The sequence below is a fragment of the Tunturibacter empetritectus genome, assembly GCF_040358985.1.
GTDB lineage: Bacteria > Acidobacteriota > Terriglobia > Terriglobales > Acidobacteriaceae > Edaphobacter > Edaphobacter empetritectus.
In genome coordinates this window covers 4,309,594-4,423,418 of record NZ_CP132932.1, presented here as the reverse complement: position 1 = coordinate 4,423,418, position 113,825 = coordinate 4,309,594, and the positions used below count along the sequence as shown (strand labels likewise).

General features: G+C 59.2%; 96 protein-coding genes and 2 tRNA genes (2 of these 98 only partly in view). 30 read left to right on the top strand and 68 right to left on the bottom strand.

Going from position 1 to position 113,825, the window contains the following annotated elements; genetic code table 11:
• On the bottom strand, window positions 1–1,264 hold the 5' portion of the coding sequence (gene aroA / locus RBB75_RS18490) for a 3-phosphoshikimate 1-carboxyvinyltransferase (protein WP_353068932.1). Its footprint begins 74 nt before the window's first position; 1,264 of the gene's 1,338 nt are visible here — the first part of the coding sequence; the start codon lies at window positions 1,262–1,264; its stop codon lies off the left edge, out of view.
• Between the two features lie 257 nt (window positions 1,265–1,521).
• The gene (locus tag RBB75_RS18485) at window positions 1,522–3,207 is read right to left on the bottom strand and encodes a hypothetical protein (RefSeq protein ID WP_353068931.1); all 1,686 of its coding nucleotides are present in this window, start codon (window positions 3,205–3,207) and stop codon (window positions 1,522–1,524) included.
• Window positions 3,208–3,551: 344 nt separating this feature from the next.
• On the opposite strand from RBB75_RS18485, the gene RBB75_RS18480 reads away from it, so the two are divergent.
• Window positions 3,552–4,448 carry a DUF2076 domain-containing protein gene (locus RBB75_RS18480; protein ID WP_353068930.1) on the top strand — a complete coding sequence of 299 codons (897 nt, stop codon included), beginning with the start codon at window positions 3,552–3,554 and terminating at the stop codon, window positions 4,446–4,448.
• A gap of 221 nt (window positions 4,449–4,669) precedes the next feature.
• Here RBB75_RS18480 and RBB75_RS18475 read toward each other — a convergent pair whose 3' ends face one another.
• The 4 genes from RBB75_RS18475 to RBB75_RS18460 form a co-directional block, all read right to left on the bottom strand.
• Window positions 4,670–6,556 carry a SpoIIE family protein phosphatase gene (locus RBB75_RS18475; protein ID WP_353068929.1) on the bottom strand — a complete coding sequence of 629 codons (1,887 nt, stop codon included), beginning with the start codon at window positions 6,554–6,556 and terminating at the stop codon, window positions 4,670–4,672.
• A gap of 162 nt (window positions 6,557–6,718) precedes the next feature.
• Complete coding sequence (deoC, locus tag RBB75_RS18470; protein ID WP_353068928.1) at window positions 6,719–7,561, bottom strand: deoxyribose-phosphate aldolase; 843 nt, start codon at window positions 7,559–7,561, stop codon at window positions 6,719–6,721.
• A complete protein-coding gene (locus tag RBB75_RS18465) occupies window positions 7,558–9,147 on the bottom strand; it encodes a UdgX family uracil-DNA binding protein (protein ID WP_353068926.1) in 1,590 nt (529 codons plus the stop codon). The genes deoC and RBB75_RS18465 overlap by 4 nt, the downstream gene beginning before the upstream one ends.
• 3 nt (window positions 9,148–9,150) lie before the next feature.
• Complete coding sequence (locus tag RBB75_RS18460; RefSeq protein ID WP_353068925.1) at window positions 9,151–10,383, bottom strand: putative DNA modification/repair radical SAM protein; 1,233 nt, start codon at window positions 10,381–10,383, stop codon at window positions 9,151–9,153.
• Between the two features lie 108 nt (window positions 10,384–10,491).
• Here RBB75_RS18460 and RBB75_RS18455 point away from each other — a divergent pair, with 108 nt between their 5' ends.
• A complete protein-coding gene (locus RBB75_RS18455) occupies window positions 10,492–11,571 on the top strand; it encodes an LLM class flavin-dependent oxidoreductase (protein ID WP_353068924.1) in 1,080 nt (359 codons plus the stop codon).
• A 360-nt stretch (window positions 11,572–11,931) separates the two neighbouring features.
• Complete coding sequence (locus RBB75_RS18450; protein WP_353068923.1) at window positions 11,932–12,747, top strand: hypothetical protein; 816 nt, start codon at window positions 11,932–11,934, stop codon at window positions 12,745–12,747.
• A gap of 32 nt (window positions 12,748–12,779) precedes the next feature.
• Here the strand turns inward: RBB75_RS18450 and hpt are convergent, their stop codons facing one another.
• A complete protein-coding gene (hpt, locus tag RBB75_RS18445) occupies window positions 12,780–13,343 on the bottom strand; it encodes a hypoxanthine phosphoribosyltransferase (protein WP_179638094.1) in 564 nt (187 codons plus the stop codon).
• A 66-nt stretch (window positions 13,344–13,409) separates the two neighbouring features.
• On the opposite strand from hpt, the gene RBB75_RS18440 reads away from it, so the two are divergent.
• Entirely contained in the window at window positions 13,410–14,261 is an 852-nt protein-coding gene (locus RBB75_RS18440) for a prolipoprotein diacylglyceryl transferase (RefSeq protein ID WP_353068922.1), read from the top strand.
• Window positions 14,262–14,388: 127 nt separating this feature from the next.
• On the opposite strand, the gene aqpZ is transcribed toward RBB75_RS18440, so the two are convergent.
• Both aqpZ and RBB75_RS18430 read right to left on the bottom strand, forming a co-directional pair.
• Complete coding sequence (gene aqpZ / locus RBB75_RS18435; RefSeq protein ID WP_179638092.1) at window positions 14,389–15,123, bottom strand: aquaporin Z; 735 nt, start codon at window positions 15,121–15,123, stop codon at window positions 14,389–14,391.
• 227 nt (window positions 15,124–15,350) lie between these two features.
• A complete protein-coding gene (locus RBB75_RS18430) occupies window positions 15,351–15,656 on the bottom strand; it encodes a hypothetical protein (RefSeq protein ID WP_306459674.1) in 306 nt (101 codons plus the stop codon).
• Between RBB75_RS18430 and RBB75_RS18425 the strand changes: the two genes are divergently transcribed.
• Complete coding sequence (locus RBB75_RS18425) at window positions 15,636–16,229, top strand: hypothetical protein (protein ID WP_353068921.1); 594 nt, start codon at window positions 15,636–15,638, stop codon at window positions 16,227–16,229. The two genes, RBB75_RS18430 and RBB75_RS18425, sit on opposite strands and share 21 nt — an antisense overlap.
• Window positions 16,230–16,478: 249 nt before the next feature.
• Here the strand turns inward: RBB75_RS18425 and RBB75_RS18420 are convergent, their stop codons facing one another.
• The 5 genes from RBB75_RS18420 to RBB75_RS18400 form a co-directional block, all read right to left on the bottom strand.
• Window positions 16,479–17,015: a hypothetical protein gene (locus tag RBB75_RS18420; RefSeq protein ID WP_353068920.1), complete on the bottom strand. Its 537-nt coding sequence runs from the start codon at window positions 17,013–17,015 to the stop codon at window positions 16,479–16,481.
• Window positions 17,016–17,034: 19 nt separating this feature from the next.
• Window positions 17,035–17,502, bottom strand: coding sequence for a hypothetical protein (locus RBB75_RS18415; RefSeq protein ID WP_179638090.1), 468 nt, complete (start codon window positions 17,500–17,502; stop codon window positions 17,035–17,037).
• Between the two features lie 25 nt (window positions 17,503–17,527).
• Window positions 17,528–18,916, bottom strand: coding sequence for a tetratricopeptide repeat protein (locus RBB75_RS18410; protein WP_179638089.1), 1,389 nt, complete (start codon window positions 18,914–18,916; stop codon window positions 17,528–17,530).
• A 410-nt stretch (window positions 18,917–19,326) separates the two neighbouring features.
• Complete coding sequence (locus tag RBB75_RS18405) at window positions 19,327–20,526, bottom strand: acyltransferase family protein (RefSeq protein ID WP_353068919.1); 1,200 nt, start codon at window positions 20,524–20,526, stop codon at window positions 19,327–19,329.
• 345 nt (window positions 20,527–20,871) lie between these two features.
• Window positions 20,872–21,330, bottom strand: a complete 459-nt coding sequence (locus RBB75_RS18400; RefSeq protein ID WP_179638087.1) for a DUF4760 domain-containing protein — start codon at window positions 21,328–21,330, stop codon at window positions 20,872–20,874.
• A 233-nt stretch (window positions 21,331–21,563) separates the two neighbouring features.
• On the opposite strand from RBB75_RS18400, the gene RBB75_RS18395 reads away from it, so the two are divergent.
• Entirely contained in the window at window positions 21,564–22,094 is a 531-nt protein-coding gene (locus RBB75_RS18395) for a dihydrofolate reductase family protein (protein ID WP_179638086.1), read from the top strand.
• Between the two features lie 185 nt (window positions 22,095–22,279).
• Here RBB75_RS18395 and RBB75_RS18390 read toward each other — a convergent pair whose 3' ends face one another.
• From RBB75_RS18390 to ileS, 6 genes are all read right to left on the bottom strand, one after another.
• The gene (locus RBB75_RS18390) at window positions 22,280–24,235 is read right to left on the bottom strand and encodes a hypothetical protein (protein ID WP_353068918.1); all 1,956 of its coding nucleotides are present in this window, start codon (window positions 24,233–24,235) and stop codon (window positions 22,280–22,282) included.
• Window positions 24,236–24,448: 213 nt separating this feature from the next.
• Window positions 24,449–24,808, bottom strand: a complete 360-nt coding sequence (locus tag RBB75_RS18385; RefSeq protein WP_179638084.1) for an ASCH domain-containing protein — start codon at window positions 24,806–24,808, stop codon at window positions 24,449–24,451.
• 112 nt (window positions 24,809–24,920) lie between these two features.
• On the bottom strand, window positions 24,921–27,908 hold the full coding sequence (uvrA, locus tag RBB75_RS18380) for an excinuclease ABC subunit UvrA (protein WP_353068917.1): 2,988 nt from the start codon (window positions 27,906–27,908) through the stop codon (window positions 24,921–24,923).
• Between the two features lie 70 nt (window positions 27,909–27,978).
• Window positions 27,979–28,542 carry a hypothetical protein gene (locus RBB75_RS18375; RefSeq protein WP_353068915.1) on the bottom strand — a complete coding sequence of 188 codons (564 nt, stop codon included), beginning with the start codon at window positions 28,540–28,542 and terminating at the stop codon, window positions 27,979–27,981.
• Between the two features lie 17 nt (window positions 28,543–28,559).
• Complete coding sequence (gene lspA, locus RBB75_RS18370) at window positions 28,560–29,123, bottom strand: signal peptidase II (RefSeq protein WP_353068914.1); 564 nt, start codon at window positions 29,121–29,123, stop codon at window positions 28,560–28,562.
• Complete coding sequence (gene ileS / locus RBB75_RS18365) at window positions 29,123–32,095, bottom strand: isoleucine--tRNA ligase (protein WP_353068912.1); 2,973 nt, start codon at window positions 32,093–32,095, stop codon at window positions 29,123–29,125. Before ileS ends, lspA begins: the two co-directional genes overlap by 1 nt.
• 332 nt (window positions 32,096–32,427) lie before the next feature.
• On the opposite strand from ileS, the gene RBB75_RS18360 reads away from it, so the two are divergent.
• Window positions 32,428–33,510: an energy transducer TonB gene (locus tag RBB75_RS18360; RefSeq protein ID WP_179638081.1), complete on the top strand. Its 1,083-nt coding sequence runs from the start codon at window positions 32,428–32,430 to the stop codon at window positions 33,508–33,510.
• A 68-nt stretch (window positions 33,511–33,578) separates the two neighbouring features.
• Here the strand turns inward: RBB75_RS18360 and RBB75_RS18355 are convergent, their stop codons facing one another.
• From RBB75_RS18355 to RBB75_RS18345, 3 genes are all read right to left on the bottom strand, one after another.
• Window positions 33,579–35,285, bottom strand: coding sequence for a methyl-accepting chemotaxis protein (locus RBB75_RS18355; protein ID WP_353068911.1), 1,707 nt, complete (start codon window positions 35,283–35,285; stop codon window positions 33,579–33,581).
• A gap of 130 nt (window positions 35,286–35,415) precedes the next feature.
• Window positions 35,416–35,748, bottom strand: a complete 333-nt coding sequence (locus tag RBB75_RS18350; protein ID WP_179638079.1) for an energy transducer TonB — start codon at window positions 35,746–35,748, stop codon at window positions 35,416–35,418.
• A gap of 160 nt (window positions 35,749–35,908) precedes the next feature.
• Window positions 35,909–36,538, bottom strand: a complete 630-nt coding sequence (locus RBB75_RS18345) for a class IV adenylate cyclase (RefSeq protein WP_179638078.1) — start codon at window positions 36,536–36,538, stop codon at window positions 35,909–35,911.
• Between the two features lie 49 nt (window positions 36,539–36,587).
• Between RBB75_RS18345 and RBB75_RS18340 the strand changes: the two genes are divergently transcribed.
• Window positions 36,588–37,634, top strand: a complete 1,047-nt coding sequence (locus RBB75_RS18340; RefSeq protein WP_353068910.1) for an L-threonylcarbamoyladenylate synthase — start codon at window positions 36,588–36,590, stop codon at window positions 37,632–37,634.
• Between the two features lie 216 nt (window positions 37,635–37,850).
• Here RBB75_RS18340 and RBB75_RS18335 read toward each other — a convergent pair whose 3' ends face one another.
• Window positions 37,851–39,044, bottom strand: coding sequence for an ATP-binding protein (locus RBB75_RS18335; protein WP_179638076.1), 1,194 nt, complete (start codon window positions 39,042–39,044; stop codon window positions 37,851–37,853).
• Window positions 39,045–39,650: 606 nt separating this feature from the next.
• Between RBB75_RS18335 and RBB75_RS18330 the strand changes: the two genes are divergently transcribed.
• Complete coding sequence (locus RBB75_RS18330) at window positions 39,651–40,976, top strand: carbohydrate porin (protein WP_353068909.1); 1,326 nt, start codon at window positions 39,651–39,653, stop codon at window positions 40,974–40,976.
• A 122-nt stretch (window positions 40,977–41,098) separates the two neighbouring features.
• Here RBB75_RS18330 and RBB75_RS18325 read toward each other — a convergent pair whose 3' ends face one another.
• Window positions 41,099–41,857 (bottom strand): CAP domain-containing protein, encoded by a 759-nt coding sequence (locus RBB75_RS18325; protein WP_179638075.1) that lies wholly within the window; start codon window positions 41,855–41,857, stop codon window positions 41,099–41,101.
• Between the two features lie 86 nt (window positions 41,858–41,943).
• Here RBB75_RS18325 and RBB75_RS18320 point away from each other — a divergent pair, with 86 nt between their 5' ends.
• Complete coding sequence (locus tag RBB75_RS18320) at window positions 41,944–42,369, top strand: TOBE domain-containing protein (protein ID WP_179638074.1); 426 nt, start codon at window positions 41,944–41,946, stop codon at window positions 42,367–42,369.
• 114 nt (window positions 42,370–42,483) lie between these two features.
• On the opposite strand, the gene RBB75_RS18315 is transcribed toward RBB75_RS18320, so the two are convergent.
• Both RBB75_RS18315 and tmk read right to left on the bottom strand, forming a co-directional pair.
• Window positions 42,484–43,956, bottom strand: coding sequence for a cytochrome P450 (locus RBB75_RS18315; protein WP_353068908.1), 1,473 nt, complete (start codon window positions 43,954–43,956; stop codon window positions 42,484–42,486).
• Between the two features lie 109 nt (window positions 43,957–44,065).
• Window positions 44,066–44,740: a dTMP kinase gene (gene tmk / locus RBB75_RS18310; protein WP_353068907.1), complete on the bottom strand. Its 675-nt coding sequence runs from the start codon at window positions 44,738–44,740 to the stop codon at window positions 44,066–44,068.
• A 126-nt stretch (window positions 44,741–44,866) separates the two neighbouring features.
• On the opposite strand from tmk, the gene RBB75_RS18305 reads away from it, so the two are divergent.
• Window positions 44,867–45,022 (top strand): hypothetical protein, encoded by a 156-nt coding sequence (locus tag RBB75_RS18305; protein ID WP_353068906.1) that lies wholly within the window; start codon window positions 44,867–44,869, stop codon window positions 45,020–45,022.
• Between the two features lie 291 nt (window positions 45,023–45,313).
• On the opposite strand, the gene RBB75_RS18300 is transcribed toward RBB75_RS18305, so the two are convergent.
• Window positions 45,314–45,667: a hypothetical protein gene (locus RBB75_RS18300; protein WP_353068905.1), complete on the bottom strand. Its 354-nt coding sequence runs from the start codon at window positions 45,665–45,667 to the stop codon at window positions 45,314–45,316.
• A 103-nt stretch (window positions 45,668–45,770) separates the two neighbouring features.
• On the opposite strand from RBB75_RS18300, the gene RBB75_RS18295 reads away from it, so the two are divergent.
• A complete protein-coding gene (locus RBB75_RS18295) occupies window positions 45,771–46,481 on the top strand; it encodes a dienelactone hydrolase family protein (RefSeq protein ID WP_353068904.1) in 711 nt (236 codons plus the stop codon).
• A gap of 156 nt (window positions 46,482–46,637) precedes the next feature.
• On the opposite strand, the gene RBB75_RS18290 is transcribed toward RBB75_RS18295, so the two are convergent.
• From RBB75_RS18290 to RBB75_RS18275, 4 genes are all read right to left on the bottom strand, one after another.
• Entirely contained in the window at window positions 46,638–47,822 is a 1,185-nt protein-coding gene (locus RBB75_RS18290; RefSeq protein ID WP_353068903.1) for an NHL repeat-containing protein, read from the bottom strand.
• A gap of 222 nt (window positions 47,823–48,044) precedes the next feature.
• A complete protein-coding gene (locus tag RBB75_RS18285; protein WP_179638067.1) occupies window positions 48,045–48,881 on the bottom strand; it encodes a response regulator in 837 nt (278 codons plus the stop codon).
• Window positions 48,882–48,938: 57 nt separating this feature from the next.
• Window positions 48,939–49,955 (bottom strand): UDP-3-O-(3-hydroxymyristoyl)glucosamine N-acyltransferase, encoded by a 1,017-nt coding sequence (lpxD, locus tag RBB75_RS18280; protein ID WP_353068902.1) that lies wholly within the window; start codon window positions 49,953–49,955, stop codon window positions 48,939–48,941.
• A gap of 52 nt (window positions 49,956–50,007) precedes the next feature.
• Window positions 50,008–50,547: a DUF6982 domain-containing protein gene (locus tag RBB75_RS18275; protein ID WP_179638065.1), complete on the bottom strand. Its 540-nt coding sequence runs from the start codon at window positions 50,545–50,547 to the stop codon at window positions 50,008–50,010.
• Between the two features lie 215 nt (window positions 50,548–50,762).
• On the opposite strand from RBB75_RS18275, the gene RBB75_RS18270 reads away from it, so the two are divergent.
• On the top strand, window positions 50,763–52,688 hold the full coding sequence (locus RBB75_RS18270) for a CCA tRNA nucleotidyltransferase (protein WP_353068901.1): 1,926 nt from the start codon (window positions 50,763–50,765) through the stop codon (window positions 52,686–52,688).
• A 156-nt stretch (window positions 52,689–52,844) separates the two neighbouring features.
• Here the strand turns inward: RBB75_RS18270 and RBB75_RS18265 are convergent, their stop codons facing one another.
• Both RBB75_RS18265 and RBB75_RS18260 read right to left on the bottom strand, forming a co-directional pair.
• Complete coding sequence (locus tag RBB75_RS18265; RefSeq protein WP_353068900.1) at window positions 52,845–53,324, bottom strand: hypothetical protein; 480 nt, start codon at window positions 53,322–53,324, stop codon at window positions 52,845–52,847.
• A 25-nt stretch (window positions 53,325–53,349) separates the two neighbouring features.
• A complete protein-coding gene (locus RBB75_RS18260) occupies window positions 53,350–53,697 on the bottom strand; it encodes an EthD domain-containing protein (RefSeq protein WP_218884529.1) in 348 nt (115 codons plus the stop codon).
• 330 nt (window positions 53,698–54,027) lie between these two features.
• Between RBB75_RS18260 and RBB75_RS18255 the strand changes: the two genes are divergently transcribed.
• Complete coding sequence (locus RBB75_RS18255; protein ID WP_353068899.1) at window positions 54,028–54,618, top strand: NADPH-dependent FMN reductase; 591 nt, start codon at window positions 54,028–54,030, stop codon at window positions 54,616–54,618.
• A gap of 6 nt (window positions 54,619–54,624) precedes the next feature.
• Here RBB75_RS18255 and RBB75_RS18250 read toward each other — a convergent pair whose 3' ends face one another.
• From RBB75_RS18250 to RBB75_RS18210, 9 genes are all read right to left on the bottom strand, one after another.
• Complete coding sequence (locus RBB75_RS18250) at window positions 54,625–55,452, bottom strand: isocitrate lyase/PEP mutase family protein (protein ID WP_353068898.1); 828 nt, start codon at window positions 55,450–55,452, stop codon at window positions 54,625–54,627.
• A 40-nt stretch (window positions 55,453–55,492) separates the two neighbouring features.
• The gene (locus tag RBB75_RS18245) at window positions 55,493–55,651 is read right to left on the bottom strand and encodes a copper resistance protein CopC (RefSeq protein WP_353068897.1); all 159 of its coding nucleotides are present in this window, start codon (window positions 55,649–55,651) and stop codon (window positions 55,493–55,495) included.
• 62 nt (window positions 55,652–55,713) lie between these two features.
• Window positions 55,714–56,487: a cytochrome c oxidase subunit 3 gene (locus tag RBB75_RS18240; RefSeq protein WP_353068896.1), complete on the bottom strand. Its 774-nt coding sequence runs from the start codon at window positions 56,485–56,487 to the stop codon at window positions 55,714–55,716.
• A 35-nt stretch (window positions 56,488–56,522) separates the two neighbouring features.
• A complete protein-coding gene (locus tag RBB75_RS18235) occupies window positions 56,523–58,379 on the bottom strand; it encodes a cytochrome c oxidase subunit I (protein ID WP_353068895.1) in 1,857 nt (618 codons plus the stop codon).
• Entirely contained in the window at window positions 58,376–59,155 is a 780-nt protein-coding gene (locus RBB75_RS18230) for a cupredoxin domain-containing protein (RefSeq protein ID WP_353068894.1), read from the bottom strand. The genes RBB75_RS18235 and RBB75_RS18230 overlap by 4 nt, the downstream gene beginning before the upstream one ends.
• Window positions 59,156–59,196: 41 nt before the next feature.
• Window positions 59,197–59,400, bottom strand: coding sequence for a hypothetical protein (locus RBB75_RS18225; protein ID WP_179638057.1), 204 nt, complete (start codon window positions 59,398–59,400; stop codon window positions 59,197–59,199).
• Window positions 59,401–59,489: 89 nt separating this feature from the next.
• Window positions 59,490–60,167 (bottom strand): pyridoxal 5'-phosphate synthase glutaminase subunit PdxT, encoded by a 678-nt coding sequence (pdxT, locus tag RBB75_RS18220; RefSeq protein ID WP_179638056.1) that lies wholly within the window; start codon window positions 60,165–60,167, stop codon window positions 59,490–59,492.
• Window positions 60,168–60,585: 418 nt separating this feature from the next.
• Window positions 60,586–61,110 (bottom strand): nuclear transport factor 2 family protein, encoded by a 525-nt coding sequence (locus RBB75_RS18215; protein WP_353068893.1) that lies wholly within the window; start codon window positions 61,108–61,110, stop codon window positions 60,586–60,588.
• Between the two features lie 324 nt (window positions 61,111–61,434).
• A complete protein-coding gene (locus RBB75_RS18210) occupies window positions 61,435–62,142 on the bottom strand; it encodes a lipid-binding SYLF domain-containing protein (RefSeq protein WP_353068892.1) in 708 nt (235 codons plus the stop codon).
• A gap of 318 nt (window positions 62,143–62,460) precedes the next feature.
• Between RBB75_RS18210 and RBB75_RS18205 the strand changes: the two genes are divergently transcribed.
• A complete protein-coding gene (locus tag RBB75_RS18205; protein ID WP_179638054.1) occupies window positions 62,461–62,706 on the top strand; it encodes a hypothetical protein in 246 nt (81 codons plus the stop codon).
• 120 nt (window positions 62,707–62,826) lie between these two features.
• Here the strand turns inward: RBB75_RS18205 and pdxS are convergent, their stop codons facing one another.
• From pdxS to RBB75_RS18190, 3 genes are all read right to left on the bottom strand, one after another.
• Window positions 62,827–63,780 carry a pyridoxal 5'-phosphate synthase lyase subunit PdxS gene (gene pdxS, locus RBB75_RS18200; RefSeq protein ID WP_179638053.1) on the bottom strand — a complete coding sequence of 318 codons (954 nt, stop codon included), beginning with the start codon at window positions 63,778–63,780 and terminating at the stop codon, window positions 62,827–62,829.
• A gap of 304 nt (window positions 63,781–64,084) precedes the next feature.
• Window positions 64,085–64,690 (bottom strand): leucine-rich repeat domain-containing protein, encoded by a 606-nt coding sequence (locus tag RBB75_RS18195; protein ID WP_353068891.1) that lies wholly within the window; start codon window positions 64,688–64,690, stop codon window positions 64,085–64,087.
• A 102-nt stretch (window positions 64,691–64,792) separates the two neighbouring features.
• Window positions 64,793–65,482 (bottom strand): DUF5694 domain-containing protein, encoded by a 690-nt coding sequence (locus tag RBB75_RS18190; protein ID WP_353068890.1) that lies wholly within the window; start codon window positions 65,480–65,482, stop codon window positions 64,793–64,795.
• Between the two features lie 278 nt (window positions 65,483–65,760).
• Here RBB75_RS18190 and RBB75_RS18185 point away from each other — a divergent pair, with 278 nt between their 5' ends.
• Window positions 65,761–66,543, top strand: a complete 783-nt coding sequence (locus tag RBB75_RS18185) for a glycosyltransferase (RefSeq protein WP_353068889.1) — start codon at window positions 65,761–65,763, stop codon at window positions 66,541–66,543.
• Window positions 66,544–66,668: 125 nt separating this feature from the next.
• Here RBB75_RS18185 and RBB75_RS18180 read toward each other — a convergent pair whose 3' ends face one another.
• The 3 genes from RBB75_RS18180 to RBB75_RS18170 all read right to left on the bottom strand — a co-directional run bounded on the left by RBB75_RS18180 (window position 66,669) and on the right by RBB75_RS18170 (window position 70,351).
• Window positions 66,669–67,202 carry a PaaI family thioesterase gene (locus tag RBB75_RS18180; protein ID WP_218884528.1) on the bottom strand — a complete coding sequence of 178 codons (534 nt, stop codon included), beginning with the start codon at window positions 67,200–67,202 and terminating at the stop codon, window positions 66,669–66,671.
• 63 nt (window positions 67,203–67,265) lie between these two features.
• Window positions 67,266–69,770 carry a RecQ family ATP-dependent DNA helicase gene (locus RBB75_RS18175; RefSeq protein ID WP_353068887.1) on the bottom strand — a complete coding sequence of 835 codons (2,505 nt, stop codon included), beginning with the start codon at window positions 69,768–69,770 and terminating at the stop codon, window positions 67,266–67,268.
• Window positions 69,771–69,877: 107 nt separating this feature from the next.
• Window positions 69,878–70,351: an energy transducer TonB gene (locus tag RBB75_RS18170; RefSeq protein ID WP_353068886.1), complete on the bottom strand. Its 474-nt coding sequence runs from the start codon at window positions 70,349–70,351 to the stop codon at window positions 69,878–69,880.
• A gap of 177 nt (window positions 70,352–70,528) precedes the next feature.
• Here RBB75_RS18170 and RBB75_RS18165 point away from each other — a divergent pair, with 177 nt between their 5' ends.
• Entirely contained in the window at window positions 70,529–70,975 is a 447-nt protein-coding gene (locus tag RBB75_RS18165) for a rhodanese-like domain-containing protein (protein WP_179638048.1), read from the top strand.
• A gap of 108 nt (window positions 70,976–71,083) precedes the next feature.
• On the opposite strand, the gene RBB75_RS18160 is transcribed toward RBB75_RS18165, so the two are convergent.
• A complete protein-coding gene (locus RBB75_RS18160; protein WP_353068885.1) occupies window positions 71,084–71,296 on the bottom strand; it encodes a hypothetical protein in 213 nt (70 codons plus the stop codon).
• A 110-nt stretch (window positions 71,297–71,406) separates the two neighbouring features.
• Here RBB75_RS18160 and RBB75_RS18155 point away from each other — a divergent pair, with 110 nt between their 5' ends.
• The 6 genes from RBB75_RS18155 to RBB75_RS18130 all read left to right on the top strand — a co-directional run bounded on the left by RBB75_RS18155 (window position 71,407) and on the right by RBB75_RS18130 (window position 78,708).
• Window positions 71,407–72,963: a S10 family peptidase gene (locus RBB75_RS18155; RefSeq protein WP_353068884.1), complete on the top strand. Its 1,557-nt coding sequence runs from the start codon at window positions 71,407–71,409 to the stop codon at window positions 72,961–72,963.
• A 128-nt stretch (window positions 72,964–73,091) separates the two neighbouring features.
• A complete protein-coding gene (locus RBB75_RS18150; protein ID WP_020713518.1) occupies window positions 73,092–73,319 on the top strand; it encodes a hypothetical protein in 228 nt (75 codons plus the stop codon).
• Between the two features lie 126 nt (window positions 73,320–73,445).
• Complete coding sequence (gene ribB, locus RBB75_RS18145; RefSeq protein ID WP_353068883.1) at window positions 73,446–74,603, top strand: 3,4-dihydroxy-2-butanone-4-phosphate synthase; 1,158 nt, start codon at window positions 73,446–73,448, stop codon at window positions 74,601–74,603.
• 363 nt (window positions 74,604–74,966) lie between these two features.
• Complete coding sequence (locus RBB75_RS18140; protein ID WP_353068882.1) at window positions 74,967–75,782, top strand: GAF domain-containing protein; 816 nt, start codon at window positions 74,967–74,969, stop codon at window positions 75,780–75,782.
• A gap of 128 nt (window positions 75,783–75,910) precedes the next feature.
• Window positions 75,911–76,663 carry a hypothetical protein gene (locus tag RBB75_RS18135; protein ID WP_353068881.1) on the top strand — a complete coding sequence of 251 codons (753 nt, stop codon included), beginning with the start codon at window positions 75,911–75,913 and terminating at the stop codon, window positions 76,661–76,663.
• 284 nt (window positions 76,664–76,947) lie between these two features.
• Window positions 76,948–78,708, top strand: coding sequence for a GMC family oxidoreductase (locus tag RBB75_RS18130; RefSeq protein ID WP_353068880.1), 1,761 nt, complete (start codon window positions 76,948–76,950; stop codon window positions 78,706–78,708).
• A 121-nt stretch (window positions 78,709–78,829) separates the two neighbouring features.
• Here RBB75_RS18130 and RBB75_RS18125 read toward each other — a convergent pair whose 3' ends face one another.
• Window positions 78,830–79,660 carry a response regulator gene (locus RBB75_RS18125; protein ID WP_353068879.1) on the bottom strand — a complete coding sequence of 277 codons (831 nt, stop codon included), beginning with the start codon at window positions 79,658–79,660 and terminating at the stop codon, window positions 78,830–78,832.
• A gap of 394 nt (window positions 79,661–80,054) precedes the next feature.
• On the opposite strand from RBB75_RS18125, the gene RBB75_RS18120 reads away from it, so the two are divergent.
• Window positions 80,055–80,969 carry a hypothetical protein gene (locus tag RBB75_RS18120; RefSeq protein WP_353068878.1) on the top strand — a complete coding sequence of 305 codons (915 nt, stop codon included), beginning with the start codon at window positions 80,055–80,057 and terminating at the stop codon, window positions 80,967–80,969.
• Here RBB75_RS18120 and RBB75_RS18115 read toward each other — a convergent pair.
• The 3 genes from RBB75_RS18115 to RBB75_RS18105 all read right to left on the bottom strand — a co-directional run bounded on the left by RBB75_RS18115 (window position 80,924) and on the right by RBB75_RS18105 (window position 88,958).
• A complete protein-coding gene (locus RBB75_RS18115) occupies window positions 80,924–82,141 on the bottom strand; it encodes a M23 family metallopeptidase (RefSeq protein WP_353068877.1) in 1,218 nt (405 codons plus the stop codon). The two genes, RBB75_RS18120 and RBB75_RS18115, sit on opposite strands and share 46 nt — an antisense overlap.
• 86 nt (window positions 82,142–82,227) lie before the next feature.
• On the bottom strand, window positions 82,228–88,191 hold the full coding sequence (locus tag RBB75_RS18110; RefSeq protein WP_353068876.1) for a choice-of-anchor D domain-containing protein: 5,964 nt from the start codon (window positions 88,189–88,191) through the stop codon (window positions 82,228–82,230).
• A gap of 104 nt (window positions 88,192–88,295) precedes the next feature.
• A complete protein-coding gene (locus RBB75_RS18105) occupies window positions 88,296–88,958 on the bottom strand; it encodes an HAD family hydrolase (RefSeq protein ID WP_179638038.1) in 663 nt (220 codons plus the stop codon).
• Between the two features lie 382 nt (window positions 88,959–89,340).
• Here RBB75_RS18105 and RBB75_RS18100 point away from each other — a divergent pair, with 382 nt between their 5' ends.
• Complete coding sequence (locus RBB75_RS18100) at window positions 89,341–92,856, top strand: TonB-dependent receptor (RefSeq protein ID WP_353068875.1); 3,516 nt, start codon at window positions 89,341–89,343, stop codon at window positions 92,854–92,856.
• 126 nt (window positions 92,857–92,982) lie between these two features.
• Entirely contained in the window at window positions 92,983–94,173 is a 1,191-nt protein-coding gene (locus tag RBB75_RS18095) for a pyridoxal phosphate-dependent aminotransferase (protein WP_353068874.1), read from the top strand.
• A 57-nt stretch (window positions 94,174–94,230) separates the two neighbouring features.
• On the opposite strand, the gene RBB75_RS18090 is transcribed toward RBB75_RS18095, so the two are convergent.
• From RBB75_RS18090 to RBB75_RS18065, 6 genes are all read right to left on the bottom strand, one after another.
• On the bottom strand, window positions 94,231–94,860 hold the full coding sequence (locus tag RBB75_RS18090; RefSeq protein WP_353068873.1) for an MBL fold metallo-hydrolase: 630 nt from the start codon (window positions 94,858–94,860) through the stop codon (window positions 94,231–94,233).
• A gap of 127 nt (window positions 94,861–94,987) precedes the next feature.
• On the bottom strand, window positions 94,988–95,287 hold the full coding sequence (gene secG, locus RBB75_RS18085) for a preprotein translocase subunit SecG (RefSeq protein WP_179638034.1): 300 nt from the start codon (window positions 95,285–95,287) through the stop codon (window positions 94,988–94,990).
• A gap of 211 nt (window positions 95,288–95,498) precedes the next feature.
• Window positions 95,499–96,257 carry a response regulator transcription factor gene (locus RBB75_RS18080; protein WP_353068872.1) on the bottom strand — a complete coding sequence of 253 codons (759 nt, stop codon included), beginning with the start codon at window positions 96,255–96,257 and terminating at the stop codon, window positions 95,499–95,501.
• Between the two features lie 252 nt (window positions 96,258–96,509).
• Entirely contained in the window at window positions 96,510–97,475 is a 966-nt protein-coding gene (locus RBB75_RS18075) for a UDP-glucuronic acid decarboxylase family protein (RefSeq protein ID WP_353068870.1), read from the bottom strand.
• Between the two features lie 90 nt (window positions 97,476–97,565).
• Complete coding sequence (locus tag RBB75_RS18070) at window positions 97,566–98,984, bottom strand: UDP-glucose dehydrogenase family protein (protein ID WP_353068868.1); 1,419 nt, start codon at window positions 98,982–98,984, stop codon at window positions 97,566–97,568.
• Window positions 98,985–99,149: 165 nt separating this feature from the next.
• Window positions 99,150–99,275 (bottom strand): hypothetical protein, encoded by a 126-nt coding sequence (locus tag RBB75_RS18065; RefSeq protein WP_353068867.1) that lies wholly within the window; start codon window positions 99,273–99,275, stop codon window positions 99,150–99,152.
• A gap of 249 nt (window positions 99,276–99,524) precedes the next feature.
• On the opposite strand from RBB75_RS18065, the gene RBB75_RS18060 reads away from it, so the two are divergent.
• The gene (locus RBB75_RS18060; protein WP_353068866.1) at window positions 99,525–101,141 is read left to right on the top strand and encodes a sugar transferase; all 1,617 of its coding nucleotides are present in this window, start codon (window positions 99,525–99,527) and stop codon (window positions 101,139–101,141) included.
• A 27-nt stretch (window positions 101,142–101,168) separates the two neighbouring features.
• Here RBB75_RS18060 and RBB75_RS18055 read toward each other — a convergent pair whose 3' ends face one another.
• The 4 genes from RBB75_RS18055 to RBB75_RS18040 all read right to left on the bottom strand — a co-directional run bounded on the left by RBB75_RS18055 (window position 101,169) and on the right by RBB75_RS18040 (window position 104,826).
• Entirely contained in the window at window positions 101,169–101,345 is a 177-nt protein-coding gene (locus tag RBB75_RS18055; protein WP_257030926.1) for an SDR family oxidoreductase, read from the bottom strand.
• A 4-nt stretch (window positions 101,346–101,349) separates the two neighbouring features.
• Window positions 101,350–101,916: an SDR family NAD(P)-dependent oxidoreductase gene (locus tag RBB75_RS18050; RefSeq protein WP_257030925.1), complete on the bottom strand. Its 567-nt coding sequence runs from the start codon at window positions 101,914–101,916 to the stop codon at window positions 101,350–101,352.
• 165 nt (window positions 101,917–102,081) lie between these two features.
• A tRNA-Leu gene (locus RBB75_RS18045) sits at window positions 102,082–102,166 on the bottom strand.
• 227 nt (window positions 102,167–102,393) lie between these two features.
• Window positions 102,394–104,826, bottom strand: a complete 2,433-nt coding sequence (locus tag RBB75_RS18040) for an Orn/Lys/Arg decarboxylase N-terminal domain-containing protein (protein WP_179638029.1) — start codon at window positions 104,824–104,826, stop codon at window positions 102,394–102,396.
• A gap of 269 nt (window positions 104,827–105,095) precedes the next feature.
• Here RBB75_RS18040 and RBB75_RS18035 point away from each other — a divergent pair, with 269 nt between their 5' ends.
• Window positions 105,096–106,268: an FAD-dependent oxidoreductase gene (locus RBB75_RS18035; RefSeq protein ID WP_353068865.1), complete on the top strand. Its 1,173-nt coding sequence runs from the start codon at window positions 105,096–105,098 to the stop codon at window positions 106,266–106,268.
• Here the strand turns inward: RBB75_RS18035 and RBB75_RS18030 are convergent.
• The gene (locus RBB75_RS18030; protein WP_353068864.1) at window positions 106,265–106,987 is read right to left on the bottom strand and encodes an HAD family hydrolase; all 723 of its coding nucleotides are present in this window, start codon (window positions 106,985–106,987) and stop codon (window positions 106,265–106,267) included. The two genes, RBB75_RS18035 and RBB75_RS18030, sit on opposite strands and share 4 nt — an antisense overlap.
• A gap of 186 nt (window positions 106,988–107,173) precedes the next feature.
• Here RBB75_RS18030 and RBB75_RS18025 point away from each other — a divergent pair, with 186 nt between their 5' ends.
• Together RBB75_RS18025 and RBB75_RS18020 are read left to right on the top strand one after the other, a co-directional pair.
• Window positions 107,174–110,449 (top strand): protein kinase domain-containing protein, encoded by a 3,276-nt coding sequence (locus tag RBB75_RS18025; RefSeq protein ID WP_353068863.1) that lies wholly within the window; start codon window positions 107,174–107,176, stop codon window positions 110,447–110,449.
• A gap of 205 nt (window positions 110,450–110,654) precedes the next feature.
• The gene (locus tag RBB75_RS18020) at window positions 110,655–111,629 is read left to right on the top strand and encodes a hypothetical protein (protein WP_353068862.1); all 975 of its coding nucleotides are present in this window, start codon (window positions 110,655–110,657) and stop codon (window positions 111,627–111,629) included.
• A 146-nt stretch (window positions 111,630–111,775) separates the two neighbouring features.
• Here RBB75_RS18020 and RBB75_RS18015 read toward each other — a convergent pair.
• The 3 genes from RBB75_RS18015 to RBB75_RS18005 form a co-directional block, all read right to left on the bottom strand.
• Window positions 111,776–111,863 (bottom strand) — tRNA-Ser (locus RBB75_RS18015).
• Window positions 111,864–111,933: 70 nt separating this feature from the next.
• The gene (locus RBB75_RS18010; protein WP_353068861.1) at window positions 111,934–113,709 is read right to left on the bottom strand and encodes a carboxypeptidase-like regulatory domain-containing protein; all 1,776 of its coding nucleotides are present in this window, start codon (window positions 113,707–113,709) and stop codon (window positions 111,934–111,936) included.
• On the bottom strand, window positions 113,706–113,825 hold the final stretch of the coding sequence (locus tag RBB75_RS18005) for a carboxypeptidase-like regulatory domain-containing protein (protein WP_353068860.1). 1,512 nt of this gene lie beyond the right edge of the window; only the last 120 of its 1,632 coding nucleotides appear in the window; its start codon lies beyond the right edge, outside the window — the gene reads right to left on this strand; it ends in the stop codon at window positions 113,706–113,708. Before RBB75_RS18005 ends, RBB75_RS18010 begins: the two co-directional genes overlap by 4 nt.

Genomic DNA, 113,825 nt, shown 5'->3' with positions numbered 1-113,825 from the left:
TCTCAGTGTCTCCGGTGGCACGCAGGGCAGCGATGGAGAAGGCCATGGCGATGCGGTGATCGGTGCCGGAGTCGATCTGCGCTCCGTGAAGGCTCTGGTTGCCGGGGATCACCAGGCCGTCTTCGTGCTCGGTGAGTTCGGCTCCCATGGCGCGAAGGTTTTTTGCGACCAGGGCGATGCGATCGGACTCTTTGACGCGGAGCTCTTTGGCGTCGCGGATGGTGATGCCGTCGTGGGTGTACGGGGCGATGGCGGCGAGGACGGGGAGCTCGTCGATGATCTGGGCGGCGAGGGCTCCGCCGATGTGCATGCCGCGGAGGCCGTTGGGTGAGACGTTGACCTGAATGGTGCCGATGAGTTCGCCGTGATGCTCCTCGACGTTGAGGACTTTGATCTTGCCGCCGAGGGCGGTGATGACGTCGAGCAGCGAGGCTCGGGTCGGGTTCATGCCGACGCTGTCGAGGATAAGGTTGGAGTCGGGGAAGAGGAGCGCGGCGCAGAGGAAGAAGGCTGCGGAGGAGATATCGCCGGGGATGGTGGCGTCGATTGCTTTCAGGGTTTGGCTGCCGGGGATGCTTAGCTTGGTTACCTCTCCTCCCCGAGAGCTGGTGCGGTTGAGGGTCGCGCCGAAGGCTTGCAGTGCGTGTTCGGAGTGGTCGCGGGTGCGAATGGATTCGGTGAGGCTGGTGGTGCCGTTGGCCTGGAGGCCGGCGAAGAGGACTGCGGTTTTGACCTGGGCACTGGGGATGGGAGTGTCGAAGTCGATGGCGTGGAGCGGGCCGCCGTGGACGGTGATGGGGGCGTGACCTTCTTTATCGCCAGGGTTCGTGGTGAGGTCGATCATTGCGCCCATCTGTCCGAGTGGTTTGCGAATGCGCTCCATCGGACGGAGGGTGAGGGAGTGGTCGCCGATGAGAGTGAAGGTGTGAGGATGAGGAGCGATGAGGCCGGCGAGCATCCGCATGGTCGAGCCGGAGTTGCCGCAGTCAAGAGGGGCGGAGGGTTGGTGGAATTTCCCGGCGGTACCGGTGATCTCGATGGTCTTGTCTTGTTTGTGGACGATGGTTGCGCCGAGAGCCTCCATACAGGCGAGCGAGGAGTGGGGATCGGCTCCGGTAGAGAAGTTGGAGAGGCGGGTGGTGCCTTCGGCGAGGCCGGCCAGCATGGCGTAGCGGTGGGAGATGGATTTATCGCCCGGAAGTGTGAGCGAGCCTTGGAAGTTGCGCGCGGGGCGGATGGTTTGCGTGCTGGAAGAGGAAGACATTGGGTTCTAGCTTACAATCCTTTCGCGTGATTGCGAGAGCTGCAGATCAAAGCCAGAGTAGAGATGAGGGTGGTAGAAGCCTCAAGGGACTGGGAGCGCCGGTGGAATATCGCTTCCGCTTGCTTTACATACCTCCAAACAGAAGATGTACTAGAGGCGTTTTGTGCAGCTGGACTGATTAAAAACGCATCGCGGCGGAGATAGACTTCCGCCGTGATGGGATATAAGGGTGGACTGTTGTTTGGGGTGAAGTGCGACTACCAGCGATCGTGATCCGGTCGTGTGCCGGGGGTGAAAGATACGCCACGGAGGACCTCGGCGAAGTCGGCCTTACGGACGGTGAAGAACTTCTCCTTAGCTGCTTTGATGGCGTCGGTGTTGGAGAGATCGTCGGTGACGGCTACGAGGCGGTTTGGATCGGCGCCCTGATCTCCGCTGCCGCTGACGGTGGAGGTGATGGCGTAGAGGGTGACTTTCCCGTCGTCGCTGACCCTGCCGGTGAGATTACGGACGCCGTCGGTGGCTGGCGACCAGGGAAGGCTGGTGGCGGAGTTGTTGCCGGTGGGATATCGGTTGACCGTGTAGGGGACGCCGAGTTCGAGGCCGGTCTGCAGGGTGTAGGCGCGGTTCCAGGACTTGGTGGAGGCGTTGAAGATCCACTTCTGGATGCCTGCGGTGGTTTGGGCGGCGGCGTGGGTGTAGAGATCCAATCCACCGGTGTAGCCGTCGCCTTCGTCGGCTACGTAGAGGGTGTCAGCATTGGCGAACCAGATGCCGAAGGGAAAGGCAAGGGGGTTGGCGGTTTTGGCCAGGGCGGTGGGGAATCCAGCGAGGATGCACATGTTGCTGGGCAGGCCGGAGGTTTGGAGCTTGGTTGGATCGTAGGCTAGAGGCGCGATGGGGAGGGTTGCTCCGACGGCGGGAACGCCTACGCCGTTGGGGCAGGCGGTGCCTGTGGTGTCGACGAAGTAGACGGTATTGACGCCGTTGCCGCCGCTGCCTTTGGTGTAGTAGAGGACGTTGTTGAAGACGGTGAGGCCGCGGAAGTTGTCGTCCTTGCCGATCTTGTCGGCCTTATCGCCGAGCAGGGTGACGGAGAAGCTGGCGACGGGGGTGGGCGTGCCGGGGTTCTGGAAGCTCTCGGGTGCGTTGGCGGGATCGATGATCTGAGCGCCTGCGCCGAGGATGACGCCGTTGGGCTGGGGGTTCGAGCCGTTGCCTGCGTTGCCGGAGGTGTAGAAGAATTCGGCGCCGTTGGTGTTGTTGAAGATGGCGGCGCGGCCGTTGTTGCCGCTGTAGGCGTTGGTCTCGGTGAACGAGAACTTGCCGGAGCGGCTGACGGTGGCGACGGCACGATAGTAGGCGACGCCGACGGGGTTGGTGGGATCGATGACGCCGGGGGTGTTGGAGTTGGAGACGTCGATGGCGTTGACGGGAGCGACGTAGTCGATGAAGGTAAGCAGCTTGCCGTCGGTGGAGAGGTTGAGGGCCTCTTCAGACTTCGAGCTGAAGCTGGTGACAAGCTGATTGCTCTCGGAACGGACGTTGCGCTGGGTGCTGTTGGGGACCTCGAGGCTGTCGAGGAGGAAGCCGAAGGGGGTGATCTGGTCGAGATAGACCTTGGAGGTGATGCCGAAGCTGCCATCGGCGAGGACGTTGTTGAAGACGTAGGGGAAGGTGCCGTCGTTGGTCGCGGCGACGCAGGGGGTAGTGGTGTTGGCGCAGTTTGGCGGGAGGAGCGCGCCTACCTTTACGTTGTTGGGGTTGTTGTCGTAGACGCTGCGAGAGACGACAAGATTCCCAGGGAAGAAGCGTATATGGTCGTCGTGGTCGCGGTCCTGCGCGCTGGCGGGGATACCGGCGATGGTGGCCAGGGAAAGTGCTGCGGCTCCCTTGAGGAGCGGCTGCCAGGAACTTTTTGACTTTGGAAAGAGTGGCTGCATAGTGTCTCCGTGTTGTTGATTTATCGTGCTGCGTTACCGAGAGGACTCTATGCTGACTGTGTTAGGAACTGGTGAATCTGAAGTAAACCTGAAGAAGGGCTAAGACAAGTCAGTGTGGATGACGAAGCGCGAAGTTCGAGAAGTGAACGAAAGTAGGCTGGCCTGCGTAGGTTGTCCTGGGAGAGACGCGAAGCATCCTATAAGCGTTGAGACGGGATGTGATTTGCTGTCGTCTGGATGGTTGGTGCGACGTTATGGCGTGGTGTACGTCCATTGGGAGTGCGCCACAGAGTTTGTGCGGGCGCTGTGAGTAGTTGGTGCAGGATAACGGAAAGGGATGGAAGATGACTCCTCAGGAACAGGATATGATTGGCGGTCTGATCGACCGCATTCAGAAGACGCAGCTTGCAGAGAAAGATACGGACGCGGAACAGATGCTGCAGCAGGGATTGGGACGGAATCCGGATGCTCTGTACATTCTGGCGCAGACGGTGCTGGTGCAGAAGTATGCGCTGGATCAGGCACAGACACAACTGACACAGGCGAAGGCGCAGATCGAGCAGATGCAACAGCATCCGGAGCCGAAGCATGCGACGAGTTTTTTGGGGAGCTTACTTGGGCGCAATGAAGAGCCTGCGCCGCCTCCACCGCCGCCACAGCAAGGCTATCCGCAACAAGGGGGACCGGCTTACCCTCCATATGCACCCGTGGGTGGTGGCTATGGCGCTCCTCCACAGTATGGGGCTCCGGTACAGTATGGTGCTCCGCCGCAGTATGGCGCTCCGCAGGGGATGAGCGGAGGCGGGTTCATGCGCGGGGCACTGCAGACGGCTGCTGGGGTTGCGGCAGGAGCGCTGGCATTTCAGGGCGTGGAGTCGCTGATGCATGGGTTTGGGCATGAGGCTGGGTATGGCGGCGGCCAAGGATTGGGCGGCTTCGATGGTGGTCAGCGTCCGACCGAGGAGGTCGTCAATAACTACTACGGCGACGATCGTGGAGGGCACGATGTCTCGGCAGATGAGAGGTCGCTGGGGCAACAAGAGGATCGGGACTATGGATCGCGTGGCGGTTCGGATACGTCCTCAAAAGATCGTGACTCGCTTGATGGGTCCGATGACACTGGCTCTGGCGATGATGCGAGCTTTGACTCGGATAGTTCGAGTAATGATGCTTCGTTCGATGATGGCGGTGACCTTGGGGATGATGGGTCGGGTGGCGGAGACGATAGTAGTTTCGCCTGAAGTACAGTGTGATTGACGCGAGGAGGAGAGGTCTGCTTGTGCGGGCCTCTTTTCTTTTTTGTTGCTGCTTGTCCTGCCGGACGGGCCCACTGCGCTCGGCCACCCCGCAAACGAAGACCTGTTTGCGGGGGCCCGGTTCGGGCGGTCACTTCGTGATGGGTATACCTGTCCGGGGAGATTGAGCACGATGGGTCATCCCGTTGGTCGGGTGAAGATACTTCTCAGGTGCTTTGCTCAGTGGCACGCAGCACTACGATGGTCTCGTCGTCGAAGTGAGCGGTGCCGGCCTGGAAGTCGGTGACCGCCTTCAGGACGGCGTCTACCGTGAACTGGGCCGTAGGTTGGTGTTGGGACTCGAGGAGCTGAGTGAGTCGTTCGTCGCCAAACATATCGCCGGTGGCGTTGATGGCGTCGACGATGCCGTCGGAGAAGAAGACGATGAGGTCGCCGGGACGGGTGGAGAGGGTGAACTCTTCGTACTCCGCATTGGGGAAGAGGCCGAGCGGGAAGCCTTCGGCCTGAATGGTGCGGACGCTGGGAGGTTTGGCGGTGTCTGAGTTGGCAGCGACGAAGAGAGGTTGGACGGAGCCGGCGTTGGCGATTTGCAGGGTCTGGTTGCTGTCGTCCCAGACGGCCATGAGCATGGTGACGTACTGCGAGTCGAGCTTGCGCTCCTGGAGCTGGTCGTTGAGCGCGGCGAGCATAGTGGCAGGAGAGAGATGTTGGGGGGCGAGGGAGCGGAGGATTCCACTGACCAGTGCGGCGTAGAGCGCGGCGGGAGCCGCTTTGCCGCTAACGTCTCCCACGGCGATGGCGATGCGGCCGGAGCCGTAGTCGAGGTAGTCAAAGACGTCGCCTCCGATGGAGCGGGCGGCGACGAAGCGGGAGGCGATCTCGGCGCGCTCAAGCTTGGGTGGGTGCGAGGGCATGAGGCGAAGCTGGACCTGACGGGCCATGTCGAGGTCGCGCTCCATGCGCTGCTCCTCCTCGTGGATGCGCTGGTAGAGACGGGCATTGGCGATGCTGATGGCGACCTGCGAGGCGAGGGTGGAGAGGGTGCGCTGGTGGTCATCGTTGTAATAGTTGACGCGGGTGTGTTCGAGGTCGAGGACGCCGATGACCTCGCCCTTGTAGACGAGGGGAATAGCAAGTTCGGAGCGGACCTCGGGGTTGGCTTCGACGTAGCGAGAGTCCTTGCGGACGTCGGGGGCGAGGATGGGCTCGCGGAGCTGGGCGGAAGTGCCGATGAGGCCCTCGCCGAGGGCGATGGTGCGCTCGCGGGTGACACGTTCGCCGAAGCGGGAGGAGAAACGGTGCTCGAAGAGCTGGGTGCGGTCATTCCACAGGAGAATGGTGAACATGTGGAAGTCGATGACGCGCTTGAGGAGCTGGCCGATGCGCTCTAGGAGATCGTCGGGATCGAGAATGCTGGTGATCTCGCGGGAGATGTCGTTGAGCACGGCGAGGGTTTGAGCCTGACGGGAGACGCGGGTGTAGAGGCGCGCGTTCTCGATGGCAATGGCCATGCGAGAGGCGACCAGCTCGAGGAGTCGCTGGTGCTCCATCGTGAAGTAGCCGATGGTCTCGGACTGCAGATCGAGGACGCCGATGACCTTGTTCTTGACTACGAGCGGGACGGCGAGCTCGGAGCGGACGTTAGGGTTCGCGTCGATGTAGTTCTCCTGCGTGGTGACGTCTTCGACGAGGAGGGATTTGCGGTGGAGTGCGGCTTGACCGGAGACGCCGCGGCCGAGCTTTATTCGAATGCGTTCGATCTCGGTGGTGTGGCCGATCTGGAAGCGCATGCGGAGGTCGGAGGCGCGCTCGTTGAGGAGGAGGATGGCGAAGATCTTGTAGTCGATGACGGCGCGGACGAGGTCGGCGACGCGGTGCATGAGGGTGTTGAGGTCTAGGGTGGTGTTAAGGGCGTCGGCGAGGTTGTGGAGGAACTCGACCTGGAGGGGCTCGACGCGAATTTTGGGGTCGGCGGCGTGGGGGTGGAAGAGTTGCTGGGACTGGGGGCGGTAGTCCCCCTCGTAGGGGTGCTCTGGCGCGGGCACTTCTGGGCCTGTGGGTGGGGTCGTGCTCGGTTTGATGGGCGAAGGCATTCTGCGTTGCGTTGATATTACCGGGTGAGGTCGGGTTTGGGGAGTGCCAGAGACGACATGGCGAACCAGTCCCGCCATTCCCGCGATCTGAACTGCGGGAATGAGTCAGAAATGATCTTCGGTTCGAGCCAAAACTCGCGCAAATGATATTGCGCGAAAATCCTAGTACCCAGGGGCCGCAGAAGTGCCTTCGACTGCATGCCCCGCTAGCTCGTTGACGATTTTGACGCTGGCGCTGGCTCCAATGCGTGAGGCTCCGGCGCGCAGCATGGTGGTGGCGTCGGCAAGGGAGCGGATGCCGCCGGAGGCTTTGACGCCTGCGCGGGTGCCGGCTACGCCGCGGAGGAGGCTGATGTCGTCGGCGGTGGCGCCACCGGTGGAGAAGCCGGTACTGGTCTTGAGGAAGTCGGCTCCGGCGGCCAAGGCGAGCTCAGAGGCGCGGAGCTTCTCTTCGAAGGGGAGGAGGCAGGTTTCGAGGATGACTTTGACGATGGCTCCGGCGGCGTGGGCGATCTCAACGACGCCGTGGATGTCCTGACGGATGGCCTCGTAGTCGGCGGACTGGGCGGATTTGAGCAGGCCGACGTTGAGGACCATGTCGATGTCGTGCGCGCCGTGTTTGAGCATGTGCGCGGTCTCTTCGCGCTTAGAGATGGCGAGGGTGGCGCCGAGGGGAAAGCCGATGACGACGCCGACGGGGATCCCGGTGCCCTTCAGGGCAGCTGCGGCGAGCGAGACCCAGGTGGGGTTGATCATGGCGCAGGCGAAGCGATGCTCGGCGGCCTCGTTGCAAAGCTGGAGGACCTGGGTGCGGGTAGCGTCGGGCTTGAGCAGGGTGTGGTCGAGGACGGCTGCGAGGTTTTGCGGGGAGGAGAGAGTGTGGGCGGCGAAGGCTGCGGCGTCAAAGTGCTCTGGGCCGTGGGGGAGAGGATCGGTGATCGACAGCGTGTTCAAAAAAGTCTCCTTCGGCGAGGGGAGGTGTTCGCGCCGGGTTACTTCTATCATACCGGTGTCAAGGCTGGCTTTTGCGCGGTGTGCCAGGCCAGGGCCAGGTCGTCGCGGAGGATTTGAAAGAGCTGTTCGCCGGACTCTTTGTCGCGGGCGCGAAGGACGGCGCTGGGGTGGATGGTGGCGATGACTTGATTGGCATAGGGGGTGTTGAGGATCTTCCCGTGGTCGCGCATGAGGGCGAAGGTGCCGCCCAGCAGGGACTTGGAGGCAGAGGCGCCGAGACATAGAACGACGTTGGGTTGGATAGAGTCGATCTCGGCGAGGAGCCAGGGGCGGCAGGCGCTGATCTCCGACATGCGAGGATTCTGGTGAAGGCGGAACTTGCCGCGCTGGATGAATTTGAAGTGTTTGACAGCGTTGGTGACGTAGACTTTGCTGCGGTCGATGTCGAGTTCGGCCATGACGCGGTCAAGTATGTTGCCGGCAGGACCGACGAAGGGCTGACCCTGGAGATCTTCCTGATCGCCGGGTTGTTCGCCGACGAGGATGAGTTTGGCACGGGCTGCTCCGACCCCGGGAACCACTTGGGTGGCGTGCTGGTACAGTTCGCAGCCCTTACATGCGGGGAGTGCGGCGCGAAGGGTGGGCAGCGAGTGGTCTTCCGGGACGAAGGGTTGCGCAGAGGGCTGTTGCTGTTGACGTGTAACCATGTCGGAGACTCGGCTTTGAGATTTGATGAGGAGGTCGGGTAGAAGCGAGATCTCGGGAAGATTCTTCCAGTAGCGGACGGGCATCTCGCTGCGCATCATCTCCGGGTTGATGCGCGCGGGGTTGTAGATGCTGGCGTAGTACGAGCGCCAGAGATCTTCGAGCTCGTCTTCGGCGGGGGCAGACTCGCGAGGCAGGCCCGGGGCGAAGGCGAGTTGTTTGCCGGTAGGATCCCACGAGACGGAGGCGTCGGGCGTAAGGATAGTCCAGCGCATGATGCCGAAGCGTTCGACGAAGAAAGGCGCTGCGAGTGGAAGGATGCGGTGGTCGGGCTGGTACCAGGCGATGAAGTGTTCGCAGGTGTCGGGCTGTGAGGGCGTTGGGGTGGCGTGAGGATCAGGTTCGCAGTGGGGAAGTGCGGTGTGGTTGAGGCCAAAGGGCGTAGGCACGGCGAGTACAAGGTGGTGCGGATTGGGGTCAGTGGGGAGGGATTCGTCGACGACGATGGGGCGGCCGTTGAGATCGTCCGGTTCGAGCACCATGCGAAAGCGGACGAAGGCGTGCATCTTATGAAGGTCGCGGCGGACCTGCGATTCGAGACGTTCGAGTTCGGCGACGTCGGGGTCGACGGAGATTTTAAGGAGATTGCGATTGGCTTGCAGGCGATAGAGGATGCGATATAGGAGATTCCAGCGCAGGGGATCGCGATGGACGGCGGCGCACTCTGCGGATTCGAGAAAGGATTTGGAGGTATGCGGCGCCGTAATTGGAGGGCCGGTGGGACCGTCGGCCAATTCGAGGGTAAGGTCCAGCGTGGAGGGGACAGTCGAGTCTTGCAGCTCGAGTTCCTCGGGGAGATAGCCGAGGTGCAGGGCTTCGCGTGCTGCTTCACGCCATGCGTTGAAGTCGGGTTCAAGGAGAATTCGCTTCATGTTTTAAAGAGAGCCGGTGAGTGCGCTGAGAGGTGCGAATAGATCGAGCTGTGTGAAAGGTTGCGCCTCATCTGCGGCGGGTTGCTGATGAGGAATGTGGTCGATAGCGATGAGATAGGGTAAGGCGTTCTTCAGGCGAACGTGAAGTTTCTTCAGGTCGTCGATGAGGAGGCGATGGTACTTACGGATGCTGAGGATGCGCTCGACGTTGCGGTAGCCGATGCCGGGGACGCGGAGAAGTACTTCGCGCGGCGCAGCGTTGACATCGACAGGGAAGAACTCAGGATGGGATTTTGCCCAGGTGGTCTTTGGATCTTCGGTGAGGGAGAGCGAGGGTTCTTCTTCGGAGGTGAGTTCGGCTGCGGTGAAGCCGTAGAAGCGCATGAGCCAGTCGGATTGATAGAGGCGATGCTCCCGGATCAGAGGCGCCGGCTTCAGCGGGAGGCGAGCATCTGCATCGGGGTAGGGGCTAAAGCCGGTGTAGTAGATGCGGCGCAGTTTGTACTGGCCGTAGAGATGGGTGGCGGTCTTGAGGATCTCGCGGTCGGTGGCTGGCGTGGCTCCTACGACCATCTGTGTGGACTGGCCTGCGGCGGTGAACTTTGGAGTTGATGGGAGCTTGCGGCGATCCTCGTCGGCCTCGTCTTTGTGCAGGGCGATCTTGTTCATCGTGGATTCGATGACTGCGGTTTTCTTTTCGGGGGCGAGTTGGACGAGGTCCTGCTGGGTGGGAAGCTCAATGTTGGCGCTGAGACGGTCGGCGAAGAGTCCGGCTTGCTCGATGAGGCGCTCGCTGGCTCCGGGGATTGCTTTGAGGTGGATGTAACCGCCGAAGTGATGAACGGTGCGTAGGCTCTTGGCGACCTGGATGAGCTGCTCCATGGTGTAGTCAGGGGATTGAATGATGCCGGAGGAGAGAAAGAGACCTTCGATGTAGTTGCGTTTGTAAAAGTCGAGCGTGAGTTTGACAACCTCGTCGGGAGTGAAGCGCGCGCGTTGGATATTGGAGGAGATCCGATTGACGCAGAAGACGCAGTCGTAGGTGCAGAAGTTAGTGAGCAGAATCTTAAGCAGAGAGACGCAGCGACCGTCAGGGGTGTAGCTGTGGCAGATCCCCATGCCGTCGGAGTGGCCGACACCCTTGCCGTTGCCACTGCGCTTGGCTCCTGATGACGCGCACGAGGCGTCATACTTTGCAGCGTCGGCGAGGATTTCGAGTTTTTGTTGAACGTTCATAGTGGCAGGGTGCAACTCTGGACTATTTGATGCTTTATTATAGCGAATAAAAGGCGAATATTGTTCCTGGAGGTTGATTCGATTTGAGCGGTTCAACATCAAACAGAAGTGACTTTAGACAAGGTAGAAAAAAAGCTTCGACTTTCGGTGCTGGATCAGTCGCCGGTGCCTGCGGGGAGCATGCCGGGGCAGGCGTTGCAAAACTCGATTGAACTGGCGAAGCTGGTCGATGAGTTGGGGTATGGCCGGTTCTGGATGTCGGAACACCATGCGATGGATACGCTGGCGTGTACGGCGCCCGAGGTGATGCTGGCCCGGATCGGTGCAGAGACCAAACGGATCCGGATTGGATCGGGTGGGATTATGCTGCCGCACTACACGCCGCTGAAGGTTGCGGAGTGCTTTCGGACGCTGCATGCGCTGTATCCGGGGCGAGTGGATCTGGGGATTGGGCGCGCGCCGGGCGGTGGGCCGATTGAGGCATTGGCTTTGAAGCGTGATCGGAAGACGAAGATGCTGGATGATTTTCCTGACCAGGTGAGCGAGCTGCTGGCGTTTCTAGGGCACCGGTTTCCGGAGGGGCATCCGTTCGCGGGGATTCGGGTCTCACCGGAGATGCCGGGAGCGCCGGATGTGTGGATGCTGGGGTCGAGCCTGTGGAGCGCGGCAGCGGCGGTGGAGTTTGGCCTGCCTTACTCGTTTGCGCACTTCTTCAGCCCGGTGAATACGCGAGCGGCGATTGAGACTTATCGGCGTGGTTTTACTGAGAGCATCTACCGGAAGACGGCGGAGGCTACGGTGGCGGTGGGTGTGATCTGCGCAGAGACGCAGGAGGAGGCGGAGTTTCTGTTTTCGAGCGTGCGTCTGCTGCAGCGGCGAATTCGCCAGGGGGATCGGCGGCCGGTGGCTTCGCCCGAGGAAGCGGCGCGGGAGTTGTACCTGTTAGGCGATATGCCGCAAGAGGAGGGCGAGTGGCCGCGGTACTTTGTGGGAACGCCTGCGCTGGTGCGAGAGCGGCTGGAGGCGATGGCTGCGGAGTTGGGGATCGGGGAGCTGCTCGTGAATACGATTGTGTGGGAACAGAAGAAGCGGCTGCGGAGTTATGAGTTGTTGGCGCGAGAGTTTGAAGTGGAACCGGTTGGGGTGACTGGTGCGAGGCAGTCAGCTGAAACGCCACTCTACCGGTAAGCGAATTCTACGGAATTCATTTCGTGCTTGAAACCTCTCTGTAACAGCAGATCCCTCAAATCTGGCGAGCGATCCTGAGAAATCGTCACGATAGACTGCAATTACAAGCCGGGACGCGCGTCTATGGTTCCAGTCGACCTCACGATTTAGCAAAGCGCATCACAACAGGGACCACTTGTGCCGAGCTTGACCGCGAGTGCTGGAGTAAAAACGGGTCGTCCGGTTTGTTTACACTGCGAATTGAAGCTTGTTAAAACAGCTCTTTCGGCAGAGTTTTTAACTTGCCGAACGGAGGGTTGTGTTTAGACTGGGTTGGTTCCGGGATCAGGCATATTATCCGCAAAGTGAGGCTGTCTCATCGTGCCAATTACCTCCGTCCAACGCTCCCTGTGGATCGCTACCGTACTTCTGTCTTTTTTCTTTACCTGCTCACCTGAATTTGTTGGAGCACAGTCTTCGGCGAATCAGCAGGATGTCCAGCCGATCGGCATGAAGGCTTTGTTCGACGCTGCGGCAAACCCGCTTGGGTGGCGCCAACTCGCGGGTAAGACCGTGGGGCTTTACGGCGGCCAATTCTTCAACATCGCAGAGGTTGGCAATGCACGGGGTAAGTACCTTATCTCTCTGCGTTCCAGCCAGTACTCCACCGATGTCGTCAGCTGCCTCATCTCTGACGACACGATGTCGACGGCTGCTACGTTCAAGCCCAACGATCCGGTAGTGATGATCGGCAGACTGGCAGGCTCGCCGCACGATCGAACCCCTGCGTTCGACGGATCGTGTTATGTGGCCTCAGGAAAGAAACCGCAGGGTGCGAGCACCGCAGATGTGAGCGGTCCTTTAGCGCCGGAGGTGACTACGACTCTGGACAAGTTTTCGGACGAAGCAAGCGCTAACAGCGTTGCCTTTGGGCAGAAGTACACCGGCAAGGTCGTGCAACTGTCCGGCGGCTACGTCGGCAGGATCGATCCCAACTACTTTGTCGTCTACTACCTTGCCGGCCCGCGCAAGTTTCCTCTCGATGGGATCAACTGCATGGTCCAACCGTCCGAGAAGGCGAAGATTGGAAGCCTGAAAAAAGATCAGACGATTACCATCACTGGCATGGTGAAAGATCGCAATGAGAACCGGACGGCCAATCTGGCGCCGATTCTCGACAACTGCACCTTCCAGTAGACGAGACAGCGATGGGTTGCGGCGCACGCCGTTCAGTGGCCCGCCACCTCGGAGGGGAAGATGCGGATGTCTTCGACGCCGCGGTAGCGTTCGGCGTAGTCCATGCCGTAGCCGATGACGAACTTGTTGGGAATCTTGAAGGCTACGTAGTCGGCTTCGATGGGGACGAGGCGGCGCTCGGGCTTGTCGAGGCAGGATGCAATCTTGAGTGAGGCGGGTTTGTGCTGCAGCATGAGGCCGCGGAGATAGCTGAGGGTGAGGCCGGTGTCGAGAATGTCTTCGACGATGATGACGTGCTTGCCTTCGATGGGGTTGTCGATGTCCTTGATGAGCTTGACGGCGCCGGAGGAGACACGGGCGCGGCCGTAGCTGGAGACGGCGACGAAGTCGAAGGTGTTGTCGACCTGGATGGCGCGGGCGAGGTCGGCGAGGAAGATGGCTGCGCCTTTGAGGACGCCGATGAGGACGATGGACTGACCTTTGTAGTCGGCGGAGATCTGGGCTCCTATCTCGCGGGTGCGGTCGGCGATCTGTTGTTTGGAGAAGAGAATCTCCATCTCTGCTGCGGGGGGAAAGACGGGCGTGCTGGTGGACATAAGGGATAGGCTATCGCGAGTAGGGGGCTGAGGCAAAGGCCGCTATACTTTTATAGAGCGAGGATTATGTTTCCCTATATCGATATTGGCCCGATTCACCTGGGTACGTTTGGGTTGTTGTTGTGGCTGGCGGCGGTGGCGGCGACGGTGGTGCTGCATAAAAACTTTGTCCGGAATGGTGTGGATGCGGATGCACTGAACGTCGTGGCTTTCGTCGTGATCGCGGGGGTGCTGGGCGCGAAGGCGTGGCATGAGCTGCAGAATCCGGCTGATCTTTATGCGGCGTACCGGCAGATTATTGCGCCGGGATGGCATCGGCCGTTTGCGGTGGCGATGGATTTTCTGCATTGGTTTCAGGCTGGGTTTGCTTGGTTTGGCGGGATGCTCGCCGGGATTGCGATGCTGATGTGGCAGGGCAGGATGGAGAAGCCGGATGGGCTGGCCGGGGGGAAGGCCGCCGTGCGCATGCTGGATCTGGCGGCTCCTGCAGCGGCGATTGGATATGGCGTGGGGCGGATTGGGTGTTTGACGTCAGGTGATGGAGACTACGGCATCAATACGACGCTGCCTTGGGGCGTGCACATGGCGAAGGATGCGCTGGTGTTGCCGACTCCGCCGGATGCGCTGGTGCAGCCTACGCCAGTGTATGAGTTTCTGTTTGCGATGGCGCTGGGTTGGCTGCTTTGGCAGCTCGGGAAGAAGGCGAGGCCACTAGGATGGATGACGGGGCTTTATCTTTTTCTGAGTGGGATCGCGCGATTCCTGGTGGAGTTTGTGCGGGTGAATCCGCGGCTTTACTGGGGGATGAGCAATGCGCAGGTGGCTGCGCTGGGGTCGGTGGTGGTGGGGCTGATTGTGCTGCTGGTGACGCGGCGAGGGAGTGTTGCAGTGGCGCCGGTGGTTGAGGTTACTTCGTAAGAGATCTTGTCCTGCCGGACGGGCTCGCTGCGCGCGAGGCGGTCACTTCGTGACTTGTATACCGCTTTGCGTGGTCCTCCCGTTGGTCGGAAGAGAAGTTGATTCCGACCAACGGGAGCCGACGCGTCTAGGGTTTGTCGCGGGCCATCTCTTCGCGGATAGGTGGTTGCGGGGCGGCGAAGAAAGCTGTGGAGACAAGCCCGCCAAGGACGGCACCTAAGATTGGCGCTACCCAGAAAAGCCAGAGCTGGCTGAGTGCCCAGCCTCCTACGAAGATTGCGGGACCGGTGCTTCGGGCGGGGTTCACCGAGGTGTTGGTGACGGGAATGCTGATGAGGTGGATCAGCGTGAGGCAGAGGCCGATGGCGATTGGCGCGAAGCCTTTGGGGGCGCGCTCGTCGGTGGCGCCGAGGATGACGAGAAGGAAGAAGGCGGTGAGAACGACCTCGGCTACGAAGCAGGCCAGGAGAGAGTAGCCGCCGGGGGAGTGGTCGGCGTAGCCGTTGGAGGCGAAGCCGGCGGCGAGGGAGAAACCAGGTTTGCCGCTGGCGATGAGATATAGGACGCCGGAGCCGGCAACGGCTCCGAGAACTTGCGCAATGATGTAGGGCAGCAGTTCGGAGGGTGCGAAGCGTTTGCCGACGACCAGGCCGATGGAGACGGCGGGGTTCAGGTGGCAGCCGGAGACGTGGCCGATGGCGAAGGCCATCGTGAGGACGGTGAGACCGAAGGCCAGGGATACGCCGACGAATCCGATTCCCAGGTTGGGGAACGCCGCGGCGAGGACGGCGCTGCCGCAGCCGCCGAAGACAAGCCAGAAGGTGCCGAAGAACTCCGCTGCTGCTCGTTTGGAGAGATCCATTGGGGTCTACCTGCTCTTTCTCGTGATTTGGATTTTCGCCCGACGGAAAAGATATCTGGAGGACGAGGCCCGTGCGACTGGTCGAATTGGCAGTAAAGGCCAAGTTCGACGATTCATGCGTAGTTCTGGATGCAAGAAACGCTGGTGGATTTGCGTTGCGGAATCGTAGCACGGGATTTTATGCCTGCGCATGAAATTTTGGTTTGCGCTGATTGCAGGGGAAGGGTTTAGAGGCGCTTGAGGTAGGATTTGGCGGCTTCGAGTTCGGGGAAGAGGCGCTCTTCTGCCTGGAACTCGCGGGAGTGGACGCAGCGACGGCCGGCCTTGACGCGGACGGGATGTTTGAGATGGAGCATCTCGTGATAGAGGAGGTACTCGATGGCGCAGCGCGGGGTGTCGGGACGGTCGAAGACGCGGCTGACGACGATGGTGTTGTGGGCGGCGTCGTAGTGGCCCAGCATGCGGCGGGCGTGGTGAGCCGACCAGGTGAGGGTGGGGCGTCCGAGAAGTCCGTGGAAGAAACGGATGTTCAAAGATTCGAAGACTTCGTTGAGGTCGTAGTGATGGCCGGAGGGGGTGGAGAGGCGTTTGCGGCCACGGGTCTGGCGGATGTGCTCGGCCTGGCGGGAGATTGCCTCAGAGGAGACGTGGCGGCGGTAGCGGTCGGCGTGAACCGACGCGATGGGCTTCTTGTAGAGCTTGGCGAGGAGGATGTGGGCGATGGCGTGGTGGATGGAGTCGGGCGCGGACTCGAGCAGGTCGGAGAGACGGACGTGGAGATGGCCTTCGCGCAGGCGGATGGTGGTGTTGAGAGAGGTGAAGCGGCGGAAGCGAATGTCGAGTGGGGGGATGGGGGCGCGTGGACGGAGTTCGCGGTACTGCTCCTCGAAGACGGCTACGAGGGAGGTGGAGGCGGTGGACTTGGATTTTGCGGCGCGGGGCTTGCGAAGGGTGGGCGGACGAATCGGGACTGCGGGTGGTGGGGCTGGAAGGTGGTCGAAGAGAGTGGGCGAGGGCGAAGAGAAGAGCTGCAGGAATTGGCGCAGGGGGGAGGGGCCGGGATGCTTCGGGGTGGTCAGGGCTTCGTCCTTGTCTTGGTGCTATAAGACGATTTTATAAGAGGTGAGGCTGTGCAGGAGGTGCGTTGGATGGTTCGTGCTTGGCTGTCCTGCCGGACGGGCCTCCTGCGCGGAGGGCGGTCACTTCGTGACTTGTATACCCCTTTGGTTGGCGCTCCCGTTGGTCGCGATAAAGATGATTCCGACCAACGGGAGGATCACGCGAAGCTTTAAAAAGGCGTGCGAACGCCCGCACTCCGCGCAGGAGGCCCGTCCGGCAGGACAACTTCTTCGAAGCTATCGGGGAAGGTCTAGAGGAGCGTTCTTGTTTTCTTTTGGGGGCGGGTGGGCGAGGAACCAGGCCTTCTGCTCGTCGATAAGCTGGGTGGCTTGATCGTGGAGGTCGTGGACAGCTTCAAGGGCGAGCCGGCGGGAGACGTTGTAAGTCTCGTTGTCGGGTGGGGACTTCAGGTTGGAAGACCAGCGCTCGGTGGCTTCGACCAGCTTAGGCAGGGCTTTGCGAATGTCGCGGTGACGGGGGCCGTAGTCGTCGAGGTTGTCGTTCAGCTCGTCTGCGATTGCGGTGAACTGTTCGAGGAGATCGTGGGTGTCCTGCGCGCGGCCGGGTTTACGTGGAATGGCGAAGAGATCCTGGATGGATTTATTGCGGGCGTCGAGGAGCTTGATGAAGAGGAGTACGCGGTCATTGGGATAGTAAGCGACCTCTCGGAGTTGCTCGACTTCGCCGTCGGAGAGGGAGGCGTCGGTACGCTGGGCGGGAAGGCACGGAGCAAGCGAGAGCAGAAGAAGGACGAGCGAGAGTCTGCGGAGCATCGGTTCCTGGTGTTTGATTCTAGTGTTTGAAGACCTGAGCTAGAAGTTCGTCGTGGACCTGGTCGAGCTGCTTGAGAGTTGCCTGCAGGGTGTCGCGATCTTCATTGGAGGCTTTATGGAGATACTCGCCGAGGCGATAGGAGGTGTGATGCATCAACTCTTCTGCGTTCTTGAGGCGCTTGGAGTTGCTGGCGAGGTCCATGTGGATGAGCCTCGCGTAGGCGTTGACCTTTTTGAGGGTCGCGGTGGCCTGATCGACGTCGCCGTTGAGCATCTGCTTGCCTGCGACCTCGGTCATGACGTGAACGAGCTCGGTGTAGAGGTAGCATTGGTCGCGCGGGTTGGCCTGCTGGGCGCGGAGTTCGAGCTGGACAAGAGCTTCGGCGGTTGGAAGGTTGTCGTCAAAGGAGGCGGCGCGGGCGGTTGCTGGAGAGGACAGAAGCAGCGGCAGGGAGAGAAGAAGAGCGAAACGATGGATCGATTTCATCACGCACCTCGAAGGGAGCGCTTGCCTACTTCATGTGATCGAGGGTGAGGAGGCGGTGGCGGGCCTCCCACTCCTCGTCCGGAAACTGGCCGTTTGCCACGGAGAGGAACTGTTTGTACAGGTCGGTCGCCTGTTTGGTGTGGTGCAGCTTGTCGTGCGCAGTTGCCGCGAGGAACAGGGACGACGGTGACTGTGGCTGCACTTTACCACGAATATCGAGAGCTTGCAAGGTTGTTGTGGGGTCGTTGTTTGCGGACGCTGCGAAGGCGAGATGGCTGGCCGCCTGGGCAAGATCGTCTTTGGTGGGGAAGGCGCTGGTCTGGGCGAGGGCACGTTTGAGGAGGGCTTCGGCCTCGGCGAAGTTTTTGAGATGAATCTGAACATCGGCGCTGTCGTCGAGGAGAGTGGGATCCTGCGTGGATCGGGTCAGGAGGCCGTTGTAGAGCGGCGCGGCCTGGTCGTACTGCTGGTTTCGGCTGTAGAGACGGGCGAGGAGGCGGGTGATGGCGGAGTCTTCGGGGTGTGCAGCGTGGAGTTTGGCGGCGAGGGGGATGGCCTGGGCGGTCTTGCCCTGCTGCTCGTAGAGGCTGGCGAGCTGGGCGTTGAGGGTGGGGTTATCGGGGTCTTTGGCGAGGGCGGCAGTCAGGAGTGATTCGGCCTTTTCGGGTTGTTGCTGGTGGAGGAGGAGATGGGTGAGGGCGGCGGTGGCGTCGTGATTCTGCGGGTCGACGGCGAGGAGGCGACGGTACGCTAGTTCGGCGGCGGTGGAGTCGCCGGAGGCCTCGGCTAGCTCGCCGGAGAGGAGGATGTCTCCTGGGGTTTCGGGGGTGATTTTGATGGCAGAGAGGAGTTCATCGCTGGCGGCGGGGGGATTGACGGACTGATCGATGCGGGCGAGGGCGCGGTAGGCGCGGCCTTTCAAGGCTGGGTTATCGGTGGTGAGGGTAATGGCTTTTTGAAGCTCGTTGTGGGCGTCGGTGAGCCGGCCGCCGCGAGCGAGGAGGAGGCCGAGGGCGAGATGGGGGTCAAAGTAGGCGGGGTCGGCAGCGATGGCGCGCCGATAGGTTTGCTCAGCGGCGGTGGTCTGGGCTGGAGTTTCAGCGAGCGCGTCCTGGGTGAAGGCCAGGTCGTAGAGGAGGTGGGCGTCGGTAGGATTCTTGTCAGCGAGTGGGGTGAGAATTTTGAGGGCGGTGGGGTAGTCCCGCTTGTCAAGGGCGTCGTTGGCCTGAGCGCGGGCGGGGTCTTGTGCGGCGGTTTTCGGGGGAGCGGTGGTGTCGATGGCACCTGCCGGGAGTTGGGCAAGGGCCGGAATGGACGCGAGGAGAAGTGTGGAAAGTATCAGCGACAGGATGACGGAGGGACGGCCGAGGGACTGGCGTAGCGGCTTCGACCCGGTGTGGCTTGCGGTCTGCATCGGTGGTATTTTCCCTCCTACCGTAAGTAGGCAAAGTCTTTGATCGCGACACTTTAGGTCTGGACCTTCTGTGATTCTTAAGTGCGGAAGCCCGACCTGGAATGGCCGGGCTTCGACAGCTTTCTCTGTTTTAAGAGTAACAGACGAGTCGAGAGGGTGCGGCTGGAGACTGTACGAAACTTTATGGGTAGACGAATCTATCGCTAGGTAATATCCGATTTGCTGTCAAAGCAGAAGTTGCAAAACAGGTTTGATGTCGCGCCTCGATGAGTGACTCGTCTTGTTATCGCCGACCGAGGATCTGTGCCCACCTGGATTTAGCAAACAAATGCGGCTTGCCAAGACCCAATCGCATGATCCTAGTGGCCCAGCGCATGCAAGGCTTGCGCTGCATCAAGCCTCATCCAAGTTCAGAAGCGTGCTGGATCAACTGGGAATGCTGGGTCGGTACCTGGAATGTGGACTGCTGCACCAGGGCTAGTACTTTGAAGAAAACGCCGGCTCAGCCATGCGCGGACGGGTTCGTCGTAAAGTTTGAGGCAGGCATACCCAATCGCCACGGCTGTAAACCAGAGAAGAGTGCCCCATGCAGCGCGCTGACCCAGGCTGTGCACGCCTTGCCCAATCCAGGCGGTGTAGAGGTAGATCAGGGGGTAGTGGGTCAGGTAAAGCGGGTAGGAGATGTCCCCCAGAGTGCGGCAGAGCCGATTGGAAGCAACGGTGGCCTTCAGATTTCCGGCCCCAATGGCAACGATAATCGGGAAGACGGCGATAATGCAAAATGCTTCGTAGAGGCCGTTCATCCAGAGATGGTTAAGACCACCGAAGCGCGGCAGCGCAAAGCAAATGACCAGTAACAGGCTGCACAGATAGAAACCATGGCGTACATGAATTCGCTTACCCGAGCGCATGAGCAGCATGCCTGCAAGGAAGGGATAGAGCAAGCGTGCAAACCCTATGTGAAGCTGCGCTCCGTTGAGCGCCCAACCTCCGATGGCGTCGCCCTCCCCGGTGACCAGCATGTGAAGGAGAAGAATGGCAGAAAGTGCTGTAAGCAGGCTTAACCAACGAGTCGAGAGCTTGCGCAGCCAGCAAGCGTAAAGGATATTGGCGATGTACTCGAAGAAGAGAGACCAGGCGGGGCCATTGAGCGGATGCATCTCGTCCCAGCCGCGGATATCGAATTGGGTCGGCAGCGGAAGAAGCGTGCAGCCGAAAAACATGACGGCGAGCAGCTTCCACGATGGAGTTGTGGCAATGAGCGGAAAGGCAGAGCCTCGTTGGAAGTAGAAAAGCGCGGCGCCGATGAGGCTACCCATAACGATCATGGGCTGAAGACGGATAAGGCGGCGCTTGTAAAAGTTCCATTGGCTCATGCGGGGCCAGCGGTCGTCGTAGGCGTAGGCCACTACAAAGCCGGAGAGCAGGAAAAAGAAGTCGACGGCCAGATAACCGTGGTTGATGATCTGGTTGAACCGGATGCCGTGGTCGTTCGGTTCCAGGATGTGGAAGGCGACGACCAGGAGTGCTGCGACGCCGCGCAAGCCATCCAGGACTTCGTAATGATTTTTTGACTGGGAACCGCTGGAAAGATCTGAGACGCTATTCATGATGTTGCTTCTACTATAGTGCGCTCACCGCCTCATCGGCCATCGCTGCATTTGTGCCCAGATCCAGCTGAGGTGCGACAAGCCCGAGCCTCAGGCCGACGTCTCGACACTCGCGATAGTCCTGATGAACGCATTTCTCGGATTTGAGCTATAGACATTCTCCGTTGACGCCAAATCGGCGAGTCACTCGTCAGGCACTTCAGCATTACTACCGTCAGCTTGGAAGTTTCTCCGGGACACTTCAAGAGGGGCTGTTTCCGGTAAGTGCTAATGCCTTTGCATAAACGTTGTGGGTGTTGTTTTCAACAAGGTTCTTCGTTGGCGGGCAGTGTTTTTTGTGGGGAGTTATTTCTTTGCGCGTGGCTTTATTGGAGGGCGGCTTCGTGCTTCGGCGATAGCTGCCAGGTTCTTTTGCATGGCTTCGAGACGCTTGCGGCCCTTGCGTGATCCTTCGATAAGCTGTTCGACGTTTATCAGGAACTCGGGCAGGTTCATCTCTTCGCGGAACTGTGCCAGGTAGGTCTGAATTTTGGCGTATTGGAAGTAGACCTCGGGGCAGGTGTTATAGAGCAACTCGGCGTCAAGGGCACCGCTAGTTACAAAAGCAGCGACCATCTCCCAGTACCCATACACCTGAAGAACAAAACTACTGCGCCTGTCTCCTGTACTCACGATCTGGATCAATTCGCTGGCGGATGCGGGTAGAAAATCGCCGCCTACATAGGAGCGCGCTTCACGCATGACCGCCTCCCGCCGGAGTTCATACAGTTTCAGAATCAGTTCAGCCTGCTGAATGGCGTTCACGGTTGCTGCTTTCTTTTTTGTCATCTTTGTCATCGCCTCTACGATAACAGCCGTCAGTTCGGCTACACCCGGCGAACTTATCGGTAAAGGTAGACGAGAGCTTTTTACTGATCCCAGCGAACCCCTTCGGTCATTCGCCACACCGACGAAGCGGCGTGCAGTTTGCACCTAAACCTCACGCTCGCGTATTGTCGCCTCAACTATTCTGAAGAATCCGGGGCGCAGTTTGTACCATGGCAAAGCTTGTTTATGGATTGAATCAGTCTTTGGATGGCTACGTCGACCATCTGAAATTTAAGCCAAGCGTGGCGCTCTTTCGTCACTTCATAGAGCACATACAGGAGCTAGCGGGCATTGTGTACGGTCGCCGCATGTATGAGGTAATGCGTTATTGGGACGAAGACCTTCCGGACTGGGCCGCGGAGGAGCACGACTTCGCGGCGGCATGGCGGAGCAAGCCGAAGTGGGTTGTGTCGCGCGCGTTGAAGTCGGTCGGGCCCAACGCCACGCTTATCGAAGATGACATCGAGACGGTTATACGCGGGCTGAAGGCACAGCACGTCGGAGAATTTGAGGTTGCCGGACCAGACTTGGCAGGAAGCCTAACCGACCTTGGTCTTATTGATGAGTATCGACTTTACCTTCACCCCGTCGTACTTGGTCGCGGCAAGCCATTCTTCTCCGGTCCTCGGCCGCCACTCCGCTTTGTGGCCAGCGATCTAATTGGCGAGGACGTGGTCAGGTTGACGTACGTTCCCGCTTAATCGCGACTCGCCCGACGGATTGCGCCGGTGCGTCAGGTTCGCTCTTATTTTCGAGGGTTAGACATTAAGAGCCATATGCCACCACAACCGCGTATCATTCTCATCGAATGAGGTGCAAGCAGTCCTGATTTGGAAGCAGGTCTCTCTGCTCCGTGCCAGGCACTCCCGCCGACGTGTCGTTTGCTTCAATTGATCGGAGTTGCGTTGCGTTGATCGAGCGAGAGTGTGTTTGGCCCGGGCTTTAGTTGTAGGGGGTGGTCCCAGACCAGAGCCTGATTGTTGTAGCGGGCTGAGATCATCAGGTAGTAGGTTCCGGGAGGGACGCCGGGGAAGGTTGCGCTGCCGTTGGCGTCGGCGCGGATGGCGGAGGCGGCGTTTGCCTTGACCGCATCCAGAATCTTTTGACAGTCAGGGGTCCGATTTCCGCAGGCGGTGCCGAGGACTTTATAAGGGGACGACCCGGGAGGAACGGCGACGCCTTGCTGTGCCAGTATGTCGGCAACGCTGTTGCGCAGAAGGGTGTAGGGGTGTCCGGCGAGAGGGTTAGGAGTGCCGGCTTGTGGCGGGAGCCCGGAGACTATGGACAGAGTGGCGTTGCCGAGGGGCGTGGCAGAGGAGGAGAGGGTGCCGCTGTTGTTGGCCGGGGATGCTGCCGGACTTCCAGCAGATGCAAGCATGGTGGAGCCGCCGCCCGACGAGGGAATCGTTTTGCTGGGAGTGAGGACGGCGAGGTTGCAGGTCTGTTCGAGTGGAGCGAAGGTGAAGTCGTCGTTGTCGTTCTGGCCGGTGACGACGCGTCCGTGGACTTGGTAGGGGCCGGAGGCGTCAGGGTCGAGCGACCCATCGGGTTTGATGGCGAGGGCTAGGGGATGATCGGGGGCGGCGATTTTGATGGCTACACCTGTTGCGCCAGGCTCGACCGTGTAGGGATAGGCTCGTGCGGCATCGGGACCGCAGCCGAGGATGACGGACTCGGGGAAGAATTGGACACTGAAGCCGGTGGGTGCGGCGAAGATGCCGTGCATGCGGACTCCGGGTGGTGCGGGTGCGCCTTTGTCTCCGCCGAACACGGATTTGAGAAGGTCTGTCTGCATGGTCTGGATGCTTGTGCCGGCTCCCTTCGAGGAGAGGTTGATGGCGGAGCAGGTTGCGCGCTTAGGAACGAAGTTGGTGGAGCCGGGGGTGGATGCGCCGGGGACGTAGGTGCTGCTGGTGTGAGTGGTCGCGGCGTCGTATTGGCCATTGCCCTGGTAGGTGAGCTGGGATTGGTTGTAGCTGCCGGCCTGGCTTTGACTGACGGCTTCGTGGGTGGTGGTCTGGGAGGTTTCGGTGTGGCCGGGGGAGGAGGTACCTGGGGTATAGCCGCCGGCGACGACGCCATCGATGGTGACGGGGCCGGGCGGCCCGGTGATGGTTTCAGTACCGTGGAGGGTGAGGACAAGAGGCCTGGGCCTGGTGTTGATGGTGAGGACAGCGCGGCCGCCTCTGAAGTCTAGGGAATAGGCCTCTTGATTGGGTGAGAGGAAGGAGCAGTTGACGAGGACGCCACCGTCGATGAAGTCGAGACGCCAGTGGCCGGGGCCTTCGAAGACACCTGCCATATTGGGGCCGGAGGAGGGCTGCTCTTTTTTGACTTCTCCTGGAGCGAGCGCAGAGGTCACTTGAGTGAACATCTGGGTGAAGGCGCCGAGGAGTTGGTTGCCGGTGCAGCTGGAAGGTAGCCTGCCGGAGCTGACGCAGCGGCGCATCTCACGCTCTTCGGCGTTTTTGAGAGGAGCGGGTTGGCCGGGTTGAGGGATCGGTTGCGTGGAGGCTTTGAGCTGGGTGTCGGCTTTCTGGACGTTCGCGTTGTAGGTGTCCTGCTGCTTCTGTTGGAAGGCCTTTGCGGCGGCGACCTGTCTGGTGGATGGTTGGGTGCAGGTGGGGAAGAGTTTTTTCAGCGCTCCACGAGTGGCGTTGGTGTACTGCATGAGGCCGTTCGGCTGGATGTGGTCAGGGTGGCCGACCATGCAGGTGGAGGTGTCGGAGGTGTCGCGGACGTTGCAGTTCTCGATGAACATGCGCTCGCCGCTGCAGACGTAGACGACGCCGGGGAGGAGTGGATCGTTGGCCTGAGCGGCAGCGACAGAGAGGGCGCACAAGCCAAATAACGTTGCTGTGGCTAGTCGAAAGCTAGAATGACGCCGGTTCAGACAGGATGGACCCATAGTATCCCCCTGGAGTTTTCTGAGGTGCCTGGCCCGCAATGCCTGGGGAGGAGAGAATCAGATACTAGACCGATGGAACGCGAAAGAGCAAACGAGGGATGCTGCAAGCTAAGCGGTGACTAGTTCTGGTTCGGCCTTCAAATTCCGCTAAAAGTGTGGACGCCAGAAGACGGGACCGGGCTGGTTCGTCGGTACGAGATGAGTACGAAGGCGTTTTGGATTTGCGAGCTTGTAGGCAAATTCTTTGCGATTCGACTTGCAGCCGGCAATCTCTATGCAGCCCACGATCTGCACACTACCGACTATCTTTCCCTTTGGCAGTTGTTCGGCGGACTTGTCCATTTTGCGCCAGAATTCCTCTTCGCGACGAGGCTTGAGGGAAGCGTATATATAGACACGTTCTCGGATATTTGTCGGAACGGTACGGTACTCGTAACGCTTCGAGCCGCGTAGGATCTGTTCGGCGAAAGGCTGCTTGACGCTAATTGCTCGAATAATTGCTGCCATTCGAGGATTGTAGAGCGAGCCTCATTTGCTTATCGATTTTTCCCGACGATAGAGTGTTGCCGCTGCGAGCAAAAGACAGCGGTTCTTCGCTTCGTTCAGAATGACAAACGTTTCATGCGGTGACCTGGAGTTCTGGTTCGGCCTTCGGGGTGGCTAGGTTGAGGACGGGGGCCAGCCAATGGCCGGTGTGGGATGCGGGGTTGACGGCGATCTCTTCGGGTGTGCCGGTGGCTACGATCTGGCCGCCGCCGCTGCCGCCCTCGGGGCCCATGTCGATGACCCAGTCGGCGGATTTGATGACGTCGAGATTGTGCTCGATGACGAGGAGGGAGCCGCCGCCTTCGATGAGCTTGCGGAAAGCTGCGAGGAGCTTGGCGACGTCGTCGAAGTGGAGGCCAGTAGTGGGCTCGTCGAGGATGTAGAGGGTGCGGCTGCGGACCTTGGCGGCTGTGTCGTTGGCGCTGCGGTTGGTGATGGAGCGAGCGGTGGCGAGGTGGGAGGCGAGTTTGACACGCTGGGCTTCGCCGCCGGAGAGCGTGGTGGCGGATTGGCCGAGACGGACGTAGCCGAGGCCGACCTCGTCGAGGACGTAGAGCTTGTCGACGATCTTGGGGTGGCCTGCGAAGTAGACGAGAGCTTCCTTGACGGTCATATTGAGAACGTCGTGGATGTTCTTGCCCTTGTAGCGGATGTCGAGGATACTGGATTTGTAACGTGTTCCGTTGCACTCTTCGCAGGGGAGCTCGATGTCGGCGAGGAACTGCATCTCGACAGTGACGGTGCCGTCGCCTTCGCAGACGTCGCAGCGCCCGCCGGGGACATTAAAGGAAAAGTGGCCGGGTCCGAAGCCTTTGCGCTTGGCGTCCGGTTGGGCGGCGAAGAGGGCGCGGATATCGTCGAAGGCTTTGATATAGGTAACTGGATTGGATCGCGGAGTACGGCCGATTGGCGACTGGTCAACGAGGATGACATCGTTGAGGTGCTGGGTGCCGGAGAGCTCGCGATAGAGGTGTGCTGGATCTGCGCCTTCGGTCTGGCCGAGCGACTGCATAAGGGCACGATAGAGGACCTGGTGGACGATGGTGGATTTTCCGGAGCCGCTGACGCCGGTGACGCAGCAGAGCAGGCCGAGGGGGATGTCGATGTCGACCCCACGGAGGTTGTGGATGCGTGCTCCGGTGAGCTTGAGGTGCTCGCGGCCGGGCTCGCGGCGGTGCTTTGGGATGGGGATGGTGGCGCGGCCGGAGAGGTATTTCCCGGTAATGGAGTTGGGGTTGGCCGTGACCTCGCCGACTGTACCTTCGGCGAGGAGATGACCGCCTAGCTCGCCGGCTCCGGGACCGAGGTCGAGGAGGTGGTCGGCGGCGCGGATGACGTCGGGGTCATGCTCGACGACGAGGATGGTGTTACCGAGGTCGCGGAGGTCTTTCATGATGCTGATAAGCTTGGCGGTGTCTCGGGTGTGGAGGCCGATGCTGGGCTCGTCGAGGACATAGAGGGCGCCGACTAAGCGCGAGCCTAGTGAGGTTGCGAGTTGAATGCGCTGGGCTTCACCGCCGGAGAGGGTGGAGCTGAGGCGATCGAGGGTGAGGTAGTCGAGACCCACCTGATGGAGGAAGTGAACGCGCTGGCGGACCTCTTCGAGGATCTTTCCGGCTACTTCTAATTGTGCCGGTGTAAGTTGCAAATTATCGAAGAACTCCTGGGCGCCTGTGATGGTCAGGGCGGAGGTCTCGCAGATATTTTGGTTGTTGATAAGGACGGCGCGGGCTTCGGCGCGGAGGCGTTGGCCTCGACAGTCGGGGCAGAGGGCGTAGCCGCGGTACTTCGAGAGGAAGACGCGGACGTGGAGCTTGTATTTTTTGCGTTCGAGCGCGGCGAAGAAACCGCGGATGCCGGGGAAGGTGGTGTTGCCATCTTCGATGAAGGCTTGTTGGGCGGGAGTGAGATCGTACCAGGGGACGTCGGTGGGGATGCCGGCGGCTTTGGCGGCGCGCTTCATCTCGCCGTGGTGCGGGCGGTACTTGGTGGTGGTCCAGGGGGCGATGGCGCCTTCGTCGAGGGTCTTCGACTTGTCGGGGATGATCAGATTTGGATCGAAGTCGATGGTGTTGCCGAAGCCCTGGCAGCGGGGGCACGCGCCGTAGGGATTATTGAAGGAGAAGAGGCGCGGTTCGGGTTCGCGATAGGCGCGGTGGCAGGTGGTGCACTCGAAGGCTGCGGAGAAACGCAACTTCGTTGCGGCCTCGTTCTCTTCGCGCGAAACGGTGTGAAACTGTACTTCGCCGGATTCGCGGTAGCCGGTCTCGATGGCATCGACAACTCTGGCGCGGCTCTCGGGGCTGATGGCGAGGCGGTCGATGAGGGCGAAGATGGGCTGGGTGAAGTCGAGTTCGAGGAGGGATTCGGGAGTGGAGAACTCTACGATTTTTCCTGACTGGTAGAGGCGATTGTAGCCTCGGCGCCGCAGTTCAGTGAGTCGGTCTTTGAGTGCGTCAGTGAGGGTGAGAGCCTCGGTGGCAGCGTTTGCGGCTTTCGAAGATTTCTTTGCGGCGGCCTTCTTTGGTGTTGGGGCTTCAGCTCCGGGCTCCGCGGTCGCGATCTGCATAGGCTCGAGTTTGAGCTCGGCGCGGAGGATGGGAAAAAGGACGTAGGTGCGTGTGCCTTCAGGCAGGGCGAAGAGTGTGGTGATGATCTCGTCTACGGTGTCGTGCTTGACGATTCCGCCGCAGTGCAGGCAGGTGACGGTGCCGCAGCGGGCGTAGAGGAGGCGGAGGTAGTCGTAGATCTCGGTTGCAGTGGCGACGGTGGAGCGTGGGTTGCGGGTCTGATTTTTTTGCTTGATGGCGATGGCGGGGGCGAGGCCGTCCATGAAGTCGACGTCAGGCTTTTCGATGCGCTCGAGGAACTGTCGGGCGTAGGCGGAGAGCGATTCGACGTAGCGGCGCTGGCCTTCGGCGTAGACGGTGTCGAAAGCCAGCGAGGATTTGCCGGAGCCGCTGACGCCGGAGACTACGGTGAGGGCGTTGTGCGGGATGTCGACGTCGATGCCCTTGAGATTGTGGGTGCGGGCGCCGCGAATTGTGATCTGGTCATTCATGGCAAACTTCTATTTTCCCGCATGAGCGTAGGAAATGCGAATTAACTGGTGGGCACCGACCATGTACCGGTTATGCACAGTGGTGCCAGTCGGTATCGGTATAGAACAACACGGTGTACCAGTGATCTTCGAGCCTATTTACAAGAGGTACTTCGCAGGGGATTCCTGCAAACTTTCCGTGAGAGTTCCCTCTAGCACCAGTGGAGAGTGAATCACTCGGATCGAAGACTAGATAGACGACGGTGTCTCCTGCACCGGGAAAACCCCAACCATCCCACTCCATGTGTTTTAGCTGGCCGTCGTTTGTCGCGCCAGTGGCGAGAACTTGAGCTTTATATCTTTTTGATCCAAAGAACCACCTTGTATTTGTTCTGATCTCGTTTCGTTTTTTCAAAACAACCCATGTGGTTACACAGCAGACGATCATGATTGCGATGGCCGCGCCCGCAGTCAGTCTCTTTTTGTAACAGGCGAGCAGCAGTGAGCAGATGAAAATCGAAGTTATAACGAGCGTGCACAGCCATTCGACGAAATCAATAGTGAACAAGGTCAGAAGGAGTTCCATCAACAACAGGATTGCAGCCCCTGCTATAACGGCCACTTTCCATTTGTATAGGCCGTTGTTTTTCTTCATTAGGATGGGCCTTTTTCTTAGCTTGCGGCGTGATCTGCGGGTTGCGGGCGAAAGATTTCGATGAGGAGGAGGCAGGCTCCGATGACGATGCAGCTGTCGGCGACGTTGAAGTCGGGCCAGTGGTAGTTGCCGATGTGCACTTCCAGAAAATCGACGACGTAGCTGTAGCGAACGCGGTCGTAGAGATTTCCGAAGGCTCCTCCAAGGATGAGCGCGAGGGCTACTGAGCTGACCGAGAGGACGCGCCCTGCTCGCCAGAGCATTCCGAGCAGGACGACGACCGCGATGACGGAGAAGGCGATGAGGATGTTGCGGACGGTGGAGGGAGAGGCGGATTCGGCGAACATGCTGAAGGCGGCGCCGGTGTTGTGGACGTCGGTGATGCGGAAGATGCCGGGGATGACGGTGTGGGCCTGGCCGTTGGGTAGTTGCTGCACGACGATGCGCTTGGTAATGCGGTCGAGGATGACGACTGCTGCGGCGATCGCGAGCGCAACACCGCGTCGGTCGCGCGGTTCGGTCGCGATGGCGGGCGTTGCGGCTTCGTAGGTCGTCTTGTTCGGTGATGACATTGAGGACATCAGGCTTGCGGCTCCGTGGTGTTGCTGGGTGCGTCGTAGGGTGGGAAGTGGATGGCTTCGAGAGCGTCGGCGCAGCGAAGACAGACGGTTGGGTAGTTGGCTTCTTGGCCTACGTCTTCGGTGAAGCGCCAGCAGCGTTCGCACTTCGAACCTGCGGCGGGTTTGGCCTGAACATAGAAGGCTCCCTTTTCTACGTTGCCTTCGGTGATGATGGCGTCTGAGATCTTGACCTGGGCTACGCCGAAGAGCTCGGGGAGGATGGCTTCGTAGTGCTCGAAGACGGGGTTGGGCTGCTCGGCGACGCTGTTGAGCCAGCCGAGGACGATCTGGGTCTCGGAGGATTTATTACTGATGGTCTTCGCGGTGCGTTCCTCTTCGAGAACCTTGAGGACCTCGTCGCGCAATGTGAGGAGGTGGTCGAAGTCTTCCTCGAGTTTGCGGGTGGTGACAGGGACGATCTCGGACATGGCGGGGAAGAGGGCCAGGTGGACGCTTGATTCGCGATTTTCCATCTTGGGTAGGAGCCCCCAGACTTCGTCTGCGGTGAAGCTGAGGATGGGGGCGATGAGGCGAGTGAGGGTTTCGGCGATGCGCCAGAGTGCAGTCTGTGCGCTGCGTCGGCCGGGGTGGTTTGGCGCGAAGGTGTAGAGACGGTCTTTGAGGACGTCGAGGTAGAGTGCGCTGAGGTCGGTGTTCACATACTCGTTGAGGGCGTGATAGGCGCGGTGGAACTCGAAGCTGTCGTACGCAGCGCGGATCTTGGCGTCGAGCTCGGCGGTGCGGGCGAGGATGTACTGGTCTAAATGTTCCAGCTTCGCAAAGTCGTGGATGGCATCCGTGGAAGGGTCGAAGTCGTGGAGGTTGCCGAGGAGGAAGCGCAGAGTGTTACGCAGCTTGCGGTAGTTGTCGCTGACGCGCTGCATGAGGTTTTCGCTGGCGGCTACGTCCTCGCGGAAGTCGACGGAGGCTACCCAGAGACGGATCACTTCCGCGCCGAGACGCTTGGCGATGTCGACAGGGTCCACTCCATTTCCCAGGCTCTTTGAAAAGGCGCGGCCTTGTTCGTCGAGGGTCCAGCCGGAGGTCGCGACCATCCTGTAGGGTGTGTGGTTGCGCACGGCAACAGAGGTGAGCAGGGAAGAGTGGAACCAGCCGCGATGCTGGTCGCCGCCTTCGGTGTAGAGATCGGCGGGGGAGTGGAGCTCGGGTTCGAGGTCGAGGACGGCGTGCCAGCTGGAGCCGGATTCGAACCAGACGTCGAGGATGTCCATCTCTCTGCGGAACTCTTTGTGCCCGCACTTTGCACAGGCGGTTCCTTCGGGGAGGAGGCTTGTGACATCGTGCGAGTACCAGGCGTCGGCACCCTCTTTCTTGAAGAGATCGACGATGCTTTTGTTGACTGCGGGTTCGTTGAGCGGCTCGCCACACTTTTCACAGAGGAAGACGGCGATGGGAACGCCCCAGATGCGTTGGCGGGAGATGCACCAGTCGGGCCGGGTGGCGATCATGTTGGAGATGCGCTCTTCGCCCCAGGCGGGATCCCAGACGACTTGCTTGATCTCGTCGAGGGCACGCTGGCGGAAGGTGGTGATGGTGCCTTCGTCGGTGACCATCGGAGTTTCCATACCGATGAACCACTGCTCGGTGGCGCGAACGATGACGGGGTTGTGGCAGCGCCAGCAATGGGGATAGGAGTGCTCGAAGGTGGTGTCGCTAAGGAGTGCGCCTTTTTCTTTGAGGAGCTCAATGATGGGCGCGTTGGACTTGAAGACGGTGAGGTCTTCGTAGGGTTGGGCAACTCCGCCTCCGCCGTTGGTGCCGGTGTGGCGCTGGCGGCCGGCGTTGTCGACGTACTGAATCTCAGGGAGTTTGTAGCACTGGCCAGTGTAGAAGTCGTCGACGCCGTGAGCGGGCGAGGTGTGAACAGCTCCGGTGCCTTGTTCGGCGGTGACGTAGTCAGCGTTAACGCCGAGGATGCTGCGATCGAGGAATGGGTGCTGAAAGGTGGCATGCTCCAGATGATTGCCGGTGAAGACGGCGACGATATCCGCCTGCGACGCGGGCTCGGTGGGGTTCTTAGCGCTCATCAGGCGGCAGTGTGTGATCACCGAGGACAGGAGCGCCTGCGCGACGATATAGGTGCCGCCTTCGCAGGCGAGTGCAACGTATTCGAGCTGGGGATTGAAGGCTATGGCCTGCGACGCGGGGAGGGTCCACGGCGTGGTGGTCCAGATGATGGTGTAGAGGTCTTTTATCGCAGCGAGGGACGGGGCGACGACAGCTGGATCGCTGGTGAGGGCGTAGCGTACGTACACGCTGGGCGAGGTGTGCTGGTCGTACTCAACTTCGGCTTCGGCCAGTGCGGTGCGGTCGTGGATGCACCAGTAGACGGGCTTCAGGCCTTTGTAGACGAACTTCTTCTCGAAGAAGTCGTAGAAGGTCTCGACGATGCTGGCCTCGTAGCCGAAGCTCATGGTGAGGTAGGGGTCGTTCCAGCGGCCGAAGACGCCGATGCGCTCGAACTGGCTGCGCTGGAGGTCGACATACTTTTGCGCGTACTCGCGGCAGGCGCGGCGCACGGCGATGGGGTCCATCTCGAGTTTTTTGCGGCCTAGCTGCTCGTCCACCTTAATTTCTATAGGCAGGCCGTGGCAGTCCCAGCCGGGCACATAAGGGGCGTCGAACCCGGCCATGGTCTTGGTCTTGACGACGAAGTCCTTGATGCACTTGTTGAGCGCGTGACCGAGGTGGATAGCTCCGTTGGCGTAGGGAGGGCCGTCGTGGAGGATGTACTTCGGCTGGCCGGTCCGGGCGGTGCGAATCTGGGCGTATAAGTCGCTGTGCTGCCACGCTTGGAGGCGCGCTGGCTCGTTCTGGGGCAGATTGGCCTTCATCGGGAAGGCCGTCTGCGGCAGATTCAGCGTCGACTTCAGCGCTTTGAGCTCGGGTTTTGCCTGGGTTGCTTCCGACATTCGATCCTCTTGGTTGCTGATAACAAAGTTGCGGTTTGTGGCAAACCTCTATTGTAGACGGGGAGGAGGGATGGTACATAGGATGGCAGTCGATACTCCTTAGGAGACATTCCCCTGTCGGCGTGCGTCCAAGGGTATAAGCGCCTATGAGTACAAGCGCCGGTTGGTGAATGTTTGTAGAATGTTAATGACCAGGTGATGTTGGCCAGAGCCGGAAAGAGAACCGACCTGGCATTTGGCGCGTAAGAAGAGCAGCAGGTTTTCGAGGCGGTGAGATTTTTTGGAAGTGGTGTGCGGGGGCTGCGGCTTACTGCACCGAGGCGAAGCAGCTTATGGCAAATAGTTTATTGACACCTCCACCGCAGATAGATCCAGAGAGACAGGCTCCGACCCTGCGACCGGCAGATGCTCCAAAGTTGAACGAAGAGACCGATGGATCCATGTGGACCTCGTTCTTCGCGAACCTGCGGGATGCGTTCAGCCGATCCGACGAAGCTCCGCTACAGCTGGAATCCCGGCCGGCTGAGAGCGATATGGTGATTGAAGAAGAGGGAGTCTTTTCTTCCCTGTGGAACAGCATCCGGGATGTGTTCTTCCCAGTGAAGCTGCCGCCACTGGTGCTGGAGTCGAAGCCGATAGCGGTTGTCGACCGGATGAAGACGAAGCAGAATCCTATTGCGACGACATCCGCCGTCGTGATCTATGGATTGATTATTCTGCTGATCGCGTTTTTGCTGGCGAAGAAGGTTCAGTTTGCGGCTCCCGTGAGGACTATTCAGGTGACGGATCTTTCGATTCCACCGCAGGCGCCGCCTCGGGCTCAGGCGATGGGTGGAGGCGGTGGTCAAAAAGGGCCAACTCCAGTAGTCAAGGGATCCCCGCCGAAGTTTGCGGATACGCAGATTGTGCCGCCGAACAAGCCCCCGCTCGTTGAGCCTAAGATCAAGATTGAGCCGACGATTGAAGTGCAGCAGGATGTGAAGATGGCGAGCAACCTGCCGCAGGTCGGAGTTCCTAACTCGCCGATCATTGGCCCATATTCGGGTGGCGGCGGGACGGGTACCGGTCTCGGATCGGGCAACGGATCGGGGCTTGGACCTGGGTCGGGCGGCAATACCGGTGGCGGACCAAGGCGTATTGGCGGCGGCGTCTCGGCTCCGGTGCTGATCTTTTCGGTGGAACCGGAGTTTTCTGAGGAAGCTCGGAAGGCGAAGGTTGCCGGAAATGTTCTAGTCAACCTGTGGGTCGATACCAATGGAAATCCCAGCCACGTCCATGTGATTCGCGGCGTTGGCATGGGTCTGGATGAGAAGGCAATGGAAGCTGTGAGGCAGTATAAGTTCAAGCCGGCCATGGAAAATGGGAAGCCTGTTCTGGTGGAACTGAACGTTGAGGTTAACTTCCAGATCTTCTAAACGATGGTTGTTCAAACAAAGAGGCCCGCGCAAAGCGGGCCTCTTTGTTTTGGCGAGCGATGGTTCGGTTATGCGTGCTGGAAGGTGGCATGACGCTCAGAGGTCTTTGCGACGCGAATCAGCCTTGAGTCGGGTGCCGAGCTGAGGCTGAAGCGCTCAACCTGTTGCTCGAGTGTGACTGCTGTGGAGCGGAGCGATTCGATTCCGGCTGCAGTAGTGGCCATCTCGGTGAGATTTTCGTGGCTGAGAGAGTGGATCGAGTGCAGGCTGGCGCTGGACTGGTCGGCCGCGGCGGTCTGCTGGGAGGCGGCGATGGCGATCTGGGCGATCATGCGGTCGACACGTTCCGCCATGCCGATGATGCGTTCGAGAGCTTCACCAGCCTGATTGGTGGTGATGACGCCCTGCTGCACAGTTCCGGTGCCGCTCTCCATGCTGGCGATGGCGGTGAGGGTGCGGTCCTGAATGCCTTGAATCATGCTGGCGATCTCGCCGGTGGCCTGTGCGGTAGATTCGGCGAGGCGGCGAACCTCTCCGGCGACTACAGCGAATCCGCGGCCCTGATCGCCTGCGCGGGCGGCCTCGATGGCGGCGTTGAGGGCGAGCAGGTTGGTCTTGCGGGCGATCTCGTCAATGACGGTGACGATCTGCGAGATGCGGCGTGAGTCGTCGCCAAGCAGGCCGACGGTGGCGGAGGTGTCGCTGACAGCGGTGGCGATAGAGTGCATGCTGCCGAGAACCTGCTTGACGATAGTGCCGCCTTCGCGGGCGGTCTCGGCGGCGCTGCGGGCGGTCTCGGCGGCGGACTGGGTGTGGCGGGAGACCTCGGCGATGGAGGCCGACATCTCCTGCATGGCGGTGGCGGCCTGCTGGGTCTGCTGACTCTGCTGGTCCATGCGGCGATGAATCTGATCGCTGGCGGTGCCCATAGTCGCGGCGCTGCCGGTGATGGTGGAGACGGTTTGAGCCAGCGTGCCGATGATGCCGGCGAGGTTGGACTGCATCTTCTGAACGGCGTTAGCGAGGGCTCCGGTCTGGTCGCTGGTGTCCAGCACCAGAGGCTGGCCGCTGAGATCGCCGGAGGCGATGGCGTCGGCGCGGTGCATGACCAGATTTAGGGCGTAGGTGATCTTGCGAGCCAGATAGATCGATACCGTGATTCCGATGAGGGAGGCGATGATGGTGCCGAACCAGAGGACGATGAGAGTGAAGTGGTTGGCCTCACGGAGGTGCGCCTGCTCTTCGTTGGCGAGCCGGGTCTGGGACTGCGTGATCTCGCTAATGTTGGAGAAGAGGGTGTTTTCGAGAGGGAGAATCTGGTTCTGCAGGGTGTCGTAGGCGGCGGCCGAGCCCTGCGGGGTCTTCGATTCATTAAGGCTTTCGACCTTCTCTTCGAGGACCTTGAGCGCTGCGAGGTCGTTGTCGAGGGCGATGAGCCGCGGGGCATCGGAGCCCAGGTCGAAGTGCGAGGTCTGCTGGTGGAGCAGGGCCAGCGAAGCCTTGGCCTGCTCGAACTCCTGGCGCCGGGCGTTGCGATAGGTAGCCGAAGCGTTCGCGTCGATGCCGAAGAGCATGTAGGACTCCAGCAGGCGAACGGTGTCGGTGAAGTGGGAGCGGATGTCGCGACTGGACATGATGACGGGGATGCGATTCTCCGTGACCATGTTCGAGAGAGCGTTGGCCTCTCCGATGTACCGGTGGGCGATACATGCGCTGAAAACGGTAGTGGCGACGATGGCGCCAGTCATCAGGAACATCTTCGACTGCAGTTGCATGTGGACCTCGGAGCAGAGTTGAGAGGTGATTGATTCCAGGGTTTAAGAGACACCGCCGGATGGCTCCTGACGGTGGCTCTGTCGCGATGCTGTTTGTGCTGATGCTGCGTTGGCCTGGTGATGCTTTGGGCTACTGGTCGAGGTTGAAGTTGACTTCGATCTCCGACTCGGAGGCTTCGGAGTTCGGGGCGAAGCGCCAGTGGGTGACCGCGTCCTGGGCGGCGGGAGCGAGAAGCGCGTGGCCGGACTCTACTTTGGTGGCCGATACTGTTCCGTCTGCCTGAATGGTGACGAGAAGAACAACCTTGCCGCCTACGTGCATACGTTTCGCCAGTTCGGGGTAGGAGGGGCTCGTGCGGGAGACGATTGCGCGATGAACGTTGCCTGCGAAGGCAGTGCCAACGCAGAGGGCGACGCTTCCGGCAAGAAGAAGGGGGCGCGAAGAGCGAAGTGGGATTGCCAAGGAAAACCTCCGGGTACAGAGGTTGTATCGGCGGAAGGGCGGGAGGCTTTAGCGCAATTTCCCTGTTGCTGGGAACGGAGGATCTACCGCAGTGCCGTCTTCCTTGAGAGAAGACGGCCATCAATCCATTGACTCACCCCACACCTACAGGGAAATTGCTTTAGCGGAGAGAGAGGACGGGGGAGGTTACTTCGGCGAAGGTGAGATTTTCGGCGGGGCTGGCGGTGCGCTGCTTCCAGTCGAGAAAGAGCTTGCCGTAGCTGTCGGTGAGGCAGGTTGCTAGGTCGATGTTGAGTGCGGCGAGGGTCTGGTCGATCCAGGCGGTGGGGCCTTCGAGCTCGGCGTAGGTGCCGATGGGGGTCTCGTCAAGGACAAGATGGGCGACGAGGTGCGCGGTGACTTCGGAGCCGGGGTCTGCGGAGTGCGACCACTCGGTGCGGTACTTCTCGTAGACAAAGGCAGGGAGGTAGCCCAGCTGCTTGAAGATCTCGGCCATGGCCTCGGGTTCGGCGATGGTGGTCTCGGTCTCGACACGGATCTTATAGCGGGTGGTGTCGACGGGGTCCTCTTGGTCCGGGAGGCGCTTGTGAGTGAGGGTCGAGAGGCTGCCGTACTGCCGCAGGCGGAGGATTTGTTTGCGGGCGCGGAGGTCGCGGCTGGGGGTGTCGTAGAGGGTGTTGTGCTCGAAGGTGCGGGGAGTGACGAGGTGGAAGCCTAACTGCGCGAGGCGGGCCTGGAGAGCTTCTGGATCGGGGACGGGGAACTTGAGTTCGATCTCAGAGTTCTGCATGGATGGAGTATACGGCTGGCAGGTAGATTTGCGACGATAGAATGGCGATATGTTCAGTGGAAAAACGGTACGGTTCGCTGCGGAAGATGGAGTTTCGCAGGCCGCCGAGATGCTGCGCGCGGGTGGGACGGTGGCGTTTCCGACCGAGACCGTGTACGGACTGGGCGCGAATGCTCTTGACGCTGCCGCAGTTGCGAAGATATTTGCGGCGAAGAAGCGGCCTGCGTGGGACCCGGTGATCGTCCATGTGAGCGATCGCGAGATGTTGCAGCTGGTTGCCGTCGTCTCAGCGAAAGCGGAGGCGTTGATGGAGGCCTTCTGGCCGGGGCCGTTGACGCTTCTGCTGCCGCGGACCTCAGCGGTGCCGGATGCTGTCACGGCGGGACGCGAGCTGGTGGGGGTCAGGATGCCTGCGCATCCGGTGGCGCTGGAGTTGATCCGCAGCGCGTCTGTGCCGGTGGCAGCGCCAAGCGCGAACCTGTTCGGAAGAACGAGTCCCACCACTGCGGCCCATGTGTTGGAGGATCTGGACGGGAGGATCGACGCCGTGTTGGATGGAGGTGCGACCTCGGTGGGAGTCGAGTCCACGGTGCTGGATGTGGAAGCGATGACGATCTATCGGCCGGGAGCGGTGACTGCGGAGATGATCGCCTCGGTTGCGGGCGAAGTCACTATCTTCCAGTCTGAGGCGGTGGAGCTGTCGGGGATTGCGGAGCCTCCTGAGAGCCTCCCTTCGCCGGGCGTCGGGCTGCGGCACTATGCTCCGCGGGCGAAGCTGGTATTAGTGGATGTGGTCTCCGACTCCGATTTGATCTACGCTCTCAACCCGGCGATCGAACGCTATGAGCGCACTTCGGATCTGCTCGGGGATCTGCTCGGAGTGATGCTGCCGGATGATTGGGATGCTCACTCCGCGAAGTATGTCTTTCCGTGGGGGCCGTGGGGCAACAACGAAGTTCTGGCACGGAGACTCTTCGCCGGACTGCGCATGCTGGACGAAGCAGGGGCCACCGTGATCCTCTGCCCATTGCCCGATGCGAATGGAGTTGGTCTCGCGTTGCGGGATCGCCTGCAAAAAGCCGCCCGCAAAAAGTGACCGCAGGCGGTAATCAAAGAACTGAAAATAAAGTTGAAAGACGTGGCGTATTTTTAGGCCTAGAAAAAGTGACGGTCAGCGCACCACGTTTACCACGCAATTCACCACACCCTCACCAGCAAAAAACCACGTTCTGCACCCACTTTTTCTCAAAACCCCCAGCAAAAACGCCTAGCCACCACAAATAGAAAAAACTGCCTGGGATGGATCTATTTTCTATTGCGCCGAGGTCGTGAGCTGCCCGGCGAGGGCGTCGAGCGAGAGGCTGCGGAGGAGGTTGCGGCGCATCCCGCTCTGCACCTGGTCAAGGGCGCGAGAGGCGGATTCGATCCAGGCGAAGCTCAGGGTGCTGCTCAGCCGGTCAAGCTCGGGGCGCAGGTCGGTGTTGCGAACCAGCTCGGGTGTGCCTGCGCCGAGGAGGAGCAGGTCTTCAAGAAGCAGGGAGAGGCTGCGGAGGAGAGCTGATGTTTTCTGCTGGCCTTCGGCTCCAGCGCGGTAGGTCTCGGTCATCTTGAAGAGGGCGGTGTGGTCTGGCTCGGCGGAGCCGGAGTTGGCTGCTGCGGCGTTGCGCAGAAAGAGGAGTGCGTCAGCGCGAGAGGCGGTGTAGGCTTCGAGGTCGAAGCTGAGGGCCTTGCCGGCGGCTCCCTGGGCGAGGCGCGCGATGAGGGTGCGCTGCTTGGGCGGTATGTCTGGACGGCGGTCGGTGAGGAGCATCTCGATCTCTTCGACGGGCAGTGCGCCCAGGCGGACGGTGGCACAGCGGGAGCGAATGGTGGGGAGGAGTTCGCCGGGGTTTTCGGCGAGGATGATGATGTGGACCGTCGCGGGTGGTTCCTCAAGGACTTTGAGTAGGGAGTTGGCGGCCTCCTTCATCATGTTCGCTGCGGTGAGGATAAAGATCTTGCGCGGGGCCTCGTTGGGGAGGTAGTGGGAGCGCTGGATGACGGTGCGGATCTGTCCGAGTTTGATGAGGAGCTGCGGGGGGTCGGGTGGAACGATGAGGACGTCGGGGTGCGGCTGGACGAGGACGCGGGTGTCCTTCCTGTCGGCTTCGGTCTTGAGCTCTTCACGGGCGGCTACAGCCTTCTCGACCTCGTCTTCGAGGTTGGCGGCGGAGGCGATGCGGGTGCAGTTGTGGCAGACGCCGCAGAAGCTGGCGAGGGACTGGCCGTTGGACCCGAGAGCTTCGCTGTAGGAGCGTAGCTCGCGCGGCTGGCGTTCGCACTCGACGGCCATGCTGAGCATGAGGGCGAGGGTGTACTTTCCTGCTCCGCTGGGGCCGGCGAGGATGAGGGAGTGGGGAAGGCGGCCTGCGGCGATGGCGGTGCGGAGGTGCTCAATGGCGGTGCTGTTGCCGAGGAAGTCGTTGAAGGTGGCAGGGAGAGCGGTTTTGGATATCGGTATCGTCATGTTCTCGGGTCTCCTCTCTGCCTTGGCGGCGCACTTCACGTGGACTCCCTCGCGGGGATACTGATCTGTGTCAAAGTCTTCAAACAGCGGGGGCAAGTCTGGACTTGAAGCGTGCAATGTGTCCTGAAGCCGTGTGCAGTGAAGCTTTCTGGGCTCGTACGTTGCGTGCTTTCCCTGCTACTGCGAACTACTTCTGAACTACTTCTATGATACGCGTTGGGAGCTGGAATTACGCTACACCGGGGGCGGCTGAAAAGGTGCGTCCTTATTGGGTTTCGTGCGGTACTGAAATGTTTGGGGGCGTGACAGGTTTTTGGGTTGGACGACAGTCTGTCTTCGGCTCCTGAAGAGTTGAGGCGAGACGCGGCTTTCTCCTTCTTCCCGTTCTGCCTGCTCAAGATCAGAATGACAACGTGTAAGAAACAACTGAAGGTTAGGCAACTAACTAAATTCAACAAATAACTGAATGCAAATCAGACATTTGAATGTAGAGTTTGGACGACGCATTTTGGCGGGATGAAGGTGCAGGAAGCCTATTCACGCCAGGATGTTGGCCCGGGATCAGTTTTTCTGGTTCGGACGATGCGACTGTCGGCAAGTAGTTACGTGAAGATCGGGCAACACCTACGCGTGGGTGTTGCGTTGCTGCTGATCGGAGCTTCGACGGCTCTGGCTGGGCAGACTACGGGATCTACGGGATCAATCAGGTCTGGGGCGACCTCTGAGTCCAGCCAGTATCAGCCTCAAGCGGAACCGGCGCTCGAGAGGCTCCTGCCGAAGTACGCGCAGGAGTTGGACTCTGCGACCGCGGCGTTGGGAAAGATACCGGCTGATCCGCTCTTCGAGACCGATCCGATTGGAATCTTTACCAGAACCACAGATGCCAGCGTCCGTTGGTTGGAAGGTAGTGCGCGGCTTCGATTTGGAGCGACCTATACGTTTCTGAATCAGTATGCGACCGTGGTTCCCGACACGGCGCGGCGGCATGACCAGTTGAGCGGGCGGCTGGATTTTTCGGGTAACTGGGCGGTTTACGACAACGAGAGAACGGCCGGTTCGATTGGGCTGTTGGTACGTTCGGGAACGAATATTGGGATGAGTCAACAGTGGAACCTGAGTGATCAGATGGGCTCGGGCATCTTTTTAAATTGCCTGCAGGGGGGCGGGGCGCAGAGACCGATTACGGTGAATATTCTCTATTGGAGACAGGATTTTCTGGAGAAGAGATTGTCGTTCTATGTGGGTAAGATTCATCCGAATCAGTACATCAGCCTAAGTTTTTATAACAACGATGAGAGAACGCAGTTTTTGAATGGGGAGAACGACGGCAACCTTGCCATTGCATCGGATGGGACCTATGCGGGCGGGGGAGCGGTTGATTTTCAGATCACACACCATCTTTACGTGCATGCTTTAGCGATCGACACGGTGGGTTCGCAACAGAGCAACATCAGAACGCTGGTGGACAAAAAGTATCTGGAGGCGGTGGAGTTTGGCTGGTTTGCCGGTGCGCCGGGCACTCGGTACTTCCATCTCCGTGGTACGGTTTGGCGGGACGACACGAAGAATCTGGGAAGCGGACATGGCGCGGGAATTGGCTTCGATCGTGAGTTTTCGAGTGGCTGGGCGCCGTTTGGGCGCTATGGCTTCGCGACCGAGACAGGAACGGCGATCCGGCAGACCGACACGCTGGGACTGACGAATGTTCGGCCGTTTGGACGGCGGGGCGATATGTTTGGCGCGGCGTTTAATTACATTCAACCGACACGTACGGGAAAGCGGCACGAGAGTCTCTTCGAGACGTTTTATCGGATTCGGGTGACCAAAAGCATGGAGATCGGGCCGGACGTGCAGGTGTCGATTCATCCGATGTATGCGGCGAAGAGTTATACGAGCGTTCTGTTGAATGCTCGTATGCGGATTATTTTTTGAGGCTAGGTGCGCCCTGCGCGGGCGGGGTTCACTTCGCGACTTGTATACCCCTTCGGGTGGCGCTCCCTTTGGTCGCGATTCGATAGTTTCAGCCGACTGTCGGTATAAACCTCGCCAGCGGCTCAGTAGAGCAGGACGGCAACGTTGTAGGTGGTGAACTGGGGATTGGGTTGTTTGCTGGAGCAGACTCCTACTTCGGCGGAGGTGTATTGGCCGGTGGAGATGGCGTGCAGGAGAGCATCGGGCAGGAGAGTGGGGTCGGGGCCATCCCACTGGACGACAAGTTTGGGCGAGCCTGCGGCTCCGGTAGGCATGGTGCAGGTCTCGCGGGCGTCAGCGTTGGAGGGAGCGGAGGCGATGCCGTGGGATTGCAGGATCTGAGCTACGCGTTTTTCGAGGCTGTCGTAGGACTGAACGGTTGCGCTGTGGGAGAAGTCCTCGACGGCGGTGAGGAAGCCCTGGTCGGGAATGACGGCGATGCCTATCGCATCCAGATTGGGGTCGAGAATGTTGGCACGGTGGGTTGGACTGCTCATCCAGGTTTGTTGGAGGGTGGTGGGGTCGGGGCCGCGGCCAATGTTTTCGGAGATGGTAGTGAAGTGGGCACCGGCCTGGGCGCCGCGGGTGGTCATGTCGGGTTCGCCTGGGTACTGATGAAGTAACTCGCCTTGTTCACGCAGGACTCGCTGGGCGTGGACTTTGGCGGCGCGGGCGAGGGCGCTGTCCCAGTGGACGGGCGGGAGATTGTGGGTGGCTCGGGTTTGATTGGTGAGTTGGAGGATGGCCTGCTCGGCGCGGGAGGGGGCGGTTTGGGCCTTGGCGAGAGGGGCCGCGAGGGCTAGTGCGAGGAAGAAGGTTCGTGCTTGGCTTGCTCTCTGCATGTGTTGGTTGGAATCTTTGGCGTTGGGGAAAGTTGGCCGGGTGACGGCTTTTTAGGTTGAGTACGATAGGGATGAGGTGAATGTACATGAAGACAAGTGCACGGAATATGCTGGCGGGAACGATCAGCAGGATTACGAAGGGTGGGGTGAACTCCGAGGTGCTCCTAGAGACTGCGGGCGGCAATGAGGTTGCTGCGATCATTACCAATGGCAGCGTAAATGCTATGGGATTGAAAGAAGGGATGAAGGCTTATGCGCTGGTGAAGGCTAGCTGGATCATCCTGGGCAAGGAGTTGGATAAGAGCAGGATCAGCACGCGGAATATTCTTTGCGGCGTGGTGGAGAGTATTCATGAGGGCAGCGTGAACGATGAGGTTTCGATCAAGCTGTCGGGGGGTGAGTTGCTGACCGGCGTGATTACTGATGGTAGTTTGCACCGGTTGGAGTTACAGATAGGTGAGACGGTGTGTGCTGCGTTCAAGGCTTCAAGCGTGATTCTTGCTGTGGATTAATCTTGTCCTGCCGGACGGGCCCGCTACGCGCGGCGCGGTCACTTCGTGACTTGTGTACCGGTCTTGGTGGGTGATGTGCATGGGTCCCTCCCTTTGGTCGGGGTGTGGCTTTTTTTAGCGGGGGATTAGCTGCATCATGAGCGGATCGCGTGGGCGCAGGGTTATCTTCGCCTGGACTTCTGGCGGTGTGGAGCCGAGGTAGGTCATGCGCCAACGCTGGGCTAGGGTTGCGATGCTGAAGACGCCCTCCATCCAGGCGAAGCTCTCGCCGATGCACTGGCGACTACCTCCGCCGAAGGGGAAGTAGGTGAACTTGGCACGGGCGGCTTTGTTCTCGGGCGTGAAGCGGTCGGGGTCGAAGCGGAGTGGGTCGGGGAAGTACTGGGGATCGCGGCCCATAATGTATTGGCTGAAGAAGAAGTGCGCGCCGGGTGGGATGGTGTAGGGGCCGAGGGTGATGGGTTTGGTGGACATGCGGCCCATCGCCCAGGCGGGTGGGTAGAGGCGCATGGATTCGGCGAAGACCTGCTCGGTGTAACGGAGGGCTGGGTAGTCGGCTAGTGTCGGGAGGCGTTGGGAGGAGCCAGTGCCGAGGACTCCGTCTAGCTCGGCGTGAAGGTTGGCTTCGATAGCGGGGTTCCGGCTCAGGAGATACCAGGTCCAGGCGAGGCCGTTGGCTACGGTTTCGTAGCCGGCTAGGAAGATGGTGAGGACCTCGTCGCGGACCTGCTCATCGGACATGCCGGTTTGCTGGGTGGGGTCTTCGGACTCGTATTTGCTGGCTAGAAGCATGGAGAGGAGGTCGCCGCCGGTTTTTTCTTCCTTGCCTGGTTCGCTGCGTGCGGCTGCTTCGCGATGCTCTCGAATCAGGCGGTCGACTACTGCGTCGAGTCGGGCTTTGGAGCGGCGAAACTTCATGATGCCGGGGATGGGCAGGTGGAGGAAGGATTCGATTTTGGGGAAAGCGACGATGAAGTTGTAGAGGTCCATGATGGTGTTGACCTCGTCGTTGATGCTGCGGATGTCGGCGGTGACCTCGGTGTTGAAGAGGGTGCGGGCGACGATCTCGAGCGAGAGCTTCATGCTGGAAGCGGAGATGTCGATGGGCTGGCCGGAGGGGGATTCTTGCTGCCAGGCTTGGCTCTGGTGGGCGGCGCAGTCTACGATCTGGTCTCCGTAGGCTGCGATGCGCTGGCGATGGAAGGCTGGCGCGGCGATCTTGCGCTGACGCATGTGGATGGGGTCGTCGGAGGTGATGAGTCCTTCGCCGAGGAGAACCTTCATGCGGCGGACGGTGCGCTCTTTGACGAAGCTGGCGGCCTGGGTGACGAGGATCTCGCGGATGTACTCGGGGTCGTTGATGAAGACGATGGGTGTGCCGAGGAAGCGATAGCAGGCGATGTTGCCGTAGGTCTTGAGCAGGTACTCGAAGAGGAGGATGGGGCTGCCGAGTTTGACCCAGGGCTTGAAGGAGTAGAAGGGGAGAGAGTGCTTGAGGCCGGGCGGCATGCGTCCTGTACTGCTAACCGAAGATACGGGGGGAGCCGGTTCTGGGGGAGCTTCGAGGGTGAGGGGAGGGGTGGTCATGGCGTCGTCTTCGGTGACTCAGGTGTCATTGCCTTACACGTCTTAGACGAGGAGAACATACTTCGGCGAGGCGCGGAGGGCGGCGTTGACGGGGTGGAAAGAAGCGGGATCAGGCTTCGGCGTGGTCGAGCCGGGAGAGGACGATGTTGCGAATAATCTGTTCGATGTGGTCGATGGAGTCGTCGTCGCGGATGACGACGACGCGGTGTGGTGCGCGCGCGGCGATCTCTTCGTACTTGTCGTAGATGCGGCGGTAGAAGTCGTCGGACTCGCGCTCAAAGCGGTTTTCGTCGGTGCCTTGCTTTTCGACGTGGCGCTGGTTGCGGCGGCGGGCGCGGCGAAGGGAGGACTCGAGTGAAGGGAGGAGGAGGAGGGTGAGGTCGGGCTGCAGGTTGTTGCAGGCGGCGGCGTGCATGCTAAGGATGCGTTCGCTGCCGAGTTGACGGCCTCCGCCCTGGTAGGCCTCGGAGGAGTCGGTGTAACGGTCGCAGAGAATGATGGAGCCGGCGGCGAGAGCTGGGAGTATGACCTCGGCGATGGACTGTGCGCGATCGGCGAACATAAGGGCCATCTCGGCGGCGGGGGCTATGGGGCCTAGAGCGGCTTCGGAGCGGGAGTCGAGTAGAATGCTGCGGATGCGGTCGCCAAGGGCGGTTCCGCCGGGCTGACGGAGGGTGACGACGGTGTGGCCCTGGGACTCTAACGAGGTGGCCAGGCGGCGTAGCTGAGTGGTTTTTCCGGAGCCGTCGAGGCCTTCGAAGGTGATGAAATATCCGCGCGGCATAACCTTCAGCTTATCGCAGATGAGGAAGACGGCATCTCACCAGACTGCCGTGCGATGTAGGTTCGTTTTGAGAAGGAAGAGCATGAGAGCGTACTGCGCTTCGGCCAGACAGATTGGGAGGTTGAGATGATTACCATTATCTTTGTTGCAGTGATCGTTGCACTTTTGGCAGTAGGCGGGGTGTTTGCTTTTATGGCCAAGGATCAGAAGCGCAAGGGACAGAGCGGTGCGTCGGGCACCTCCGCCGACACCACGCAAGGAAGGGCTTCTGGGCTGGACTAATGGCAAAGTTGCAGATCGACACGGAGATATCGCTGTAAGACCCCTTGCCAGTGCTAATCAGGAGCGCCTACCATGTTGCGCGCTGAGGAAAGTTAATACAGCAGGGAGCTCTAAGTTATGACAGTAGTGGCATTTGCAATGTTATTTGTAGTGTTGGCGTTAGGTATTGTGATTTTTTTGATGGCTCGGGCGCACAAACATGCCGTCCGACACGACAGGCTGGATGCTGGTCGCGAAACGCACGGCCGAATCTAAAGCTGGATCGGCTGAAACGGAGAGCGACGGAGGGAGTTATCTGCCGGATGTGACGGTGGCCGCAGGTTGCCACGTGACTCCGGTGGTCGCAATCGTGATGGCTAGGGAACCTTCTGCTCCTTCTTTGAGGAAGGGCCCATCGGACTTATGTTCCTGGTGAGCACTGTCTGTGTAGAGAAGCTTGGTAGGGCCGGAGCCCAGGACCTTGAAGCGATAGTGGAAGTCTGCGCCGGTGGCGAGGTTTTGGGTGCCAAAGCTTGCGCTGGGGTAGTCGACTTCGAGGAGCTCGATGGGCTTGCCGGTATGATTGCTGACTATTGCCTCAACGTATGGGGAGTGGCAGCCGGTAATGAGGCTGGCGAGGAAGGCGAGCGCGAGCAGAGAACGCATAAGTCTCAAGGGTATCAGGGTGGAGGGTGTCATACTGCTTCGCGGATACTGCAAAATGCAAAGAGGCCGGTGACTCTTTTCGCTTAGGAGGGTTAACAGATTCATGAAACGCAGACGGAGGCTACCGTTCCGCACCATCATTGGGCTGGCGATTTGCTTTTTAGCTGTCGGCAAACTATCTCTATCACAGCGTTTTGGAGTCTCTTTAGCGACGAGTCAGGATGGAAGATTTAAGTATGAGATCTTTGGAAAAGATGACCCTGGGAAGCCGCTAATGATCCTTCTTCATGGTGCGAGCGGACCCGGTGTGGGGTTCTATCGCGAGCAAGCCGAATATTTCTCGAACAACGGCTACACCGTCCTCTTACCTCATTATTTTGACGCGACAAAGTCCAACAATCCGACAATCGACAACTATCGTGCCTGGGTAAACGTCGTGAAGTCTCTGATGAGAGAACAGAGAACAACTGCCGCTTCAGATCACAGAAAATCAGTACTGGTTGGTTATTCCCTTGGGGCCTCGGTTGCCTTGGCGGCTGGCTCACAAGAGGTGCCGGTAGATGCGATTGCTGAGTGGTATGGGAGCCTTCCAGATGATTTCTTCGAACATCTGCAAGGCATGCCGCCGCTTCTAATCCTTCACGGTGAGCGCGACACCAACATTCCCGTTGGGAACGCCCAGCAGCTTATTAAGCTCTGTGAGATAAAACAATTTCAGTGCGAAAGTCACATCTATCCGGATCAGGGTCATGGATTCACGGGAGCAGCGCTGAAAGACGCGGATTCAAGAACACTGTCGTTTTTTTCTCGTTGAGGCAAAAGCGAAATGTGGGGGATACATTATGTTGCGTGACGATACGGCACGGTTCTGGTGAAGATGACGCATATACAAAGTCTCTGGAGTCAAGAGGCTTCATAGATGCGCCCCCCGATCAGGCCTACACGCATACAAATTTGTCGAAAGTTACCGTCAATGTGCCAACAGGCCTAACGAGTGGTCTAACGTGTTTGCTGCAGGACTATCAGACCCATTCCCCCGATTAGATTGCCCTGTAGAGAAGGTCGGTTGACCGATGACTGTGGCGGCTCTCATGCCTGTGCTGAAGGGTGGTGCAAAGATTAGAATTCTGTTGTTCCCGGCGTCACTGACGCTGAGATTCCCGCTGCCGTCGAACGATAACGCTTGGGGACCCGAGAGGGTGTTCGCAGTTGGATCATTTCCACCCTGATTTGCATCAGCGTGTGTGAAATCGACCTGTCCCAGTACAACGGTGGCCTGCATGTTCTGGGTAAATGGTGGAGCGTACTCCACGACCCGGTTGAAGATCCAATCCGCTAACCAGAGATTGCCCGTCGAGTCGAACGCCAGACTAATCGGGGCCTGCGTTGTATTGGAAGCAGGACTGCCTACATAGGAGAGGGAAGGCAAAGTTTGCGGCGCCCCCAATTGGAGAGTTGAAGCCATACCCGTCGAGAAGGGCGGCGTAAACTCGAGCATGCGATCGCTGCTTGGGTCCGCTACCCAGAGGTCTCCGGCGGAATCAAAAGTAATCCCTTCAGGAGAGCAGATTGTTCTGGCTGTCGGAACTTGATCGGTAGTGCACGCTCTGAAGGCTTCGGGGCTGGGTTGACCGATTACCACGGTCGCGGCCATGCCGTTACTAAAAGGCGGCACATACTCCGTGACTCTTTCGAGAGATCCGTCCCCAACCCACAGATCTCCCTTGCTGTCGATCGCAACCGAGGAGGGGGTTCCCATTCCGCTTGCAGTGACTTTCAATCCTTGAGACGAGGTAAAATCCGGTTTTCCGATTACCAGACTTGCGCTCATGCCCGTGGTGAATGGTGGCCGGAACTGTAGGACTCGATCATTGCCATCGGCCACGTAGAGATTGCCGGACGAGTCCATGGCAACGCTACTAGGATTGTCCAGGGTCTTCGCGCTAGGGCCTCCCCTTCCATCGCTCGACTGCGATTGAGTAAAACTCGTTTGCCCCAGAACGACGCTGGCGGTCGAGGTGCTGGTAGTTGGGGTGGCGTAGATCAGCACGCGACTGTTGTTTGCGTCGGCTACTACGAGACTCGGCTTGCTTACGGGCGTTGTGTCGGTCGTGCTGCATCCGACAAAGCAGATTGAGATAAAAAACAGGGCCACTGGTATTGCTCTGGAAAGTGACTTATGTGTATCCAATACGAACTCCTCAGAGTTGATGATCTAAAACTGGCGCGACAGCAGGCCTAGAATAGCATCGCGATTCGAGCCGGACGTTGATCGATGTGAATCATGCGGAGTTGTGCGATGCCCCTGATGGCGTGAGATCTTAAATGCGGTAACGCCTCCACAAGCTGTTGTTTATCTATGGCCCTGTATTGATGTCTAAAGAAAGGGCAGAAGCTCCGAGGTTCGCGTGGGGGGCTTGTCGAGGATGCGGGCGGTGAGGACGGCTCCGGAGCGATTGTCGTGCAGGGTGATGGGGAAGGCGAGGACGCTCCAGATAAACTGTGGTTCCTGCGGTCGGGGTTGAGCCAGTAGACCGCGATGGGTGCGGTCGATGTAGGTTTCGCGGGTGAGGCAGACGGTCTGGAGGACGTCGCTCCAGTCGCGCATGAAGGGCCGCATCTCCTGAAAGACGCTGCGGCCGATGAACCACTCGCGAGACTGACCGAGATACTCGGCTGCACTGTCGTTGCAGTACTGCCAGACGCCCTTCTCGTCGAAGATCTGAACGAGGACATCAGTGCCGATGGCCATGGCAATCCTGGAGTAGAAGAAATCGCGGGCGTCGACGACGACGGGCGCGCCGCGACGCTTGGCTTCAAGGGAGCTGAGAGCGTCGAGGAGATCTTCGACTGAGCTATGACCCTTGAGCAGATGCATGTCTTCGACCCCGCCGAAGTAGCGGTCGATGGTGGCTGAGAGGATGATGATTGGGACGTGGGGACGACGGCGGCGAAGGAGAGCTGCGACCTCGGTGCCGAACTGGCCCGCTCCAAGATGATAGTCGAGGACAGCTATATCGATATTGTTGAAGAGGTCGGTGGCCTCTTCGATGCTAGAGGCTGGGACGCACTCGTAGCCGTGCTGGCGCAGGATGGCGGAGCGTAGATGGAGGTTGGTTGGTTCGTCATCGAGCAGAAGGACGCGAACGGATTGGGTCGTAGTGCTGTGCATCTCGTTCGAGCCGTTTTGGAGACTTTCAGGAGGTTCTGTCATGTCCTACCCCCAAGTACCTCTCTGATTTATATACGACAAGGGTCACATGGTGGATGGTTATTTTAGTTTCGACTTGATGTCGCGCAAGAGCTCTGGCAGACGATTAAAGAGTGCGACCGAGCGGAGCCATTGACGGTTGTCGATGGCGGGATAGCCACTGACGACCTTGCCGGGGGCGACGTCGTTGGGGATTCCGCTTTGAGCGGTGGCGATGGCTCCGTCACCGACGGTGCAGTGTCCGGCGACGCCGACCTGGCCGGCGAGGATGACGCTTTTTCCGATGATGGTGGAGCCGGCGAGGCCGACCTGGGCGCAGAGAAGCGTGTGCTCCCCAACGGATGAGCCGTGTCCAACTTGGACGAGGTTGTCGATCTTGGCGCCGGCGTGGATGCGGGTTTCGCCGATGGAGGCGCGGTCGATGCAGGCGTTGGCCTGGATCTCGACGTTGTCTTCGAGGATGGCGGGGCCGGATTGAAGGATCTTGTACCAAGTGCCGTCGGATTGGCGGGCGAAGCCGAAGCCGTCGGCCCCTACGATGGCTCCGTTCTGGAGGGTGACGTTATCGCCTAACCGGCAGTATTCGCGGACGATGGCGTGGGCATGGGCGAAGAGGTTGTCACCGATGCTGGCGTGGGGGTAGATGACGACGTGGGGGAGGATGATAGCGTTGTCGCCGATGGTGACGTGATCGCCGATGACGGCGTAGGCGCTGATGTGTGCGTTGGCGCCGATCTGTGCGGTGGGCGCGATGGCGGCGGTGGGGTGGATGCCGGGGGCGTAGGAGGGGGGCTGATAGAAGAGCTCGATAGCACGGGCGAAGGCCAGGTATGGGTTTTTGAGGCGGAGGGTGGCGGTGGAAATCTGGGCAAAGTCGGGTTCGACGAGGACTGCGGTGGCCTGGGTGGTGTGGGCGAGAGAGGCGTACTTGGGATTGGCAACGAAGGCGAGGGCGCCAGTGGTGGCGGTTTCGATGCCTGCCACCTGGGTGATTCGGGCGGAGGGGTCGCCATGGAGGGTGGCGCCGAGGTGGTCGGCCAGTTCGGCGAGAGTTACTGACTTCGGACTGGATGGCATGGGGTGGATTGTAATGGAAGAGACTAAGCGTGGCTGAGAACTGACGGTGGGTTTAGTTGGGGCGGGTGTTGGGTGGAATGAGGTTGGTGAAGAGGTCCTCCTGAAGGCTGGGGACCGAGGAGGCGGGGAGAGGTTTGCGGCGCGAGGGGGTGGTGATGACGGCGAGAAGTTGAAGGTCGGTGATGGAGGTGCGCGGGACGAAGATGCGCTGGGTGTTGGAGCGGACGTCGGGTGGGGTGAGCTGGAGGCCGATGTCGTTGATGAGGTCGTCGGCGAGGGTCGCATCGATAGGGGCGAGGCCTTCAAGCAGGTCGCCGGAGCGGAAGGTGAGGCGGAGCCAGAGGCCTTCGGTGCGTGGCTTGGCGAGGAAGGTGCGGCGGGTGAGGCGCTCGGGATTGGCGGCGTCATTAAGGTTGTAGTCGCGGACATAGCAGATGTGCTTTATGTCATTGATGGCAAGTGAGATGACACGGCCCTCGAGGTCGAGAAGGTCGACGATGCGGTTACGCGTGAAGCCGGCGAGTGGCAGGTAGCCGGGGAGAGTTTCTCCGGTGAAGCGGCGGACGATGACCTTCTTGTGCGCGGAGGACATAAGGACTCGCGGATTGTCGCACACCAGCGGCTAGAGCAACGAAAAAGGTGCAACCGGAGTAGTCAATTCGCTAATGCTGTGTTACATTGGCCTTTTGCGTTTACCTGTACTCATCATTATAAACGCTTGATTCGTCGGAGCTTAGCCTGAAGTTGGAGGGCTCCGATGGGTTGCGGCGGTCCGGTTCGAACCGGCTTGGAGTAAAAGTACCAGTTATGGCCGACTACATCTACCTGCTCGAAAATCGCCTCTCTCAAGCGCAGCGTAACTCGCTGCTGGCAGTACGCGAAGTGGCTCGTGCCAAAGGACTTACCGTGTTTCTGGTGGGCGGAGCGGTAAGAGATATGACCAGCGGATCGCCGGTGCGGGATCTGGATGTAGTGGTTCAGGGAAACGCGCTTAAGCTGAAGAAAGATTTAGAGAAAGCTCATGCCGTAATCACCGGTGAGAACGAAGCCGGACAGGCGCTGTTTGTGCGGTTTCCCGGTGGTGTGAGGATGGAGATTGGCAGCACTTTGACGGTGACTTATCCGAAGCCGGGTAAGCCGCTGGTCAAGGCTGCAACGATTCTGGACGACCTGCGGCGGCGGGACTTTACGGCCAATGCGATGGCGCTGTCGCTGAACGACGGCTCGTATGGCTTGCTGATGGATCCGCTGAACGGGGTGGCGGACATTGAGAATCGAGAGCTGCGGCTGGTGAGCAACTATGGGTTTATCGAAGATCCAGTGAGGATGATTCGGGCGGCGCGGCTGATGGCCAGGCTGAGCTGGCAGATGGACGAGAAGACACAGACACGGTACGAGGCAGGGAAGCAGGAAGGGTACATCTCGGCGATGGGAGAGTTTCATCGCGGGTATGAGACCGAGGAGATCTTCCATGAGGAGGATCCGCTGCGGGTGCTGCGCAAGCTGGAGGCCGAGGGGTGGATGAAGAATCTTTTCCCGGCGCTGTCGTCGACCAAGGCGAATGTGACGGAGCTGGAGAAGCTGAGGGATGTGCAGTCGCAGTTGCAGATTCAGGGAATCTATCCTGAGACGGCGGCGGCTAACTTTCCTTACTTGACTGCGAAGATGGCTCCGAAGGAAGTAACGGCGCTGAAGAAGAGCTTTGCGCGGCAGGGCTTCGTGCATGAGATCGAGGCGCTGGAGGACGAGGCGAAGGCGTTTGCGGCGGAGTTCTCGGGCAAGGGCGCGTCGTCGCCTTCGCATGCGTGGAAGCTGCTGCACTCGGCTAAGCCGGAGTCGATCCTGTGGGTGGCGCACACGTCGAAGAACGCTGGAATTCAGAACAAATTCAAGGGGTTCTTTACCGAGTGGGCTCATGCGAAGCAGAAGCTGCCTTATGCGCTGATGCAGGAGATGCGCATCGTTCCAGATCTGCCTGGCTATGGCGAGCTGCTGGACAAACTTTTCTTTGAGCTCATGGATGGCAAGCTAGGGACGGTTGAGGAGATGAAGGCTTATCTTGAGCCTTACTCGCCGCCGGCGCCTCCTCCTCCGGTACATCTGCGCAGGCCGCGCGTGGCGAAGAAGGATGCGAAGCCAGCAAAGAGCCGCAAGAAGGCTGCTGTGGTGGATACGAATGGAGAGGCTGAGGCGGTCGCGGGGGCGGGGACGAATGTGGTTCCGGCGAGTGCTCCAGCGCCTGCGAAGGGTGGAGTGGTTAAGAATTCTGTGCCGGTGAAGTCTACTGCGCCATTGAAGGTTGTTGCGCCAGTGAAGACAGTTGCTAGGAAGACGGAAGAGCCTGCGAAGAAGTCTGCTGCTATGTCTAAAACGACTGTTCCGGTGAAGGGTAAATCAGTTGCCAAGGCTCCGGCGAAGGTTGCGGCTAAGAGTGTGGGGGCTAAAGGTGCAGCGAAGAAGGCTCCTATGAAGACTACGAGCAAAGCACCGGTTAAGAAAGTTGTGAAGGCTGTGGCGAAGAAGGCTCCGGTGAAGACCGTTTCAAAGAAAGTCCCGGGGAAGGCCGCGGCTAAGGCTTCTGTGAAGAAGCATGCTCCGGCAAAGAAGGCAGCGCCTGCGAAGAAGGTAGCGACAAAGGCTGCTCCTGCGAAGAAGGCAGCTGTGAAGCATACGCCTGCGAAGAAGGAACCTGCAAAGAAGGCAGTGAAGACTGCTCCCAAGAAACGCCGCTAACGGTCGCAGGCTCGAATTGGGACCTGCGAGTATTTATCGTGAGCCCGCAACAAGGTGTAGTCTGCTGTCATTTCTATCTTTGCGCCGGACCATCCGCGCGTCGGCAAATTATCTCGCTACAGCAATTTTTAAAGTCTTCCTGTGCCGTGGCGATTCCTATTTGCCGCCCTTTTGCGTCAGGTCGCGGGCAAAACCGTTGGTCTCCTCGATCAGGTGGCGATGAATCCAATAGTTGGTGGCATTGAAGAAGCCAGCAAAACGGATCCAGGGTGGATTCATCACGTCAATCGTGCAATGGAGTTTTGATTCCTCTGCAGATACGCTGGACACCTGCATCTCCCAACCAACTTGTAGTGTGAACGGAAGAAGATGCATGAGGTAACCTCGGCTTCTCTCAGAGAACAACTTAACGTAGTCCGCTTCAAGTTGTTTCGTCCGATAGTGCTGGATGAGCAGGGCTCCCGCCATCGACTCAACGTTCACCATGCCGTCAAAGTGATCCCCTCCATTGGTTCCGATGGCCCGGTGTCCGCGAGCACATGCCATGTACTCTTTCTCGGATAGGTGGAACAGCCACTCGTCGAGGCGTATGGAGTTGACCGGAAGCGGTATGGGTGCTTCATGAGAAAAAATCATCCTTGCTCCATCCGACGCGATCTTGTTATGCGTGCAGTGCGGGAATGACTTCGTTCTCGACACCGACCAGAAACTCACAGGCGTGCAGATCAAGGAACTTCTCTTCATCCGGACGAATCGTTGCCATGTAATTGGGAGACTGGAAGACGCCTGCCAGGCCAGTGAGATCGTCAAACCAAAGCTCGGTAGATCCGTCGATGTGGTTGTCAGGCAGACCTGGAAGCTGTTCGCCGGTTGCGTGGCATTGGACATAGCGTCGCACATGCTGTTTCACTTCTTCGAGGGAGAGGAACAGCGGTGCGTGATTCTTGCGATGATAGGTGACGAACTCGTCATGGCTCATCTCCGGCTTGCGGCGAAGAAGGATGGTCATCTTAATCAATTTGCGCTCCAGGATGGACGCTGTCCATATTTCCATTTGAGATCCTTAACTGCCTGGAAGGATGTACCGGAGAAGATAGTCTCGGCAGAAATACTCGCTCGCAGATTGGCGATCCGAAGAGGATTCATACCGAAAATGCGCATTCTCGGTCATGCTGGTCGCGCTTTGTCGTCAACTCCTCCCCTCCGACAAGCTCGTCAGAATGACGAGAATAGTGGTGGGAGAAGGTATCGGGGCGACCAGAGTTGATCGTGGAAATTTCAATCGTAGTCATGCCCCCACGGTGCGTGTATGCATCTCACGCTTGCGAGGTGATTTGCGATGGTGGTTGCGGTGTTGCTGGGGTCGGTGAGGAGTGCTCGGATGGGCGATCGCGCTGCGAAGTGGGTGATTGCGGAGCTGGAAAAACGGGGACATGAGGCGGTTCTGGTTGATGCTGCGGAGTTGAAGCTGCCGCTGCTGGACAAGATGTGGAAGGAGATCAAGAAAGATCCTCCGGCCAAGTATGCGAAGTTGAAGGAGAAGCTCGCTCCTTTGGCGAAGCTGTATGCGCGGGCAGATGGATTTTGCATGGTGAGCGCGGGGTATAACCACTCCATTCCGCCGGGGCTGACTAATTTGATCGACTACTTTCTGGAGGAGTACTACTTCCGGCCTTCGGCGATTGTGTGCTACTCGGCTGGGACGTATGGCGGGGTGAGGGCTGCGATGCAACTTAGAGCGCTGCTGCCTGAGGTGGGGATGCCGTCGATTCCTTCGCTGCAACCGATTCCGTCGATTGGAAGCTCGCTGAGCAAGGATGGGGTGGCCCTTACACAGGAGCTGGCGGAGAAGAGCGGGAAGTTCTTCGAGGAGTTTGAATGGTACATGCGGGCGATGAAGGCGGAGCGGGTGAAGGGTGTGCCTCACTAGAGTGACTCAGGATTTGGGTTCTGCCATGTAGTTGGCCATCTCTGCGCTTGGGACGGCTTCGGTTGCGAAGTTGAAGGTGCCGTGGTCTTTCACTTCGCGCGCAGCTCGTAAAAACGCGCCGAATGCAGCTCGGGCGAAGGCTCCGCCTATACTGATTCGTTTGACACCGACGGCGGCAAGTTCCTCGACTGAGAAAGTTGCGCCCTTGAGACCCATCACAACGTTGACTGGCTTGGAGACTGCGGCGCAAACCTCTCTTATCGCTTCAAGGGTGGGAAGTCCGGGCGCGTAGAGAACGTCGGCGCCCGCGTCGGCGAAGGCCTGAAGGCGGCGGATGGTGTCGTCAAGATCGGGTCTTCCATGGAGAAAGTTTTCGGCTCGCGCAGTTAGGAGGAGTTGATGGCGACGGGCCGCTTCAGACGCCGCTGCGATGCGCTCAGTTGCGAATTGCAGATCGTAGATGGGATTGGTTGGATCGCCAGTAGCGTCTTCGACCGATCCGCCGACGAGTCCAATAGCGGCGGCAAGTCGAATGGTCTCGGCACAGCTATCGGCAGAGTGGCCGAATCCGTTCTGGAGGTCTGCTGAGACCGGGAGTGTGGTGGCCTCTGCGATCTCGCGGGCATTTTCGAGGATATGCTCACGAGTCACTTCAGGAGCGGAGTCCTGATATCCGACAGAGAAGGCATACCCAGCGCTGGTGGTGGCGAGGGCTTCGAACCCGAGTGCAGCGAGGATCTTTGCGGTTCCTGCGTTCCACGGATTGGGAATGACGAAGGCCCCCGGGCGCCGATGAAGCGCTTGAAAGATCTTGAATTTTTGTTCGCGGGTCATCGTTGAAGTTTTTCCTGGAGGAAGAGATCTGACGGTTGAGCTAGCGGTGGCGTTTGAAGAGGATCAGCGTGCCGAGGAATAGTGTGCCGGCGGTGACGGTCATAAAGATGATGGCGTGGCGGTAGGCGGCCTGGGTCTGAGGTGGAGTCGCGGCGGTGTTGTCCTGACATTGAGTGCAACCCTGGGCGTGGATTGGCATGGGGCTTGTGAGAGAAGCGGCGAAGAGAGTGCATGCGAGGAGAGTTTTTCGCGAGACGCGGCTCATTGGAAGAAGACGAGGAGGGTGAAGAGAAAGAGCCAGAGTAGGCCCATCGCGTGCCAGTACCAAGCAGCGCCGTCGACCAGGATCTGGCGGGTTTCGAGCTGGCGAGAGACGTAGAGGCCGGTGAAGGCGGTGAGGAGGCCTGCGATACCGAGGAAGAGGTGGACCGCGTGTACGCCGGTGATGAGATAGAAGAAGTGGCTGCTCTGGTTGGTTTTGAAGAAGATGTGTTGGAGAGCGAGCTGGCGCCAGGCAATCCACTGACCGGTTAGGAAGAGGATGCCGAGAGCGATGGTGGCGGCAAGCCAAGGCAGGGCTCGCCGGGTGATCGGCTTGCCCAGGCCAAGCCATTCGTCCATGACGTCGGTCTCGCGGAACATGTTGCGGCGGGCGAACTCGATGGCGGCGGAGCTGAGTAGAAGGACGGCGGTGTTGAGCCAGAGGATGGGCGGGATGGTGGTGGGGAGCCACTCGTTGACGTAGTGGTTGTAGGGGTCGAAGTGGCCGGTGGACTGGTTGACGAAGAAGGTGCTGACGATGGCAACGAAGAACATGAGGTCGCTGGCCAAGGCGAAGAAGAGGCCCATGCGGTAGCGATGGAGGCGCTCATAGGGGCCGCGGCGTCCGTTGGGGCGATCATTCCAGTTGTCGTTGTCTCCGCCGCCGCCGGTTCGCTTGTCGGTTGGCGGACGTCGGCCTGAGCCGTTGTCGTGGTCTTCAACGCGGCGTTTTCGGTCCTGCTCGGTTTTATTGGGAGTGATGGTTGCCGGCATGAAGTTGCCCTCTGGGTGCTCGCGTAATGGACAGCTTACTCCGGTTTTGTGTCTGTGGCGTCTTCGATTTCGTCGAGCGCGAGCGGGACGGGCTCCCATTGCGGCAGGAACGAAACTTCGGACCTATTTGATTGATAGTGGCATGGAGCGCGGTGAACTGACATCTCTGGTGTATCGGATGCGGAGGGTGGGGGGAAAGGATTCATGGAGGGGTGCCATTCGAGCGTCGTGGCCTGCCATGGGTTAGACGAGGCAAAGTCTCCTTTGCGCAGGCTGCGGACGAGATTGAAGAGAAAGACGAGCTGCGCGGTGGCGAGGAAGATGGCGGCGTAGGTGATGAAGCGGTTGAGCGGGAGGGTGTTGGAGAGGAGAGCTCCGGCGGGGCTGAGGGAGCCGCCTGGGCCGGGGATTCCGGTGAGCTGGGCGTAGTGGCGGGGTTCGCCAGCGAGACCGGTGAGATGCATGGGAAGGAAGACGGCGTAGGCTCCGACGAGGGTGCACCAGAAGTGGAGATTACCTAGGGGTTCAGAGAAAAGGCGGCCGGGGTGTTGGCTGGTTGCAGTGAGGAGAGGGAACCAATAGTAGGTAGCGGCGTAGAGGCCGAAGATGCCGGCCATCGCCATGATGAGGTGGAAGTGAGCGACGACGAAGAAGGTGTTGTGGAGGTACTCGTCGAGGATGGGTTGGGCGAGGATGGGGCCGGTGAGGCCTCCGGTGAGGAAGAGGCTGACGAAGCCGAGGGCGAAGAGCATGGGGGTTTTGTAGCTGGGTTTAGAGCGCCATGTGGTGGCGAGCCAGCTGAGGACCTTGGCTGCGGCAGGAAGCGCGATGGCCATGGTGGAGATGGAGAACGCGGAGCTGGCGAAGGGGTTGAGGCCAGCGACGAACATGTGGTGTCCCCAGAGAAGGATGCCGAGGAGGCCAATGAGGAGGGTGGTGAGGATCATGGTGCGGTAGGCGAAGACTCTGCGGTGACTGAAGTTTGCGAGGAGCATGGAGGTGAGGCCCATGCCGGGGAGGATGGCGATGTAGACCTCGGGGTGTCCGAAGAACCAGAAGAGGTGTAGCCAGAGGAGGGGGCTGCCGTTGCCGCCTTGATGGAGGACGCCGTTGACCAGGTCGCCGGTGGGGAGAAAGAAGCTGGTGCCGGCGTGGCGGTCGCAGAGCAAAAGCAGGATGGCAGCGAGCAGGACCGAGAAGGCAATGATGCTGAGCAGGGCGGCAGTAAACCATCCCCATACGGTGAGAGGAAGACGCTCCCAGGTCATACCGTTGCAGCGGTTGCGGATGATGGTGGTGAGGGTGTTGATGGAGCTTACAGTGGAGGCTATGGCGAAGAGGGCGATGCTGGTGAGCCAGAGATCCATGCCGAGGGCCTGGCCGGGGCCTGAGCTGGCGACTGCGCTTAGGGGTGGGTAGGCGGTCCATCCGGAGATGGCGGCTCCGCCGGGGACGAAGGTGGAGCTGAGGAGAATGAGGAGCGCTGCGGCGGTGAGCCAGAAGCTGGTGGCGTTGAGCGTAGGGAAGGCCATGCTGCGAGCGCCAATCTGAGCGGGGAGGATGAGGTTGCCGAAGCCGGCTTGTGGGGCGGTGGTGAGGACGAAGAAGAGCATGATGGTGCCGTGGATGGTGACGAGCGCCAGGTAGTCTTCGGGAAGGATGGGGCCGTGGAGGGGGAGATGCCAGTCAGGCCATACGAGGTGAATGCGCATCAGCAGGGAGAGCACTGTGCCGATGACTACCGAGATGAGTGCAAGGACTAGGTACTGAATGCCGATGATGCGGTGATCGATACTGAAGAGGCGGAGAGGGAAGAGGGCTGCGCGGCGCTTTTTCCCTGCGGTATTTGCTGGCTGCGGTTGTGCTGGCGGAGTGTTGAAGGGAGGAGTCATGGGGCCGCCTTTTGTTTTGCGGCTAGCCAGGATGCGAATTGGTCTCGGGGCAGAATGAGGAGCGTGGCGTTCATGCGGTAGTGGCCGAGGCCGCAGAGCTGGGTGCAGAGGATGGCGTAGGTGCCGGGGGTGGTGGGGGTGAAGTGGAGGTGGATGGTCTGGCCGGGGACGGCGTTCTGCTTGAGGCGCATCTCGGGGATGGAGAAGCCATGGATGACGTCCTGGGCGCGGAGGCGGAGGTCGACCTCGCGGTTTGCGGGGAGGACCAGCTGGGAGGAGATGAAGTCGTCGGTGGAGTGGGGATCGGTAGGGTCGAGGCCGAGGGGATTGCCTTCGCCGGGGGCTACGAGTTTGGGTTGGGTAAGGCCGAAGGTGGCGTCGGGGCCGGGATAGCGGAAGTACCAGGCGAACTGGACTCCGGTGACCTCGACCTGGAGGGCGGTGGGCGAGGCTCCGGTGTAGCGGGAGGAGGCCCAGAGGCGCTCGGCCTTGAGGGTGAGGACGGCGAAGAGGAGGGCAAGGGCGGCGAGCGGGAGGTACTCGATGCGCCAGAGGCGAGTGGGTGCGGAGTGTCGCCGGGTGAGGAGGCCGATCAGGAGGATCAGGTGTGCGAGGGCAAGGAGAGCGAGGGCGATCCAGAGGTTGATAAGGAGGTGGTCATCGAGGGCGAGGCCGTGGACGCTGGCGTCTCTGGGTAACAGCCATGGACTGCGGCTTGCAGCGCGATCGAGCAAGAGACCGGGGAGACAAGCGCTCGTAAGGTGGGAGGAGATCACCTATGCAGGATATCTCGTCCGCGAGGTAAGGGAAGAGCGCTTCAGCCTAGCTTGCCGATGAGGAAGGCGTAGAGGATGACAAAGATGAGCGCTGCAGCCACTCCGACCAGAAGAGGGGCGAGCATGTTGATGTCAATTGCGCTGGTTATGTTGTCGATCTGCTTCCTGTTGCCGGTGAAGAGAAGGAATTGCTCTTCAGATCTTCCGGGCTCGAGCGCATCTGTCTGGATAGGTCTGGAACTCACACTTTAATGTTAGTTGCTACGGTATAAAGAAGTCGTAAATTGGCCAGATGTGGGATTCGGTAATCGGCGGCAGGTCCGGTTTCAGAGATTTATGCTTTCAACGAACTAACGCTGAGATGGTTTTGGACGAGATCGAGGAAGAGCTGGTGGACACGGGGATCGTGGCCGAGCTCGGGGTGGAAGGTTGCGGCGAGGAGGTGGCCCTGGCGGACGAGGACGGGGTAGTCGTCGCGGGTGGCGAGGGTTTCGACCTGAGGGCCGGTGCGGGTGATGCGAGGGGCGCGGATAAAGACCATCTCGAGGGGGCCACCGGGCAGTTTGGTGGGGGCGGTGAGGATGGTGGAGTCCAATTGGCGGCCGTAGGCGTTGCGTTCGATGGTGATGTCGAGCGCGCCGAGGGAGATCTGCGGGGGATTCTGTACGTCGTTGGCAAGGAGGATGGCTCCGGCGCAGGTGCCAAAGGTGGGGACGGTGCGAACGAAGGAGGCGAGGGAGTCCAGGAAGCCATTGCGCTCGAGGAACTTGAGCATGGTGGTGGACTCGCCCCCGGGGATGATGAGGCCGTCAATAGCTGGAGTGCCAGCTGGAGTGCCGCTTGGAATGCGGCTGGGAGTGCGGCCGTCCGAGGTGAAGAGCTGGTCCGGTGTGCGGATGAGCCGGGTTGGGATGGCGAGGGCGGCCAGAGTTCTGGCGTGGGCTTCATAGGCACCCTGGAGGGCGAGTATGCCGATGGCCGGAGAGCTGGATGTTGTGTGATTTCCGGTCATGCCTACCCCTCCCCCCTCCCCTGTATGCCGCGTCTAAGCCTTTTGCCAGCAATCAGTTACGAAGCGACGAACCTCGTAAATTCGTCCAGGCAAACGGCTTACGTCCAAATTCGTCTCAGCAAAGGACTTAGCGGCGAATACACCTTTCCGTGTTTTCCTGCTGAGTTTTATGGCTACTCTTTCAGTATAGAGGATTGGATGGGGTCAATACGCCACGTGTAACTGGCTGTATAGCAATGGCTTAGGAAGGATAGGGGCTTGACAGGATTTAGAGCCTCATGACGGAAGGTCACCATCTGGTCCACCGGCTCTCGCTTCTCCGACAAACTCCATACCCGATACTTCCGCCGCATCCAACCCTCCATTCGATGGAAATGGGCTTTCGTTCCGTGTCTCAGTTTATGGGACACTCCAATTTTCAGTTTGCACAAGGAGGGGAGCCTGTCCAATCCAGGCAGTGACACCTGCCAGAGTTTCCGCTGTCGCAATCGATCAGGGGATGATTAGCTTTTGAGGAAATTTGAGAAACGTGGATGGCGGCAAGTCTCCATTGTCGCTTTATCTTGACCCAGACCGCGGTACGAGGGCCGCTGTATTCAACGGGCTTTCCGTGGAACAGGAACTTTTCATGCACAGTAGAAACGACAACTGCCGAAGTGCGGTAGATGCGAACGTCCATGTCTCCGTAGTCAAGAGCCTCCATGGGATCTGAACTGTCCCCGATGATTGGCAGAAACCAATTCTTATCGTGAGGTTTTCCATCGCTTGCGGAGATCAAAACAAAATCGTCGGCCAGTATCTGCGCCGCCGCCACCATGTCGTAGTGAAGCTCTGCCTGTCTGAACTCCTCTTCGCGCCCCTTGATCTCTGAAACAACACCCGGTTGAGCGATCGCAGGAACTGAACTGACGAGAAGCAGGGATAGCAACACAAAGCGACGCATAGTGATTCCTTTCGCAGATGAGTCTAAATCTACGGAGGAAAAACCCAGGTCGCCGAGAAGTAGCGAGGTCGTTGTAATCAGAGCCCAGCTTGCTGTTCGATAAGGGCATGAGCCGTCTTGCGGTGCGAACGCAAGAGCCAATAGAAAATAACGAAGTACGTGATGACCATTGATAAGTAGAGAATTGGGATTGCGTATGCGGCACCCAACTTGCCCCGCCAACTGAGGAAGATCAAGTCGGTCGAACTCTATGTGAATTTTAAATGAAAGGCCGGACTCAGGGTCCGGCCTTTTTGTTTTCGTTGATGGCCTGAAAGAACGTGTTTAGTGAGCGCCGCTGGCGTGGAACATCTGATTGACAGTGCGTATGAAATGCTCAGAGGATGCCTTCGCGGGGACATCTCCTCCCAGGATCTTTTCGTAGGGAACATCTGAGCCGTAGTAGGCGGTGGTATCTTCTGTGTTCTGGTGGACGACATCGCCGGTGAGGTCAACGCCGGCGAAGAGGCCTTTGCTACGAGAGTAGGTGAGGAAACCTGCATTGGCAGCGTCGGTTGTGGAGGCCTGCGAGTTTCGTCCGACGGGACCTGCGGCTACGCCGATGTCGCCGCCGAGTTTGACCTTGTCGTGGAGCAGACGGTCAAAGGCGTCATGGGTGGTTCCAACGAGGACAAGGTCTGTGGACTGGCCGCCGGCCTGGAGGCCGAAGCTGGCGCCTGTGAGCTGGATGAAGGCAGGGGCGCTCCAGCCATGACCGGTGCGGCAGGTAACTACGCCCTGACCGTACTGTGCGCCGACGAGAAAGGCTCCTTTTTTGAAGCCGGGAACGACGGCGACGCAGGTGGCTTTGGCGGCGATATCGTCGGGGATGCCCTTGTCGGGAGTGGCCATGAGCTCGTGAAGGACCGCGTGGGCGGCTTCAATGCGTTCATCGAGCTTTGCCATGTCGGTGGCTGCTGCGGCGGCGGCGGTGAGGGACATCGTAAGAGCCGCAGTGGCGCAGACTGTTTGCAAGAACTTTTTTGTCATCATTTTTACTTCTCCCTTGTGATGCTGACTTTCAATGTCTGTAATGCGATGCGCGTGCAGGAAGGTAAGTTGTGCAGAAGAAGATTTGGGCGCCGCAGGTAGGCCGTTTGGGAAGGAGGCGATGGTTTAGGCAAGTGATGGTCTGGCACGAGATACACCGTTTGGGGGATGGTTGCGGGGAGTGTGTTTCGCTATAGGTAAGGGGTGCGAGTTCATCGGGCCAAGGTTAGTTCGTGCGTCGTGCTTTTGCTGGGATGTGTGTCGGCCGAAGCGTCGGTTGTGCCACTTGTTCGACCAGACGTTGTTGCAGAGAGACGGATTGTGGCAGTGACGCCGCTGGAGGACGCAGCTGCGGTGCAGGCTAGTCTGCGGCGAGATGTTGCGGAACATCCGGAGGAGTTCGTGGTGTTTCCGACTGAGGCGGGGGCGGGTCAGTTCATGTCGGAACATCGGTTTTCTGTCGAGGTGGAGACCAGTGGCAGGATTCTGTCGCGTGGGGTGATGGGGTACTGGCAGGGGAAGACTATCGTGGTTTTGCCTTGGGAACCGCTTAAAAACTTTCAATAAATAGCATTGTCCTGCCGGACGGGCTCCCTGCGCGGGAGGCGGTCACTTCGTGACTTGTGTACCTTGCTTAGGCGAGGCGGACTGCTTGGGTCCTCCCGCTGGTCGGGGCAAGACTATGCGCTACCAGCCTCGGGTCTGCATGAGGTGCTGCTCCTCGATGGCTGCGGCGGCGAGGCCCTTCATGGATCCTATGACTGCTTCGCTGGCTTCGGCTACGATCTTCGGGTCGTTGAAGTGAGTCGTGGCGATGACGATGGCGCGGGCGCGGCTGACGGCCTCTTCACGCTCCTTCGGGTCGTTCTCGACGTCGAGTGGTGTGGCGCGCTCCTTCATGAAGATGCCTGAGCCTACGAAGACGGTCTCGGCGCCCAGCTGCATCATGAGGGCTGCGTCGGCTGGAGTGGCGATGCCGCCTGCGGAGAAGTTAGGAACGGGTAGCTTGCCGGCTTTGGCGACCATTCTTACTAACTCATACGGGGCGCCGTGGACCTTGGCGGCGTTGTACAGCTCTTCATCGCCTAATACGGTAAGGGCCTTGATCTCGCGAACGATCTGACGCATGTGCTGGACGGCGTGGACGACGTCGCCGGTGCCGGGCTCGCCTTTGGTGCGGATCATGGCTGCACCTTCTGCTATGCGGCGGAGGGCTTCGCCCAGGTTGCGCGCGCCGCAGACGAAGGGCGTCGTGAAGGCGTGCTTGTCAATGTGGTAGGTCTCGTCGGCTGGGGTGAGGACTTCGGATTCGTCGATGAAGTCTACGCCGAGATGCTGCAGGACTTGCGCTTCTGCAAAATGCCCAATGCGGGCCTTGGCCATGACGGGGATGGAGACGGCGCCGATGATCTGCTTGATGAGCTTGGGGCTGGCCATGCGGGCGACGCCGCCTTCGGCGCGGATCATGGCGGGGACACGCTCGAGGGCCATGACGGAGATGGCACCAGCCTCCTCGGCGATCCGGGCCTGTTCGACGTTCATGACGTCCATGATGACGCCGCCTTTGAGCATCTCGGCGAGGCCGAGCTTGAGGCGGAGGGACGGGGTGCCGAAGTTGCCGTTGTGGGTGTGATCTGCCATGGTGTCTCCTTGTTTCTTGTGACGATGCGCGGTTTCTTGTGAGCGGTGCGCGGCGGTGGGGCGCACGATGCTGCCTGATTGTCCGCGAGGCCTTTAAGTTTAGCAGCTTTGGGGTCCTCGCGATGCTCGGGCCGACCAGCGTGAGGAACTATGCTGCTGATACCCGTATATATGTCACGAAGTGCCCTCTCCGCGCAGGAGGACCGTTCGGCATGACGATGCGGTTAATCGGATCGGAATCGGCGCGTCTAACGGTATACCGCGCAGCCTCGTGCTTCGAGGTCTGCGATCCACGCACACTCTTTCAGCGTCGTGACCAGCGCAGATCTAGTTTCTCTAATCGGGGGAGGCTCGCAATGGCAGGTGGAAGATCGGTGAGCGGATTGCCGCGGAGATCGATCTGACGCAGCTCGTGCAGAAGGTTGATGGAGTCTGGCAGCGTGCTCAAATTATTGTTTCTGAGGTGAAGCTCCCGGAGGTGTGAGAGGCGTTCGATGGAGATGGGCAGGGACTCCAGAGAGTTGTCGGAGATGCGAAGCTCCTGTAGACGAGACATGCCGGAGACGCAGTCAGGCAGAACTTGAAATGCGTTCTCGCTGAGATTGAGGTAGCGCAGGCGCGTCAGCCTGGCAAAGGAGTCGGGCAGCGAGCTTAGATTATTGTCGTGAAGATAGAGAAAGTCGGTGAGGTTGGGAAGGTCGCCTATCTCTTCGGGTACCTGGCTGAGTTTGTTGTGGCCTAGATCGAGCATGCGAAGCTTGGTAAGACGGCTGATCTCTCCGGAGACCTGGGTGAGTTCATTGTCGGCCAGTACGAGAGTTTCGATCTCTGTTTGTTGCCATACGGAGTCGGGCACCTCTCCGAGTTGCTTCTTCCATAGGTTCAGATGAAGAGGTGACGAGGCTGGCATGCAGTCGATTTTAGCTCGGCCCTATAGCTCTGCCGATGCGGGGATGATCGTATTGATTCGGACCCTGCGCTCTGGTGGCGGTGGCACGGATCAGCCTAATACTTATTGTGGTAGAAAGTTGTTCGGCTCGACGAGCACGAAGCCAGGTGTTTCGGTTACACACTGTCGGAGCAAAAAGGCGTGTCCGGAACCATAAAAGATGACGATGCGATCACCCGGATGAGCGTTCTGCACTATGTTTGCGCAGATCAGAAAATTGCGGTGATACCAGGCCGTAAGAAGATCGGCGCCCGGCTGCTGCGTGCCCGCGCCGACGCGGAGCATCTGGCGATAAAAGCTGTTGCTATGGCTGAGAAGGACGGGATCGTTGAGATACCGCAGAGTGGCGGCAATGCCTTTGGACTGGAGCAAAGCTGTTTGCGTTTGCGTTGAGGCTTCCATCTCAACGTTGGCACGCTCGAGAAGTTGTGACTGCCCATGCGCCTGAGCGAAGACCTGTACAGGTTCGTAGGGGAAATCGCCATCTGCATCGATGTCATAAAAATGGCTCAGCCTTGAGGCTTTTGCGAGTCGGAAGCCGAGTTGCACGACCTCGTTGCGGCTGGGGGCAAGGGTGCTGTTGAGATACTGGGCATAGCGCTGGCTAGCCACGTCAGCCGGCCACTCTGCCATGACTTCGGTGGGATGAAAGCTTGCAAGGGCGCCCGTGATCTTCTCGATCTCCGCCTGCCGGTCGGGTTGGAGCACATCACCGGCATTGACATTATGGATATCGTGGCCGGGATTGGACATGTGAAAGTTTGCGACCACCATGATGGAGACTGGCGCGTCGGCAGGAGGATGCTGAGCGACGGCGGCTATGGAAAGAGTTAGTAGGCTGGTGACCGCGATAAGACAACGTGAAGGGAACAATTTGTAAGCGCCTCGGTATGGAATGTGTGCCTTGAGGTACGTTGAATGGATCCCTATGGTTCCTGATTACGGTTGATGCTTACCCAAAATCAATGTTGTCCAGGTTGAGTCAACAAGGGTGGATTTGACTGAAAATTCAACTGCAATTTATCAGGGCAGTGAGGTCGCGGCCTCAAGCTGCGCTTACGGGGCGGTATGTGGGCCTCGACGGAGGCCTCTGGATGGTTGGTGAACTGACGATCGTGATTCCTGCCAAGAACGAAGTGACGATGCTTCCTAGACTGCTGGAATCTCTTTGCCGACAGGACTATGCGAGGATGGCGCAGACGCGGGTACTGGTGGCGGATGCGGGTTCGACTGATGGAACGGTAGAGGTGGCGCTGGGCTTTCGCGACCGGTTGGCGGTGGAGGTGGTGCCGGGTGGGCTGCCTTCGGTTGGACGCAATGCGGGGGCTAAGCTGGCGACTACAAAGTATGTGCTGTTTCTGGATGCGGATGTGGAGCTGCCTGAGCCTACGCTGTTGCGACGGGCGCTCTGGCGAATGGAACGGCGGGGATTGCACCTGGCTACGACAAATATTGCCTGCCGGCAGGGAAGTCTATTCGATGATCTGCTGTACGCGGGAAATAACCTGATGCAGAGGGTGGGGTCGTTTACGAAGCCGTTCGCTACGGGAATGTTTATGTTATTTGACCGCGAGGTTTTTTGGGCGCTGGGTGGGTTCAATGAGCGGGCTCTGTTTGCGGAGGACTATCTGCTATCGAAGGGCGTGGCGCGGCAGCGGTTTCGCATTGTGCGGGGGCGGGTGCTGACGACGAACCGGCGGTTTCAGAAGCTGGGTCATTGGCGGATGGTGTGGATGTTCTTCAAGACGATGGTGCATACGTGGGATGAGGAGTACTTTCTGGAGGATCAGGGGTACTGGGGTGAAGCTGGGTAGTTAGCTGCTGCCCTGTGTGCTGCGCTTGTCCTGCCCCAGCAGTTGGCGTGGGGCGGCTACTTCGTGGCGTGTATACCGGTGTTGGTATCAACTGCATGCGGTCGGCCGTTGGGCTACTTGGACAGCTAGATTTCGGTTTGGGCCAAGCCGGCAGCTAAGAGCTTTTCGTCTATGGCTATGAAGAGTCCCTTACTGCGGGCCAGGACTGTGCCGTCCGGGAGCTGGATCTCGCCCTGATGGAAGAGCTTGCGACCAGGAGTGCCGTCGGCTTTTGCTGGACGGCTGAGATGGCGGCCTATGAGGACTAACGGCTTGTAGAGCGGCGCTGGGCGGAGGTAGTCGATCTCCATGTGTCGGGTCATGGCGAGGACGTTCAGGGGGCGGTTAAGCTTGCTCATGGCCTCGTCGAGGAGCGCGGCGACGATGCCACCGTGGATGTGGCCCGGCGGGCCTTCGTGCATTCGGTCGAGCTGGAAGTGGCAGGTGGCGGTGATGGCCTGGGGATTTGAGATGTCGGTGGTGAAGCGGAGATGGAGACCCTGGGGGTTGGCGGGGCCGCAGCCGAAGCAGTGGTTGGCACGCTCGTCGATGGTGGGATTGCCGTCCATGGAGAGGGGGGTGTGGCGGGCGTTGTCGGGGAGGTTTATGTCTTCGCTCATAGATCGACCTGTGCTTCGGACGTTAGCACAGAGAGGGATGAATGAATAGGGATTCAGTTTGTTTTAGGTAGTGCAAACCTGGATGATTCCCGGGCCGAACTTTTCGATCTTGTCGAGGCCTAGACCGTGGACGGACTTTAGCTGCGTAAGGCTTTGCGGGTGCGCGAGAACTATGTTGCGGAGGGTGGTGGAGGCGAGGACGAAGAAGAGTGGGAGGTTGAGACGCTCGGACTCGGATTTCCGCCACTCGCGGAGGCGGTCGTCAAGCTCCTGCTGCCTGGGGGTAAGGACGCCGGTGGGTTCGGTGGTGGTGATGCGTTGGCGGTGAAAGGTTTCGCTAGAAGCGGAGGTTGTCCCGTTTACAGCAAAATGCGGGGGTCTTTCCACTCCGCTGCGCTCCGGCCAAGATGACGATTCTTTTCTTGGTGCGGTCGATTGCAGGGTCTTCAGCTTGCTTGTAATGTGCGGTCGTGAAGACGGTTCTTTTTCGGTCGTGATCGGCGGAGAGGAGGAAGCTTCGGCGCGGCAGAGGGCGATGATCGTGGCGCCATGGGTGTCGGCGATGCGCGGGCCGATGCCTGGGAGTTGCACGAGTGATGGAATGGTGGTGGGGCGAGTGAGGACTATCGCATTGAGGACAGCATCGGACAAGACCATGAAGGCGGGTTTGCCTGTCTTTGCAGCTTCGGCCTTTCGCCAATCGCGGAGATTTGTTTCAAGAGATCTTTGTGCGGGAGTGTAGGCTGCGATGGTTTGTTCGCGTTCGGCTTTGAGAGAGGCCTTGGAGGGTTTACTGCTTGCTCCGGATTTCTTGCGCGGGGTTGAGGTCGTTGTACCGGCGTCTTTGAGGAAAAGGTCGGGTGGCAATGGGCCGGTGAGGGTGCGGCCTTCGTGGGTGAGTGAGGCTTTTTTGTAATTGATTACGTTGCCTTCGGGGTTGGTCCACTGGTCTGAATTTAACGTTATGAGTCCTGCACGGGTTAAGGCGTCGAGGAGGGTGTCGAAGACTTTTCGGTCGGCGGCAGGGGTGTTACGCAGGGGGCCGGTGGTGAGTTCGGTGTGGAGTTTACCGGTGGCGCGGGTTTGGCCGTCCAATGCGCGGAGGATGGCGCGGAGTTGGCGTTCTTCTTCGGTGGTGGGTTGGCGGAAGGTTTGGGCTGTGGCGCTTTGTGGGGAGCAGAAGTCGCAGTGGCCGCAGGGGCGGAGACCGTCGGCGGTGTCGCCGAAGTGTTGGATGAGCGCGGCCATGCGGCACTGTGCGGATTCGGCGAACTGGACCATGCGGTCGATCTGGGAACGGCGAAAGTTGATCTGTTCGTCGTAGCCTTTGCGCCAGGCTGCGCTGCGGGGGGCGTCTTCGGCGGCACGGACGTTGCCACCCATGTCGATGTTGGCTGCGCCTTGAGCGATGAGTTTTTCAACGGCTTTGTCGAAGGTCTCGGCGTCCATCTTGAGGCGCTGGCGGAGGAGGTCGGGCATCTGGTAGTCGTCGGAGAGGAGGGCGGCAACGCGGGTGAGATCGGTTATAGCGGGGTAATCGCGCTCCAGGAAGAAGTCATGCATCTTGCGGTCGGCGAAGGAGTGAAGAAGCACGGTGCGGGACGGTTGGCCGTCGCGTCCGGCGCGGCCGATCTCCTGGTAGTACTGCTCGACCGAGCCGGGCAGCGCGGTGTGGACTACGGTGCGGACGTCGGCTTTGTCGATGCCCATACCGAAGGCGATGGTTGCGACGACTACTTCGAGGTTTCCCGAGAGGAAGTGTCGTTGGACACGCTCGCGTGTTGCGGGGTCGAGGCCGGCGTGATAGGCAGCGGCGCTTCCACCGAGTGAGGAGGCGAGTTCTTCCGCGGCTTTGCGCGAGGGTGCGTAGACGATGGCGGGGCGGTTGGATTTTTCTTTGAGGAGGTTGGCGGTGAACTCGTTGCGGCGCGGCTTGGAGAGCTCGACGACTTCGATGGCGAGGTTGTGGCGGCGGAAGCCGTGGATGAAGAGGTCGGGTTGGGTGAGTTTGAGCTGGGTGATGATGTCGCGTTGAACGGTGGGTGTGGCGGTGGCGGTGAGAGCGATGACGGGGGCGGGGCGCAGGGCGGGGAGGAAGTCGCCGAGGGTGCGGTAGTCGGGGCGAAAGTCGTGACCCCAGGCGGAGATGCAGTGGGCCTCGTCGATGGCGATGAGAGATGGCTTGCGGCGGGCAAGCATCTCGGGGAAGTTTGGGACGCGCATGCGCTCGGGTGCGATAAAGAGGAACTGGAGGGTGCCGTCGAGGTAGTCGCGGCAGGCCTGGCGGGCTTGGTCACGGGAGAGGCCGGAGTGGATGCGAGCGACGCGGAGGCCGGCGGCGGTGAGTTTGGTGGCCTGATCGTCCATAAGGGCGATGAGGGGGGAGATGACGAGGGCAGTGCCGCCACGGGCGATGGCGGGGAGCTGGTAGCAGAGAGACTTTCCTGCTCCTGTGGGCATGACGAGCAGGACGTCGCGTCCGTCGGTGGCGGCGCGGCAGACGGCTTCCTGGTTGGCGCGGAAGGATTCATGGCCGAAGGTCTTGTGGAGCAGGGAGGTAAGGTTCATGCGGCTTGCTTCGAGTTTCGCATAATCTTCGCGTGAGGGCGAAGTGGCTGATGGGAACACCTGGTAGGCGGCTCGAGTGGGATGCGTAGTGGAAGTTCGGGATGGGTCTAGTAGATCCGGAAGTTCACTTCGACCTTAAGCTCAAACGGAACAGGACTGCCGCGATAGCTTGCGGGTTCGAACCGATACTGCTCCACCGCTTTGACACAGTTTTGATCGAGAGTAAGCGCGACCTCTCGGTCCTTCTGTGGGACTGAATCGGCGATTGATCTCGTGAGGTGTATGTCTGTGGGTGTGCCATCTGTGCGAACGATGAAAGAGACAAGGCAGTTGCCTCCGACTTTCTTCTTCCGAGCCTTGTCCGAGAACTCCGGTTCGACGGAGTGGATCAGCTTGGGAGCCGTAACGCCGTCTCCTGCGTGATAATTGCCGGCGGAGTCTGGATTGGGACGGGATGGTTTTGCCGGGAGGGTTTGATGAGCGTCAGGCGGGGAGGACGCCGATCGTTGACTGGCCTGAGTGCCAGGCACGATGCAAGCGGTGAACAAGAGAGCCAGACTGAGTTGTGCGAGGGTCCTCATGCTTGATGTCCATCGTCGGTTGATATTCAGTATCACGGAGAGAGTAGCATGTGTCCTGCTATCTCATGGGTTTCAAAACAATTGTGACGTGGGTCGCAGAACTGGCTGGAATTTCCCGCATCTTTTGTGACAAGGAAATGATCAGATAGAACTAAAGGGCGCGGTGGAGGAGGCAGTATGTATCTGATTGCGATTTGCGTGGTTGGGTTCCTGGTTCTGCTGTTCGGTTTGCTACGGATCAGGCAGTTGCGACGGAGGCGTGAGTTGGAGGCACACAGCATCGAGGCGGATGCTCTTTACGATCTTCTGGAAAAGAACTCGGATATTCTGCTGTTCGATGTTCGCCAGCCGCTGGATCTGCTGGCACACTCGGAGATTATTCCTGGAGCGAAGAGGCTTGCTCCAAAGGAGATTGTTGAGCAGGCTTCGTTGATTCCGAAAGAAAAAGATTCGGTGATCTACTGCACCTGCATCAGTCAGAGTACGAGCCGGATGATCCTAGAGAGGGCTTTGGCGTTGAACTTTACGAAGATTAAATTTTTGAAGGGCGGGCTGGATGCCTGGAAGGCGAAGGGGTATCCAGTGGAGAGATACACTACTCCATTTCATCTTGATACGGCTTGATGTCCTGCCGGACGGCCCTCCCGCGCGGAGTGCCGTCACTTCGCGACTTGTATACCTTTTCTTCCCTGGTGAACTACTCGTGTCACCCCGTTGATCGGGACTAGAGAGTCATGTGGTCTGCATGATCTTGTCCACTGTGATGTGGTAGTCGCGGATGCGTTTGCCGGTGGCGTTGCCTACTGCCGCGGCAGCGCCGGTGATGCCGATCTCTCGCGCTGTGTGGCGGATTCGAGACGAAGAGTCAGACGTGACCCTCTGGAAAAGATGCATGCCGGTAGACGCTGTGGCAGGCAGCCGGAAAGGTATGATGATCGCGTCCATACAAGGGCCGTTGGTTCCAATGAGGTTTGATCTGTGAGGTTGAGACGGTATGTTCCGGGAGAGTGGGATTGATTCAGATCAGAGCAACCAGATTTCTTGCGGTATCTCGTATGTTTTGCATTGTCGCTGCGGTGGGGTTGATGGTTGGTGCGGTCGTGCCTGTGTTCTCGCAGACACCGGAGAGCAAGGCAAAGACTTTGGGCGATGTAGACGCGAAGAAGGAAGAGGCGAGTGTGCCTGTTCCGCCAGAGACGAGTTCGGTGACCAGGCATGAGTGGGCCGCGGGCGGGCGGTTGGTTCACTACACGGCTACCGCGGGAAATCTGCTGATACGGGACGATCAGGATAAGGCAAATGGGAGCATCTTCTATGTGGCCTACACGGAGGATGGGGTTGAGGCGAAGAGTCGCCCGGTGACGTTCTTTTATAACGGTGGGCCTGGGGCGGCGACGATCTGGCTGCACATGGGATCGTTTGGGCCGGTGCGCGTGGTGACACAGAGCCCGGAGGCGACGGGGCCGGCGCCGTTTGAGTGGGTGCAGAATCAGTACAGCCTGCTTGATAAGAGCGACCTGGTATTTATCGATGCGCCGCTGACAGGGTACTCGCGCGGGGTGGGCAAGGGGACGGTGAAGGACTTTGCTGGGACCGATCAGGACATTCTTGCGTTCAAGAAGTTTATTGTGCGGTACATCACGGCGAATCAACGGTGGAACTCGCCGAAGTTTTTATTTGGGGAGTCGTATGGAACGACGCGGTCGGGTGGGCTGGTGAGTGCGCTGCAGAACGACGGGATCGAGTTCAATGGGGTGACACTGTTGTCGTCGATTCTGAACTATAACCGGCGTAGTCCTGGGCTGGACTATGAGGCGATTGGATATGTGCCTTCGTTCGCGGCGATCGCGTATCACTACCATAAAGTGAAGACGAGTTTGAGTCTGGCGGATTGGGTGGAGCAGGCTAGAGTCTTTGCGCGTGGACCTTATGCAGAGGCCTTACAGCACGGAGACAAGCTGCCGACTGCGGAGTTCGATGCGATAGCTGCAAAGCTGGCGGCGATTACCGGGTTGAGCGTGGAGTATGTGAAGGAGACGAAGCTGCGAATCTCGGCCACGCGGTTTCGTAAGGAGCTGCTGCGTGGGGAGGAGCGGACGCTGGGGCGGTACGATGCGCGGTTCATGGGATGGGATGTGGACTCGGCCGGGGAGAGTCCTGGGTACGATCCTTCGGATACAGGGATTAGCGGGGTGTATGTTGGGGCGTTTCATGAGTACCTTCAGAAGGAGCTGAAGTATCTGAGCCAGGAGCCTTATTACACGTCGGGGCCGGGGCTGAATGAGAACTGGGACTTCAAACACAAGGCTCCCGGCAGCGGGCCGGGGAGGGGTGGGGAACAGTTGGCGCCGGATGTGGCGGTGGATCTGGCGGATGCGATGCGCAAAAATCCCAGGTTGAGGGTGTTCTCGGCGAATGGGTATTTCGACCTGGCTACGCCCTTCTTTTCAACGGAGTACGACCTGAGCCACATGGATCTGCCGGAGAAGCTAGTGAATAATGTGCAGTTTGGTTACTATCCGGCGGGTCATATGGTCTATCTGAATGTGGATGCGTTGAAGGAGATGAAGGCGGATATGGCGAAGTTCTACGCTCTGGCTCAACAGCGCTAGCGCTTGAGAGATAGGGCAAAACGCTTGCTTTTGCCGGATAAAAGCCTTAGAATGAAGGTTGCGTTTCTTTCCCAGTGTGCAAAACGCCGAGTGCGGAAATCAAATTGTGAAGAGGTACTGAAAAAGATATGGCAAAGCGTCGTGGAAATCCCAACTGGGGCAAGCCTGAGCCGATCGGGCCGGTTGTTCCAACGGTAACATCGTTCGAGCAGGTTGTGAAGGAGTTCAAGCTAACGCCCGACCAGTACATTCGCTCGACCCGGCTTCGTGAGTGGGCCCGCAGAAACAAGAATTCGAAGTACATTCCTGAGGCGCTGCTTGAGGCATGGGGATTTGAGATTGAGTCCACGCTGTAAGTGGTTGTTTGGATCTTGTCATCGGATTGTAAAAAGAAGACGCTGCCCATTGCGGGTGGCGTTTCTTTTTTGCGACGGACGTAAGATGGGATGCGTCGAAAGAGATGCAAGTGGAAGGCGGGGACTATGTTTGCTGACGTGACAGAGGCAGTAGCCGAGATCAAGGCGGCCCGGATGGTGGTCGTCGTGGATGACGAGGACCGCGAGAACGAGGGCGACCTGACGCTGGCTGCGGAGTTTGTCACGCCGGAGGCGATCAACTTTATGGCGAAGTATGGCCGGGGTTTGATCTGCCTGACGCTCACTGAGGAGCGTGCGGATTACCTGCGGCTGGGGCCGATGACGCAGGAGAACACGTCGCGGTTTGGGACTGCGTTCACGGAGAGCATCGAGGCGCGGGAGGGTGTGACGACGGGGATATCTGCGGCGGACAGAGCGCATACGATCAAGGTGGCGATCGATCCGCGATCGACAGCGCATGATCTGGCGCGGCCGGGGCATGTGTTTCCGTTGCGGGCGCGCAAGGGTGGCGTGCTGGTGAGGGCCGGGCAGACAGAGGCTTCGGTGGATCTGGCGCGGATGGCTGGGCTAGTTACGGCTGGTGTGATCTGCGAGATTATGAATGACGATGGCACGATGGCGCGGGTGCCGGACCTGGTGAAGTTCTGCGCGGAGCATGGGCTGCTGATGGTGACGGTGGCGGATTTGATCCGTTACCGGTTACAAAATGAACGGTACATCCATCGCGTCGCGGAGTCGTTGATGCCTACGGCGCATGGAGAGTTTCGCATGATCGCCTATGAGAGCGAGGTGGATGGTGGGGAGTCGCATATTGCGCTGGTGTTTGGCGATGTGAGCGGCAAGGAACCGGTGCCGGTGCGGGTGCATACGCACTGCCTGGCGGGGGATGTTTTCTCTACGACGTTGTGCGATTGCAGGGCGGTGGTGGAGCAGTCGCTGAAGATGATTGCGCAGGCAGGCAGGGGGGCGCTGGTGTATCTGCACAATGGCAGCACGGGTTTTGGCGTGGACAGGGGAGCAGACAGGGGAGTTACGCCGGCGCGGATTGTGCTGCATCGGGAGCAGCGGGCTCGGGAGGGAAGCGACGACAGGGCGCATCGAACGCTGCGGCAGGTGGGGTTGGGCGGCCAGATTCTTTCGGACCTGGGGATTCATAAGATTCGGCTGCTGACTAATACGCCAACGCATGTGCCGGCGTTGCAGGGGTTCGAGATCGAGATTGTGGAGCAGGTTCCGGTATCGATCGAGGCGGTTCGGCGGTAGATCTTTTCAGGAAAAAATCTGGCGTGGTGGGCTGGGGGAGAACTTCGCCTTTATGGGCGTTTTTGAGGGGTGTTTTGGGAAAAAGTGTGTTTTGGAGGTGGTGTTTGGGTGGTGTAGTTGTGGTGAGATGCGTGGCTGATGTGGTGATTTCGCCGCGTGTTTTTTGGCTCTGAAAAATGCGCCATGTTGAGACAGTTTTTTTGAGGTTTTTTGGGTGGGTTGTGGAGTAGTATCTGCATTACCTCCCCGAACAGTATGATTGATGCTTCAGGTTTGAGAAGCACGATGTGGCTACGGTCAGACGACTTGGCACGCAAGCAGATGGGTCAGTATCGTTTAGCCAGATTCAAGGAAGGTTTTGAGATGAGCGCGCTTACTTCGATGGCAGTGGACACCGGTTTGGAGGTAGTCGACCTCTTCGAGGACGCTTCGTTCGCGAGAAGACTGTTGCATGAGCGCAATGTTGCGATGCAGATGGAGGGCATGAGCCGGCTGGGACATGCTTTTGTAGAGAACCCGGACACGATTCTGCAGGAGCTGGTGAATGCGGCGGTGGAGTTGTGCGGCGCCGACAGCTCGGGGATCAGCATTGAGCGGGAGAACAAGAACGATGCGGAGTTCTACGAGTGGGTTGCGACGGCGGGGGAGTATGCAGGCTTCTTAAATGCGACGTTGCCACGGAGTCCCAGCGCCTGCGGGATGTGTCTTGAGCGGGGACGGCCGCAGCTGTTTCGCGTGACACAGCGGTTCTTCGATCTGATGGGGATCGAAGCGCCTACGGTGACCGACGGCCTTTTGTTGCCGTGGGTGTCGGGGGAGACGCGAGGCACGATCTGGATCATGGCGCATGGACGGGATGAGGCGTTCGATGGAGGCGATCTTCGCATGATGCAGATGCTGGCTGACTTCGCTGCGATGGGGGTGAGACAGCAACGGCAGCAGAAGCTCTTGATGGAGCAGGCGGTCCATGCTGCGGCTGCGGGAATGGCCAATGAACTGGCTCACCGGATCAACAATCCGTTGCAGAGCATTACGAATATTGTGTATCTGGCGGGTGCAGGCGAAGACCCCAAGGATGCGAAGACACTGGCGGAGGAGCTGGCAGAGCCGATACAGCGGCTGTCTGTGTTGGCGGCGAGGTTGCTGTCGCTGCCGAGAGCGGCTAATCGTCCCAAGTGAGTTTGCTTCGCGGAAGCTCTGAACTGTCACCCAAAATGATGGCGGCGAATGATTTCATATGTTCTAATTTGCCGACGTGCGATTCGGGAGGATAGTAGCTTCGCCTTCATGCAAGGAAGAGAGCCGTGATGAGTCTCGTTCGCTTTAACAGAGCAGCGTTGTGTGTATTGTTGAGTGGCCTTGTCTTTACGGTGGCAGGGATGGCTCAGCTTATGCCCGCGCCACCGCAGGTGCCTCAGATTCCGCAGGGACCGCCTATGCCGAGCATGCCGACGATGCCGTCGGACTCGCAAAATCCGCAGGGGCCTCCGCCGGATGCGTCGCAACAGAGGCAGCAACAGCAGGACCAGGAGCGAAGGAATAACCAGCAGTGGCCGGGTGGGTTTCTGGGGGCGTGGTGCGCGCAGGGAGATCCTTCGAAACAGGCATCGATCAGCGCCAGTGGGCCGATGCTGAACCTGACGAATGAGAGTGGAAGTACCTCGATTGGGAATCTGCAGGGAGATAATCAGATAGTCGCGCCGGAGTGGCAGTTTGTGACGGGGACGCTGAGTGGCGGACGGATCGATTGGTCGAATGGGACCTTCTGGACGCGGTGCTATAACGGCGGTGGTGGTGGCGGCCGTCGTGCTCCGAATCTGAATGGGAGATGGTATCCGAATGGAAACAGGTCGCTGTCCTGCTCGATTCAGCAGCGTCGAGGAAACCTGACGCTACAGAATGAGAATGGCGACAGAGCGACTGGATCGTTCAACGGCAAGTGGAGTGTGACGACGAACTGGCAGGGGAACAGTATCGCGGGGACGATCAGCCGGGATGGGAACCGAATCGATTGGAGTAACGGGACGTACTGGATTCGCTATCGGCTTTATGGGCAGTAGGGCATTTTCTCTATTTGTTTCGTGGGGTTGGCTATCGGCGGGCGTGGGGATAAGCAAAAGACGAAATGCGGGGGTTTCTCCACTGCGCCGTGCGATGAGACTGCACGGCTTCGGTCGAAATGACGATTTTTGTTTAGGGGGACAAAAGAACATGCAGCGACATGCTTTCTGCGAATGACTATTTTTGTTGCGGAGGAGAGAGGTGGTCCTTTGCGCCCTGTGTAGCTTCCTTGAATTTTTTGTGAGAGGCGAGGAACGATGGATTCTTCGTGCATCCTAGAAGCATGTCTTCTCAATATGACGCGATCGTGATTGGTACCGGAGCGGGCGGCGGTACGCTTGCCATGCATCTTGCGCTGGCCGGCAAGAATATTCTCATTCTGGAGCGCGGGCCGTTCCTGCCCCAGGAAAAGTTGAACTGGGACACCTCCGCTGTCTTCCTCGACAATCGGTATCACACCAAAGAGGTGTGGCAGAACAAAGAAGGCCAGGATCTGCACCCACAGCAGGCGTATTACGTTGGAGGCCAGACGAAGGTGTACGGGGCAGCGATGTTCCGGATGCGGGCCGAGGACTTCGATGTGATTCGCCACCAAGGCGGAATCTCACCGGCGTGGCCTATCAGCTACGCGGATCTTGAGCCGTACTACACGCGTGCTGAAGAGCTCTTTCATGTTCACGGCGATCTTGGGTCTGCGCCGTCCATCCCAGGTGGATTCGGGTCTTCGTTTGATCCTACGGAGCCTTTTCATTCGAAGCCGTACCCCTATCCTGCCTTGTCGAATGAACCCCGAATGCAGACGATCGAGGATGACGTTCGCAGGCTTGGAGTTCATACTTTTCCGATACCGTTAGGGCTTAAACGGAATGAGGCCGATCCGGTGGCCTCGAAGTGTGTGCGTTGCGACACCTGCGACGGCTATCCGTGCCTGGTTCATGCAAAGTCGGACGCTGACATTAACTGCATTCGAGAGATCATGCACCTCTCGAATGTGACCTTGATGACCAACACGCGCGTTACTCGCCTGCTGACGAACGCAACGGGTACGGCCGTCACTGCGGTCGAGGTGATTCATTCGGGCCCTGGAGGCGCTTATGACAACGCTTCGGAGCAGAATAAGAGCGACGCGCTGTCTCCTTCGCGATCGGATCGGACGGCGACTTACACGGCGGGCATCTTTGCCCTTTGTGCAGGCGCGATCAACTCCGCGGTGGTGCTGCTTGCCTCTGCGAACGAGAAGCACCCGAATGGAGTTGGCAATCTGTCAGATCAGGTGGGGCGCAACTTCATGTATCACCAGGCGGACGCACTGCTGGCTTTATCGACCCAGCGCAATGAGGATGCCTACACCAAGACCTGGGGCACGAACGACTTTTACCTGAAAGATAGTGATCCGGCGTATCCCTTTCCCCTTGGGCAGGTTCAACCGGTGGGCAGCTTCCACCACGAGATGATGAAGGGTGACGCGCCGCCCCTGACTCCGGGGTTTGTGCTGGAGACAATGAAACATCATGCGGTGCCGTGGTGGTTGACGACGGAGGACCTGCCCGACCCCGAAAATCGGGTCACGTTGCATAACACGACCCCGCTGTCGGTCGAAGACGTTCAACCCGGTGTGGTTGGGGCGCATCCGTTCGGCGATACGGGGCGGACCAATCAATCTGAACCGGTGACCAAGAACGCACCGCATCGGATTCAACTCGCTTATACGCCGAACAATGTGAAGTCCTTCGATCGTTTGAAGGAACGCTGGGTCGATATTTTAAAGGAAGCAGGCCATGCTACGGCCCAGGTTCCGCTGCACGCTTACTTCAAGAAACGTATCCCGCTGGAGGGCGTGGGGCATCAGAACGGCACATGCCGCATGGGAGAAGATCCCAGCACAAGTGTTCTGGATGTGCATTGCAAGGCCCATGATCTGGACAATCTTTACGTGGTTGATGCGTCGTGCTTTGTGTCGGCTAGTGCGGTGAATCCCTCGCTGACGATCATTGCGAACGCAATCCGTGTCTCGGAGCATCTGCTGCAGGATCGGCTGAGATGATGGATGGGGACGAGTCGAGCACTCCGATGCAGCGGCGGCAACGGTCTCATGGGCGATGACGATTCGTTTGAGGGTGATGGTCTGGCGGGTGGACTGAGTTCTTTATGCAGGAAGCTCATCTTTATGCCGGAAGAGCGTCGACGACGGACTCTGCGAGATAGCTCTTCATTGCCTGAGCGAGTTGTGAATCGATCTCGTCGGCGATGGTCATAACTCCGATCAGTACAACGCTGAAGTCAATGTTCGCAAGGTTTTTCTGCAGGGTGTTGAAGACGCTGACCTGGAGCATGCGCGACTCCTCGACCATCATGGCAGCGGTGTAGCCCTGTTTGCGGCGTGTGGTGCCGTGCAATTCGGCTGCCGCCGAGAAGATTTCTTTGGTGCCAAGAATCTTTGAGGAACGGAGACGCAGGACGAGATCCAAGAAGACCTGAGGTAGATGGCCGGAGCGCAGTTGGAATGTCATTGGAATTGCCATCAACGACTCTTCCTTTTCGACGAGTTCGTACCAGTCGCTGATGGTGCTTTCGGTGGAGCGTTCAAGAATGGTGGCGACGCTCTCGACTATGCGGACACGAGTGGGGCCGGCGGCGAGCCGTTGTTTGATGGCATCCACCAGCATGTTTACGTCCATTGGCTTAACGAGAATTTCGTCGGTCTGGAGCATGATCGCCTGAGCCGCGGCGTCCATTTGGGGAAACGAACTCAGCAGTATGGTGACGGCTTTTGGGTTGGCGTGCCGCATGGCGCTGACGACGGTGAGGCCGTCTCCTGGACCGGGCATGTGGAGATCGCTGAGAAGGACGTCGAAGACCTCGGAGCTGATGCGCTTGAGAGCTTCGGTTACGGTTGAAGCAACCGTAACGTCAAAGCCATGTTTTCTTAGAATGATGTCGAGGGTAAGGAGTATTGTCTCGTCGTCGTCGACTAATAAAAGCTTCGCGGCTGCCATCGTTTTCCTCCCAAGATTGCGCGAAGACCAGGAAGCTCGCGACATCAAACCTACAGTATACTCTTATGTGCTCTGGCAGACATAGTGCAATGAAACGATAGGGCTTGCCTGCTGGTTCGTGGGCGTGACGGTAAGATTGGGGGTCATGTTTTGGCTTGGCTGGACACCGCTTCTGAGCAGCGTGCCTACGAATTAGAGCGTTGGGGTGGCGCTGTCTGAAGGAGAGTGACATGAGGCACGGTCTACATGATTCTTTGGTTGTGACAGGCTTTCTGTGTCCAGCTACGTGTGGAGTGGCTATACCGAAGATCATAGAAGTGGAACTGGTTCAGCGCACATCGCCGCTCTAAGATGCGGTAGGGCGTGGTGGTTGGGCGCAATGGAAGAGGTGGGTGTGACGCCGAGTTCTAATGTGTGGATCTGTGCTGCTGGAGTGATTGTTCTTGTTATTGGATTTGTCGCCGCGCGAAGAGAGTTGCAGAGGGCGGCGGGGCTGGACAAACTTGTTGCCGTCGGAAGGGTGTTGTTTGCTGCGCCGCTGGCGGCCTTTGGCGTGGAGCATCTGGCGCTCGGTAAGGTGATACTTGGGGTTGTTCCTGTGTGGATGCCGGCGCGTTTGTTCTGGGTGTACTTCGTTGGCATTGCGTTGATCGCTGCGGCTTTTAGTCTGGCGCTTGGAATACGCGTTCGATTGACCGCGACGCTGCTTGCGATCATGTTTCTTCTGTTTGTGATGATGATCCATGTGCCGAATGCGATGGCGCAGGTGCACGACAGAATCATCTGGAATGTGGCGTTGCGGGATCTTAGCTTTGGTGCAGGAGCGCTGGCGCTTGCGGGATCTTTGTGGGGTGGGTCGCGGGATGGCGGAGAGAGTTTAGCGGTGGGGATTGGGCGGGTGATCTTTGCTGTTGTGCTGATGGTGTACGGCGTAGAGCTGATCCTGTATCCGCAGTTTGCGCCGGGGGTTCCGTTGGGTAAACTGACGCCGCCGTGGGTGCCGGGGCCTCATGTTTGGGCGCTGTTGACGGGGCTGGTTTATCTTGGGGGCGGAGTGGCGATGTTGACGAGGAGATATTGCCGCGACGGGGCGACGGCGGTGGGTTTGGTGATGACTCTGCTGACGCTGTTTCTTTATCTGCCTATTCTGCTGATGGCGTCGGGGGCTCCGGCGGTGCTGGAGGGGGCGAACTACGTCTGGGATACTCTGCTGTTTGCCGGAGCGGTGTTGCTGGTGGCGGGAGCAAGACGAGACTTTGGCTTCTACCGGGTTGGGAAGTCGATGATGTCGAGGTCGAGCGGGAACTGATCGTGGCGTGGCGAGGGTGTGGGCAAGAGGCCTTTGTTCCAGACGCCTTCGAGATCCTTGGCGTCTTGAAACTGTTGCGCGGAGATCTGGCCGGCGAAGTCGAAGTGATCAATCGCGTAGGGGATGCCGTTCGAGCCTAACTCCGAGGCTCCTTCCATGAGGTGAAAGTGCAGGTGCGGCCCTGAGGTGTTGCCGGTGTTTCCGAGCTTGCCGAGGAGCTGGCCGCGTTTGACGTGGTCGCCTGGCGAGACCAGGACAGACCCTTTTTGCAGGTGCGCGTAAAAGGCGAAGACTCCGTCGCCGAGATTGAGGACGACGTGGTTTCCGTCTACGTTTTCAAGGTTGATGGTCTTTGGGTCGGGCATGACTCCGGGGACCTGGTCGGTGAGGTCGTTGCGTGTGCTGACGACGGTGGCGTCTGCGACTGCGATGACGTCAGCGTCGTATGCGGTGTAGTTGCGAACGTTGGCGGCGTCTCCGTGGATGAGGCGGCCCTCTTTGTCGAGGAGCATCCAGTCGATGGCGAAGCGTTGGGCGTAGAAGATGTCTCCGTTGATGGCGAGGCCGGTAGAGCGGTGGGCGCCGGTGAGGCCGCAGCATCCGTTGAGGACGACCCAGCCTTTGCCGCGGAGGGGCGGACCGATGGTGGGGAGTTTGTGCAGAAGGGTGATGGGTGCGGCGGTGTAGCTGAGATGGGTTGGTGTGGCGGGTTCGCGCGCTGGTGTGGCCCCGCCCAGCAGCTCGAGGTGGTGGGCCAGGTGTGCGGGGAGAGATGCGGACTGATCGAGGGCGATGTCGAGGAGGAAGAGACGCGAGCCGTTGAACTCGATGGTGGTGTCGGTGACGGGTGCGCCGTTTGTGCTTCGCAGGTGAGTGAGGAGCTGCTTGCCGGAGTAGCCGGCGAGGACGGTCGAAGGCGAGGAGGCGTCGACGACGTCGATGGTTTGGAGGGTTGCCGGGGTGGCGTTGGTGTTGGTGAGGAGAAGCTCGTAGACGATGTGGATGCGGTTGTCGGTTCCGAGGAAGGGCCGGGCGTTGGGGGTGTGGGCTGAGGCGATGAGGGGCGTGAACTGATCGGATTTTGCTGTGGGGTTTGCCGCGGGGCTCGCCACCGCCGGGACGGTGAACAGAACCAGGGCCCAGAGGGTGAGGAGATGTCGTCTATCGCGCATAGGTCGCGATTATACGCATGGGCTGAGATGGGATGGTGAGAGAATTTCGGGCGATGTCGGTGGTTGCTGAGTCAGATGGGCGACTGCTAGTGAGCGGTGACGATGAGGTTGAGGGTTACGGTCTGGCTGAGCTGGACTCCGGTGGTGGAGCTGGCGGTGACTTGATATAGGTAGGTGCCGGGTGGGGTGAAGCGGAGGTTGGGGTCGGTGTCGCCTCGGCCGCAGCCGGAGATCCAAAGGGTGGGTAGAGTGAGGATGATTGCGAACAAGAGCAGGCGGAGGGGGTGTTTTTGCAGGGTGCGGTTTTTTGATCTCCAGAACAAGAGGGCCGAGAGCGGGAGAAGGCAGAGGAGGGTTCGGCTACGGGTGTTTGTTGCTGTGGTTTGCGGGATGTACTCGGCTACGGTGTTGAGGGTGGCGATGGAGTTTTGGGCGGCTCCGTTGAGGGTGATGCTGGAGGGGAGGAGCGAGCAGGTGGCCCAGGCGCCGGGGTTGACGGGGGTGCAGTTGAAGATGACCGTGCCGGCGAAGCCTGATTGAGGAGTTAGCTGGAGGGTGTAGTCGGCGGCGTGCTCGCTGGGGATGGTGAGGGTGGCGGAGGGGCCTCCGTTGACGGTGAGGGTGAAGGCTCCACTCGAGACTCCGGTGCCGGTGAGGGGGATGTTGAGGTTCTGGAGGCCGGTGTTGGGGTCGGTGGAGGTGATGGTGCCGGTGCGTGAACCGAGGGTGGTGGGGGCGAAGGTGACGGTGATCTGGCAGCTGTTGCCGGGGGTGAGCGTGGAGGTGGCGCAGGGGATGGAGATGGCGTAGTCGCCGGTGATGGTGAGGGCGAGGTTGGTGATGGGGGCGGTGCCGGTGTTGGTGAGGGTGATGGTCTGGGCGGCGGAGGCTCCGAGGGCGATGCTGCTGAAGCTGAGGGTGGAGGGGACGGCCTGGAGACGGGACTGGATGCCTTTCCCGGTGAGGGGGTATTCGATGGGCAGGGTTGAGGCGGAGGAGCGGATGGAGAGTAGTCCGCCGATGGTTGCTGGCGTGGTGGGGGTGAAGGTGACCTGCTCGGTGCAGCTGGTGGAGGGGGCGAGGGTGTTGCCTTCGGTGGGGCAGTCGCCGGTGGCGGTGTAGGGGCCGACGGCGGAGATGGTCTGGATGGCGATGGGGGCAGTGGTGATGTTGGTGATCTGGACGGGGAGGGTGGCGGAGGTGCCGATCTGGACGCTGCCGAAGTTGAGCGTGAAGGGAGAGAAGTTGAGTGGCGATGGGTTCGCGACGCCGAAGATAGAGAGGAACTCGAGTGCGGTGCTGGAGTCGGAGGTGATCTCGAGTGCGCTGATGCGGTTGGAGACGGTGTTGGGGAAGCTGGCCTGGGGGGTGAAGCTGATGTTGATGACGCAGCTGGCGGAGGGGACGAGGGTGCCGATGCAGTTGCTCTGAACGGTGAAGTCGGGCATGGGCCGGAAGCCGGCGATGTGGATGGTGGTGGTGCCGGTGTTAGCCAGGGTGACGCTTTGGACGTCGCTCTGGTCTCCTACCTGGGTGGCGAGGAAGGTGAGGGAGCTTTGGGAGAGCGCGTAGGAGACCAGCGGGGCAGTGTTGCTAGGTGCGGCTACGGTGATTGGGGCGGCCCGGCCGGTGAGGGTGAGGAGGTCGGGGCCGGTGAGGGCGTCGCTTTCGATGATGAGGGTGCCGGAGTCAGGTGTGGCGGGGCCGGGGGTGGTGGTCTGGTTGAGGGGGGTGTAGGTGAGGGTTGCGGTGCAGCTTACGGTGGGGGGCAGGGTGGCGCCGCAGAGGGTGGAGGTGATGAGGAAGGGCCACTGGCTGGTGAGGCGGCGGATGGTGAGCGGTATGGCTCCGATGTTGGTGAGGGTGACGGTTTGCGCGGCGGTTTGGCCGGAGGGGACCTGACCGAAGTCGAGGACGGTCTGGCCGGGAATGATGTTGCCGGTGATCTTGAGGGTGGCGGGGCCGATGCCGAAGCCTTCGACGTAGCCGAGGCCGTTGAGGGTGGCGGAGCCGTCGGTGGGGGTGCCCTGGGCGAAGAGGGTGCCGGTGATGTCGCCGTTAGTGAGGGGGAGGAAGGTGACGTTGAAGTTGCAGGAGGCGTTAGGAGCGAGGGCGGCGCAGGCGGGGCCGTTGAGCAGGAACTGGCGGGGGAGGGCGATGTTGAGGGCGAGGGATTTTGCGGTGAGGTTGGTGATGGTGAACTGGCGGGTTCCGCCGAGGGTGCTGGTGGGGGTGGCGGCGTAGTTGGCCTGGTTGGGGAGGATCTGGAGGCCGGCACTCTCGGTGGTGTAGGCGCCGGAGAGCGGGACGGTGTAGGTGGCGAGGCCGGTGGTGGAGCTGGTGACGGGGATCTGGAGAGTGTCGGTGACGGTGGCGGTTGTGGGGAGGAAGGTGACGGCGATGGTGCAGGCGGCGGTGGGGGCGAGGGTGGTGCAGTTGTTAGTGGAGGTGAAGCTGGGGGTGGCGTTGGTGGGGGTTCCGATCTGGAGGGTGGCAGCGGCGGTGTTGGTGAGGAGGATGTTTTGCTGGGTTGCGGTGGGGCCGGGAACGTTGTTGAAGAGGAGAGCTGTGGGATTGAGGGCGAGGCCGGGGTCGGGTGAGGCGAAGCCGGTGAGGTTGGCGGTGATTGGGCCGGAGGAGGCCGGCACGGTGAGGGTGCCGGTGCGGCTGCCAGTGGCCGTGGGAGCGAAGACGACGTTGAAGAAGCAGGAGGCGTTGGGTGCGAGGGGGCCGCTGCAGGGGGAGCCGCCGGTGGGGGCGTTGCTCAGTGCAAAGTCTCCGGTGGGGGTGGGTGCTGTGAGGGTCACAGGGGCGGCGGTGAGGTTGGTGACGGTGAAGAGGGTGGGGGCGCTGGCGCTGTTGACGGGGACGGTGCCGAAGTCCTGCGTGGTGGGGCTGAGGAGGATGCCGGAGAGTGCGGTACCAGTGCCCGTGAGGGTGATGGCGGAGGGATTGCCGGAGGAGGCGAGGGTGATGGCGGCGGTCTGGGAGCCGGGGGCTGAAGGAGTGAACTGGACTCCCAGCCAGCAGTTGGCGCAGGTGCCGGTGAAGGAGGAGACGAAGGCGGAGGTGGAGGGTTGGCCGTGGCCGAAGCCGATGTCTTCGACGAGGATGGCTTTGAAGTCAGGCGCGGAGGTGGTGGCGGTGAGGGTGGTGAAGGGGGAGGTGATCTTGTACCACTGGACGGCGGGCTGGCCGACGGGGACGCTGCCGAAGAAGAGGGTGTTGTTTGGCGCAGTGAGGATGGCGGAGCCGGTGCCGCTTAGGGTGACGTAGGCGGGGGACCCGCCACCGGCGGTGACTGAGAGCAGGCCCTGGCGGATGCCGGGTTGTGAGGGGGCGAAGGTGAGGACGACGGTGCAGGTGGCATTGCCGGCGAGGGTGAATGGGCAGTCGGTGGCGTCGGTGAAGTCGCCGGTGAGGGTGAGGGCGAGGTAGAAGGCTACGGGGCCGGTGTTGCCGATGATGACGGTCTGGGTGGTGCTGGAGGTAGTGGTGACGGGGACTGCGTTGGGGAAGGTGATGGTGGCTGGGGTGAGGGTGAGGTTGGGGTTGGCGGACTGGCCGACGCTGGTGGGTTGAGGTTTGGTGGTGCCGGTGATGAGGACTACGAGCCCTTCGTCGAGGGTGAGGGTGGTGGAGTCGGCTGAGGGAGCGACTTGGGATTGGTAGTTGATCTGGAGCTGGCAGACGGTGTGGGGGTTGAGCGTGGTGGGGCAGCGGTCGTTGAGGGTGAAGGGTGCGGCGAGGGTGACGGGGATGTGGGTGACGGCGTTGGCGGAGTTGTTCGAGAGGTAGAGGTAGCGCGGGAGGGTGGGGCTGGGGCTGCCTCCGACGCCGGAGGGCGTTCCGAACTGGGTGCCGAAGTCGATCTCAGGGGCGGAGAGGTTGAGGTCGGTGGGTTGGGTGTAGGCGGTGAGGAGAATGTTGCGGGAGGCGATGGTCGAGTAGGCGTTGACGAAGCTGCCGGTTGCGGTGGTGGGGGCAGTGAGGGCAATGGTGAGGTGGCAGGATCCGCTGGGAGGGAGGGTGTAGCTGTTTGGCGAGGTGGCAGGGGAGCAGTCCGTGGACTGCTGTGTGAAGGTGTACTGCGGAGGAACCGGATTGAAGACGTCTGTATAGGAGGCGAAGGTCTGTGTCTGCTGGCTGAGATTGCTGATTGTGACGGTGCGTGTGGTGGCCGGGCTGGAAGCAGTCTGGATGCCGAAGTCGAGCTCTTTTGGGGAGAAGACGATGGGGTTGGGGGTGGCTGTGGTGGCTGGGAGGTTTGCGGTTTGAGAAGAGGCGTTAGCAGCCTGCGCGGTGAGTGTGCCGGGACCAGGGCCGGTGAGTGCGATGCCGCATTCGCCACCAGGAGGGAGGGTTGGTGGGCAGTTGGTGGCGAGGGTGAATCCCGTTGCAGAGAGCTGGAGGTTGGTTGCGTCGGCGCTTCCGAGGTTGCGGAGGGTGAGGTTGGGGGAGTCGTCGGTGGAGAGGGCGAGGGATGGGGCGGCGGTGGTGCTTAGCTGGGCTAGATAGGCAGCTGAGCCGGAGCAGAGGCTGCCGTTCGTGCAGGAACTTGCTGGGAGTGCGGCAGAACGAAGGGTAGAGGGAAGTGCAGGGGTGGGGGTGTTGACTAGCGGTAGATCATAGGTCTCAGTTGAGAGGAGACTGGCGCTGGCCGTGGGAGAGGCGCTACCGGCGAAGGTGGGTTGGCCGGTGGAGTCTACGGTGAGGCCGGTGAGGGTGACTGGGGCGCTGGCGAAGGCGCCGGTGGTGATGGGCAGGCCGCCGAAGCGGATGGTTTGGTCGATGGTGTTTTGTTGGGTGAGGCGGAGGGCGTAGCTGTTGCCGATGGTGGAGAGTGGAGTAAGAGGAAGCAGCCAGGCGGGGTTGGCTGTGAGTTCACCGGTAAGGGTACCTGTGACCCATGCGGCGCCGGAGGGTGCGAGGGCAACGGAGGATTGGGTGCCGGGGGCGAGGAGGTCGGAGGTGAGCAGGGTGCTGCCGTCGAGGGAGAGACGGAGGAGGGTCTGATAGTTGGTGTTAACCAAGGGGGAGGAGACGGTGGCGATGGGGAACTGGCCGGGCGCGATGGAGCCGGTGAGGAGGAGATTCTGGGTGGTGGGGTCCTGCGGCGAAGGGTCGATGACGAGGGAGGAGATGCCGGGGCCGGGGATGAAGGTGGAGAAGACGATGCCGTCGCCGGCGGGGGTGAGTTTGGTGAGGAAGCCGGAGGTGGGGGTGAGGAGGTCGGGGATGATGGCTGCGAGGGTGGGGTAGCCGGTGGAGGTAGTGTAGCCGGCGATGTAGGCGTTGTCGCCGGCGTCGGCTGCGATGGCGGCGGGGGCGGTGTTGCCGTTTTGGCCGCTGAGGTAGGTGGCATAGAGGAGGGTGGTTCCGGTGGTGTTGAACTTTTCTACAAAGCCGTTTTGCAGCGAGCCGGAGGCGGGGGACTGGATGATGCCGGAGGGTGTGACGGGAAGCGCGGAGCCGAAGATGCTGCCGGTGAGGAAGACGGCGTCGGCTGTGGCGGCGATGGCGGAGGCTGCGGTGCGAGGGCTTCCGGCGTAGGTGAGGAAGACGGTGTTCAAGTTCTGGTCGAATTTGCCGATGTACGAATTAATGGACGTGTCGCCCGGGTTTGGGGCCGCGCTGGGAAAGGCTGCGCCGGAGGTGGTGGAGAGGGTGCCGGAGGTGGTGGTGCCGGTGAGATAGAGGTTGCCGGAGGGGTCGAGTGCCATGGCGAGGCCGATGTCGCCGCTTGAGCCGAGATGAGTTTGGGCGAGTACGTTGGTCGCGGTGGGATCGGTCTTGAGGAGGCGGATGCCGTCGCCCTGGTCGAGCAGAAGGTAGAGATTGCCGGCGGAGTCGGACTTGATAGCGTTGAACTGAGCGTAGTGCGCGTTGGTGGGATCGGGATTTGAGGAGCCGAGGAGGCCAGTGAAGAGGAGTTGCTGCGGGCCGGTGGCTGAAGCCTGTGCAGCCAGGGGCAGGGAAGCGAGTAGGAGGAGAGCTATGACGCCGCAGAGACCGGCACGTACACGTCGGAGAGAGAGCGGTGTCTTCATGAGTTGTTGGCTGCGGGCAGTACGCTGGTGCAGCCTGACCTTAAATATTCCTTGCGCTGGAGCCTTGATGAATGGAGGAATTTATCGAAGACGTTACGGAAGTACTATAGCTTCCCGTTTTGGGAGTCCGTATGCCGCTCAAGTTGTAGGAGGTAGTTGAGGCCGCGGGCTTGCATCTCGCGTTCGAAGGCGGCGTGGGTAGAGTACTGAATGGCCTGCATGCCTGCGGCCAGGGCTGCAGTGATGTTCTCCTCCTTGTCGTCGAGGAAGAGGATGTGTTCTGGAGGTGTCTGGAGGCCTTCGGCGGCGTGTTGATATATCTCAGGCTCAGGCTTGGCGCGATTGACGGCGTGGGACCAGGTGTGATGGTCGAAGCCTTCGATCCATGCGTGGCGGCCGCGGAGGCCTGCCTCCATGGCGTCGGGCATGTTGGAGAGGATGCCGGTGCGGATGCCGGCGCGCTGGAGCTGGTCGACCCAGGCGAGCATGGGAGGGTTGAGGGTGGACCAGAGATCGGTGTCGGCGGCAATAAGCTGGGCCAACTGCGTGGGTGTGATGACGATGCCAGCGCCTGCGGCGACGGTGTGCCAGAAGGATTGGGCGTTGAGATCGCCGCGGTCGTAGGCATGGCGGTGAGCCCAGTACTCGCGGTTGAGGGGTTCTTCGCTGAGGCCGGTGATGGTAAGGAGGCGGGCCCAGGCGGTGGGATCAGGTTTGCCGGAGAGGACCATGCCGTAGTCGAAGAGGACTGCTTTTACGAGTGCCATGAGTGGCAATTGTAAGGCAGCTGATTTTGAGTTTTGCAGGGACGCATGCCGATGCGGTTGGCGGGGAAGATGTGGCTGAAGTGGTAGGGACGATTAAAGATTGCGAGAGCTGTTCTTTACGTGCGATCGGAGCGCTAGTTCCATAGGAGAATAGGTGTCTAACAGAATAAAGCTGAGCTTCAAACAAATGCCTTGACAGTGCTTCTCGCCATGCGGTCTTATAACTGAGTTTCAAACTTATAAGCTTGATCGCCCCAGGGAATAAAGCTTCTTTCGAACCGCGTTGTTGGTGCAGGGCAGCGGTCTTCAGAGGCCTCAAAAGACTTTTCCGGGAGCTGGTCCTACACGAAGACAGACGCTGTATTTTTAGGAGAGCCGTCCCATGAAAAGCAGAGTGTTGCAAGACAGTTCGTTCTTCGTACTATTGATCGCCGTGATATTGGCTGGGTTTGCCGGACCGCGTGCTTCCGCACAGTTGAGTACCGCGACGATGTTCGGTATTGTGACAGATTCGACCGGAGCGATTGTTCCCGGGGCTACGGTTACGTTGACCCAGACGCAGACGAACTTCGTTCGCATGACCAGGACCAATGACCAGGGTCAGTATCGCGCGGAGTTTCTGCCGGTTGGGCAGTATACGGTGAAGGTGGGTGCTGCGGGATTCAAAGAGATTGCGCAGAGCGGGATTGTGTTGACGGCGACACAGGAGGCGGCTGTGAACTACTCGCTTGAGATTGGCGGCGAGACCACCGTTGTTGAGGTTACGACTGATGTTCCGCTGGTTAATATGGGGAACTCTGTGCTGGGGCGCACTGTAGATAACCGTGAGGTCGACAACCTGCCGATTGTGGGAAGAAATGTCTATCAACTTCTGAGCCTGACGCCTGGGATTCAGAACAGCCAGACAGAGAACACGGTCGGCTTTCCTGGCCAGCATGTGATCATCAACGGTTCGTCGGACAATATGGTGGGACAGGTGACCTACTATCTGGATGGCGGATTGAGTATGACCGGTGTGCGCAATACGGGCAACGTTCTGCCAAACCCGGATGCGATCGACCAGTTTGCGGTTCAGACGAGCAACTTCAGTGCGGAGTATGGACGAACGGGTGCGGGTGTGGTCTCGGTGCTAACGAAGTCGGGCACAAATCAGATACATGGTTCGGTCTTCGAATTTCATCAGGAGACGAACTTCAACTCGAATGCGTGGCTGCAGACGACGAGGACGCCGCTGCACATCAATCGCTTTGGTGCGACTCTGGGCGGCCCGATCGTGAAGGATAAGACGTTCTTCTTTGGTAGCTATGCGGGGTTGAGACAGGTGAGCCCGGTCAACTTCAACACGGTTGTGCCTGATGCTCTGCAGCGAGCCGGAAACTTCTCTGAGAATCTGCCTACGTCCACGACGATCGCGAAGGGATTAGGCGCGTGTGCGACTGCCCTGTCTGCTGCGGATAAATCCGTTACGGCTTATGGCGGAAGGTTTATCGTCTGCGATCCTGTGACGCACCAGCCGGTGCCGGGCAATCGTCTCGATCTCGATCCGAACTATCATCCTGATCCTGTGGCCGCGGCGGTGCTGGCGAAGAACGTTCCGCTGCCTACGCCGGGGCGGACGGACAACCGGTTTATCGGGAATGAAGGGCTGCCGAATCAGACGGACGAGTTCCTGATCAAAGGCGATCAGCAGTTGACGGCTGCACATCGGTTGACGCTGGACTACTTCCAATCGAATGGAGCGCAGAGCAACCTTCCCTCCGGCTCGAACCTGCCAGGATGGGCGGTGAACAACTATGTCTACCGGCAGCAGACGGCCAATGTGAGCGATGTCTGGACAGTGTCGGCGCGGTCGGTGAACCAGGTGTGGCTGAGCTTTACGCGTATGCTTGCGGGCCGCGACAGTACGCCGGGAACTTCGCTGGCGGCCTATGGCTCGGACCTGAATGTGCAGGGGACTCCTTCGTTGCCGGATATCAACGTGGCTAACTTCTTCCATCTTGCGAACGCGATCAGCGGTCCGGTGGCCGGCGATAACGTGTATGGTCTGCGGGATGTCTACAACACGACGCGAGGGAAGCACTCGATCTTTGTGGGCGGCGAGATCTATCTGGAGAAGGATAGGCTGGAGACGCTGCTGAATAACTACGGCACGTTCAGCTTTACGAGTTCCGCGGTTCCTACCACCACATCCGGGCAGGCTACTTATGTGAAGACTGGAGCGGCGATCGCCGACTTTCTGATCGGCCATCCGAATGCGGTGGGTCAGGACTCGCCCGACGATGCGAATGCCAACTACTGGAACTATGGGATCTTCGGGCAGGACGATTGGCGGATTACTCCGAAGCTGACCCTGAACCTGGGGCTGCGCTATGACGTGCAGACGGCTCCGACCGATACGCAGCGCCGGTATGCGATCTTCAAGCCGGGTGTGCAATCGACGGTTTCGCCGAGTGCGATCCTGGGACAGTTGTTTCCGGGCGATCCAGGGGTTCCCCAGAGCGGTGTCGGCACGAACTACAACCATGTTTCGCCGCGTGTCGGTTTTGCGTTCAACCCTTATCGTGACGGCAAGACGGTCTTCCATGGCGGCGCCGGGTTGTTCTTCGACACGATCGGCGGCAATGAGTGGATGCTGCCGCAGAACTTTCAGCCGTTTGCGGTGAGAGAGACGGCGGCCTTCAGCCATGTGACCAGCTTGCAGCATATCTACTCGACCGACTGCCAAGACTTCCAGGGTTGCACCTCGCCGTTTCCGTATCTCTACGACAAGGCGAATCCGCGGTATGTGTCTCCTGCGTCGTTGGTGTTCCTGCAACAGGGGATGCGCTGGCCGTATAACATTCAGGCCAACTTTGGCGTGCAGCAGCAGTTCACCAAGGATCTTGCGGTCAGCATCAACTACGTAGGAGCCTTCAGTCGGAAGCTGCCGTTGTACATCGATGCGAATGCGCCGATCTACAACACGGCGAACACGGCGATGAACACGGCTACGAACTACAACTGCCGGCGTCCCTTTGATGCGCTGCCGTTCGGGACGGGAACCTCGTGCGCGAATCCTGCGGTGGGGTCGAAGTACATGAGCAATGGGTATGTGATTGAGGATGGGCAAAACACGAACTACCAGGGTCTGCAGGTGACGGTGGAAAAACGTCTGAGCCAACACATCAGCGTCAATGGCTTTTATGTGTTCAGCAAGGCGCTGTCGAGTGCTTCGCTGCAGACTACGGGCAATATCGGCAACAGTGGCGCGACGGAGCCTGAGGACTACTACAATCTTGGGCTGGAACGGCAGCGGACGGATAGCGATCAGCGGCATCAGGCAGTGATTGCCGCGGTGTGGAAGCCGGATTACTTCGGTAAATCCAACAGGGTGGTTCAGAATCTGCTGAATGGATGGTCCATCTCCGCGATTGTCACGATGCGGAGTGGGGTGCCGTTCACGATCACCAGTGGCAGCGATGACAACATGGATGGAGACACGAACGATCGGCCGAACCTTGTTCCGGGCAAGATCGAGCGGATGAATAGTTCCAGCGGGTCTCGTGCGATCGAGAGGAAGCAGTGGTTCGACACGAGCGCGTACTGTAGGGTCGGTTCGGCGGGATGCTCTGCCGGCACCGGAGCAGGCAATGTTGATGGTACGGTGAGCCCGAACTCGATAAGCGGACCAGGGTACAAAGACGTTGACGCAGCGATCTTCCGTGACTTTGGGATCTTCGAACGGGTGAAGTTTCAGTTTCGCGGCGAGGCGACCAACGTCTTCAACTTCGTCAACCTGGGCAATCCGGGGGCGGTGTTGAACAGCCCGAGCACCTTTGGCGTCATCTCAGCACAGACGACTACGCCACAGGGGTCGGGGATGCGGGTGATCCAGCTTGGAGGCCGCATTCTGTTCTAACCTGGGTGGGAAGAAAACCTGGCGGGCGATGCGTTTTGCGTCGCCCGCTTTGTTTTGCGCGTCGGTGGATTTCGTTGGATTTGATTGGGGGAGGGACCGGATTCGCTGAACGATTAGCATGTATGGGTGAGCTATCGGTTTTCGGCGCGGACGGGTTGGGATGTGGGGGAGAGTGGGTTCGCGGCTGCGATTCGCGAGGCGAGGGCGGCGGGGCGGAAACTGGTGGACCTGACGGTGTCGAACCCTACGGTGTGTGGGTTTGAGTATGACGCGGAGGCTGTGCTTACGCCGCTGGCGAGTAGAGAGGCTATGACGTACGATCCGGATCCGCGGGGGATGGGGTTTGCGCGGGAGGCGGTGGCGGGGTACTACGGGGGGCATGGCGCCGATGTCGATCCGGACAGCGTGGTGCTGACTACCAGTACGAGTGAGGGGTATGGGTATCTGTTTCGGCTGCTGTGCGACGCGGGAGATGAGGTGCTGGTGGCGCAGCCGAGCTATCCGCTGTTCGATTTTCTGGCGGATCTGGAGGATGTGCGGCTGAGGCCTTATCCGCTGTTCTATGATTATGGATGGTGGATCGACTTTGCGGAGCTGGAGCGCCGGATTGGGCCGAGGACCAAGGCTCTGGTTGTGGTGCATCCGAATAATCCGACCGGGCACGTAACGGGGGCGGGGGAGCGGGGGCGGCTGGAGGAGATCTGTGCGCGGCACGGGTTGGCGCTGATCGTGGATGAGGTGTTTCTGGACTATCCGCTGGAGGTGGGGGTGAGGCTGGCGAGCTTTGCGGTGGGTCCGCACCCGGTGCTGACGTTTGTGCTGAGCGGGATGAGCAAGATTGCGGGGTTGCCGCAGATGAAGGTGGGGTGGATCGTGGGGCTGGGGCCAGAAGGGGGGCCGGAGGGGGATCGCAGGCAGGCGATGGGGCGGCTGGAGGTGGTTGCGGATACCTTTCTGTCGGTGAACGCGCCGATGCAGCGGGCGCTGCCGGTTTGGCTGGCGGAGAGACGGGGGATTCAGGCGCAGATTTTGCAGCGGGTGAGGGAGAATCTGCGGCTTGCGGTTGAGGGTGGGGTCGAGGTGCTGAAGGTGGAGGCTGGGTGGAGCGCGATTCTGCGGCTGCCTCAGAGGCATGGGGTGGGCGATGTTGCTGAGAGTTTGTTACGAGAGGCGGGGGTGATCGTGCATCCAGGGGACTTTTACGGGATCGGTGAAGCTGGGCGGGTGGTGGTGAGTTTGCTGGGATCCGCGGAGGAGTTTGCGGAGGGGATTTCAAGAATCAAAAGGGTAACTGGGTGGAACCACAGTAGTTACTAGTTCATGCGATGCGTGTAAAGCTATACATTTAGAGCTTTATGTAAATGATTGTTTTTACTAGCGTTGAAGAAATGGATTAGAGTCTCGCTCTGCACCAATGGTGGTTTTGGACCCGTGTCCGGGGATGACGGTGACCTCGTCCGGCAGGGTGAGAAGGCGGTCATGGATGGAGGCCAAGAGCTTGCGCATGTCACCGCCGGGAAGGTCGGTACGGCCTACGGTGCCGGCGAAGAGAGTGTCTCCGGCGAGGAGGAGGGATTGGGCGGGAAGGTAGAGGCAGACGCTGCCTTCGGTGTGGCCGGGCGTGTGGAGAATGGAGCCGGTGACGCCGGTTACAGCGATGAGCTTGCCGTCGTCGAGGGTGTCGTCGGGGGTCGAGACGGTGGGGGTGGGGATGCCGAGCCAGCCTGCCTGAATGTCCATCATCTTGACCAGAGGGAGGTCGTGTTGGTTGTAGAGGATGGGGGCACCGGTGAGCTGCTTGAGGCGATGGGCTCCGGCGATGTGGTCGATGTGGGCGTGGGTGATGACGATCTTTTTGACAGTGAGGTTGTGGTTAGCCAGGATGGCCATGATTCGGGGAATGTCATCGCCGGGGTCGACGACGATGGCCTCGAGGGAGGTTTCATCTCCCAGGATGGAGCAGTTGCATTGCAGCGGGCCGACGGGAAGAATCTCGTGGATCATGCTGTTTTCGCCTTCTTCAGGGAGATGGTGTGAGTGAAAATGCGCAAAGCTGGAACTAAAAATGCGCAAGGCTGTGAATTAAAAAATGCGCAAGCCCAAGGCCTGCGCATCTCTGAAGATCTAAGAGCTACTTCTTGGCGGGTGTCGTCTGGCTGGCGGGGTGGGCGGTGCCGGAGAGAACGGAGTGGTCGCCACTGGCTCGTGAGAGCAGGATAGTGAGGCCGATGGAGGTCAGCATGAAGACGATGGCCGAGTAGGTGGTGAGCTTGGTGAGGAGATTGGCTGCGCCGCGAGGGCCGAAGGCGGTCTGGGATCCCTGGCCACCGAAGGCGCCGGCGAGGTCGGCGGACTTGCCCTGCTGCAGGAGGACTACGCCGATGAGAAAGAGACAGACGATAACGTGAATGATGACGAGAAGAATAACCATCGGAGCTGCTTGCTACCTCTTGGAGTCGGAGAGTGATCTCCGGAGAATGTCTGGGATCGGCACAAAGTCCCCACGCCTTGCGGCGTTCGCACCTAAACCTAAAACTTAGTGTACCACCGGGTGGCGAGGAAGGCCCAGTTCGTGGTGACTTCGTGGTGCGGGCTTTCTTGCAGTCTTCTGGCGATCGCCTGGCGCTTCAAAAGACGGAACACTAGGCGGTTTTGATGATTGCGATCTTGTTGGAGGATGCGGGGTGGCTGGGGCGATTTTGTGTCGGGTAATGCACGTCGCGAGGGGTTAGGGCGTAGAGGACGGCCTCCATGCGGTTGGAGACGCCCAGCTTATCGTAGATGCGGAAGAGGTGATTTTTTATGGTGTGCTCGCTGAGCTTCAAGATGGTCGCCAGCTCGGAGTTGCTGAGGCCGTCGGAGAGAAGATGCAGAACCTGCTGCTCACGGGTGGTGAGCAGAGGCTTGCCGTGGCGATCGATGACGTTGGTCGATCTGGGGTGCGAGAGAGAGGACACCAGGTGGGCGAGCAACTCGTTCTTTGCCCAGATCTGCCCCTGGTGAACGCATCGGATGCACTTGCAGAGGAGCTCGAAGCGCAGGTCGGCGCTGCCGAAGATGCCTTTGGCTCCAGCACGGAACAGGGAGATAACTTCGGCGTAGTCGGGATCCTGGGTGAGGACGACGACGCGGGTATTTTTGTAAAAGTCGGGAAGGGATTGAAGGATGGAGACGGCACCCTGGGTATTCTCCATCATGGACGAACCGATGAGGATGATGTCGACTGGGAGGGGCCTGGTCGCGTTGACGAGATGCAGGACGTCATTGACCGGGGCGACGATCAGGATGTCGGGAACGGTTTCGAAGGCTCCCTGCAAGAGCTCGCAGAGCATGACCGGCAAGTTGGCCACAAACACCTTGATGACGTTCGGGGAGATGCTTTCTTCAGTAACCCGTTTCATGAGTCCCTCCAGCGCAAAGAGTGATGGCTCAATTGAGAACATCTTCTCACTGTTGAAGATGTTCCCCAGATGAAAAAGTTACAGGATCTACTGTCTATAATTGTGAGGTAAGTGCTTGTCGAGCGTCGCTTAGAGCGATTCAAATCCACGGAAATTTAACAATGGAACTTGGGCACTTTCCGGATTATGCAGATCTAAGTTCTTTGTTTTGCGTAGAGACTTCTTTACTGGTTTTTGCGTGAGAAGAATTTCTCAGGTCTGCGAGTTTTGCACTAGTCCAGTTTCGGCGTGCTCCTGGAAGTAGGACAGAGACATTTCGAGTCCTTGACGCAGTTGAATTTTGGGAGTCCATCCGAGAAGGCTGATCGCCTTACTGATGTCCGGCCTGCGACGGGTTGGGTCGTCTTGGGGGAGGGGCTTGAAGACGATTTTTTTGTCGGATCCGATGAGCTTGAGAATCTCTTCGGCACAACTGAGGATGGTCCACTCTTCGGGATTGCCTATGTTGACGGGGAGATGCTCGTTGGAGGCTGCAAGGGCGAGGATGCCTGCGATCAGATCGGAGACATAGCAGAAGCTTCTGGTCTGCATTCCGTCACCGTAGATGGTGAGAGGCTCGCCACGCAGGGCCTGGGACATGAGGTTGGAGATGACGCGGCCATCGTTGATTTGTAACCTTGGTCCGTACGTATTGAAGATCCGCACCAGGTGCGTGCTGACGCGATGGTAGCGGTGATAGGCCATGACGGCGGCCTCAGAGAATCTCTTGGCTTCGTCATAGACCGAACGGGGTCCGATGGGATTGACGTGTCCCCAGTAGGTCTCGGTTTGAGGATGAACCTCGGGGTCGCCGTAGCACTCTGAGGTAGAGGCGTGGAGGTAGCCGGCGTGATACTTCTTTGCGATCTCGAGAGTGTTGATGGTTCCGGCTGACCCGACGAGGAGGGTTTCGACGCCGAGCCGGGCATAGTCCACGGGGCTTGCAGGGGAGGCGAAGTTAAAGACGTAGTCGACTTTGCCGGGGTCAAAGGGCTGGCAGATGTCGAGGCGCTCGAAGTCGAAGCGGGACTCGTTATGAAGGTGGGCAAGATTGGCCATGTTGCCTGTGCTCAGGTTGTCGACGCCGAGGACGGTGTTTCCGGCGTTCAGCAGGGAGTCGCAAAGGTGCGAACCGAGAAAGCCTGCTGCTCCGGTTACTAGAATTTTTTTGGCGTTCATATCTTCCTCAAATCTCCCTAAAGATGCGAGTTCCGGTTGGCTGCCTGAGGTCCTACCGGATTGCACAAGACAGTTCAGTGGCTAACGTCCTTATCGAGTGCGAGACGCTACGGTTGCGAGCTCCTCCGTGTGATGCCGCGTTGGTCTGCCTACGCTGAAGTATGTAATCTCATTTTCCAGCATCAGCTCGGGATCATAGAGATTGCGGCCATCAAGGATGATAGGGAAGCGCATTGCCGCGGCGAGACGCTGAAGGTCGAGACGGGCAAACTCCGCCCAGTCGGTGAGGATCAGAAGAGCGTCGACGTCGCTGGAGGCGTCGTAAGGGTCGGAGGCATATTGAATCTCTGGCCCGGCAGGGAGTATTTGCTGTGCACGCTGCATGGCGGCGGGGTCGAAGGCACGGATGGAGCATCCCTCCTCGATCAACATTCGGACCAGCTCGATTGCGGGAGAGTCGCGAATGTCGTCGGTCCCACCTTTGAAGGCAAGGCCAAGCACACCGAGTTTTTTGCCGCGGAGCGTCCAGAGCGCGGAACGAACCTTATTGAGGAATCGCCGCTTCTGGTCGACGTTGATGTTTTCGACTTCAGAGAGCAGAGAAAAGTTGACTCCAAGCTGTTCGGCGACTGAGCGGAAGGCGGCGACATCCTTCGGGAAGCAGGATCCGCCGTAACCGATGCCGGGTCGCAGAAATTTTGGTCCGATACGGCTGTCGAGGCCCATGCCCTGGGCTACCTGTTCGACGTCGGCGTCTGCGGCCTCGCAGAGATTGGAGACTGCGTTGATGAAGGAGATTTTGAGGGCGAGGAAGGCGTTGGAGGCGTGCTTGATGATCTCGGCGCTCTTGGTGGAGGTACGGAGCAGAGGTGGCGGAGCGTCGTTATTGCAGGAGCCGTCGATTGCTCCGGCTTTAGCGTAGTACCTGCCCGTGGTCAAGGGCTCGTAGATCTTCGCCATGATCTCGGCGGCGCGGTCGCTGTCAGTTCCTACTACGATTCGGTCGGGATGGAGGAAGTCAGCGACGGCTGTTCCTTCGCGGAGGAACTCGGGGTTGGAGACGACATCGAACATCTCCCGTGAGACGCCGTTGCGCTCCATGACCCTGCGAATCCATTCATTGGTATAGACGGGGACCGTGCTCTTTTCCGCTATGACTTTATAGGTAGTGATGGAACGCGCAATCTCACTGGCGACGGCTTCGACATAGGACAGGTCGGCATCTCCTGTCTCGCTCTGGGGTGTGCCAACTGCGATGAAGATTGCCTGCGCTTCGCGGGTTGCGGCAGAGAGGTCAGTGGTAAAACGCACTCTGGCGTTGCGATATCGCTGAAGAAGCTCCGGCAGATACTTCTCGTGAATCAGGCTTTCGCCGTCCTGCAATGCCGTCACTTTTTTCTGGTCGTTATCGACGCATACGACGCTGTGACCCATCTCTGCAAAACAGACAGCAGCTACTAATCCGACGTAACCGGAACCGACGACTGCAATGTGAATCGAATCACTCATAGGGTCTCCCAGGGTCTATCTTTTTTATGCACAAGATCGAGGTTGGCGGACGACTGCCCGCATCTTCCATCGGTCTATAAATAGGTGTCTACGGGCAGTGGGCCTTTTTGTAGGACGATCAAAATCGGGGATGAGTTGGCTTGATCGTGTCGATATTTCAGATATCTAAAATATCGACAGCGACGAACCACTGGAGGAGGTCCTCCGAATACCAGCGGGATCGATCTGGAGTTCACGGAGAGGTGGTTGGTGGAAGGTGCCAGGAGCAAGATTGTTTGTGAGTCTATCCATGAGGCCCTCCAGCACGGACGATGCTCGCTAATGAAAATTTTCTCAGTTCGATGTCGCTCTGTTGCAGAAAAACGCTCAAGTCTCCTTATATCGCAGGTTGCGGTGTTGATGCCATCTTATTTTGTCCACGGGTGTCGTCTTCGTGAATAGACTGGAGACAATTTAGAGACATATCGTCGACTTCTCAATAGATTGACCGCCTAATTAAATTGAGATTTTCGGGCAAATGGCGGGAGAATTGCCTGCTTTATGATCGCCTCGACTCTTGTGAGAAATCCTTCTCGGGTATTTTTTCTTCATTGCTTGATGTTGTTGGGACAGGTTAGTCTGAGTGTGAGACGTTCGGGCTTAATCAGCTACTCAGCGGTTCCACCAACTTTGCGAGAAGACACTTTTTCAGAAGGGGCTTCCCGAATGACACCGTCCAATCGAATAACCATTTTAGGGCTGGCCCCAATCGGCGATATCGGGCTTTTGCTTTGCTGTCTTGGACTCTCTTACATCACTGCGGTTCATCAGCGGGCATCTGACGTCTTCAACTCACTGGAGACCCACTATCCTATCCAGGTTTTTGCGGCGACTCTGGTGCTGGTTCTGGGATGGCACGTCATACTCAGGTCCAATGGTTTTTATCGTTCCCGCCGATTGGCCGGCTCAGTGAGAGAAGTACTCGATGTCTGCACTGCCAGTTCGCTGTGTGCACTGTTGAGTTGCGTCTGGCTGTGGCTGATCGCATCGCGTTCCATGCGTAACACGATGGATCTGGCCGTTGTCGCGGCGCTCCTCGGCATTATGAGCTTTGCGGCGTTTCTTACGACCCGTCTCGTCGCTCGCGCGACGATGCAGGTTTTTCGAGCCCGTGGACACAACCGCAGGCATGTGCTGATCGTGGGCACCAATCGCCGTGCCAACAGCTTCGTGCAAGAGCTGGCCAGCCACCCGGAGTGGGGGTACTGTATCCAGGGTTTTGTGGACGATCAATGGTGGAGCAAGCAGACAGCGGACTCTCAGCTGGGAACCATAGTCGGTGGTTTGGATTCCGTTCCTGAACTATTGAGGACACTGCCTGTGGATGAGGTCATTGTTGCTCTGCCTCTGGCTTCGTTCTACCAGCAGATTGCGGGCATTATCTCCTCCTGCCGCGATCACGGTATCGCGGTCCGGTTTCTGGGCACGTTCTTCGATCAGGACGAGTCGAAGCGAAGCGATTTTCTGCGTGGAACCATTGGCACCATCACACTGCATGATGAGTCCTGGGATGCCTGGGCGTTCCTAATCAAACGTGCGACCGATATCACAGTTTCGCTGCTGTTGCTGCTGGCGCTCGCACCACTCTTCCTGATGATCGCGTTGTTGATCAAACTGACTGATCCCGGTCCTGTCTTTTTTAGACAGATCAGGATGGGGTACGGCAAGCGTCCTTTTGAGATTCTGAAGTTTCGCACGATGGTGCAAAATGCGGAACGTCTTATGTCGCAGGTGGAGCACTTGAATGAGACCCAGGGGCCGACATTCAAGCTGAAGAATGATCCGCGGATCACCTCAGCGGGCAAGTTTCTTCGCAAGACGAGTCTGGATGAGATTCCGCAGCTGATCAATGTGCTAGTCGGGCACATGAGCCTTGTGGGTCCGCGACCGCTTCCGCTGCGCGACTACGAGGGATTTTCGCAGGACTGGCATAGACGGCGGTTCAGCGTGAAGCCTGGAATCACATGCCTGTGGCAGATTATGGGCAGGAGTTCCATTGGATTTGACGAATGGATGGCTTTGGATATGCGGTATATCGACCAGTGGTCGGTGTGGCTGGATATCAAGATTCTTTTTCAGACGATTCCTGCGGTGTTCCGCGGGTCTGGTGCTGTGTAGTACAGATCTCCTGATGTTCGTTACTCTTTAGCGCATGACGAAGCCACCGTCGACCGAGATCGACTGGCCAGTAACGTAGCTCGCGGCTGAACTGCAGAGCCATAGGACGGCATCGGCGATCTCTTCAGGCCGACCCAACCGTCCCATCGGCACGTAGGTCTTCATCATCACATCGAGCTCTTCCCCCTGACCTTCGGCGATCATCTTATCATCCTGGGCATATGGCGTTGACGCGAATGCCGCGCGTAGCATATTCCAGAGCCGCACTTTTCGTGAATCCAAGAACACCGTGTTTCGCGGCATGGTAAGTGCCACGCCGGGGACCACCGATAAGACCTCCAAGCGAAGAGCAGTTAACGATGGCTCCGCTGCCTTGCTTGCGCATCTGCTGCAGCTCGAACTTCATGCAGCTCCACACACCACGCAGGTTGATCCCCATGATCCGGTCGTAGTCGTCGCGGGGAGAGTCGGCAGTCTCGGCAAGGACATTTTGAACGCCGGCATTGTTGTAGGCTGCATCGAGTCGTCCGAAGGTGGCGACCGTCTGCTGAACCATTGCTTCTACCTGAGCGTCATCAGCCACGTCACATTGGATCGCCAGCGTCTTGTGACCTTTCGCAGCCAGTTCTTCGGCTGCGGACTGGACCGCTTTCTCGCTCCAGTCCGCCAAGACCACGGATGCACCTGACTCAGCAAAAGCCCTGGCTGTGGCAAGCCCCAAGCCGGACGCCGCGCCTGTAACGACTGCAACTTTATTTTCGAAGGAGATATTCATAGCGAATTCCTCATGTTTGGTTATATCGTGCAGACAGCTTGAGGTCAGTCTCGGTTGATTCCGCGAAGGTGACGCTATTTAGAGCCTGTGCGTTGGATGGCGGCGAGCACAGAAAAGGCCGACCGCTCTGGTCGACCCTGAATAAATCCTTCAAAAAGGTTGGATTGGTGCGGAGGAGGGGACTTGAACCCCTATGCCTTGCGGCGCTAGCACCTCAAGCTAGTGCGTCTGCCAATTTCGCCACCTCCGCGCTTTGACTCGACGCTGGGGAGCGCGAGGTGCGGTAAGCAATCCGAAGGTAAGTATAGCATCTGCGACGGGTTGAGCGGGAGTGGGTGTGGATAAGGTTTCTCGGCTGAGTGCGTAGAGTGTTCCAAGCTCAAGGACAGAGGTCGCTCAAGAGCCGCACGGCCTCTTTGTCAGGTAGAAGAGGCCGTTCCAATTGCCTTGCATGTGCCGATAAGCACTGTATCGAGATTATCTTTCGGTTGCGAGGCCGCTTCCCGGGACGATAGGCGAGGTGGCAGAGACGCGCTTCTTCTTCTGGACCGGCGGGGCGGCGTTTGGTGGACGCTGCTTTCCGTGGCCATTGCCGTTCTTCTTTTTGCCGTTGGTCTCGATGACGGCGCGCATCCAGTAGTTTCCTTCCGCATCGGTCTCGATGCCGTGGACCTCACGCTCGAAGCCGGGAAAGCGCTTGCCGAACTCTTCCATGGCGAGGATGAGCTTGATGACCGGGCTTTCGGTGCCGCCGAGGCGTTCGCCGGGCATGGACATGGGGATGCCGGGAGGGTAGGGAACCAGCATGACGGCAGCGATTCTGCCGGCCATCTCTGAGAAGCGGATCTTCTCCGTCTCGTGGCGGAGAAGCTTCTGGTAGGTCTGGGCCGGAGTGAGGACGGGATCAAAGTCTTCGTCGCAGGCGTCGTTGACGAGGCCGGAGAGGTTGAGCTGAACCATCGCTGTGTGCATCTCGTCAGAGAGCTCTTTGAGGCTGACGTTGCGATAACGATGAGGAAAGCGGGAGACCAGCTCGGGCAGAGCCTCTTCGAGGGAGGCTTCGGAGTCGTAGAGGCGTTTGAACTCGAAGAGGTTTTCGAGCAGGGCGCCCCACTTCCCTTTGGAGGTGCCGACGGAAAAGAGAACGAGGACCGTGTAGTCGCCAGTGCGGGCGATTTCGACGCGGCGTCCGTCGAGGAACTCGGTGACGATGGCTGCGGGGATGCCCGACTCACTGACCTTCCCTTGCGCGTTGACGCCTGGGGTGAGGATCGTGACTTTGGTGGGGTCGAGCATGCAGTAGTCTTCGGCGATGTCTTCGTCCTGGAAGCCGTGCCACTCTTCGCCGGGCTTGAGGGTCCAGGCGCTGGAGCGGTTGGTAAGAAGACCGTCAGCTGCCTCTTCGAGGAGGTAGGTCTTTCCATCGAGCGGATCGAAGACGTACTCAGGTTGATAGAGACGGAAGAACCAGCCTTGCTCGGCTTCGCGCAGACGGTGGCCGATGGAGGACATGGCCTTGCGGAAGCTGATGGCGTCCTGCAGGGTCTCGCTCATAAGAGTGGGGCCTGCGGGCTCGTCCATCATGGCGGCCGCTACGTCCAGCGAGGCGATCAAAGGATAGAAGGGCGAGGTGGTTCCGTGCATCATGAAGGACTCGTTGAACTGATCGAAGTCGAGGTTGGCGCGAGGGCTTAGCTTGACGTGGATCATGGAGCCCATCGAGAAGGCGGCTAGCATCTTGTGCGTGGACTGGACGGCGAAGATGGTGGGGCGATCGGGCATGTCGTCTGGGACACCCATCGCGAAGCGGCCCTGATAGATCTCGTGGAACTTGGCGTAGGCGTACCAGGCCTCGTCAAAGTGAATGCGTGGGACGGACTTCGAGAGCTCGGTGACGACGCGGTTGACGTCGTAGCAGAGGCCGTCGTAGGTGGAGTTGGTGACGACGGCGTAGGTGGGGTTCTGGTTGGCGACGCCGGTGGTGAGCGGGCTCTTGTCGATAATGCCGCGGACGAACTCTGGGCTGAAGCGCTTGAGGGGGACTAGGCCGATCATGCCGTAGCCGTTGCGCGTGGGCTTCATGTAGACCGGACGCGCGCCGGTAACGGTGAGGGAGTGGCAGATGGACTTGTGGCAGTTGGCGTCGGCGAGGACGATGTCGTCCTGCGCGATGACGCCGTGGCCGACGATCTGGTTGGAGGTGCTGGAGCCGCCGAGGACGTAGAAGGTCCAGTCGGCACCGAAGATGCGGGCGGCGTTTCGTTCAGACTCACCGGGAGGCCCAAGATGGTCGAGCCAGGAGCCGAGCGGCGCGGTGGAGATGCCGAGGTCGGAACGCATGATGTTTTCGCCGAAGAACTTGTGGAACTCCATGCCGACGGGATGCTTAAGGTAAGCGACGCCGCCCATGTGTCCGGGGGCGTCCCAGGAGTAGGCTCCTTGGTCGTTGTATTTTTTGAGTTCGCGGAAGTAGGGCGGGAGGAGTTGCTCGTGGTATCGCTCTACGGCGAAGTCGACGCGATTGGCGATGAAGGCGGGGGTGTCGCCGAAGAGGTGAATGTACTCGTGGACCTGTTTGACGACTTCGAGGGGGAGTTCACTGACGAGGGTGCGGTCGGCGATGAGGAAGATGGGGATTTTTTTGTTGCGGCGGCGTACGGCGCGAAGGATCGCCAGCGCTGCGCCTTCAGCGAACTGGTTCTCGCCCTCGAGGTCCCAGTCCAGAAGGATTGCACTGTAGGACGGATCGGATGTAACCAGGGACAGGCCGTCCTCCGGCGTGGAGGTGCGTACCACCTCATATCCTTCAAGGCGGATCGCCTCAACCAGACGCTCCATGGCGCGGTCTGAGACTGAATCCGTACCGCCAACTTCACTCGCAATCAATAAAACCCAACGGCCTTCGCTCATACACCTCTCACTTCTTGTTCTTATCGTATAGGGATTTTCACTTGGACATATTAACAGTGTGAATATGCTGCGGCTTCCGTGATGCGCGGTCTGGAAGAAGGAGGCGTACCGATGATCACGGGGATCAAAAGCGAAAGAAGGTAAAGAGTGAGATGAGGTATTCAAAGGGTGTCGGGGCCTGATTTGAGTGCGAGAATTCGGTTTGAAGTGAAGATGCGAGCTTATTCTGAGCAGAGAAACTAACAATATTTTTGATTGGTAGAGAGCTGATGAATCGACGGACGTTTTTGCAGCATGCGAATATGACTGCGGTGTCGCTTGCCGCGAGTGGTGGATTGCTTGGGTGCGTCAGGAGGCCGATTGGCGCGGCAATCGGAGCGGGGGCTTTGCCGGTGAATCTGCCGGAGACGGCTTGTTCGCTGCCTAGGGTGAGGGTGTCTGCGGAACGTGAGATACGGACGGTTGTGGGGTTGCGGCCGTTTCGGCCCTCTGGATTTCGCGTTGCCAGAGAGATAGTGGGCGAGACGATCGTTGTCCATAACTATGGTCACGGTGGCGGCGGGATTACGTTGAGTTGGGGAACTTCAAAGCTGGCGACTGACCTTGGTTTGCCGGGGCATGTTGGACCGGTTGCGGTGTTGGGGTGCGGCGCTGTGGGATTGGCTACGGCTCGGCTGGTGCAGGAGGCAGGATTTGATGTGACGATCTACGCGAAGGCTCTGCCGCCGGAGACTACCTCGAATATTGCGGGTGGGCAGTGGCTACCGGCCACCGTGTATGACTCGGATAGGACCTTGACCCCGGAGTTTACGGCGCAGTTCGTGGCAGCGGCACAGTATGCGTACCGGCGTTACCAGATTATGACGGACCCGAAGTATGGGATTCGGTGGATGCGTAACTATGTTTTGTCGGATGAGCCGTGGCCTTCGCAAACAGATGAGGGGATGCTTAAGGGACTGAGGCCGGAGATCAAGACCCTGCCGGCGGGAGCGCATCCGTTTACAGGCAAGTACGCACGACAGTTTGACGGGATGATTGTTGAGCCTCCGATCTATCTGCCTGCGATGCTGACTGAGGTTCGCATCGCAGGTGGCAGAGTGGTCGTTCGCGAGATGAAGAGTCTCGACGAGGTGCGCGCGTTGCCGGAGAAACTCGTCTTCAATTGCACGGGCCTCGGGGCGAAGGCACTGTTCGGCGATGAAGAGATGACGCCGGTTCGGGGACAACTGACGATCCTGCTGCCTCAGCCCGAGGTGACTTATGCCACGGTCTATGAGGACACCTATATGTTCTCGCGGCGAGATGGAGTGGTGCTGGGTGGAACCCATGAGATGGGCGATTGGAACTTGCAGCCTGACCTGGCGACAAAGGCCGCAATTCTGGCGAAGCAGGCGAAGTTATTTAACGGGATGCGGGATTGCAGGAGCCCGGCGCTTGCTTAGAAGTGCTGGGTGAGTTCGGCAAAGCTGGCTAGCTCGAGTAACTGCTGGCCAGCAGGTGGCTGATTGACGGCCTCATGCTCCAGCACCCATGTGAAGTCGTGAGGGATGAAGATGGCGTTCAGTCCGGCGGAGAGCGCGGGGTTGACGTCCGAGCGTGGGCTGTTGCCGATCATCCATGTGTTACAAGAGTCGCAGGCATGGTGGGAGACGAGAGACTCGTAGGCCTGAGGATGTTTTTCAGACAGCACCTCGACGGCAGTAAAGTGAGGAGCCAGGCCGGAGCGATGCAGCTTGCCGGTTTGCTCGTCATGGTCTCCCTTGGTAACCAGAATGAGGCGGTGGCGCGTGGCGAGTTCGCTGAGCGTGGGGGCGACGTTGGGGAGAAGTTCGATCTCCTGGTTGGCGATGGACTGGGCGAAGCTTTCAATGCGGTGATGTTTTTCGTCGGTCATGGGGGCGTCGCTAAGCTGCTCGAAGCAGGTGACCAGCGATCGGCGGAAGCTGTGGAGTCCGTAACCGTGGGCGCGGATGGTATCGTGCTCGACCTGGTTGAGGTGGCTGCGAACCTCTTCGGCGGTGTGAACGCGGTGATCGAGGTAGGAGATGAAGCTGGTGATGGCACGCTCGAAGTAGATGTTGTTCTCCCAGAGCGTGTCGTCGGCGTCGATCAGGAGGGTCTGGTGGAGTGGGCGACGGTCGATTTCGGTGGGGGAGTTCACAGACTGATTATAAGGTCGTGGGGACCACGCTTGCTGGAGGCGGATAGAGCCTGAACGACATGCCACGCTTGGGGGATATATTCCCTGAACTGGTTATGCGAGAGTTGGAAGCGATCACCAAGCGAAGATATTGGTTCTGACGATGGCTGGGGAGACCGGGCTGGGGAGAATAGAAGGAACCGAGGCATGATTCCAGAGGCTGGCCAGAGATTCGGCCCGTACGAGATCCTGGGCACACTGGGCGGCGGAGGCATGGGCCTGGTCTTTCGCGCCTGGGATGAAAGGCTGCATCGCGAGGTTGCGGTAAAGCTTCTGCACGAGAGCTACAAGATGCCCGGTATGCGAGAGCGCTTTCTGCAAGAGGCTCGGGCGGCGTCCGCATTGAATCATCCAAATATCTGTACGGTGTTCGACATCGGCGAACAGAACGGTACTCCATATCTAGTGATGGAGTTGCTGGAGGGCGAGACGGTAAAGTCTCGAATCGAACACGGTGCGCTTTCGCCAGAGGAGATTGTTCGTTATGCACTGGAGATATCGGACGCGCTGGCGGCAGCACACACCAAAGGGATTGTGCATCGCGATATCAAGCCGGCAAATATCTTTCTGGTGAAGTTGCCAAATGGAAAGAGCCAGGCGAAGGTGCTGGACTTTGGCCTGGCGAAGATTGGGATCGAAGTACGCGGCGGGTGGGAGTCGCGGACGCTGGATATGTCACTGTCGGGAGCGACGGTCGGAACGGTGGCGTATATGTCGCCGGAGCAGGCACGGGGCGAGTCGCTGGATACGCGGTCGGACATGTTCTCGCTGGGTGTTGTGATGTATGAGATGGCGACGCGACGGGTGCCGTTTGAAGGAACGACGAGCGCGCTGATGTTCGTTCAGCTGCTTAGTCATACGCCTGACTCGGTGCGTGACTGGAATGACTCGATTCCGCGTGACCTGGAGCGGGTCATTCTGAAGCTGATGGCGAAGAGCCGAGGTGAGCGATTCCAGACGACGCAGGAGTTGCAGGAGGCGCTGACAAGAGCTGGTGGGAAGCTGGGTCGAGGTGGATGGCTCCACAAGGGATCTTTGGCAGCGGTTCCGCTGGTTCGAGCTTATGATCCGGTGGCTTTGCATAAGGGGCCGAAGCGCAGGTCTGAGCCAGACAAGGGCGATACGCCGGGACAGCGGCTCCCGGTAGCGGAGACGAAGGGGGTTAGTCATGGCAATAAACGGACACGCCCCGCGCTCAGACCGAGGCAGGATCGTGGCAGCGATGTGAAGGGCTCGCAATCCGCGCAGGCGAGCGCAATCGCCTTTGAGAGTACAGATACGCAGTGGCACCCGCTCTCCGAATACGGTGTGGCCGAGCAAGGCGATTCCTCTCAAGACTCTGTTCCGCCACATGTTGGTTATGGCGCGCCGGCAGCTGCGAAGACGCGATCTTACGAACTTGGTTCGATAAGATTCCGAAGTGGATTGCCTGCTGTTGACGAAGACCGCAACGACGATGCCGAGCACTCAGCAGGGGAGTGGTCAGACTCTGAAGAGGACTCGCTGTCGGAGTTGGTGACCGAGCAGGGGAAGAAGGCTCGGGTGCGGATGGTAGTCGCGGTGACGATGATTCTCGGCGTCGCGGCGGCAGCCTCTCTCACGATGGGCATGAGCCTCTTTCGACCGATGGTGCTAAAGCCAAATGATCGTTTGTTACTGACTCTTATCCAAAACAAGACTGGGGATAAGACGCTGGATGGCACGGTGATGCAGGGGCTTGAGATTGCGCTGCATCAGTCGAGGACTTTGAATGTATTGGGTAGTGAGGCGTATCACGCGGGCCTGGTCCAGATCGAGCCCGGAAACACAGGCGCGACTATGGCAGTGCCGGTGTGGAGCGTCGCGCAGAAGATTGGTGCGCGAGCCTATTTGTATGGCGAGATCAATGGAGCGGAGGCGCCCTACACGATTAGTGTCGACGTGTTGCGGACAGACTCGAATGACAAGGTGGCGAGCCTCGATGAGACTGCCGCAAGCAGGGAAGAAATTCCGGCGGCGATCGGACGCCTGGCGCTGGCTGTGCGGAGAGAGATCAGCGCAGACAGTAAATCCGACCTGCGAAGAAATATTCCATTTGCCGATGAGGCATCGGCAAGCCTGGACGCGCTGCACGCTTACTTCGCGGGCGCGACGGCGGAGCAGAGTGGCCGAGTCACCGATGCGTTGAAGGCATACCAGGAGGCTGTTCGTTTCGACCCGAAGTTTGTTCAGGCGCAGATGCGTCTTGCGTGGCTTTATCGCGAAGAGAGAGCTGAAGTGGCATCGGCCAACGCTGCCGGTTTCGCACGCGATGCTGCCGTTCACTCGAGCGAAGCGGTGAAGTTGCTGGCGAAGTTTTGCTTCGAGGTGAATGGGAGCGGGAATCTGGTTCAGGCTACCAGGACGATCCGTGAGTATGTGCTGCGGTATCCGCTCAGCGTCGACGGGCGAAAGGATCTGGCGCTGGCACTGCGAGTGCAACGGCTGTTCCCGGAGGCTTTGCAGGCTGCGCAGCAGGGGTATGAGACGAATCCGTTCGATGCAGAGGCTTATATCGAGGCAGAACGTGACTTGATCGGGATGGATCGGTACGGGAGCGTTCTTGAATTGGAATCACAGGCTGGTCATGTTGGCGTTGCGAGTGGCACGAACGTTCTGACCGCGGCATACCTGGACGGAAGAGAAGATCTTGTGGCCGAGCAGAACAAAGAACTGCAGGCTGCGCTCACCGGACCAACGATGGGCAATCGCGCGCAGGTGACTTACGCGGATTTGAATAACTACGGTCTTTATCTGGATAACACGGGGAAGAAGAGCGCGGCTCTCGACCTGTGGCGGAGTGCGGCTGCGAAAGCCGGCGACGAGGCTAAGCTTTCTGGCACTCAGGCGTCTTTGTTGGCACAAGGTGCGCTTGATCACGCTCTTGCGGAGAGTTGCCCTGTCGCGCTTGAGATGGTTGAGGAAGGGAAGGGCTTGCCGAAGGGGCCAGTTGCAAGCTTCAACGCGGGAATGGCAGCGGCTCTTTGTGGAGATCAACCGTACGCGATAAAGACCGCTCTCATTCTGCAACAGGACTTTCCGCGAAATACAGCAGTGGTTCAGGATTACGCGCCGGAGTTGAAGGCTGCAGCGTCAATTGGAATCAATGAACCCGGAAAGGCTATTCCGAATCTGGGTGCTTCTGGAAACGAGAACCAGACGTTGTTCGCGGCCTATCTGCGCGGCATGGCACATACCGCATTGGGACAGACGCCTCAGGCAAACATCGATTTTCAGGAAGTGTTGGCTCGGCGTGGCGAAGCGTCGATGCAGGATGGAGACCTCTATCCGATGGCAGGGATAAGCGTAGCGCGGAACTACAAGGCTAGTCGCACTCCACCGGAAAAAGTCGAGACGTATCGACCATTGAAGTATGGAAAGAAGGAGGCTAGGGGTGGCCTCTAATATAGTGGCATTTGGCTGAGACTTGTGACCCAAGGAGATAGGAGTCGCCCTCGCGAATAAGATTTCTGATACATTAGGGCGCACACCCTGGACAACTCCTATGAAGCAATGCGGCCTCTTCCGTGCAAAGCTAGCCATGTTTTTGATAATGGCCCCCATCTCTATTCCCGCATCTTCTGCAGTGAAAACGGCGCCAAAGCCCAGTGTGGATCTTCGCAAACATCCCACCGGCGGCAAGACGCCAATTGAAGTTTCGCTGGGGCTTTACATCACAAACTTTGTAGCGATAGACGAATCTCGTGAAAGTTTTGAGGTCGGTGGCTACCTTACTGGCAGATGGCAGGATCCGCGTCTTGTCTTGCCCCCGGGCCAGATCGCAGACAAGGCAACAGCGCAAACTCTGACTCGTACCTTTCGTCTGGAAGACCTTTGGACTCCCGCGATTGAGGCGGCAAACTCCATCTCCCATAAGACGACCCAGTATTCTTTAATTGCCGATAGAGACGACTTTGTCACGTACATCGAGCGCTTCGACACCGTTCTTTCCAACGACTATGACTTGAAGAGATTCCCCTTCGATACTCAGGTCCTTCAGTTTGAAGTTCAACCGTTTCTCTCAACCGCCTCCGAGATTCGATTCGCCCCTCAGCCTCTGCAATCCACCGGCGTCAGTCCTGAGCAACACACTCAGCTTGCTGCCTGGGAGATAAACGATCTTCGCTACACTGCGGAGAAGGTGGCCCGCGATCGCTTCCTTCCTCCTACCCAGGAAGCGGTCTTCCAACTTGCTGTCAAACGGCGATCGGGTTTTTATCTCTGGAAGATCTTTGTTCCGCTGGCGATGATGACTCTGGTTCCAGTGGTCGTCTTTTGGATCGACGTTGAGCAGTTCGATTGGCTCCTGAAAGTTCCAATGACCATGCTGCTCTCCATGGTGGCCTTCGAGTTCACGATTACGCGCGACCTTCCGCGAGTGGGCTACGTGACGTTTCTGGACGCTGTCTTCCTCGCCAGCTTCGCCCTCTGCTTTCTTTGTATCTTTGAAATTACTGCGGTCTATCTCATGCAAAAACGTGGAATGAGGTCTACGGCAGAGAAGGTACATTCCAACGGGAAATGGATCTACCCGGTGACGTACCTCGGCGTAATTTTGCTCCTGGCCGCTACCTTCCTTACTTAGAGTTTATTGGCCTATCATTGGCCACCGGTACGCGCTAAAGATCCACAACAGGGCACATCGGAAGTGCCTGAGGAAGCACTTTTGATGCTGATTTGCCCGGCTTACGGCTATAGTTTATTGAATTTGAAAAGGGGAGTTTAAAAATATGGCGGAGAGACAGGGATTCGAACCCTGGATACCTTGCGGTATACACGCTTTCCAAGCGTGCGCCTTCAGCCACTCGGCCATCTCTCCGCAGTATTGCGGGCCTTTTTGAATCTACCACAATTCGAAGGCCGCCGATGCCTTCGCGCACCTCCTAATCCTATGGAGCCTGCGCAACTACATTCTGCTTCACGCTTGCAGAGGGCTTCAGCTCCATCGGCACCCCTTGCGTGAGATAGCGGCGCAACGTCGATCGATCTCCCCAGTTGATCTGCCATCCTTTGTCGATAACGACCAGAATGTATTGCCCCGGGATGACGTTCTCGATATCAAAGCTTCCATCTGTATTGGTCTGGTCCTGCCGCAAAAAATCAATGGAGTCAGGCTCTTCAATCGTGATTGGAACCAGCAGGGCCATTGCGCCCACCGCGGGTTTTCCCTCGAGCGCAGCGATTCCACTAACATTGGCCCGGCCATTCGCAACATGCACGGTAAGGGTCGTCTCACCCGCGGGCACCGTCACATATCGCCCCGAGGCTTCAGCCCCCTTAGCGGTCAATCCAGTCAGAAAGATGTTGGAGCCGCCCTGCAGAACAACTTCGTAACGTCCTGGCGGGACCTCGATGATCCGGTCTTTGGATTCCTTAGACTCCGCAGAAGGCGCTCTCGACCCGCGACGCCCTGCAAATCCGCCCTCATCTCCCGCCGAAGAAAACGTCCCACGCTGCGTATCAGTGTCGATCAGGTTGACGCGAAGCCCTCTACCGCGTCTGTCACCGGCCTCTTCCGTCTCACCGGCAAACCCGTCGATGTGGACTGTAACCCTGGCAATATCGTTCCTGGGCGCATCGAGATCCAGCGTTCGAACCGAGTTCGCCACTACGTCGACCACAGTAGAGCGCCCATCCTGGCCCGGTATTCTCACCTGATAGAGCCCCGGCGTCAGCCCACCAACATCAAACTCTCCCTGTAGGTCGCGATGGGTCGCAACCGAAACCAGGCGCGGGGCATTTGCACCGGGCATAATCTCTTCCACAATGGGAATTGCTTGTCCCTGGCGGACGTTAGCCCCTCCCACACCTCCTGATGGCGGAGCGATCTTCAGATGAATCGAAGCGATCGGAACAAGATGAAAGTCTGCCTGACGTGTATCGCCCGCATGCAGGACAATCGTCTCAGCAGTTGCGACATCGCTGCCCCCAGGAAACCAGGTTGGCGGATAGGCAACATCGAGAGAAGGATCGACCGGGGACCCAGCAACTGCTATTCCACTTTGCTGCGACACCTCCGCATACCAGGGACGCGCCCGCACCGACAGGCGATATCCACCCGGAGACAGATTCGTCAACTCATACATGCCGCGATCATCGGTCCTGGCACTCACTCGCGAACCTGTGTTAGCTGGCGGACCTCCAGGACTCGACGGCGGCACGATGAAAAGAGAGATCTGCGCGTCTCTCACCGGTTCCCCGGCTTCATCCAGAACAAGGCCTTTGATGCTGGCCTCGGGACTAATTTTGAAACGCAGATCAATCTCCGGCGAATCAGCGGTCAGGACAACTGCCGACGAGAAGGCGCCGTGCTCCTCATAGGACTGGGTCACATAGCCCCGCGCACTCGCCCGCAGATTCCATACACCCGCTGAAGGCAGCGGAATCGAAAAGTGGCCATGCTCATCGGCTTCAGAGCCGTCAGTCGAGGAAGGGAAGCGACGGCTCCCAAAGACCCCCTGAGCCACAAGAGTCGGGGTCAACCTGCAGTGAGGAACCGGGCTCCCATCGATGCTGCTGACAACGACCCCGTTGATCTCATAGTGTGCCCCGACAGCAATATGCTTCGCCTCCGGCTTCGTCTGTGCTCGAGTTTGTGCGTGCGCGATCCCGAACAGACCTCCGGCAAAGAGCAACAACGAAGCTTCCACAAGGCTCCATCTCATGGAATCACCTCCGTTGCCGGCACAGCGTCAAGGTTCAGCGTAGGCTTATCGCCGACGTTGACCGTAACCGACTGCACATGACCGCCAAACGGTGTCAGGCTCTCGGAATTACCGTA

What these genes read in the sequence shown, in the direction of transcription:
- RBB75_RS18385 (WP_179638084.1), bottom strand. Translation starts at nt 24,808, where the DNA reads ATGGCAGCAATTATTCGAGCAATTAGCGTCAAGCAGCCTTTCGCCGAA.
- RBB75_RS18065 (WP_353068867.1), bottom strand. Translation starts at nt 99,275, where the DNA reads ATGGATAGACTCACAAACAATCTTGCTCCTGGCACCTTCCACCAACCA.
- RBB75_RS18320 (WP_179638074.1), top strand. Translation starts at nt 41,944, where the DNA reads ATGAAGACAAGTGCACGGAATATGCTGGCGGGAACGATCAGCAGGATT.
- RBB75_RS18295 (WP_353068904.1), top strand. Translation starts at nt 45,771, where the DNA reads ATGAAACGCAGACGGAGGCTACCGTTCCGCACCATCATTGGGCTGGCG.
- RBB75_RS18025 (WP_353068863.1), top strand. Translation starts at nt 107,174, where the DNA reads ATGATTCCAGAGGCTGGCCAGAGATTCGGCCCGTACGAGATCCTGGGC.
- pdxS (WP_179638053.1), bottom strand. Translation starts at nt 63,780, where the DNA reads ATGGCAGATCACACCCACAACGGCAACTTCGGCACCCCGTCCCTCCGC.
- RBB75_RS18375 (WP_353068915.1), bottom strand. Translation starts at nt 28,542, where the DNA reads ATGAAGAAAAACAACGGCCTATACAAATGGAAAGTGGCCGTTATAGCA.
- RBB75_RS18235 (WP_353068895.1), bottom strand. Translation starts at nt 58,379, where the DNA reads ATGACTCCTCCCTTCAACACTCCGCCAGCACAACCGCAGCCAGCAAAT.
- RBB75_RS18285 (WP_179638067.1), bottom strand. Translation starts at nt 48,881, where the DNA reads ATGACAGAACCTCCTGAAAGTCTCCAAAACGGCTCGAACGAGATGCAC.
- RBB75_RS18250 (WP_353068898.1), bottom strand. Translation starts at nt 55,452, where the DNA reads ATGACCCGCGAACAAAAATTCAAGATCTTTCAAGCGCTTCATCGGCGC.
- RBB75_RS18440 (WP_353068922.1), top strand. Translation starts at nt 13,410, where the DNA reads ATGTTTCCCTATATCGATATTGGCCCGATTCACCTGGGTACGTTTGGG.
- RBB75_RS18275 (WP_179638065.1), bottom strand. Translation starts at nt 50,547, where the DNA reads ATGTCCTCCGCGCACAAGAAGGTCATCGTCCGCCGCTTCACCGGAGAA.
- RBB75_RS18240 (WP_353068896.1), bottom strand. Translation starts at nt 56,487, where the DNA reads ATGCCGGCAACCATCACTCCCAATAAAACCGAGCAGGACCGAAAACGC.
- tmk (WP_353068907.1), bottom strand. Translation starts at nt 44,740, where the DNA reads ATGCCGCGCGGATATTTCATCACCTTCGAAGGCCTCGACGGCTCCGGA.
- RBB75_RS18210 (WP_353068892.1), bottom strand. Translation starts at nt 62,142, where the DNA reads ATGATGACAAAAAAGTTCTTGCAAACAGTCTGCGCCACTGCGGCTCTT.
- RBB75_RS18055 (WP_257030926.1), bottom strand. Translation starts at nt 101,345, where the DNA reads ATGATCGCCGAAGGTCAGGGGGAAGAGCTCGATGTGATGATGAAGACC.
- RBB75_RS18245 (WP_353068897.1), bottom strand. Translation starts at nt 55,651, where the DNA reads ATGCCAATCCACGCCCAGGGTTGCACTCAATGTCAGGACAACACCGCC.
- RBB75_RS18480 (WP_353068930.1), top strand. Translation starts at nt 3,552, where the DNA reads ATGACTCCTCAGGAACAGGATATGATTGGCGGTCTGATCGACCGCATT.
- RBB75_RS18175 (WP_353068887.1), bottom strand. Translation starts at nt 69,770, where the DNA reads ATGAACCTTACCTCCCTGCTCCACAAGACCTTCGGCCATGAATCCTTC.
- ribB (WP_353068883.1), top strand. Translation starts at nt 73,446, where the DNA reads ATGTTTGCTGACGTGACAGAGGCAGTAGCCGAGATCAAGGCGGCCCGG.
- RBB75_RS18180 (WP_218884528.1), bottom strand. Translation starts at nt 67,202, where the DNA reads ATGAGCGAAGACATAAACCTCCCCGACAACGCCCGCCACACCCCCCTC.
- RBB75_RS18060 (WP_353068866.1), top strand. Translation starts at nt 99,525, where the DNA reads ATGATCGCCTCGACTCTTGTGAGAAATCCTTCTCGGGTATTTTTTCTT.
- RBB75_RS18460 (WP_353068925.1), bottom strand. Translation starts at nt 10,383, where the DNA reads ATGAACGTTCAACAAAAACTCGAAATCCTCGCCGACGCTGCAAAGTAT.
- RBB75_RS18105 (WP_179638038.1), bottom strand. Translation starts at nt 88,958, where the DNA reads ATGGCACTCGTAAAAGCAGTCCTCTTCGACTACGGCATGGTCCTCTCC.
- RBB75_RS18110 (WP_353068876.1), bottom strand. Translation starts at nt 88,191, where the DNA reads ATGAAGACACCGCTCTCTCTCCGACGTGTACGTGCCGGTCTCTGCGGC.
- RBB75_RS18090 (WP_353068873.1), bottom strand. Translation starts at nt 94,860, where the DNA reads ATGATCCACGAGATTCTTCCCGTCGGCCCGCTGCAATGCAACTGCTCC.
- RBB75_RS18335 (WP_179638076.1), bottom strand. Translation starts at nt 39,044, where the DNA reads ATGACGATACCGATATCCAAAACCGCTCTCCCTGCCACCTTCAACGAC.
- RBB75_RS18255 (WP_353068899.1), top strand. Translation starts at nt 54,028, where the DNA reads ATGGTGGTTGCGGTGTTGCTGGGGTCGGTGAGGAGTGCTCGGATGGGC.
- RBB75_RS18140 (WP_353068882.1), top strand. Translation starts at nt 74,967, where the DNA reads ATGAGCGCGCTTACTTCGATGGCAGTGGACACCGGTTTGGAGGTAGTC.
- RBB75_RS18485 (WP_353068931.1), bottom strand. Translation starts at nt 3,207, where the DNA reads ATGCAGCCACTCTTTCCAAAGTCAAAAAGTTCCTGGCAGCCGCTCCTC.
- RBB75_RS18415 (WP_179638090.1), bottom strand. Translation starts at nt 17,502, where the DNA reads ATGAAATCGATCCATCGTTTCGCTCTTCTTCTCTCCCTGCCGCTGCTT.
- RBB75_RS18050 (WP_257030925.1), bottom strand. Translation starts at nt 101,916, where the DNA reads ATGAATATCTCCTTCGAAAATAAAGTTGCAGTCGTTACAGGCGCGGCG.
- RBB75_RS18100 (WP_353068875.1), top strand. Translation starts at nt 89,341, where the DNA reads ATGAAAAGCAGAGTGTTGCAAGACAGTTCGTTCTTCGTACTATTGATC.
- RBB75_RS18155 (WP_353068884.1), top strand. Translation starts at nt 71,407, where the DNA reads ATGTTTTGCATTGTCGCTGCGGTGGGGTTGATGGTTGGTGCGGTCGTG.
- RBB75_RS18475 (WP_353068929.1), bottom strand. Translation starts at nt 6,556, where the DNA reads ATGCCTTCGCCCATCAAACCGAGCACGACCCCACCCACAGGCCCAGAA.
- RBB75_RS18315 (WP_353068908.1), bottom strand. Translation starts at nt 43,956, where the DNA reads ATGACCACCCCTCCCCTCACCCTCGAAGCTCCCCCAGAACCGGCTCCC.
- RBB75_RS18195 (WP_353068891.1), bottom strand. Translation starts at nt 64,690, where the DNA reads ATGCCAGCCTCGTCACCTCTTCATCTGAACCTATGGAAGAAGCAACTC.
- RBB75_RS18165 (WP_179638048.1), top strand. Translation starts at nt 70,529, where the DNA reads ATGTATCTGATTGCGATTTGCGTGGTTGGGTTCCTGGTTCTGCTGTTC.
- RBB75_RS18345 (WP_179638078.1), bottom strand. Translation starts at nt 36,538, where the DNA reads ATGCAGAACTCTGAGATCGAACTCAAGTTCCCCGTCCCCGATCCAGAA.
- secG (WP_179638034.1), bottom strand. Translation starts at nt 95,287, where the DNA reads ATGGTTATTCTTCTCGTCATCATTCACGTTATCGTCTGTCTCTTTCTC.
- RBB75_RS18075 (WP_353068870.1), bottom strand. Translation starts at nt 97,475, where the DNA reads ATGAACGCCAAAAAAATTCTAGTAACCGGAGCAGCAGGCTTTCTCGGT.
- RBB75_RS18420 (WP_353068920.1), bottom strand. Translation starts at nt 17,015, where the DNA reads ATGCTCCGCAGACTCTCGCTCGTCCTTCTTCTGCTCTCGCTTGCTCCG.
- RBB75_RS18340 (WP_353068910.1), top strand. Translation starts at nt 36,588, where the DNA reads ATGTTCAGTGGAAAAACGGTACGGTTCGCTGCGGAAGATGGAGTTTCG.
- RBB75_RS18360 (WP_179638081.1), top strand. Translation starts at nt 32,428, where the DNA reads ATGGCAAATAGTTTATTGACACCTCCACCGCAGATAGATCCAGAGAGA.
- deoC (WP_353068928.1), bottom strand. Translation starts at nt 7,561, where the DNA reads ATGATAGAAGTAACCCGGCGCGAACACCTCCCCTCGCCGAAGGAGACT.
- RBB75_RS18270 (WP_353068901.1), top strand. Translation starts at nt 50,763, where the DNA reads ATGGCCGACTACATCTACCTGCTCGAAAATCGCCTCTCTCAAGCGCAG.
- RBB75_RS18160 (WP_353068885.1), bottom strand. Translation starts at nt 71,296, where the DNA reads ATGGACGCGATCATCATACCTTTCCGGCTGCCTGCCACAGCGTCTACC.
- RBB75_RS18170 (WP_353068886.1), bottom strand. Translation starts at nt 70,351, where the DNA reads ATGAGGACCCTCGCACAACTCAGTCTGGCTCTCTTGTTCACCGCTTGC.
- RBB75_RS18355 (WP_353068911.1), bottom strand. Translation starts at nt 35,285, where the DNA reads ATGCAACTGCAGTCGAAGATGTTCCTGATGACTGGCGCCATCGTCGCC.
- RBB75_RS18465 (WP_353068926.1), bottom strand. Translation starts at nt 9,147, where the DNA reads ATGAAGCGAATTCTCCTTGAACCCGACTTCAACGCATGGCGTGAAGCA.
- RBB75_RS18130 (WP_353068880.1), top strand. Translation starts at nt 76,948, where the DNA reads ATGTCTTCTCAATATGACGCGATCGTGATTGGTACCGGAGCGGGCGGC.
- lspA (WP_353068914.1), bottom strand. Translation starts at nt 29,123, where the DNA reads ATGTCCTCAATGTCATCACCGAACAAGACGACCTACGAAGCCGCAACG.
- RBB75_RS18305 (WP_353068906.1), top strand. Translation starts at nt 44,867, where the DNA reads ATGATTACCATTATCTTTGTTGCAGTGATCGTTGCACTTTTGGCAGTA.
- RBB75_RS18125 (WP_353068879.1), bottom strand. Translation starts at nt 79,660, where the DNA reads ATGGCAGCCGCGAAGCTTTTATTAGTCGACGACGACGAGACAATACTC.
- RBB75_RS18410 (WP_179638089.1), bottom strand. Translation starts at nt 18,916, where the DNA reads ATGCAGACCGCAAGCCACACCGGGTCGAAGCCGCTACGCCAGTCCCTC.
- RBB75_RS18265 (WP_353068900.1), bottom strand. Translation starts at nt 53,324, where the DNA reads ATGATTTTTTCTCATGAAGCACCCATACCGCTTCCGGTCAACTCCATA.
- RBB75_RS18040 (WP_179638029.1), bottom strand. Translation starts at nt 104,826, where the DNA reads ATGAGCGAAGGCCGTTGGGTTTTATTGATTGCGAGTGAAGTTGGCGGT.
- pdxT (WP_179638056.1), bottom strand. Translation starts at nt 60,167, where the DNA reads ATGACCGGAAATCACACAACATCCAGCTCTCCGGCCATCGGCATACTC.
- RBB75_RS18405 (WP_353068919.1), bottom strand. Translation starts at nt 20,526, where the DNA reads ATGAATAGCGTCTCAGATCTTTCCAGCGGTTCCCAGTCAAAAAATCAT.
- RBB75_RS18395 (WP_179638086.1), top strand. Translation starts at nt 21,564, where the DNA reads ATGGCAAAGCTTGTTTATGGATTGAATCAGTCTTTGGATGGCTACGTC.
- RBB75_RS18115 (WP_353068877.1), bottom strand. Translation starts at nt 82,141, where the DNA reads ATGCGCGATAGACGACATCTCCTCACCCTCTGGGCCCTGGTTCTGTTC.
- RBB75_RS18035 (WP_353068865.1), top strand. Translation starts at nt 105,096, where the DNA reads ATGAATCGACGGACGTTTTTGCAGCATGCGAATATGACTGCGGTGTCG.
- uvrA (WP_353068917.1), bottom strand. Translation starts at nt 27,908, where the DNA reads ATGAATGACCAGATCACAATTCGCGGCGCCCGCACCCACAATCTCAAG.
- ileS (WP_353068912.1), bottom strand. Translation starts at nt 32,095, where the DNA reads ATGTCGGAAGCAACCCAGGCAAAACCCGAGCTCAAAGCGCTGAAGTCG.
- hpt (WP_179638094.1), bottom strand. Translation starts at nt 13,343, where the DNA reads ATGTCCACCAGCACGCCCGTCTTTCCCCCCGCAGCAGAGATGGAGATT.
- lpxD (WP_353068902.1), bottom strand. Translation starts at nt 49,955, where the DNA reads ATGCCATCCAGTCCGAAGTCAGTAACTCTCGCCGAACTGGCCGACCAC.
- RBB75_RS18190 (WP_353068890.1), bottom strand. Translation starts at nt 65,482, where the DNA reads ATGTCCAATCCCGGCCACGATATCCATAATGTCAATGCCGGTGATGTG.
- RBB75_RS18300 (WP_353068905.1), bottom strand. Translation starts at nt 45,667, where the DNA reads ATGCGTTCTCTGCTCGCGCTCGCCTTCCTCGCCAGCCTCATTACCGGC.
- RBB75_RS18215 (WP_353068893.1), bottom strand. Translation starts at nt 61,110, where the DNA reads ATGCGTCGCTTTGTGTTGCTATCCCTGCTTCTCGTCAGTTCAGTTCCT.
- RBB75_RS18260 (WP_218884529.1), bottom strand. Translation starts at nt 53,697, where the DNA reads ATGACCATCCTTCTTCGCCGCAAGCCGGAGATGAGCCATGACGAGTTC.
- RBB75_RS18150 (WP_020713518.1), top strand. Translation starts at nt 73,092, where the DNA reads ATGGCAAAGCGTCGTGGAAATCCCAACTGGGGCAAGCCTGAGCCGATC.
- RBB75_RS18010 (WP_353068861.1), bottom strand. Translation starts at nt 113,709, where the DNA reads ATGAGATGGAGCCTTGTGGAAGCTTCGTTGTTGCTCTTTGCCGGAGGT.
- aqpZ (WP_179638092.1), bottom strand. Translation starts at nt 15,123, where the DNA reads ATGGATCTCTCCAAACGAGCAGCAGCGGAGTTCTTCGGCACCTTCTGG.
- RBB75_RS18135 (WP_353068881.1), top strand. Translation starts at nt 75,911, where the DNA reads ATGAGTCTCGTTCGCTTTAACAGAGCAGCGTTGTGTGTATTGTTGAGT.
- RBB75_RS18325 (WP_179638075.1), bottom strand. Translation starts at nt 41,857, where the DNA reads ATGCAGAGAGCAAGCCAAGCACGAACCTTCTTCCTCGCACTAGCCCTC.
- RBB75_RS18080 (WP_353068872.1), bottom strand. Translation starts at nt 96,257, where the DNA reads ATGAAACGGGTTACTGAAGAAAGCATCTCCCCGAACGTCATCAAGGTG.
- RBB75_RS18070 (WP_353068868.1), bottom strand. Translation starts at nt 98,984, where the DNA reads ATGAGTGATTCGATTCACATTGCAGTCGTCGGTTCCGGTTACGTCGGA.